General features: G+C 70.3%; 117 protein-coding genes and 1 tRNA gene (1 of these 118 cut by a window edge). 60 read left to right on the top strand and 58 right to left on the bottom strand.

The genetic code is table 11. The annotated features are described in order from the left end of the window. Positions 1-1,220: the 5' portion of a TonB-dependent receptor gene (locus ACFFJC_RS18820; RefSeq protein WP_379488932.1), read on the bottom strand. It extends 1,117 nt beyond the left edge of the window; 1,220 of the gene's 2,337 nt are visible here — the first part of the coding sequence; the start codon lies at positions 1,218-1,220; its stop codon lies beyond the left edge, outside the window. A gap of 228 nt (positions 1,221-1,448) precedes the next feature. Between ACFFJC_RS18820 and ACFFJC_RS18815 the strand changes: the two genes are divergently transcribed. The 6 genes from ACFFJC_RS18815 to ACFFJC_RS18790 are packed head-to-tail and all read left to right on the top strand — an operon-like array spanning position 1,449 to position 8,122. Beyond that, positions 1,449-3,458: an alpha-glucosidase gene (locus ACFFJC_RS18815; RefSeq protein WP_512700641.1), complete on the top strand. Its 2,010-nt coding sequence runs from the start codon at positions 1,449-1,451 to the stop codon at positions 3,456-3,458. Then, on the top strand, positions 3,455-4,471 hold the full coding sequence (locus ACFFJC_RS18810) for a LacI family DNA-binding transcriptional regulator (RefSeq protein ID WP_379488930.1): 1,017 nt from the start codon (positions 3,455-3,457) through the stop codon (positions 4,469-4,471). Before ACFFJC_RS18815 ends, ACFFJC_RS18810 begins: the two co-directional genes overlap by 4 nt. Positions 4,472-4,486: 15 nt before the next feature. Next, entirely contained in the window at positions 4,487-5,395 is a 909-nt protein-coding gene (locus ACFFJC_RS18805; RefSeq protein WP_379488929.1) for an aldo/keto reductase, read from the top strand. Next, positions 5,392-6,474 (top strand): LLM class flavin-dependent oxidoreductase, encoded by a 1,083-nt coding sequence (locus tag ACFFJC_RS18800; RefSeq protein WP_379488928.1) that lies wholly within the window; start codon positions 5,392-5,394, stop codon positions 6,472-6,474. Before ACFFJC_RS18805 ends, ACFFJC_RS18800 begins: the two co-directional genes overlap by 4 nt. Positions 6,475-6,488: 14 nt before the next feature. Next, a complete protein-coding gene (locus tag ACFFJC_RS18795) occupies positions 6,489-7,724 on the top strand; it encodes a molybdopterin-dependent oxidoreductase (protein ID WP_379488927.1) in 1,236 nt (411 codons plus the stop codon). Further along, positions 7,724-8,122, top strand: a complete 399-nt coding sequence (locus tag ACFFJC_RS18790; RefSeq protein ID WP_379488926.1) for a cytochrome C nitrite reductase — start codon at positions 7,724-7,726, stop codon at positions 8,120-8,122. Before ACFFJC_RS18795 ends, ACFFJC_RS18790 begins: the two co-directional genes overlap by 1 nt. Positions 8,123-8,537: 415 nt before the next feature. Here the strand turns inward: ACFFJC_RS18790 and ACFFJC_RS18785 are convergent, their stop codons facing one another. Genes ACFFJC_RS18785 through ACFFJC_RS18775 form a run of 3 tightly spaced genes read right to left on the bottom strand, consistent with a single transcriptional unit; the run spans position 8,538 to position 12,586 of the window. Then, positions 8,538-10,016 (bottom strand): glycerol kinase, encoded by a 1,479-nt coding sequence (locus ACFFJC_RS18785; protein ID WP_379488925.1) that lies wholly within the window; start codon positions 10,014-10,016, stop codon positions 8,538-8,540. Further along, positions 10,013-11,509 (bottom strand): glycerol-3-phosphate dehydrogenase, encoded by a 1,497-nt coding sequence (locus ACFFJC_RS18780; protein ID WP_379488924.1) that lies wholly within the window; start codon positions 11,507-11,509, stop codon positions 10,013-10,015. The genes ACFFJC_RS18785 and ACFFJC_RS18780 overlap by 4 nt, the downstream gene beginning before the upstream one ends. Positions 11,510-11,515: 6 nt before the next feature. Continuing rightward, positions 11,516-12,586 (bottom strand): YeiH family protein, encoded by a 1,071-nt coding sequence (locus ACFFJC_RS18775; RefSeq protein ID WP_379488923.1) that lies wholly within the window; start codon positions 12,584-12,586, stop codon positions 11,516-11,518. Positions 12,587-12,747: 161 nt separating this feature from the next. On the opposite strand from ACFFJC_RS18775, the gene ACFFJC_RS18770 reads away from it, so the two are divergent. Continuing rightward, positions 12,748-14,025 (top strand): MFS transporter, encoded by a 1,278-nt coding sequence (locus ACFFJC_RS18770; protein WP_379488922.1) that lies wholly within the window; start codon positions 12,748-12,750, stop codon positions 14,023-14,025. A gap of 52 nt (positions 14,026-14,077) precedes the next feature. Here ACFFJC_RS18770 and ACFFJC_RS18765 read toward each other — a convergent pair. Continuing rightward, positions 14,078-14,154, bottom strand: a tRNA-Arg gene (locus ACFFJC_RS18765). 113 nt (positions 14,155-14,267) lie between these two features. Here ACFFJC_RS18765 and ACFFJC_RS18760 point away from each other — a divergent pair. From ACFFJC_RS18760 to ACFFJC_RS18715, 10 genes are all read left to right on the top strand, one after another. After that, positions 14,268-14,750, top strand: coding sequence for an MmcB family DNA repair protein (locus ACFFJC_RS18760; protein ID WP_379488921.1), 483 nt, complete (start codon positions 14,268-14,270; stop codon positions 14,748-14,750). A gap of 278 nt (positions 14,751-15,028) precedes the next feature. Continuing rightward, positions 15,029-16,498, top strand: a complete 1,470-nt coding sequence (locus ACFFJC_RS18755) for a DEAD/DEAH box helicase (RefSeq protein ID WP_379488920.1) — start codon at positions 15,029-15,031, stop codon at positions 16,496-16,498. A gap of 448 nt (positions 16,499-16,946) precedes the next feature. Continuing rightward, a complete protein-coding gene (locus tag ACFFJC_RS18750) occupies positions 16,947-17,672 on the top strand; it encodes a sterol desaturase family protein (protein WP_379488919.1) in 726 nt (241 codons plus the stop codon). After that, on the top strand, positions 17,639-18,112 hold the full coding sequence (locus ACFFJC_RS18745; RefSeq protein WP_379488918.1) for a DUF2141 domain-containing protein: 474 nt from the start codon (positions 17,639-17,641) through the stop codon (positions 18,110-18,112). The genes ACFFJC_RS18750 and ACFFJC_RS18745 overlap by 34 nt, the downstream gene beginning before the upstream one ends. 41 nt (positions 18,113-18,153) lie before the next feature. After that, positions 18,154-19,482, top strand: coding sequence for an MFS transporter (locus ACFFJC_RS18740; RefSeq protein ID WP_379488917.1), 1,329 nt, complete (start codon positions 18,154-18,156; stop codon positions 19,480-19,482). A 59-nt stretch (positions 19,483-19,541) separates the two neighbouring features. After that, positions 19,542-20,600 carry a PAS domain-containing protein gene (locus ACFFJC_RS18735; RefSeq protein ID WP_379488916.1) on the top strand — a complete coding sequence of 353 codons (1,059 nt, stop codon included), beginning with the start codon at positions 19,542-19,544 and terminating at the stop codon, positions 20,598-20,600. Positions 20,601-20,710: 110 nt separating this feature from the next. After that, a complete protein-coding gene (locus ACFFJC_RS18730; protein WP_379488915.1) occupies positions 20,711-22,072 on the top strand; it encodes a M48 family metalloprotease in 1,362 nt (453 codons plus the stop codon). Positions 22,073-22,112: 40 nt separating this feature from the next. Further along, on the top strand, positions 22,113-22,811 hold the full coding sequence (locus ACFFJC_RS18725) for a DsbA family protein (protein ID WP_379488914.1): 699 nt from the start codon (positions 22,113-22,115) through the stop codon (positions 22,809-22,811). A 174-nt stretch (positions 22,812-22,985) separates the two neighbouring features. After that, positions 22,986-24,149, top strand: coding sequence for a sensor histidine kinase (locus ACFFJC_RS18720; RefSeq protein ID WP_379488913.1), 1,164 nt, complete (start codon positions 22,986-22,988; stop codon positions 24,147-24,149). Positions 24,150-24,195: 46 nt separating this feature from the next. After that, positions 24,196-24,993, top strand: a complete 798-nt coding sequence (locus ACFFJC_RS18715) for a LytR/AlgR family response regulator transcription factor (RefSeq protein ID WP_379488912.1) — start codon at positions 24,196-24,198, stop codon at positions 24,991-24,993. Between the two features lie 298 nt (positions 24,994-25,291). On the opposite strand, the gene dctA is transcribed toward ACFFJC_RS18715, so the two are convergent. Further along, on the bottom strand, positions 25,292-26,611 hold the full coding sequence (gene dctA / locus ACFFJC_RS18710) for a C4-dicarboxylate transporter DctA (RefSeq protein WP_379488911.1): 1,320 nt from the start codon (positions 26,609-26,611) through the stop codon (positions 25,292-25,294). 86 nt (positions 26,612-26,697) lie between these two features. Between dctA and nadC the strand changes: the two genes are divergently transcribed. Both nadC and ACFFJC_RS18700 read left to right on the top strand, forming a co-directional pair. Then, positions 26,698-27,558 carry a carboxylating nicotinate-nucleotide diphosphorylase gene (gene nadC, locus ACFFJC_RS18705; protein ID WP_379488910.1) on the top strand — a complete coding sequence of 287 codons (861 nt, stop codon included), beginning with the start codon at positions 26,698-26,700 and terminating at the stop codon, positions 27,556-27,558. Further along, on the top strand, positions 27,555-28,256 hold the full coding sequence (locus ACFFJC_RS18700) for a ribonuclease T2 family protein (RefSeq protein WP_379488909.1): 702 nt from the start codon (positions 27,555-27,557) through the stop codon (positions 28,254-28,256). The genes nadC and ACFFJC_RS18700 overlap by 4 nt, the downstream gene beginning before the upstream one ends. A 3-nt stretch (positions 28,257-28,259) precedes the next feature. Here ACFFJC_RS18700 and ACFFJC_RS18695 read toward each other — a convergent pair whose 3' ends face one another. Then, positions 28,260-28,715, bottom strand: coding sequence for a nucleoside deaminase (locus ACFFJC_RS18695; protein ID WP_379488908.1), 456 nt, complete (start codon positions 28,713-28,715; stop codon positions 28,260-28,262). Between the two features lie 113 nt (positions 28,716-28,828). Between ACFFJC_RS18695 and rpmB the strand changes: the two genes are divergently transcribed. Beyond that, positions 28,829-29,113, top strand: a complete 285-nt coding sequence (gene rpmB / locus ACFFJC_RS18690; RefSeq protein WP_379488907.1) for a 50S ribosomal protein L28 — start codon at positions 28,829-28,831, stop codon at positions 29,111-29,113. A gap of 88 nt (positions 29,114-29,201) precedes the next feature. Here rpmB and ACFFJC_RS18685 read toward each other — a convergent pair whose 3' ends face one another. From ACFFJC_RS18685 to xseA, 4 genes are read right to left on the bottom strand one after another with little or no spacing between them, the layout of a single operon-like run. Further along, complete coding sequence (locus ACFFJC_RS18685) at positions 29,202-30,209, bottom strand: esterase-like activity of phytase family protein (protein ID WP_379488906.1); 1,008 nt, start codon at positions 30,207-30,209, stop codon at positions 29,202-29,204. A 59-nt stretch (positions 30,210-30,268) separates the two neighbouring features. Beyond that, on the bottom strand, positions 30,269-31,159 hold the full coding sequence (locus ACFFJC_RS18680; protein ID WP_379488905.1) for a M23 family metallopeptidase: 891 nt from the start codon (positions 31,157-31,159) through the stop codon (positions 30,269-30,271). Beyond that, a complete protein-coding gene (locus ACFFJC_RS18675; protein WP_379488904.1) occupies positions 31,156-31,359 on the bottom strand; it encodes a DUF2093 domain-containing protein in 204 nt (67 codons plus the stop codon). The genes ACFFJC_RS18680 and ACFFJC_RS18675 overlap by 4 nt, the downstream gene beginning before the upstream one ends. Positions 31,360-31,386: 27 nt before the next feature. Further along, entirely contained in the window at positions 31,387-32,877 is a 1,491-nt protein-coding gene (gene xseA / locus ACFFJC_RS18670; RefSeq protein ID WP_379488903.1) for an exodeoxyribonuclease VII large subunit, read from the bottom strand. A gap of 5 nt (positions 32,878-32,882) precedes the next feature. On the opposite strand from xseA, the gene purD reads away from it, so the two are divergent. Together purD and ACFFJC_RS18660 are read left to right on the top strand one after the other, a co-directional pair. Continuing rightward, complete coding sequence (gene purD / locus ACFFJC_RS18665; protein ID WP_379488902.1) at positions 32,883-34,178, top strand: phosphoribosylamine--glycine ligase; 1,296 nt, start codon at positions 32,883-32,885, stop codon at positions 34,176-34,178. A 1-nt stretch (position 34,179) separates the two neighbouring features. Next, on the top strand, positions 34,180-34,698 hold the full coding sequence (locus ACFFJC_RS18660; RefSeq protein ID WP_379488901.1) for a hypothetical protein: 519 nt from the start codon (positions 34,180-34,182) through the stop codon (positions 34,696-34,698). A gap of 6 nt (positions 34,699-34,704) precedes the next feature. Here the strand turns inward: ACFFJC_RS18660 and ACFFJC_RS18655 are convergent, their stop codons facing one another. Further along, complete coding sequence (locus ACFFJC_RS18655) at positions 34,705-35,211, bottom strand: 3'-5' exonuclease (RefSeq protein ID WP_379488900.1); 507 nt, start codon at positions 35,209-35,211, stop codon at positions 34,705-34,707. A gap of 13 nt (positions 35,212-35,224) precedes the next feature. Then, positions 35,225-36,220 carry an adenosine kinase gene (locus tag ACFFJC_RS18650; protein ID WP_379488899.1) on the bottom strand — a complete coding sequence of 332 codons (996 nt, stop codon included), beginning with the start codon at positions 36,218-36,220 and terminating at the stop codon, positions 35,225-35,227. 139 nt (positions 36,221-36,359) lie between these two features. On the opposite strand from ACFFJC_RS18650, the gene ACFFJC_RS18645 reads away from it, so the two are divergent. After that, the gene (locus ACFFJC_RS18645; RefSeq protein ID WP_379488898.1) at positions 36,360-36,824 is read left to right on the top strand and encodes a hypothetical protein; all 465 of its coding nucleotides are present in this window, start codon (positions 36,360-36,362) and stop codon (positions 36,822-36,824) included. A gap of 47 nt (positions 36,825-36,871) precedes the next feature. Here ACFFJC_RS18645 and ACFFJC_RS18640 read toward each other — a convergent pair whose 3' ends face one another. Both ACFFJC_RS18640 and pdxH read right to left on the bottom strand, forming a co-directional pair. Further along, positions 36,872-37,798, bottom strand: coding sequence for a cation diffusion facilitator family transporter (locus tag ACFFJC_RS18640; RefSeq protein ID WP_379488897.1), 927 nt, complete (start codon positions 37,796-37,798; stop codon positions 36,872-36,874). Further along, positions 37,795-38,436: a pyridoxamine 5'-phosphate oxidase gene (gene pdxH, locus ACFFJC_RS18635; protein WP_379488896.1), complete on the bottom strand. Its 642-nt coding sequence runs from the start codon at positions 38,434-38,436 to the stop codon at positions 37,795-37,797. The genes ACFFJC_RS18640 and pdxH overlap by 4 nt, the downstream gene beginning before the upstream one ends. A gap of 190 nt (positions 38,437-38,626) precedes the next feature. On the opposite strand from pdxH, the gene ACFFJC_RS18630 reads away from it, so the two are divergent. The 3 genes from ACFFJC_RS18630 to fabI are packed head-to-tail and all read left to right on the top strand — an operon-like array spanning position 38,627 to position 41,389. Beyond that, complete coding sequence (locus ACFFJC_RS18630) at positions 38,627-39,583, top strand: DnaJ C-terminal domain-containing protein (protein ID WP_379488895.1); 957 nt, start codon at positions 38,627-38,629, stop codon at positions 39,581-39,583. Then, on the top strand, positions 39,573-40,589 hold the full coding sequence (locus ACFFJC_RS18625; protein ID WP_379488894.1) for a YihY/virulence factor BrkB family protein: 1,017 nt from the start codon (positions 39,573-39,575) through the stop codon (positions 40,587-40,589). The genes ACFFJC_RS18630 and ACFFJC_RS18625 overlap by 11 nt, the downstream gene beginning before the upstream one ends. Continuing rightward, positions 40,586-41,389 (top strand): enoyl-ACP reductase FabI, encoded by an 804-nt coding sequence (fabI, locus tag ACFFJC_RS18620; protein WP_379488893.1) that lies wholly within the window; start codon positions 40,586-40,588, stop codon positions 41,387-41,389. Before ACFFJC_RS18625 ends, fabI begins: the two co-directional genes overlap by 4 nt. Before the next feature lie 42 nt (positions 41,390-41,431). Here fabI and ACFFJC_RS18615 read toward each other — a convergent pair whose 3' ends face one another. From ACFFJC_RS18615 to ACFFJC_RS18565, 11 genes are all read right to left on the bottom strand, one after another. After that, positions 41,432-42,310 (bottom strand): sulfite exporter TauE/SafE family protein, encoded by an 879-nt coding sequence (locus tag ACFFJC_RS18615; RefSeq protein WP_379488892.1) that lies wholly within the window; start codon positions 42,308-42,310, stop codon positions 41,432-41,434. A gap of 156 nt (positions 42,311-42,466) precedes the next feature. Then, positions 42,467-43,045, bottom strand: coding sequence for a hypothetical protein (locus ACFFJC_RS18610; protein WP_379488891.1), 579 nt, complete (start codon positions 43,043-43,045; stop codon positions 42,467-42,469). A 110-nt stretch (positions 43,046-43,155) separates the two neighbouring features. Continuing rightward, positions 43,156-43,677, bottom strand: a complete 522-nt coding sequence (locus ACFFJC_RS18605; RefSeq protein ID WP_379488890.1) for a demethoxyubiquinone hydroxylase family protein — start codon at positions 43,675-43,677, stop codon at positions 43,156-43,158. A 2-nt stretch (positions 43,678-43,679) separates the two neighbouring features. Beyond that, positions 43,680-44,162: a disulfide bond formation protein B gene (locus tag ACFFJC_RS18600; protein WP_379488889.1), complete on the bottom strand. Its 483-nt coding sequence runs from the start codon at positions 44,160-44,162 to the stop codon at positions 43,680-43,682. Between the two features lie 23 nt (positions 44,163-44,185). Continuing rightward, entirely contained in the window at positions 44,186-45,541 is a 1,356-nt protein-coding gene (locus ACFFJC_RS18595; protein ID WP_379488888.1) for a S41 family peptidase, read from the bottom strand. Positions 45,542-45,703: 162 nt separating this feature from the next. Further along, the gene (locus ACFFJC_RS18590; RefSeq protein WP_379488887.1) at positions 45,704-46,939 is read right to left on the bottom strand and encodes a murein hydrolase activator EnvC family protein; all 1,236 of its coding nucleotides are present in this window, start codon (positions 46,937-46,939) and stop codon (positions 45,704-45,706) included. A gap of 160 nt (positions 46,940-47,099) precedes the next feature. Further along, positions 47,100-47,489, bottom strand: coding sequence for a ribonuclease HI (locus tag ACFFJC_RS18585; RefSeq protein WP_379488886.1), 390 nt, complete (start codon positions 47,487-47,489; stop codon positions 47,100-47,102). Beyond that, complete coding sequence (locus ACFFJC_RS18580; protein WP_379488885.1) at positions 47,489-47,914, bottom strand: 23S rRNA (pseudouridine(1915)-N(3))-methyltransferase RlmH; 426 nt, start codon at positions 47,912-47,914, stop codon at positions 47,489-47,491. Before ACFFJC_RS18580 ends, ACFFJC_RS18585 begins: the two co-directional genes overlap by 1 nt. 117 nt (positions 47,915-48,031) lie before the next feature. Continuing rightward, a complete protein-coding gene (rsfS, locus tag ACFFJC_RS18575) occupies positions 48,032-48,430 on the bottom strand; it encodes a ribosome silencing factor (RefSeq protein ID WP_379488884.1) in 399 nt (132 codons plus the stop codon). A gap of 114 nt (positions 48,431-48,544) precedes the next feature. Next, entirely contained in the window at positions 48,545-49,249 is a 705-nt protein-coding gene (locus ACFFJC_RS18570) for a nicotinate-nucleotide adenylyltransferase (RefSeq protein WP_379488883.1), read from the bottom strand. Then, positions 49,213-50,502, bottom strand: a complete 1,290-nt coding sequence (locus ACFFJC_RS18565) for a glutamate-5-semialdehyde dehydrogenase (RefSeq protein WP_379488882.1) — start codon at positions 50,500-50,502, stop codon at positions 49,213-49,215. The genes ACFFJC_RS18570 and ACFFJC_RS18565 overlap by 37 nt, the downstream gene beginning before the upstream one ends. 339 nt (positions 50,503-50,841) lie before the next feature. On the opposite strand from ACFFJC_RS18565, the gene ACFFJC_RS18560 reads away from it, so the two are divergent. Continuing rightward, positions 50,842-51,861, top strand: coding sequence for a M23 family metallopeptidase (locus ACFFJC_RS18560; RefSeq protein ID WP_379488881.1), 1,020 nt, complete (start codon positions 50,842-50,844; stop codon positions 51,859-51,861). A 1-nt stretch (position 51,862) separates the two neighbouring features. After that, entirely contained in the window at positions 51,863-52,285 is a 423-nt protein-coding gene (locus ACFFJC_RS18555; RefSeq protein WP_379488880.1) for a bactofilin family protein, read from the top strand. A gap of 83 nt (positions 52,286-52,368) precedes the next feature. Here ACFFJC_RS18555 and ACFFJC_RS18550 read toward each other — a convergent pair whose 3' ends face one another. Together ACFFJC_RS18550 and ACFFJC_RS18545 are read right to left on the bottom strand one after the other, a co-directional pair. Further along, positions 52,369-53,073, bottom strand: a complete 705-nt coding sequence (locus ACFFJC_RS18550; RefSeq protein WP_379488879.1) for a DUF1013 domain-containing protein — start codon at positions 53,071-53,073, stop codon at positions 52,369-52,371. 151 nt (positions 53,074-53,224) lie between these two features. Then, on the bottom strand, positions 53,225-54,226 hold the full coding sequence (locus ACFFJC_RS18545) for an NAD(P)H-quinone oxidoreductase (protein ID WP_379488878.1): 1,002 nt from the start codon (positions 54,224-54,226) through the stop codon (positions 53,225-53,227). Between the two features lie 89 nt (positions 54,227-54,315). Between ACFFJC_RS18545 and ACFFJC_RS18540 the strand changes: the two genes are divergently transcribed. The 5 genes from ACFFJC_RS18540 (at position 54,316) to ACFFJC_RS18520 (ending at position 60,386) form a co-directional block, all read left to right on the top strand. Further along, complete coding sequence (locus ACFFJC_RS18540) at positions 54,316-54,534, top strand: DUF1192 domain-containing protein (RefSeq protein ID WP_379488877.1); 219 nt, start codon at positions 54,316-54,318, stop codon at positions 54,532-54,534. 146 nt (positions 54,535-54,680) lie between these two features. After that, entirely contained in the window at positions 54,681-57,047 is a 2,367-nt protein-coding gene (gene clpA, locus ACFFJC_RS18535) for an ATP-dependent Clp protease ATP-binding subunit ClpA (protein ID WP_379488876.1), read from the top strand. 221 nt (positions 57,048-57,268) lie between these two features. Beyond that, positions 57,269-58,273 carry a ligase-associated DNA damage response exonuclease gene (locus tag ACFFJC_RS18530; protein ID WP_379488875.1) on the top strand — a complete coding sequence of 335 codons (1,005 nt, stop codon included), beginning with the start codon at positions 57,269-57,271 and terminating at the stop codon, positions 58,271-58,273. Between the two features lie 19 nt (positions 58,274-58,292). Further along, a complete protein-coding gene (locus tag ACFFJC_RS18525; protein WP_379488874.1) occupies positions 58,293-59,900 on the top strand; it encodes a cisplatin damage response ATP-dependent DNA ligase in 1,608 nt (535 codons plus the stop codon). Between the two features lie 84 nt (positions 59,901-59,984). Further along, positions 59,985-60,386 carry a group II truncated hemoglobin gene (locus ACFFJC_RS18520; protein WP_379488949.1) on the top strand — a complete coding sequence of 134 codons (402 nt, stop codon included), beginning with the start codon at positions 59,985-59,987 and terminating at the stop codon, positions 60,384-60,386. 12 nt (positions 60,387-60,398) lie between these two features. Here the strand turns inward: ACFFJC_RS18520 and ACFFJC_RS18515 are convergent, their stop codons facing one another. The 6 genes from ACFFJC_RS18515 to ACFFJC_RS18490 all read right to left on the bottom strand — a co-directional run bounded on the left by ACFFJC_RS18515 (position 60,399) and on the right by ACFFJC_RS18490 (position 66,798). Then, a complete protein-coding gene (locus ACFFJC_RS18515; RefSeq protein WP_379488873.1) occupies positions 60,399-60,680 on the bottom strand; it encodes a DUF167 domain-containing protein in 282 nt (93 codons plus the stop codon). Then, positions 60,680-61,240 (bottom strand): gamma carbonic anhydrase family protein, encoded by a 561-nt coding sequence (locus ACFFJC_RS18510; RefSeq protein ID WP_379488872.1) that lies wholly within the window; start codon positions 61,238-61,240, stop codon positions 60,680-60,682. The genes ACFFJC_RS18515 and ACFFJC_RS18510 overlap by 1 nt, the downstream gene beginning before the upstream one ends. A 2-nt stretch (positions 61,241-61,242) precedes the next feature. Beyond that, positions 61,243-63,459, bottom strand: coding sequence for a fused MFS/spermidine synthase (locus ACFFJC_RS18505; protein ID WP_379488871.1), 2,217 nt, complete (start codon positions 63,457-63,459; stop codon positions 61,243-61,245). A gap of 2 nt (positions 63,460-63,461) precedes the next feature. After that, a complete protein-coding gene (locus tag ACFFJC_RS18500) occupies positions 63,462-64,043 on the bottom strand; it encodes a GNAT family N-acetyltransferase (RefSeq protein WP_379488870.1) in 582 nt (193 codons plus the stop codon). Further along, on the bottom strand, positions 64,036-65,031 hold the full coding sequence (gene hemB / locus ACFFJC_RS18495; RefSeq protein ID WP_379488869.1) for a porphobilinogen synthase: 996 nt from the start codon (positions 65,029-65,031) through the stop codon (positions 64,036-64,038). The genes ACFFJC_RS18500 and hemB overlap by 8 nt, the downstream gene beginning before the upstream one ends. An 87-nt stretch (positions 65,032-65,118) precedes the next feature. Then, on the bottom strand, positions 65,119-66,798 hold the full coding sequence (locus ACFFJC_RS18490) for a M23 family metallopeptidase (protein WP_379488868.1): 1,680 nt from the start codon (positions 66,796-66,798) through the stop codon (positions 65,119-65,121). Between the two features lie 199 nt (positions 66,799-66,997). On the opposite strand from ACFFJC_RS18490, the gene ACFFJC_RS18485 reads away from it, so the two are divergent. The 5 genes from ACFFJC_RS18485 to ACFFJC_RS18465 all read left to right on the top strand — a co-directional run bounded on the left by ACFFJC_RS18485 (position 66,998) and on the right by ACFFJC_RS18465 (position 71,619). Further along, complete coding sequence (locus ACFFJC_RS18485; RefSeq protein WP_379488867.1) at positions 66,998-69,586, top strand: helicase-related protein; 2,589 nt, start codon at positions 66,998-67,000, stop codon at positions 69,584-69,586. A 25-nt stretch (positions 69,587-69,611) separates the two neighbouring features. Then, a complete protein-coding gene (locus ACFFJC_RS18480; RefSeq protein WP_379488866.1) occupies positions 69,612-69,926 on the top strand; it encodes an RNA-binding S4 domain-containing protein in 315 nt (104 codons plus the stop codon). Continuing rightward, a complete protein-coding gene (gene fdxA, locus ACFFJC_RS18475) occupies positions 69,923-70,261 on the top strand; it encodes a ferredoxin FdxA (RefSeq protein WP_379488865.1) in 339 nt (112 codons plus the stop codon). The genes ACFFJC_RS18480 and fdxA overlap by 4 nt, the downstream gene beginning before the upstream one ends. Before the next feature lie 320 nt (positions 70,262-70,581). Then, complete coding sequence (locus tag ACFFJC_RS18470) at positions 70,582-71,115, top strand: CarD family transcriptional regulator (RefSeq protein WP_379488864.1); 534 nt, start codon at positions 70,582-70,584, stop codon at positions 71,113-71,115. Between the two features lie 165 nt (positions 71,116-71,280). Beyond that, positions 71,281-71,619 carry a hypothetical protein gene (locus ACFFJC_RS18465; protein ID WP_379488863.1) on the top strand — a complete coding sequence of 113 codons (339 nt, stop codon included), beginning with the start codon at positions 71,281-71,283 and terminating at the stop codon, positions 71,617-71,619. 30 nt (positions 71,620-71,649) lie between these two features. Here ACFFJC_RS18465 and ACFFJC_RS18460 read toward each other — a convergent pair whose 3' ends face one another. Beyond that, on the bottom strand, positions 71,650-72,597 hold the full coding sequence (locus ACFFJC_RS18460) for an L-threonylcarbamoyladenylate synthase (RefSeq protein ID WP_379488862.1): 948 nt from the start codon (positions 72,595-72,597) through the stop codon (positions 71,650-71,652). 47 nt (positions 72,598-72,644) lie between these two features. Here ACFFJC_RS18460 and ACFFJC_RS18455 point away from each other — a divergent pair, with 47 nt between their 5' ends. Next, the gene (locus ACFFJC_RS18455) at positions 72,645-73,496 is read left to right on the top strand and encodes a DUF815 domain-containing protein (protein WP_379488861.1); all 852 of its coding nucleotides are present in this window, start codon (positions 72,645-72,647) and stop codon (positions 73,494-73,496) included. Positions 73,497-73,503: 7 nt separating this feature from the next. Here ACFFJC_RS18455 and ACFFJC_RS18450 read toward each other — a convergent pair whose 3' ends face one another. Continuing rightward, positions 73,504-74,979, bottom strand: coding sequence for a PQQ-dependent sugar dehydrogenase (locus ACFFJC_RS18450; protein ID WP_379488948.1), 1,476 nt, complete (start codon positions 74,977-74,979; stop codon positions 73,504-73,506). A 61-nt stretch (positions 74,980-75,040) separates the two neighbouring features. Here ACFFJC_RS18450 and msrC point away from each other — a divergent pair, with 61 nt between their 5' ends. Continuing rightward, positions 75,041-75,523, top strand: a complete 483-nt coding sequence (gene msrC, locus ACFFJC_RS18445; protein WP_379488860.1) for a free L-methionine (R)-S-oxide reductase MsrC — start codon at positions 75,041-75,043, stop codon at positions 75,521-75,523. 135 nt (positions 75,524-75,658) lie between these two features. Next, positions 75,659-76,333, top strand: coding sequence for a glycine zipper 2TM domain-containing protein (locus tag ACFFJC_RS18440; RefSeq protein WP_379488859.1), 675 nt, complete (start codon positions 75,659-75,661; stop codon positions 76,331-76,333). Between the two features lie 6 nt (positions 76,334-76,339). Here the strand turns inward: ACFFJC_RS18440 and ACFFJC_RS18435 are convergent, their stop codons facing one another. The 6 genes from ACFFJC_RS18435 to ACFFJC_RS18410 form a co-directional block, all read right to left on the bottom strand. Further along, positions 76,340-77,290, bottom strand: coding sequence for a ParB/RepB/Spo0J family partition protein (locus tag ACFFJC_RS18435; RefSeq protein ID WP_379488858.1), 951 nt, complete (start codon positions 77,288-77,290; stop codon positions 76,340-76,342). Continuing rightward, positions 77,287-78,063: a ParA family protein gene (locus ACFFJC_RS18430; protein ID WP_379488857.1), complete on the bottom strand. Its 777-nt coding sequence runs from the start codon at positions 78,061-78,063 to the stop codon at positions 77,287-77,289. Before ACFFJC_RS18430 ends, ACFFJC_RS18435 begins: the two co-directional genes overlap by 4 nt. Beyond that, positions 78,060-78,701 carry a 16S rRNA (guanine(527)-N(7))-methyltransferase RsmG gene (rsmG, locus tag ACFFJC_RS18425; protein ID WP_379488856.1) on the bottom strand — a complete coding sequence of 214 codons (642 nt, stop codon included), beginning with the start codon at positions 78,699-78,701 and terminating at the stop codon, positions 78,060-78,062. Before rsmG ends, ACFFJC_RS18430 begins: the two co-directional genes overlap by 4 nt. After that, positions 78,698-80,542, bottom strand: a complete 1,845-nt coding sequence (gene mnmG, locus ACFFJC_RS18420) for a tRNA uridine-5-carboxymethylaminomethyl(34) synthesis enzyme MnmG (RefSeq protein WP_379488855.1) — start codon at positions 80,540-80,542, stop codon at positions 78,698-78,700. The genes rsmG and mnmG overlap by 4 nt, the downstream gene beginning before the upstream one ends. A 78-nt stretch (positions 80,543-80,620) precedes the next feature. Further along, positions 80,621-81,895: a tRNA uridine-5-carboxymethylaminomethyl(34) synthesis GTPase MnmE gene (mnmE, locus tag ACFFJC_RS18415; protein ID WP_379488854.1), complete on the bottom strand. Its 1,275-nt coding sequence runs from the start codon at positions 81,893-81,895 to the stop codon at positions 80,621-80,623. A 32-nt stretch (positions 81,896-81,927) separates the two neighbouring features. Further along, positions 81,928-82,197: a DUF6489 family protein gene (locus ACFFJC_RS18410; protein ID WP_379488853.1), complete on the bottom strand. Its 270-nt coding sequence runs from the start codon at positions 82,195-82,197 to the stop codon at positions 81,928-81,930. A gap of 111 nt (positions 82,198-82,308) precedes the next feature. Here ACFFJC_RS18410 and ACFFJC_RS18405 point away from each other — a divergent pair, with 111 nt between their 5' ends. Both ACFFJC_RS18405 and ACFFJC_RS18400 read left to right on the top strand, forming a co-directional pair. Next, positions 82,309-83,007 carry a dienelactone hydrolase family protein gene (locus ACFFJC_RS18405; RefSeq protein ID WP_379488852.1) on the top strand — a complete coding sequence of 233 codons (699 nt, stop codon included), beginning with the start codon at positions 82,309-82,311 and terminating at the stop codon, positions 83,005-83,007. Positions 83,008-83,017: 10 nt separating this feature from the next. Next, positions 83,018-83,986, top strand: a complete 969-nt coding sequence (locus tag ACFFJC_RS18400) for a quinone oxidoreductase family protein (RefSeq protein ID WP_379488851.1) — start codon at positions 83,018-83,020, stop codon at positions 83,984-83,986. A gap of 69 nt (positions 83,987-84,055) precedes the next feature. Here the strand turns inward: ACFFJC_RS18400 and ACFFJC_RS18395 are convergent, their stop codons facing one another. From ACFFJC_RS18395 to hemE, 4 genes are all read right to left on the bottom strand, one after another. Next, complete coding sequence (locus tag ACFFJC_RS18395) at positions 84,056-84,781, bottom strand: TerC family protein (protein WP_379488850.1); 726 nt, start codon at positions 84,779-84,781, stop codon at positions 84,056-84,058. Between the two features lie 19 nt (positions 84,782-84,800). After that, positions 84,801-86,057 (bottom strand): transcription termination factor Rho, encoded by a 1,257-nt coding sequence (gene rho, locus ACFFJC_RS18390; RefSeq protein WP_379488849.1) that lies wholly within the window; start codon positions 86,055-86,057, stop codon positions 84,801-84,803. 248 nt (positions 86,058-86,305) lie between these two features. Beyond that, positions 86,306-86,746 (bottom strand): CopD family protein, encoded by a 441-nt coding sequence (locus tag ACFFJC_RS18385; protein WP_379488848.1) that lies wholly within the window; start codon positions 86,744-86,746, stop codon positions 86,306-86,308. A gap of 31 nt (positions 86,747-86,777) precedes the next feature. Then, on the bottom strand, positions 86,778-87,803 hold the full coding sequence (gene hemE, locus ACFFJC_RS18380; protein ID WP_379488847.1) for a uroporphyrinogen decarboxylase: 1,026 nt from the start codon (positions 87,801-87,803) through the stop codon (positions 86,778-86,780). A gap of 323 nt (positions 87,804-88,126) precedes the next feature. Between hemE and ACFFJC_RS18375 the strand changes: the two genes are divergently transcribed. The 10 genes from ACFFJC_RS18375 to ACFFJC_RS18330 all read left to right on the top strand — a co-directional run bounded on the left by ACFFJC_RS18375 (position 88,127) and on the right by ACFFJC_RS18330 (position 94,542). Continuing rightward, a complete protein-coding gene (locus ACFFJC_RS18375) occupies positions 88,127-88,972 on the top strand; it encodes a pyruvate, water dikinase regulatory protein (protein WP_379488846.1) in 846 nt (281 codons plus the stop codon). 11 nt (positions 88,973-88,983) lie between these two features. Next, positions 88,984-89,568 (top strand): Maf family protein, encoded by a 585-nt coding sequence (locus ACFFJC_RS18370; protein ID WP_379488845.1) that lies wholly within the window; start codon positions 88,984-88,986, stop codon positions 89,566-89,568. Next, the gene (locus tag ACFFJC_RS18365; protein ID WP_379488844.1) at positions 89,565-90,422 is read left to right on the top strand and encodes a shikimate dehydrogenase family protein; all 858 of its coding nucleotides are present in this window, start codon (positions 89,565-89,567) and stop codon (positions 90,420-90,422) included. The genes ACFFJC_RS18370 and ACFFJC_RS18365 overlap by 4 nt, the downstream gene beginning before the upstream one ends. Continuing rightward, positions 90,419-91,018, top strand: coding sequence for a dephospho-CoA kinase (gene coaE / locus ACFFJC_RS18360; protein ID WP_379488843.1), 600 nt, complete (start codon positions 90,419-90,421; stop codon positions 91,016-91,018). Before ACFFJC_RS18365 ends, coaE begins: the two co-directional genes overlap by 4 nt. Before the next feature lie 50 nt (positions 91,019-91,068). After that, positions 91,069-91,752 (top strand): DNA polymerase III subunit epsilon, encoded by a 684-nt coding sequence (dnaQ, locus tag ACFFJC_RS18355; RefSeq protein ID WP_379488842.1) that lies wholly within the window; start codon positions 91,069-91,071, stop codon positions 91,750-91,752. 25 nt (positions 91,753-91,777) lie between these two features. Then, positions 91,778-92,347 (top strand): ribosome hibernation-promoting factor, HPF/YfiA family, encoded by a 570-nt coding sequence (gene hpf, locus ACFFJC_RS18350; protein ID WP_379488841.1) that lies wholly within the window; start codon positions 91,778-91,780, stop codon positions 92,345-92,347. A 114-nt stretch (positions 92,348-92,461) separates the two neighbouring features. Next, a complete protein-coding gene (locus ACFFJC_RS18345; RefSeq protein WP_379488840.1) occupies positions 92,462-92,923 on the top strand; it encodes a PTS sugar transporter subunit IIA in 462 nt (153 codons plus the stop codon). Further along, on the top strand, positions 92,913-93,398 hold the full coding sequence (locus ACFFJC_RS18340; protein WP_379488839.1) for a PaaI family thioesterase: 486 nt from the start codon (positions 92,913-92,915) through the stop codon (positions 93,396-93,398). Before ACFFJC_RS18345 ends, ACFFJC_RS18340 begins: the two co-directional genes overlap by 11 nt. A gap of 4 nt (positions 93,399-93,402) precedes the next feature. Beyond that, on the top strand, positions 93,403-93,744 hold the full coding sequence (locus ACFFJC_RS18335) for a DUF1491 family protein (RefSeq protein ID WP_379488838.1): 342 nt from the start codon (positions 93,403-93,405) through the stop codon (positions 93,742-93,744). A 183-nt stretch (positions 93,745-93,927) separates the two neighbouring features. Then, positions 93,928-94,542, top strand: a complete 615-nt coding sequence (locus ACFFJC_RS18330) for a cell wall hydrolase (RefSeq protein WP_379488837.1) — start codon at positions 93,928-93,930, stop codon at positions 94,540-94,542. A 43-nt stretch (positions 94,543-94,585) separates the two neighbouring features. Here ACFFJC_RS18330 and xth read toward each other — a convergent pair whose 3' ends face one another. From xth to ACFFJC_RS18315, 3 genes are read right to left on the bottom strand one after another with little or no spacing between them, the layout of a single operon-like run. Continuing rightward, a complete protein-coding gene (gene xth / locus ACFFJC_RS18325) occupies positions 94,586-95,362 on the bottom strand; it encodes an exodeoxyribonuclease III (RefSeq protein WP_379488836.1) in 777 nt (258 codons plus the stop codon). Next, positions 95,359-95,691, bottom strand: coding sequence for a HesB/IscA family protein (locus ACFFJC_RS18320; RefSeq protein ID WP_379488835.1), 333 nt, complete (start codon positions 95,689-95,691; stop codon positions 95,359-95,361). Before ACFFJC_RS18320 ends, xth begins: the two co-directional genes overlap by 4 nt. Before the next feature lie 45 nt (positions 95,692-95,736). Next, on the bottom strand, positions 95,737-96,162 hold the full coding sequence (locus ACFFJC_RS18315; protein WP_379488947.1) for a CBS domain-containing protein: 426 nt from the start codon (positions 96,160-96,162) through the stop codon (positions 95,737-95,739). Positions 96,163-96,324: 162 nt separating this feature from the next. Between ACFFJC_RS18315 and ACFFJC_RS18310 the strand changes: the two genes are divergently transcribed. After that, positions 96,325-96,621 carry a hypothetical protein gene (locus ACFFJC_RS18310; RefSeq protein ID WP_379488834.1) on the top strand — a complete coding sequence of 99 codons (297 nt, stop codon included), beginning with the start codon at positions 96,325-96,327 and terminating at the stop codon, positions 96,619-96,621. Positions 96,622-96,665: 44 nt separating this feature from the next. Here the strand turns inward: ACFFJC_RS18310 and ACFFJC_RS18305 are convergent, their stop codons facing one another. From ACFFJC_RS18305 to ACFFJC_RS18285, 5 genes are all read right to left on the bottom strand, one after another. Beyond that, positions 96,666-97,037, bottom strand: coding sequence for a (2Fe-2S) ferredoxin domain-containing protein (locus ACFFJC_RS18305; RefSeq protein WP_379488833.1), 372 nt, complete (start codon positions 97,035-97,037; stop codon positions 96,666-96,668). Then, the gene (locus ACFFJC_RS18300) at positions 97,034-97,465 is read right to left on the bottom strand and encodes an acyl-CoA thioesterase (RefSeq protein WP_379488832.1); all 432 of its coding nucleotides are present in this window, start codon (positions 97,463-97,465) and stop codon (positions 97,034-97,036) included. The genes ACFFJC_RS18305 and ACFFJC_RS18300 overlap by 4 nt, the downstream gene beginning before the upstream one ends. Positions 97,466-97,527: 62 nt before the next feature. Further along, the gene (locus tag ACFFJC_RS18295) at positions 97,528-97,950 is read right to left on the bottom strand and encodes a DUF2497 domain-containing protein (RefSeq protein WP_379488831.1); all 423 of its coding nucleotides are present in this window, start codon (positions 97,948-97,950) and stop codon (positions 97,528-97,530) included. Positions 97,951-98,000: 50 nt separating this feature from the next. Further along, on the bottom strand, positions 98,001-99,467 hold the full coding sequence (locus ACFFJC_RS18290) for a TolC family outer membrane protein (RefSeq protein ID WP_379488830.1): 1,467 nt from the start codon (positions 99,465-99,467) through the stop codon (positions 98,001-98,003). A 2-nt stretch (positions 99,468-99,469) separates the two neighbouring features. Beyond that, entirely contained in the window at positions 99,470-100,078 is a 609-nt protein-coding gene (locus tag ACFFJC_RS18285) for a protein-L-isoaspartate O-methyltransferase family protein (RefSeq protein ID WP_379488829.1), read from the bottom strand. Positions 100,079-100,296: 218 nt separating this feature from the next. On the opposite strand from ACFFJC_RS18285, the gene ACFFJC_RS18280 reads away from it, so the two are divergent. From ACFFJC_RS18280 to ACFFJC_RS18270, 3 genes are all read left to right on the top strand, one after another. Next, positions 100,297-101,817, top strand: coding sequence for a fumarate hydratase (locus ACFFJC_RS18280; protein WP_379488828.1), 1,521 nt, complete (start codon positions 100,297-100,299; stop codon positions 101,815-101,817). A gap of 129 nt (positions 101,818-101,946) precedes the next feature. Next, the gene (locus ACFFJC_RS18275) at positions 101,947-103,248 is read left to right on the top strand and encodes a sensor histidine kinase (protein ID WP_379488827.1); all 1,302 of its coding nucleotides are present in this window, start codon (positions 101,947-101,949) and stop codon (positions 103,246-103,248) included. Further along, the gene (locus ACFFJC_RS18270) at positions 103,241-103,999 is read left to right on the top strand and encodes a LytR/AlgR family response regulator transcription factor (protein ID WP_379488826.1); all 759 of its coding nucleotides are present in this window, start codon (positions 103,241-103,243) and stop codon (positions 103,997-103,999) included. The genes ACFFJC_RS18275 and ACFFJC_RS18270 overlap by 8 nt, the downstream gene beginning before the upstream one ends. Before the next feature lie 68 nt (positions 104,000-104,067). On the opposite strand, the gene ACFFJC_RS18265 is transcribed toward ACFFJC_RS18270, so the two are convergent. Beyond that, positions 104,068-104,379 (bottom strand): UrcA family protein, encoded by a 312-nt coding sequence (locus tag ACFFJC_RS18265; RefSeq protein ID WP_379488825.1) that lies wholly within the window; start codon positions 104,377-104,379, stop codon positions 104,068-104,070. Between the two features lie 340 nt (positions 104,380-104,719). Here ACFFJC_RS18265 and ACFFJC_RS18260 point away from each other — a divergent pair, with 340 nt between their 5' ends. Together ACFFJC_RS18260 and ACFFJC_RS18255 are read left to right on the top strand one after the other, a co-directional pair. Beyond that, complete coding sequence (locus tag ACFFJC_RS18260) at positions 104,720-105,592, top strand: diacylglycerol kinase family protein (protein WP_379488824.1); 873 nt, start codon at positions 104,720-104,722, stop codon at positions 105,590-105,592. Further along, the gene (locus ACFFJC_RS18255) at positions 105,592-106,476 is read left to right on the top strand and encodes a metallophosphoesterase family protein (RefSeq protein ID WP_379488823.1); all 885 of its coding nucleotides are present in this window, start codon (positions 105,592-105,594) and stop codon (positions 106,474-106,476) included. Before ACFFJC_RS18260 ends, ACFFJC_RS18255 begins: the two co-directional genes overlap by 1 nt. Positions 106,477-106,577: 101 nt before the next feature. Here ACFFJC_RS18255 and ACFFJC_RS18250 read toward each other — a convergent pair whose 3' ends face one another. From ACFFJC_RS18250 to ACFFJC_RS18240, 3 genes are read right to left on the bottom strand one after another with little or no spacing between them, the layout of a single operon-like run. Beyond that, on the bottom strand, positions 106,578-107,294 hold the full coding sequence (locus tag ACFFJC_RS18250; RefSeq protein ID WP_379488822.1) for a GIN domain-containing protein: 717 nt from the start codon (positions 107,292-107,294) through the stop codon (positions 106,578-106,580). Between the two features lie 23 nt (positions 107,295-107,317). Continuing rightward, positions 107,318-107,884: a DUF1700 domain-containing protein gene (locus ACFFJC_RS18245; protein ID WP_379488821.1), complete on the bottom strand. Its 567-nt coding sequence runs from the start codon at positions 107,882-107,884 to the stop codon at positions 107,318-107,320. Then, positions 107,874-108,245: a PadR family transcriptional regulator gene (locus tag ACFFJC_RS18240; protein WP_379488820.1), complete on the bottom strand. Its 372-nt coding sequence runs from the start codon at positions 108,243-108,245 to the stop codon at positions 107,874-107,876. The genes ACFFJC_RS18245 and ACFFJC_RS18240 overlap by 11 nt, the downstream gene beginning before the upstream one ends. A gap of 154 nt (positions 108,246-108,399) precedes the next feature. Here ACFFJC_RS18240 and ACFFJC_RS18235 point away from each other — a divergent pair, with 154 nt between their 5' ends. Continuing rightward, on the top strand, positions 108,400-108,633 hold the full coding sequence (locus tag ACFFJC_RS18235; protein WP_379488946.1) for a ribbon-helix-helix domain-containing protein: 234 nt from the start codon (positions 108,400-108,402) through the stop codon (positions 108,631-108,633). Positions 108,634-108,667 lie beyond the last annotated feature (34 nt).

Raw genomic sequence — 108,667 nt, 5'->3', positions numbered from 1 at the left:
CACTGCGACACGGTGCGCGAGAAGGTGTCGTATTCCTTGGTGTGCCACAGGAAGCCGCCGATCACGAACGACAGGAAGCGGTCGGTGGGCGAGGCCAGCCGCACTTCCTGGCTGTACTGCTGGAACTTCAGGTAGCCGACGTCGTGCTGCAGGATGTCGAGCGGCGCCACGTGGGTGGCGTAGACCGAGTGGAAGTCGCCGTCGCGGTACTGGGTGTTGGTCCAGCGGCGGTAGGCGCTGATCGAGGTCAGCGTGTAGTCGCCCAGCGAGAGGTCGACCTGCGCCGAGACGCCGGCGTTGGTGTCGCGCGTGCCGGGGGTGAAATCGTTGTTGATCGTGCGGTTCTTCGAGCCGGGCTGGAAGCCGAGCTGCGGAATGAACAGGTTGGTGAGCTGGGCGCTGGGAACGTAGGTGCCCAGCACGTCGCCGCAGCAGTTGTCCTTGGCGTGGACATAGTCGCCGATCAGGGTGATCTCGACGGTGTCGGTGGGCTCGACCACCAGCTTGCCGCGAACGCCGTAGCGCTTGAAGCCGTTGACCTTCTCGCCGTCGTAGAGATTGCGGATGTTGCCGTCGTACTGCGCGTAGACGCCCGAGAGGGTGAAGCCGACGCCGGTGCCGAGCGGGCCCGAGATGTCGACGTTCGCGCGGTTCTCGCCGCCTTCGAACAGACCGGCCGAGACCGAGCCCTCGATCGTGTCGGTGGGCGACTTGGTGACGATGCTGATCGCGCCGGCCGAGGCGTTCTTGCCGAACAGCGTGCCCTGCGGCCCGCGCAGCACCTCGATCCGCTCGATGTTGGTGAACTCGCTGAAGGCCATGCCCGAGCGGCCCATGACCACGCCGTCGACCACGGCCGAGACGCTCGGCTCGGCGCCGGAGGAGAAGGACTGGGTGCCGACGCCGCGGATGCTCAGCGTCGAGTTGGTGTTGGTGGTGCCGCGCTTGAAGGTGAGCGAGGGAACCACCTGCCCGAGGCTCTCGGTGTTGGTGATGTTGTTGGCCTTCAGCGTCGCTTCGCCCACGACGCTGATCGCGAGCGGCACGGCCTGGAGGTTCTCGGAGCGCTTCTGCGCGGTGACGACGATCTCGTTGGGAGCGCTGTCCGCGGGAGCGGCGCCCTCCTGGGCCAGGACGGGGACCGCGGAGGCGGCGCAGGCGATCGCGATCGCCGCCAGCGAAACACGCGTAGACGCCCGCAGGGCAGCCGAATTTCTCATGAATTTCCTCCCCAGGAGCCATTGCTCCGCAATCTCTATCGCGCAGGTGGATATTCCGCCTGCTCGTTTATGTCAACGATGGACATCAGGCGCCGCCGGAACGGCTGCGACACGGCTTTCCGCCATCGCCCGATGCCGCAGCCGGCTTGTGCTGGGCGGGAGTTTATGTCAAGCGGTGTCACAAGCCAGGAAGAGCCGCCGGTCACCGGCGTGAGTGGGAGCATGGATGTGGCGCTGACGCTGAAGCTGGAAGACGGGATCCTCACCGGCGTGCTCGAGGATCGCGTCCTGCTCCGCCACAGCCCCGATTCGCCCGCCTTCACGCTCGCGCGTGGGCATCCCGACATCGCGATGGTGCGCGGCAACTTCCGTATCGACGACGCGCCCGAAGGCCACCTCGCCCCCGCCTTCGTGCGCCGCGAGGGCGAGGCCTTCGTCCTTTCCGCCGCGCCGCAGGGCCCGGCGCTGCTGCGGGTGGCGGCGGAAGCCGGCGACGCCCTGCGGATCGAGGCGCTGGAGCCCGGCTACGACCGCCTCTGGGTCGATCTCGTGGCGCAGGCGGACGAGCACGTCTGGGGCGGCGGGGAGCAGATGAGCTACCTCGACCTGTCGGGCCGGCGCTTCCCGATCTGGACCAGCGAGCCCGGCGTCGGGCGCGACAAGACCACCGAGCTGACCCGGCTCATGGACGCGCAGGGCATGGCCGGCGGCGACTACTGGTGGACCAACTACCCGCAGCCGACCTTCCTCTCCTCGCGCCGCTACGCCTGCCACCTCGACAGCAGCGCCTACGCGGTGCTGGACTTCACCGACCCCGCCCGCCACCGGCTGGAAGTGTGGGAAGGCACGGCGCGGCTGGAGTTCTTCGCGGCCGGGGACTTCGTGGGCCTCGTCGGCGCGCTGAGCCACCGCTTCGGCCGCCAGCCGCCGCTGCCCGACTGGGCGATCGGCGGCGCCATCGTCGGTCTCAAGGACGGCGCGCGCAGCTTCGCGCGGCTGGAGGCGATCGTGGCGGCGGGCGCGGCCGTGTCCGGGCTGTGGTGCGAGGACTGGATCGGCATCCGCCAGACCAGCTTCGGGCGGCGCCTGTTCTGGGACTGGTCGTGGAACGCGGCGCGCTACCCCGCGCTTCCCGAGCGCATCGCCGAGCTGGCGCGTTCGGGCATCCGCTTCCTCGGCTACGTGAACCCCTATCTCGCCAACGACGGCGTGCAGTACCAGGAGGCGCTGGAGCACGGCTTCCTGGCGCTGCGGCAGGACGAGGACGCGCCCTACCTGGTCGACTTCGGCGAGTTCGACTGCGGCGTGGTGGACTTCACCAACCCGGCCGCGCTGGACTGGTTCGCCGAGCGGGTGATCGGGCGCGAGATGCTCGACTTCGGCCTCTCGGGGTGGATGGCGGACTTCGGCGAGTACCTGCCGGTGGACCTGCGCCTCCACGACGGCAGCGACCCGATGCTGATGCACAACCGCTGGCCGGTGCTGTGGGCCGAGGCCAACGCGCGCGCCATCGCCTCGCGCGGGCGCACCGGAGAGGCGCTGTTCTTCATGCGCGCGGGCTTCTCGGGCGTGCAGGCCCACTGCCCGCTGCTGTGGGCCGGCGACCAGTCGGTCGACTTCACCCGGCACGACGGGATCAACACCGTCGTCACCGCGGCGCTCTCCGCCGGCCTGGTCGGCAACGCCTACTCCCACAGCGACGTCGGCGGCTACACCAGCCTCCACGGCAACGTGCGCAGCGCCGAGCTGATGATGCGCTGGTGCGAGCTGGGCGCGTTCAGCCCGGTGATGCGCAGCCACGAGGGCAATCGCCCGGACGACAACCTCCAGGTCGATTCCACCCCCGAACTGCTGGCGCATTTCGCCCGGATGACCCGCATCCATGCCGCGCTCGCCCCTTACGTGCGGCACCTGAGCGACGAGGCGGTGCGCACCGGGCTGCCCGTTCAGCGGCCGCTGTTCCTGCACTATCCCGACGCTAACGACCTCTACGCGGTGCAGGACCAGTACCTCTACGGCGCCGACCTGGTGGTCGCCCCGGTGGTCGAGGAAGGCGCCCCCCGCCGCAGCGTCGTGCTCCCCGGCACCGCCCCCTGGCGCCACCTGTGGTCGGGCGAGGACTTCGCCCCCGGCCGCCACGAGATCGACGCCCCGATCGGATCGCCGCCGGTCTTCTATCGCCCCGACAGCGCGTTTGCGCCATTGTTCGCCCAGATCGGCAAGGAACGGGGCGGATGAGCGAGAGGGCGAACATCAAGGACGTATCGGCACGGGCCAACGTCTCGGTGAAGACCGTCAGCCGCGTGCTGAACAACCATCCCTACGTGAAGTCCGAAACCCGCGAGCGGGTCGAGCAGGCCATGCGCGAGCTCGGCTTCCGCCCCAGCGTGGCGGCGCGGATCCTGGCCGGCAACAAGTCGGGCCAGGTCGCGCTGATCTACGACAACCACAGCCCCTACTACATGAACCAGGTGCAGATGGGCTGCTGGGAGGCGTGCCACGCCGCACGCATCCGCCTGCTCGCGCAGCCCGTCGACGTCGCCGACCCGCTGGTGGGCGACCAGGTCCGCGGCCTCGTCACCGAGACCCACGTCGACGGCGTGATCCTCTCCTCGCCGGTGACCGACTGCGTGCCGGTGCTGACGATGCTCGAGGCCATGGACGTGCCCTTCGTGCGGATCTCGCCCGGCACCAACCATGCGCTGACCTCCTCGGTGTTCATGGACGACACGCAGGCGGCCGACGACATGACGACCTACCTCGTCAACCGCGGCCACCGCGTGATCGGGTTCATCAAGGGCCACCCCAACCACATGGCCTCCGAGGAGCGCCTGTTCGGCTACCGCCGCGCGCTCGACCGGGCCGGCATCGCCTACGAGCCGGCCCTCGTCGCCCCCGGCGAGTTCGACTTCGACAGCGGCGTCGCCGCGGCGCGCCGTTTCCTCGGCCAGCCGCGCCGGCCGACCGCGATCTTCGCCAGCAACGACGACATGGCCGCGGGCGTCCTCTCCGTCGCCCACGACATGGGCATCGCGGTGCCCGCCGCGCTCTCCGTCGCGGGGTTCGACGACACCACCCTCGCCCGCATGGTCTGGCCGCAGCTCACCACCGTCCACCAGCCCACCCGGGAACTGGCACGCGCGGCCGCCGAACTGCTCATCGGCGGCGACACCCTCATCCACCGCCGCCTCGACCACCGGCTGGTCGAGCGCGCCTCGGTCGCTGCGATCAATGCCGACTTCCTCTCCTGACAGGACCTGCAACGCATGAATTTCCTTCCGGCACCTTCCGCCCGTCGCCCGCTGGGCCGCAGCGGCATCGAGGTCTCCGCCCTCGCCTGGGGCAACTGGCGCCTGTGCGGCACCGACGTCGGCGCCGCCGCCCGGCTGCTCCATGCCGCGCTGGACGCGGGCATCGACTTGGTCGACACCGCGGACATCTACGGACCCGATAACCAGGAGCCCTTCGGCGCCTCCGAAGCGCTGCTCGGGCGAGTGCTGGCCGCCGAGCCCGGCCTGCGCGAGCGCATCGTGCTCGCCACCAAGGGCGGCATCGCCATGGGCGTGCCCTATGACAGCAGCGCGGCCTACCTCGCGTCGGCCATCGACGCCTCGCTGGCGCGGCTCGGCACCGACCGGGTCGAGCTGTGGCAGATCCACCGCCCCGACATCCTGACCCACCCGCAGGAGATCGCCCGCGCCATCGAGGACGCGCACCAGGCCGGCAAGATCCGCAGCTTCGGCGTCTCCAACTTCACCCAGGGCCAGATCGCCACGCTGCAGCAGTTCCTGCCCGTGCCGATCGTCTCGACCCAGCCCGAGCTCTCGGCACTGAAGCTCGCGCCCATCGAGAACGGCGAGCTCGACCAGGCGATCGCGATGGACCTGGCGGTGATGGCCTGGTCGCCGCTCGGCGGCGGGCGCATCGCCGCGCCGGGGACCGAGCGCGAGCACGCGGTCGCCGCGCTGCTGGACGCGGTCGCCGATGCCCACGGCGTGTCGCGCACCGCCGCCGCCTATAGCTGGATCATGGCGCATCCCGCGCGCCCGATCCCGATCGTCGGATCACAACAAGCCGCCCGCATCGCCGAAGCCGCCGACGCGCTCAAGGTCCGCTGGACCCGCGCCCAGTGGTACGCGGTGCTGGTGGCATCGAAAGGAGAGCCCCTGCCATGACCCCCGAAGGCACCGCGCAGCAGCAATGCGAGATCAGCTGGTTCTCGGCGCTTTGCGACGACGACTACGAGTTCCTCGGCCAGCCCGACCCGATGCTGGCGTCCAGCTGGGAGCACTGCCGCAACATCGTGCTGCAGGCGGAGAAGGGCGGCTTCGACAACATCCTGCTGCCCTCCGGCTACAGCCTGGGGATCGACACCACCATGTTCGCCGGCGCCATCGCGCCGCTGGTGGAGCGGATCAAGCTGCTCTGGGCGGTCCGCTGCGGCGAGGACTGGCCGCCGCAGCTCGCGCGCCGCATCGCGACGCTCGACCGCATCCTCGGCGGGCGGCTGACGGTCAACATCATCTCCTCCGACCTCCCGGGCGAGAAGCTGGAGAGCAAGCCGCGCTACCAGCGCACGCTGGAGGTGATGCAGATCCTCAAGACCATGCTCTCGGGCGAGCATCTCCGGTTCAAGGGCGAGTTTTATGACCTCGACCTCGCCCCGGCGCGCATCACCACCACCTCGGGCAAGTGCCCGCCGCTCTACTTCGGCGGCCTGTCCGAGGATGCGCGCGAGGCCGCGGCGCAGGGCTGCGACGTCTACCTGATGTGGCCCGACACGATGGACAAGGTGCGCGAGACCATCGCCGACATGACCGCCCGCGCCGCGCGCCACGGCCGCACGCTCAAGTTCGGCTACCGCGCCCACGTCATCGTGCGCGAGACCGAGGACGAGGCGCGCGCCTATGCCGACCGCCTGCTGTCCAAGCTCGACGCGGAGACCGGCGAGGCGATCCGCCAGAAGTCGCTCGACACCGCCAGCGTCGGCGTCACCCGCCAGGCGGAGCTGCGCTCGGCCGCGGGCGGCGACGGCTTCGTCGAGGACAACCTGTGGACCGGCATCGGGCGCGCCCGCTCGGGCTGCGGGGCGGCCATCGTCGGCGATCCCGACCAGGTGCTGGCCAAGCTGCGCGCCTACCAGGCGGAAGGGATCGAGGCCTTCATCCTGTCGGGCTATCCGCATGCCGCCGAGGCCGACCTGTTCGCCCGCCACGTGCTGCCGAACATCGCGCACGGCCCGCTGGCGCTCTGACGAGGACCGAGGACATGGACGGGTTCGATTCGCTTCTGGCCGGCCGCCTCGCCCGCCGGCGCCTGCTGGGGGCCGGGGCGGTTGCCGGCCTCGGCGCCACAAGCGCGCTGGCCCAGGCGGGCGGGCTCGTCCGGCTCGGCATGACGGGAGGACCGGACGAGCGGCCGCTCGCCAGCGACTTTCCCGGCAAAGGGCCGATGATCGTCCAGCGCAACCGGCCGGTCCTGCTGGAAAGCCCGATGTCCGTGTTCGACGAGCACGTCTTCACGCCCAACGACCGCTTCTACGTGCGCTGGCACTGGGCCGACATCCCGCTGGAGGTGGACGTCGACGCTTTCCGCCTGACGGTGGGCGGGCAGGTCGGCAAGCCGCTGTCGATCAGCCTGCCCGAGCTGCTGCGCCTGCCGCGCATCGCCTATGCCGCGGTCAACCAGTGCTCGGGCAACAGCCGCGGCTTCTTCTCGCCGCGCGTGCCCGGTGCGCAGTGGGCGCATGGCGCCATGGGCAATGCGGTGTGGAAAGGCGTGGCGCTGCGCACCGTGCTGGAGATGGCCGGCGTCAAGCCCGGCGCCGCCGCGGTGCGCTTCGGCGGCCTCGACCGGCCGCTCACCGCCGTGGACGACTTCGACAAGTCCCTCGAGCTCGACCATGCGAACGACGGCGAGGTGATGATCGCCTTCGCCATGAACGGCGAGCAGCTGCCGATGCTCAACGGCTTCCCGCTGCGGCTGGTGGTGCCCGGCTGGTATTCGACTTACTGGATCAAGGCGCTGAGCGAGATCGAGGTCCTGGCCGCTCCGGACGACAACTACTGGATGACCAAGGCCTACAAGATCCCCACCGCACCGCAGGCGGACGTGCCGCCTGGCGCCAAGGACTTCCCCACCGAGCCGATCAGCCGGATGATTCCACGCAGCTGGATCACCAACGTGGTCGAGGGCACCGCGCTTCCCCACCGCGACACCCTGCCGGTGCGGGGGATCGCCATGGGCGGCGACCAGGGAGTGGCCAAGGTGGAGGTCTCGGCCGACGGGGGGCACACGTGGTCGCCCGCGCAGCTCGGCACGGACGAGGGCCGTTACAGCTTCCGCCGCTTCTCGATCGACCTGCCGACCCCCGCCAAGGGCGAGCTCGCGCTGATGGCGCGCTGCACCAACACCAAAGGCGAAGGCCAGCCGATGGAGCCGAACTGGAACCCCGGCGGCTACATGCGCGGCTGCGTCGAGACCGTGCGGGCGAGGATCGTGTGATGACGCTACGCGCCCTTTCCCGGCCCGGCTTCTTGGCCTTTCCCGCCTCCGTGGCCCTTCCCGCCTGCCTCGTGCTGGCCGCCTGCGGAGGGCCAGCGCCCACGCCGCAGGAGACCGCCGAAGCCCGCCCTTCGGCGATGAGCGGGGCCTTGCGCTCGCAGACCATCACCCTGCCGGACGACACGCTGACCTTCGCCGCAGCCGGCGGCGACGCCGTGCTGGACCAGCACTGCATCGCCTGCCACTCGACGACGATGGTGCTATACCAGCCCCCGCTGAAGCGCGAGCAGTGGGCCGCCACGGTCAAGAAGATGCGCGAGGCCTACGGCGCGCCGATCACGCCCGACCAGGACGCCGCTGTGGTGGATGCCCTGCTGAAGCTGCGCCCGGCCGCATAGGGTCGCGGCCGCTCATCCTGAGCGTGCCGGAAGAGGGTTCGTGTGCGGCGGGGCTTTCGACAAGCTCAGGCTGAGCGGGTCCGGGGGAGTGGCGCGTTCGAAACGGCGAGCCGCCTGGCCCATCGCGAGCAAGGCCCGCTCCCCCTCGCAACACCAACCCCGCTCATCCTGAGCTTGTCGAAGGATGGCTCGCGCACGGTCGGGCCTTCGACAGGCTCAGGCCGAGCGGGTCTGGAGGATGGGGCACGTTCGGAGAGGACCGGTGCAATCCCGGCATCGCCCAGGCCCAGCGGCACTCATTCGGGAGCCGGCCAGCCCGTCGCGAGCAAGGGGCCGCTCCCCCTCGCAACACCAACCCCGCTCATCCTGAGCTTGTCGAAGGATGGCTCGCGCAAGGTCGGCCCGTCACCCCTGCTCAGCAGCCCAGGGCCAGGTGCTTCTCCAGCCCCGCGCGCCAGTGCGACAGGCGGCTTGCGCGCGCTGGCGCGTCCATGTGCGGCGTGAAGCTGGCGATGTGGCCGCGCATCGCGACAGCCTCTTCGAGCGAGGCGTAGAGGCCCGCCCCGACGCCGGCGAGCATCGCCGCGCCCAGCGCGGTGGTCTCGATGTCGGCCGGCCGCTCGACCGGCAGGTCCAGCACGTCGGCGAGGTCCTGCGCGATCCAGTCGTTCGCGCTCATGCCGCCGTCGATGCGCAGCTTGGCCCAGGGCGCGCCGTCGGCGGCGAAGGCCTCCTGCAGGTCGTGGCACTGGTGGGCCAGCGATTCCATCGCCGCGCGCACGAGGTGCGCCCGGCTGGTCCCCAGCGTCAGCCCGGCCGCGACGCCCTGCACGTCCGGTCGCCAGTGCGGCGCCCCCAGACCGGCGAGCGCCGGCAGGAACAGCACGCCGCCGCTGTCGGAAACCGACCGCGCCAGCGCCTCCGTCTCCCCGGCCGAGCGGATGATGCCCAGCGTGTCGCGCAGCCACTTGATGAGGCTGCCGGCGACGAAGATCGAGCCTTCCAGCGCATAGGTCCGCTCCCCGCCGACCTGGTACAGCACCGTGCCGAGCAGCCGGTGGCCGGAACGGGGGAGCGCCTTGCCACGGTTGGTCAGGACGAAGGCCCCGGTGCCGAAGGTGGCCTTGGTGTCGCCATGCTCCAGGCAGTGCTGGCCGATGCAGGCGGACTGCTGATCGCCCGCGAGGCCGCAGATCGGGATGGCGCGCCCGAGCAGGTCGGCGCGCGTCTCGCCCAGCCGGCCCAGGCTGTCGACCACCTCGGGCAGCATCGCGCGGGCGACGCCGAAGATCGCCATCAGCTCATCGTCCCAGTCGGCCCCGTCGAGCGCGAGGAGCTGCGTGCGGCTGGCATTGCTGGCATCGCTGACATGCAGGCCGCCGGTCAGCTTCCACACCAGCCAGCTCTCGACCGTGCCGAAGGCCAGCCTGTCCCCCAGCGCCCCCGCCTCGGGCACGTTGTCGAGGATCCAGCGCATCTTGGTGCCGGAGAAATAAGGGTCGATCACCAGGCCGGTCCGCGCCTGGAGGTGTGCCTCCAGCCCCTGCTCGCGCAAGCTGGCGCACAGCGGCGCAGTGCGCCGGTCTTGCCAGACGATGGCGCGGGTCACCGGCTCGCCGGTCTGGCGGTCCCAGGCCACCACGGTCTCGCGCTGGTTAGTGATGCCTATGGCGGCGATCCGCTCCGCTCCCCCGGCCTTGGCGATCGCGTCGCGCGCACAGGCCAGCGTGCGGTCCCAGATCTCGGTCGCGTCGTGCTCGACCCGGCCGGGCTCGGGATAGTGCTGCGTCAGCTCGCGCTGGGCGGTCGCCAGGACCGCGCCGTCGGGCGCGTAGACGATCGCGCGGGTGGACGTGGTGCCCTCGTCCAGCACCAAGATCAGGTCGCCGCTCACGGCCGTTCCCCCCTGTGATCCTGCATGTAGCCCTCCAGGACCGCCGTCTGCGCCGCGTCGAACCGCAGCCCCAGCTTGGTGCGCCGCCAGAGCACGTCCTGCGCCGTGACGGCCCATTCGCGCGCCATCAGGTAGTCGACCTCGGCACCGGTCAGCCCATGGCCGAAGGCGGTGCCCAGCGCGGCCGGATCGGCGGCGGAGCCCAGCCATTCGCGCGCAAGCAGGCCGTAGGCCCGCCCGATCCGCTCGCAGGTGCGCGCGTCCAGGAAGGGGTAGTCACGCTGCAGCCCGGCGATCACGTCCGCCACCCCGTCCTTGGGGAAGGCTCCGCCCGGAAGCGGCGCTGTTGCGGTCCAATCGCCACCTTGCAGCGCCGCTATGTAGGGCGCCAGGCGCTCCACGGCGTCCTTGGCCAGGTGGCGGTAGGTGGTGATCTTGCCGCCGAACACCGACAGCAGCGGCAGTTTCCCGTCGGCATCGGCATCGAGGTCGAAGCTGTAGCCCCGCGTCGCCGCCTCCGGCTTGCCGGACCCGTCGTCCACCAGCGGCCGCACCCCCGAATAGCTCCAGACCACGTCCGCCGGCGCGATCTGCCGCTCGAAGTAGACGTTCGCCGCCTCGCACAAGTAGGCGATCTCCTCCTCGCTCGCGCGCACTTCGGACAACGGGCCGTGGTGGTCCCGGTCGGTGGTGCCGATCAGCGTGAAGTCGTGCTCGTAGGGAATGGCGAAGAAGATGCGCCCGTCGGCGATCTGGAAGAAGTAGGCGTAGGGATGGTCGAACATCCGCGGCACGACGATGTGCGAGCCGCGCACCAGCCGCATCTTGCGCCGGCTCGTCTCGTGCGCCCGTTCTAGGAGGTCGAGCACGGCAGGACCCGCCGCATTGACGACCGCGCGGGCGCGAAAGCTCTCGTCGCCGCAGGTGATGAGCCAGTGATCGCCCTGCCGCTCCAGCCGCGAGACGCCGGTGCGGGTCCGCACCGTCGCGCCCCGGTCGGCCGCGTCACGGGCGTTCAGCACGACCAGCCGCGCGTCGTCGACCCAGCCGTCCGAATAGACGAAAGCCGGCGCGAACCCGGGCTTGAGCGGCTTCCCGGCCGGATGCCGCCTGAGGTCGATCGACTCGGTGGCGGGCAGATCGCGGCGGCCGCCGATGTGGTCGTAGAGGAACAGGCCCAGGCGCAGCAGCCAGCGGGGCCGCAGCCCCTTCACGTGCGGCAGGACGAAGCGCATCGGCCGGATGATGTGCGGCGCGATCGACCACAGCCGCTCACGCTCGCCCAGCGCCTCGCGCACCAGGGCGAACTCGTAGTGCTCGAGGTAGCGCAGCCCGCCATGGATGAGCTTGGTCGAAGCCGAGGAGGTCCCGCCGGCCAGGTCGCCCTGCTCGATCAGGAGGACGCTGGCCCCGCGCCCGGCCGCATCGCGCGCGATGCCGCTGCCGTTGATGCCGCCGCCGATGACGGCGATGTCATGGATGTGCTGGTTCATGAGTCCTCATAGCAGGGCGATGCTGAACGCCATCGCCGTCGCCAGCGAGGCGAGAGTGGCGGCGACCACGGGCAGTGTCGCCGGCCATCCCATCTCCAGGATCAGGTCGAGGCGCGAGCGCATGGCGGTCGCCGTGACCGCCAGCAAGAGCAGCGCCTTCGACAGCGTCAGGCTGACCTGCGCGACGATGGGGGGGAACTGCGCGAGCGAGTTCACCACGACCACGGCGAGGAACAGCGTGATGAACCAGGGCAGCGCCAGCTTGCCGATCCATCCGCGGCGCGATCCGCCCGCCTCGTCGGCGAAGAAGAACGACACTATCGCGACGATCGGGGCAAGCAGCGCCACGCGCGACAGCTTGACAATCGTGGCGTAGCTGCCCGCGACGTCGGAATAGGCGTACCCGCCGCCGATCGCCTGGGCCACGTCGTGGATCGAGGCGCCGATCAGGAAGCCGGCCTGCCGGTCGTCGAAGTGCAGCACGCCCGCCAGCGGCGGGTAGAACGACATGGCCAGCGCGCTCGCCACGGATATCACCACCAGCGTCAGGGCGAACTGGCCCTGGCTGACGCGCCGCGCGCCGAGCACGCCGAACAGCGCGAGCGCGGCCGACGCGCCGCAGATCGCGGTGGCGCCCCCGGCGAGCACGCCGATCGCCGCCGACTGTCCGCACAGCCGCGCCGCGATCATCGCCGCCGCCATCGCCGCCGCCATCACCACCAGCAGCGAGACGAAGGGCACCGGGCCGAGCTCGCCGATCTGGGCCAGGGTGACCTGGGTGCCGAGCACGACGATGCCCCAGCGCAGGCAGGTCTTGGACGCGAAGTCGAGGCCCGCATGGGTTCGCGGCACGCTCGTCACGAAGTTGAGCGCCAGGCCGATCAGCAGGCCCATGAGGATGATGGGGACGCCGTGATGCTCCGAGAGCCAGGCCGCCGCGATGCTGGCGATGCAGCAGACCGCGATCCCGGGCCAGAGCCCCTTCCAGCGCTCCACCAGGCCCCCCGGCGCTGCGCTGCGCGCGGTTTCGGCAAGGAAGATCTCGCCGTACAGATCTCCGGCATGGTTGTTGATCACGTACCCTCGCCCTGAAGAACCGCCCTTTGTCGGCGACAAGAGGCTTGCTGTATGTCCTGCGTTGTCATATCAGCGTGTATGGCGATGTCGGGGCCGGGGCAAGAGCCTTTCTCGTTCGATCGCCCGACAAGCGCTGTCGCCGGACAGGATGGAGAGGACGCATGAACGACACGCCCGATGCCGCGCCGGCGGATGCACCGGCCGGTCCCGAAGCCGCGCAGGCCGCGGCCGGAGGTGCAAGGGCGCAGAACGTCCTCATCGCGCTGATCTTCCTCGCCACCGCGCTGAACTACGTGGATCGGCAGGTGCTGGCGCTGCTCAAGCCGATGCTCGAGGCCGAGTTCGCGTGGAGCGACCAGCAGTTCGCCCACCTCGGCTCGGTGTTCCAGCTGGCCGCCGCCGCCGCCCTGCTCGGCGTGGGCTGGTTCGTCGATCGCTTCGGCGTGCGCTTCGCCTATGGCTTCGCGGTGACCGTCTGGAGCCTTGCGGGGATGGCCCATGCGCTCGCCTCCACGGTGCAGCAGTTCGTCGTCGCGCGCGCCGTGCTGGCGACCGCCGAATCGGTCAACACGCCCGCAGCGATGAAGGCGACGGCGGTGTACCTGCCGATCCGCCGGCGTTCCGTGGGCATCGGCATCATCAACACCGCGCCGAACATCGGCGCCATCCTGACACCGCTGCTGATCCCGCCCTTCGCGCTCGCCTTCGGCTGGCGCGCCGCCTTCGCCGTCACCGGCGCGCTGGGACTGGTGTGGCTGCTCGCGTGGCACCTCAACACCCGTCACCTCGCGCCCGCCGGGTCGGTCCCGGCCGCCACCCGCGCGCCGCTGGCCTGGCGCGCGGCGCTGAGCGACCGGCGCAGCTGGACGGTGATCGGCGCCAAGGCCTGCACCGACCTGGTCTGGTGGTTCGTGCTGTTCTGGGCCCCCGACTTCTTCGCGCGCCACTTCGCGCTCGGCCAGGGCGAGATCGGGCTGCCGATCGCCATCGTCTTCGTGCTCGCCGCCCTCGGTGCGGTCTCCAGCGGCGTGCTCTACCCGCTGCTGCTGCAGCGCGGCCTTTCGCTGAACGCCGCGCGCAAGTCGGCGATGCTGGCCTTCGCGCTTGTCATCCTGGTGATGCCTCTGGCGCTGGTCGCGCCCAACCCGTGGCTCGCCGCCCTCTGCATCGGCCTAGGCCTGTTCGCGCACCAGGGCTTCTCGACCAACATCTTCGGCATGGCGACCGAGATCATCCCCGCCTCGCGCATCGCCACCGTGATCGCGCTGGGCGCCATCGCCGGCAATCTCACCGGCACGGGCATCATCGAAATGGCCGGCTGGTCGCTCGACCGGGGCCTCGGCTACACCCCGCTCTTCGTCGTCTGCAGCTTGGCCTACCTGGTGGCGCTGCTGTTCATCCACCTGATGCAGCCGCGGATCGTCCCCGCGGAAGACTGACCCGCTCCCGCGCAAGAGCGGGGCAGGCGTGCCTGACGATATCGAGGAGAGGTGGCGCACCCGACAGGATTCGAACCTGTGGCCTCTGCCTTCGGAGGGCAGCGCTCTATCCAGCTGAGCTACGGGTGCAGTGGACGGCCGGTTAGCAGAGGCAGGCGGGGGTTACCAGCGGCAAATTGCGCATGCGGGAGGCGCGGACGCGAGGGGCTTGCCAGTTCATGGTATGTTCTTATTATCGCGCCATGACCGCGATCGATTCCCTGTCCCCGCCGCACACCGCCCTCGACGTCGCGCGGGGGATCGCGCGGCTGTTCGCGCGCAACGGGATCTGGTGCATGCCCGAGATGCCGCTGCGCTGCGGGCGGCGGGCCGACCTGATGGGCATCGATGCCAAGGGGCATGTCTTGATCGTCGAGATCAAGGTGGCGCGCGCGGACCTGCTGGGCGACGGCAAGTGGACCGACTATCTCGACTATTGCGACCGCTTCTACTGGGGCCTGTCGCCCGCGCTCGACCGCACGCCGCTGGAAACCGACGCCTTCCTGCCCGACTGCTGCGGCGTGATCGTGGCGGACGGGTACGACGCCGAGATCCTGCGCCCGGCCCCGCTGCGCCAGATGGCCGCCGCCCGCCGCAAGGTGGAGAACGAGCGGCTGGCGCGCGCCGCGCTGCGCCGGCTGGTGACTCTGGGCGATCCGCATACCGCGCAGTGGGGCGATGACTGAGCCCCGGCACGCACGGCCGCGCGGCTCATCCGCAATTTTCTTGCGCTTCGCCGCAACGCGTACTATGTAGCGGCTCGACAACCGGCGCGCGGGTCCTCCCGCCGCAGTCCGAGAGCAGCGTGAGGCCAAGGTGCAAAGGGCGCCAAGGCCGGCCCGGACGAGCGGTTGCCGCAATGCAAGCTTCCTTCCTCACGCAGGGTCGCCCGTAACGACACCTTGCCGTGTGCGCGCGCCCTTTTTCGACCGTGCGCGCCCCCGCGCACTTTCGAAAGTGACGTATGTCCTATTTCTCCGAACTTGGCCTTGCCGAGCCCATTCTCCGCGCGCTCCAGGCCAAGGGCTACACCGATCCCTCGCCGATCCAGCGCAAGTCCATCCCGTCGCTGCTCGAAGGCCGCGACCTCCTCGGCATCGCGCAGACCGGCACGGGCAAGACTGCCGCGTTCTCGCTGCCCTCGCTCCACCGCCTGGCGCAGGACCCCAAGCCGCGCCAGAACGCCGGCTGCCGCATGCTGGTGCTCTCGCCCACGCGTGAGCTCGCCGCGCAGATCGCCGAGAACATGCGCGGCTACGCCAAGTTCCTGAACCTGACGATCCAGTGCATCTTCGGCGGCGTGCCGGTGGGCAAGCAGGCCCGCGCGCTCGAGCGCGGCTGCGACATCCTCGTCGCCACGCCCGGCCGCCTGCTCGACCTCATCGACCAGCGCGCGCTGACGCTCAAGCACGTGGAGATCTTCGTGCTTGACGAGGCCGACCAGATGATGGACCTCGGCTTCATCGTGCCGCTCAAGCGCGTCGCTGCGCTGCTGCCCAAGGCGCGCCAGAGCCTGTTCTTCTCGGCCACCATGCCGCAGGCGATCGCCGAGCTGGGCAAGCAGTTCATCAACAACCCGGTGAAGGTGGAAGTGGCCCCGCAGTCCACCACCGCCGAGCGCGTCGAGCAGTACGCGACCTTCGTCAACCAGGCGGAGAAGCAGTCCCTGCTGACGCTCAGCCTGCGCGCCGGCCTTGCGCCCGACGCCGCCGAGGAGGCCGAGCACGGCGCCATCGACCGTGCGCTCGTCTTCACCCGCACCAAGCATGGCGCCGACCGCGTCGTGCGCCACCTCGTCGCCGCCGGCATCCCGGCTGCCGCGATCCACGGCAACAAGAGCCAGGCGCAGCGAACCGCGGCGCTCGGCGGCTTCCGCCAGGGCACCGTGCGCATCCTGGTCGCCACCGACATCGCCGCCCGCGGCATCGACGTGACCGGCGTGAGCCACGTCTACAACTTCGAAATCCCGAACGTGCCCGAGCAGTACGTCCACCGCATCGGCCGCACCGCGCGCGCCGGGGCGGACGGCGTTGCCATCAGCTACGTGGCACCCGACGAGAAGCCCTATGTCCGCGACATCGAGCGCCTGACCCGCATCAAGCTGGAAGCCGTCCCGCTGCCCGAGGACTTCATGAAGCTGGCCGCGCGTCTGCCCGCACCGGCCCGCAGCGCCCCGGCCCAGCCGCAGGGCGAGCGTCGCCAGGGCGGCGGTCGCGGCAACGGTGGCAGCGCCGGTCGCAACGGCCAGCAGCCGCGCCGCGAAGGCCAGCGCAGCGACCGGCCGCAGGGCGAGCGCAACCGCTCCGAAGCGCCGCGCGGCGAGCGCCGCGAAGGCGCGGCCGGCGAGGAGCAGGGCGAGCGCAAGCGCCGCTTCCGCCCGCGCGGGCCCAAGGGGATGGGCGCCCACAAGGGTGCGGTGCGACGCGCCGGCTGACGCTTCGACCCTCCCGCGGTCAACGCGGCGGGTTGCGCGGGGGCTTCGACAAGCTCAGCCTGAGCGGGGTGGGGTGGATCCGTTCTTCCCACCCCCGTTCGGCCGGAGGCATGGAGCGCGCGGTGTGCTGGCGGGCGGCTGGCGTGCCTGGCTGGTTGGCTTGGCTGGCTTCGACCGGCTCAGCCTGAGCGGGTAAGCGGGAGCCAGCCTTCCGCGCGCTTACCCTCCTGACCTGTGCACCGTCTCACCACCCGGAACCCCGCTCATCCCGAGCGTGTCGAAGGATGGGCGCGCAGAGCGGAAGCGGTCTTCCCCGCGCTCCCCTCCGGGCCGCTCCACCGTCTCACCCCGAATCCCGCTCATCCTGAGCGTGTCGAATGATGGGAAAGCCCCACCCCGCCACCCTTTTCCCCTTCCCCTCGCCGGCCTGAGGGCATAATCCCGCGCCATGGCCGCCGCCTCCCTCTTCGCGATCTGCGCGTCCGCGCTGGCCATGACGGCGATTGTCGGGCTGCGCTACCTGGCGGCCTCGGGGCTGTTCGCCTGGATCACCGCGCGCGTGCGCCCCGGCCACTACGCCGGGCTCGACCGGCAGATCCGGCAAGAGATCGGCTGGTCGCTGCTCTCCGCCGGGATCTACGGCCTGCCCGCGGGCGTGGTCGCATGGGGCTGGCGCGAGCGCGGCTGGACGCGGATCTACGCCGATGTCCATGCGTACCCGCTATGGTGGCTGCCCGCCTCGGTGCTCGCCTACCTGCTGCTCCACGACACCTGGTTCTACTGGACCCACCGCTGGATGCATGCACCGCGCGTGTTCCGCATCGCCCACGCGGTCCACCACGCCAGCCGCCCGCCCACCGCCTGGGCGGCGATGAGCTTCCATCCGATCGAGGCGCTGACCGGCGCCGTCGTCATTCCCGCGCTGGTGTTCCTGGTGCCGATCCACGTCGCGGCACTCGGCGTGGTGCTGACGATCATGACCGTGATGGGGATCACCAACCACATGGGCTGGGAGCTGTTCCCGCGCGCCCTCGTCCACTCGCGCCTGGGGAACTGGCTGATTACGGCCAGCCACCACCAGCGGCACCACGAAAGCTACCGATGCAACTACGGGCTCTACTTCCGGCACTGGGACCATCTGTGCGGCACGGACAGAGGGCTCTCCTCGCCCTGAGCGCGGCTGCCGGCCTGGGCGCCGCCCCGCTTCTCGGCGCCGTCCCCCCGGGCGGCGGCGCGCCGTCCAACCCGGTGGTCACCGCCGACGTCACGCAGCTGCGCTCGGCCAAGGGCCAGGTCCTGGCCTGTCTCACCGCGCGCGCGGACAGCTTCCCCGACTGCGCCAGCGACCCGCTCGCCCGCAAGCTGACGGTGCCCGCAAGCGCGCCGCTGGTGCTGGATTTCGGCCGCGTTCCCGCCGGCCGCTACGCGATCTCGCTGATCCACGACGAGAACGGCAACGGCAAGCTCGACACCAGCGTGATGATCCCGCGCGAGGGCTACGGCTTCTCGAACGACGCACCGGCGCGGATGGGACCGCCTCGTTTCGCGCATGCCGCCTTCGACGTCGGCGCCGCGGATGTTCGCCTGGCGATCCGCATGCGATATCTTCTCTAGCCGCACTTGCCCGGCGGCCGCCGGCCGCCTACGCCCGTGGCGTGGCACGGGACGAGGACAACGGGCAGATCGCCGAGAAGGCGGTCGAGGCGACGACGGCAGGGCTGGTCCCGCCACCTCCGGCCGGGACCTTCTCGCCCTTTCGCTATCCCGTGTTCCGCGCGATCTGGATCGCCAACCTGTTCTCCAACCTCGGCGCGACGCTGCAGGGCGTGGGCGCGGCATGGCTGATGACCGAGCTGACGCCGTCGCACCAGCTCGTCGCGCTGGTCCAGGCCTCGGCCACCGTGCCGATCCTGCTGTTCGGGGTCTTCGCGGGTGCCATCGCCGACAACTACGACCGGCGCCAGGTCATGCTCGTGGCGCAAGTCGGCATGCTGGTCGTCTCGGCGATGCTGGCGGCGCTCGCCTACGCCCACTGGCTGACCCCGACGCTGCTGCTCGCCTTCACGCTCAGCGTCGGCATCGGCACCGCACTCAACTCGCCGGCGTGGCAGGCCTCTGTGCGCCAACAGGTCGCCCCGCGCGAGATCCCGCAGGCCATCGCGCTCAACTCGATCTCGTTCAACATCGCGCGCTCGATCGGCCCCGCGGTCGGCGGCGTGCTCATCTCGATCTGGGACTCCTCGTTCGCCTTTGCCATCAACGCGGTGAGCTACGTCGGCCTGATCGGCGTGCTGCTCTGGTGGAAGCCCGAGGCGCGGCCGGTGGAACGCCGGCCGATCCTGCCGGCGGTGGCGGTGGGCATCCGCTACTGCGCCACCACCCGGCCGCTGCGCCGCATCCTGCTGCGCGGCTTCTTCCTGGGCTTCAGCCTTTCCGCCTACCAGTCGCTGCTGCCCGCCGTGGTGAGCGGGCAGGGGCACGGCAACGAGCTCGACTTCGGGCTGATGCTCGGCCTGTTCGGGATCGGCTCGATCATCGCCGCGCCGTTCACCGGCCCGATCCGCCGGCGCTTCGGGCTGGAGGGGATCCTGACGATGGGCGCGGCGATGTTCGTCTTCTCGATGTCGCTGGTCGCCGAGGTGGACCGCATCCTCTACGCCCTGCCCGCGGCGTTCGTGGCGGGGATGGCCTGGGTCATGATCCTGACCACGCTCAACACCGCGGTGCAGCTGCGCTCGCCCGATGCGATCCTGGGCCGCTGCCTGTCGATCTACCAGGCGGTCACCTTCGGCGGCATGGCGGTGGGTTCGTGGGTCTGGGGCGCGGTGGCGGACTGGCGGAGCCTGCCGCTGGCGCTCCATGCCGGATCGGTGGTGCTGGTGGTCTCGTTCGCGGTGCTGCGCCTGGTCGCGCCGCTCCCCCGCCCGGGCGAAGGCATCCTGCGCGAGCCGGAGCCTGCGGACGCGCCGCGACCCCGCACTTAAGCCTTATTTCACCGCCGCGCTCCAGAACCGGCGCACCAGGGGCGAGTCGGGACACGGGCATGGACACAGGGCGCAGCGAACGGGCGGGCCGGGACGAGGACCCCGCCTGCGCGCCGGAAGCGGAGATCGCGCCCGGCATCGTGCCAGAGGGTGACGAGCGGCGCATGCAGGTGCGCACCTACAACTTCTGGGCCGGCCTGCTGGACGAGCGCTCCTTGCCCGACATCGCCGACCTCCACCCCGAACAGCTACCCGACTTCGGCCCGTGCAGCGTCCTGCTCGACTTCGGCGGGGGGATCGAGGACCCGCAGATCGCCTGGCTCGGCGCAAATCTGGCGCGCGAGTGCGGGGCCGAAGGGCCGATCCGCCGGCTGGCCGAGGTCCCCGCGGGCTCGCTGCTCTCGCGCATCGCCGACCACTACATGCAGATCCTCGCCAGCGAGGCGCCGATCGGCTTCGAGGCCGACTTCGTCGACCGCCGGGGGGCGCCGATCCTCTACCGCGGCATCCTCCTGCCCTTCTCGCGTGCGGGCACGCGGATCGACTTCGTCTACGGCGTGATCAGCTGGAAGGAGGGACTGCCCCCGCCTTTCGACGCCGGGGACGCCGCGCACGCGCTCGATCCGGTGCCCGCCTGGACCGACGGGCCGCTCGCGGCCTGGGCGGACGGACCTGCCGGTCCCGGGCCGTCCCCCGCAGCGGCGGGCCTGGCCGAGCGGCTCGCCTCCGCCCGCGACAGCGCCGCCGCCGCACGCGGCCATCAGCATCGCATGGAGCAGGCTTTACGCGAGGCCATCGGCCGGGCCTACGACCTTTCCCTTGCCGCGGAGGCGGCGCCGGGCGACTTCGCGCGCCTGCTCAGGATCGCGGGCATCCGGCCACGGCCGGGCCCGGGGCCGCTGGTCAAGCTGGTCTTCGGCGACGGGACCGGCCGGGCGCGATCGGCGGAGGCCTGCGCCGCGATCGCCCACGCCCGGCGGCTGGGACTGGCTGCGGGCGAACTGCCCCGCCATCTCGCCGCGACGCCGGGCGGCCTGGCCGCGGTGGTGCGGGAGGAGCGGCGCCTGCAGCGGGCGGAGCGGCGTGCGCAACAGGCGGGCGGTGCCGCCCGGGCCTGACCGCCGACGCGCTTCCCCTCGCTTGCAAATGCCCGTAGACGAAGCCTGGAGGCGGCATCGGGTCCGGCTCTTCATCGCCGGTTAAGCCCCTCCCGTCCCCAAGAGGATCGATGCCGAAGCTGCGAATTCCCGCCCTGCTCCTCTCGCTGCTGGCGCTGCTGGCGGCCGCGGCGAGCCCGGCGGCGGCGCAGTCGATCCTGCGCGACGCGGAGACCGAGGCGCTGCTGCGCGACATGTCGGCCCCGCTGGTCAAGGCTTCGGGGCTGGGCGCGGGCAACGTCGACATCGTGCTCGTCAACGACGCTTCGGTGAACGCCTTCGTCGCCGGCGGCCAGGCGGTCTACATCAACTCCGGCCTCATCGGCGAGGCCGACACCGCCGCCGAAGTGCAGGGCGTGATCGCGCACGAGCTCGGCCACGTTACCGGCGGCCATGCCGTGCTCAACCTCGGCAGCCGGGGAGCCACCAACATCTCGCTGCTCTCGCTCCTGCTCGGCGCCGCGGCCGCCGCGGCGGGCGGGGGCGAGGCGGCGATGGGCGTCATCATGGCCGGGCAGCAGGCCGCGATGGGCAAGTTCCTCGCCTACAACCGCTCGCAGGAGGCCTCCGCCGATGCCGCGGGCGCGCAGTACCTCTCGACCGCGGGGATCAGCGGGCGCGGCTCGATCGAATTCTTCAAGAAGCTGCAGAACATGGAGTTCCGCTACGGCTACCGCCCGCAGGACGGGGACGAGTTCTACTCCAGCCACCCGCTGACGGCCGACCGCATCGCCACGCTCCAGGACACCTACGAGGCCGACCCGGCCTGGACCAAGCCCGACGACGCCGCGCTGCAGCAGCGCTTCGTCCGCGCCAAGGCCAAGCTCTACGGCTTCCTGGCCGAGCCGCGCCTGGTCATGCGGCGCTATCCCAAGACCGACAACTCGGTGGCCGCGCGCTACGCCCGCGCCTATGCCTACCACCGCGAATCGCAGTTCGACCTCGCCCGCGCCGAGACCGAGGCGCTCATCGCCAGCGATCCCGACGACCCCTACTTCCTCGAGCTCGACGGCCAGATCCTGCTCGAGGCAGGCAAGGCCGCCGAGGCGCTGGCGCCGCTGCGCAAGGCGACCGAGCTGTCGGGCAACCAGCCGCTCATCGCCACGCTCTTCGGCCATGCGCTGATCGCGACCGAGGACCCGGCCAACTTCCGCGAGGCGCAGGGCGTGCTGAAGACCGCGGTGGCGCGCGACCGCGACAACCCGTTCGCCTGGTACCAGCTCGGCGTGATCTACGCCGCCAACGGCGACATGCCGCGCGCGTACCTCGCCAGCGCCGAGCAGCAGGTCCTCTCGGGCCGCATGGAAGAAGCGCTGCGCAGCGCCCAGGCCGCGGCGGCGGGGCTCCCCTCCGGCACGCCCGACTGGCTGCGCGCGCAGGACATCGAGATGCAGGCGCGGGCCGAACTGGAACGCGACAAGAAGCGGCGCTAGGGCCGCATCACCGCAAGCGAACGGACGACAAGACAGCACGATGGGCAATGCCTCCAAGTTCGCAATGATCGCCGCCGGGCTCGTGGTCCTGGGCGCGGGCACCTGGTTCGGCGGCCGCCTCGCGGTCGAGCGGGTGGTCCACGATTACATCCTCGACCACCCCGAGATCCTGCCACAGGCGATGGAGAACCTGCAGCACCGCCAGGCGTCCGAGGCGCTGGCCGCCGTGCGCGGCAGCGTCGAGACCCCCTTCCCCGGCGCCGTGCTCGGCAACCCGGCGGGCAAGGTCACGCTGGTGGAGTTCACCGACTTCGCCTGCGGCTACTGCCGCCAGAGCCTGCCCGACGTGGCCCAGCTCATCGCCAGGAACCCGGACCTGCGGATCGTGGTGCGCGAACTGCCGATCATCAGCCCGCACAGCCCCGACGCCGCCCGCATGGCGCTCGCCGCGGCCGAGCAGGGCAAGTACGCCCAGTTCCACGACGCCATGTTCGCCGCCGGGCAGGTCGACGCCGCAACGATCGAGGCGGTGGCCCGCCGCGTCGGCCTCGATCTCGACCGCGCCCGCCGCGTGGCCGCAAGCCAGACGGTGCAGGCGGAGATCACCCGCAACATGGAGCTGGCACAGCGTCTCGGCTTTTCGGGCACCCCGAGCTGGATCGCGGGCGACCGCCTGGTCCCCGGCGCCGTCGGCTTCGACCAGCTCTCCGAAGCGGTGGCCCAGGCACGCGGCGGCTGAGCGGCGGGGGCTTTGGGCTTCGACAAGCTCAGCCCGAGCGGGTTTCGCACGGCCGGGGGAGCAGGTCCAAACGTTACTCCTCCTCTCCTCCCTCCTTCAACCCAACCCCGCTCATCCTAGGCCTGCCGCCGAACCGGATTTTGCAACCTCTTCAACATCGGCTAGGCTGAAGGCATGAGCGTCCTGCCGATCCAGCCGATCCCCTTCTTCGCCAACAAGGACCGGGCCTTCTGGCGCCTGCAGGCCGTGGGCTGGGGCGGGGCGATGGTGCTGCGCACGATGTCGGCGCTGGCCAACGACCTGCCGCTGGCCTCGCTGGTGCTGGTGCTGATCGCCACCATCACCGGGTTCTCGATCTCGCTGGTGCTCTCGGTCGTCTACCGCACGCTCATCAAGCGGCGGGCGCTTGTGACCTGGGGGCTGACGCTGCTGATCCTGCCCTTCGCGGTGGGCCTGCACGCCTTCATCGACGCCTGGGTGATCTCGCTGTGGCGGACCGAAGGGGACGCCAGCTTCACCCAGCTGTTCCTCGGCGTGTTCTACCTCGACGCCACGCTGCTGGGCGCCTGGACCGCGCTCTACTACATGGTCAACTTCTACCTCCAGGTGGAGGAGCAGAACGACCAGCTGATCCGGCTGGAGAACCAGGCGACCAGCGCCCAGCTGGCCATGCTGCGCTACCAGCTCAACCCGCACTTCCTGTTCAACACGCTGAACTCGATCTCGACGCTGGTGCTGCTCAAGCAGACCGAGCCGGCCAACGCCATGCTCAGCCGGCTGTCCTCGTTCCTGCGCTACACGCTGGTGAACAAGCCCTCGGCGCGGGTCACCGTGGCGCAGGAAGTGGAGACGCTGCAGCTCTACCTCGACATCGAGCGGATGCGCTTCGAGGAGCGGCTGCGCACCACCTTCGACATCGATCCGGCCACCGAGACGGCGCTGCTGCCCTCGCTGCTGCTCCAGCCGCTGGTGGAGAACGCGATCAAGTACGCGGTCAGCCAGCAGGAGAGCGGGGCGGAGATCACCATCGCCTCGCAACTCGTCGGGCCGATGCTTCGCATCACCGTCTCGGACACCGGGCCGGGCTTGCAAAGTCCCACGACGGACAACAGGCTGTCGGGCATGACCTACGATGGAGGGGAGCCGGTCTCGACCGGCGTCGGCTTGTCCAACATTCGCGACCGCCTTTCGCAGGCCTACGGCGAGAACCACCGTTTCGAGACGGTGGAACCGCTGGAAGGCGGCTTCGCCGTGGTCATCGAGATCCCGGTGGACCGCCGGGTTCCTGCCGAGGAGGCGCCGGAAACCGCGCGCCAGCCCGTTCCGGTCGCGCGCTGAAACAATGTTGGACCGTGCGCGTTTGCCGGTCCGGAGACACTAACATATGACAATCCGCACGATCCTCGTCGACGACGAGAAGCTCGCTATCCAGGGGCTGCAACTGCGGCTCGAAAAATACCCGGACGTCGAGATCATCGACACGTGCGCGAACGGGCGCGAGGCCATCCGCAAGATCAAGACCGAAAAGCCCGACCTCGTCTTCCTCGACATCCAGATGCCCGGGTTCGATGGCTTCTCGGTGGTCAAGGGCGTCATGGAGATCGAGCCGCCGCTGTTCGTCTTCGTCACCGCCTACCAGGAGCACGCCGTGCGCGCCTTCGAGGCCAACGCGGTGAACTACCTGATGAAGCCGGTGGACGAGAGCAAGCTCGACGACACCCTCGCCCGCGTCCGCCAGCGCCTCGCCGAGAAGCGCTCGGCCGAGGAGGCGGAGAAGCTCAAGACGGTGCTGGCCGAAGTCGCTCCCGACGCGGTGGACCAGATCCCCGAGGAGACCGACCCCAACTCCGACCGCTACGAGAAGCTCATCAACATCAAGGACCGCGGCCAGATCTTCCGGATCGACGTCGATTCGATCGAGCACATCGAGGCCGCCGGCGACTACATGTGCATCCGCACCGCCGACAACTCGCTGATCCTGCGCGAGACGATGAAGGACCTGGAGCGCCGCCTCGACCCGCGCGTGTTCCAGCGCGTCCACCGCTCCACCATCGTCAACCTCAACCAGGTCCGCCAGGTGAAGCCGCATACCAACGGCGAATGCTTCCTGGTCCTCGATTCGGGCGCGCAGGTGAAGGTCAGCCGCTCCTACCGCGACGTGATCGCCCGCTTCGTGCATTGAGACGCGGTCCGAATTGACGACAGTTCGACCCTCGACCCGCTCGGCCTGGGCCTGTCGAACGCCGGGGCCGGGCGCGGATCCATCCTTCGACCGGCTCAGGATGATCGGGGTTGGGGGGCCACACGAGCGGGGTTGATGGGTCAGGGCTGGCGCGTTGCCTGCTTGGGTCAGCGCCTCGCCCGCCCGTGCTGCGATGAGCGCCGCCCCATGGCTACCCCGCCCCCAAACCCCGCTCAGCCTGAGCCTGTCGAAGGCCCCCCACGCGACCGCGCGCAGAACGCCGCAAACCGCCGTCCGCTCAGGCGGCCACCGCCTTCCCCTTGAGCGCCGCGTCGAGCCGCGCCTGGTCGAGCCCGCCTTCCCACTTCGACACCACCACGGCGGCCACGGCGTTGCCGATGAAGTTGGTCAGGCTGCGGCACTCGCTCATGAAGCGGTCGACGCCCAGGATCAGCGTCATGCCCGCCACCGGCACCGAGGGCACGATCGAGAGCGTCGCCGCCAGGGTGATGAACCCGGCCCCGGTCACGCCCGCCGCGCCCTTGGAGGAGATCATCGCCACCCCCAGCAGCAGGAGCTGTTCGCCCAGCGAAAGGTGGACGTTGCAGGCCTGCGCGATGAACAGCGCGGCGAGGGTCATGTAGATGTTGGTGCCGTCGAGGTTGAACGAGTAGCCGGTGGGCACCACCAGGCCGACCACCGGGCGCGGGCAGCCGGCGGCCTCCATCTTCTCGATCAGCAGCGGCAGCGCGCTTTCGGAGGACGAGGTGCCCAGCACCAGCAGCAGCTCGCCCTTGAGGTAGCCGACCAGGCGGAAGATCGAGAAGCCGGCCCACAGCCCGACCGCGCCCAGCACCACGACCACGAACAGGATCGAGGTAAGGTAGAACGTGCCCACCAGCACCGCCAGTTGCGCCAGCGCGCCGATGCCGTACTTGCCGATGGTGAAGGCCATCGCCCCGAAGGCGCCGATCGGGGCGGCCTTCATCAGGATGGCGACGATCTTGAACACCACCAGCGAGATGTCCTCCAGCGCCGTGAGCAACCGCTCCCCGCGCGGGCCGACCAACGGCAGGGCGACGCCGAAGAGGATCGCCACCAGCAGCGTCTGCAGGATGTTGTCGCCGGTCAGCGGCGCGAGCACGCTATGCGGGATCATGCCGAGCAGGAACGGCACCAGCCCGGCCTCGTGCGCCTTCTCGGCATACTGCGCCACGCGCGAGGCGTCGAGGCTGGCCGGGTCGATGTTCAGCCCTGCCCCGGGCCGCACCACGTTCGCGACCAGCAGCCCGACGAACAGCGCCAGCGTGGAGAAGAACAGGAAGTAGGCGAAGGCCTTGGCCGCGACGCGGCCCACCGCGGCCAGGTCGCGCATGCCGGCGATGCCGGTGACGATGGTGAGGAAGATCACCGGCGAGATGATCATCTTGACCAGGCTGACGAAGGCGTCGCCCAGCGGCTTGAGCGCCTCGCCGGTCTCCGGCCGGACATGGCCGAGGACCGCCCCGGCGACGATCGCGGCGAGCACCTGGACATAGGTGTGCGCGTACCAGGGGCGCGGCGTGGCGGGGCCGCGGGCGGCGAGCGGTGCGGGTGCGGCGCTGGCGTCGAGTTTCATCCCGGGGGGCTAGCGCGGCGGCGTCATCGTCGCAATCGCTTTGGCCCCCTCGACTTTGCCGCGCGATCGCGCGAAAGACCCGGGGCATGAGCGCCTTCTCGATCCCGGGTTTCGACCTCGCCGCCTTCGTCGACGCCACGCTTGCCGAGGACCTCGGCAGCGGCCTTCCCGGCGGCGGCCGGGACGTCACCTCCGAAAGCGTGATCGCAGCGGACGCGCGCTTTGCCGGGGTGATGGACTCGCGCGATGCCATTACCGTCGCCGGTCTCCCCCTTGCAGCGGCGTTCTTCCACGCGCTTGACCCCCAGATGACGGTCGAGATCCTCGTCGCGGAAGGCGCCCGGGTGGAGCCTGGAACCGCGCTGATGCGGCTCTCCGGCAACGCCCGGGCCATGCTCACGGCGGAACGCAGCGCGCTCAACACGGTGCAGCACCTCAGCGGTATCGCCACGCTAACCCGCTCCTATGTCGACGCTATGGGCGGCCACGCGACCCTGCTCGACACCCGCAAGACGATCCCCGGCCTGCGCCACCTGGAAAAGTACGCCACCCGCATGGGCGGCGCCCAGAACCACCGCCTGGGGCTGTGGGACGCCGCGATGATTAAGGACAACCACGTCCTCGTCGCCGGCGGCGTCGGTCCCGCCGTCGCCCGGGCCCGCGATGCCGGCGTGGCCCGGATCATCTGCGAGGTCGACCGCCTCGACCAGATCGAACCCGCGATTTCCGCGGGCGCCCACCACCTGCTGCTGGACAACATGGGGCCTGACACGCTCCGCGAAGCCGTCGCGATCGTCGCCGGGCGAGTCCCCACGGAGGCCTCAGGCGGCGTCAACCTGGCCACCATCGGCGCCATCGCCGCCAGCGGGGTCACCTACGTCTCGGTCGGCCGCCTGACCCAGAGCGCGCCCGCCGCCGATATCGGGCTGGACTTCACGCCGCTTTGAGGAGCCGCTGGCTCCTGGCCGCGACGCTGCTGGCGCTGCCCTCGCCAGCGTGGGCGCAGGCCTACCAGTGCAGGCTGCCCGCCAAGATCGCGCCGGTGCCGCCCGTCACCCCCGACGGCCCGCCGCGCCGCGCGCCGGTCTCGGGCTATACCCTGGCCGCAAGCTGGTCGCCGGACCACTGCAAGACGAGCGGCGACACCAGCTCGATGCAATGCTCGCGCCGCCACGGTCGCTTCGGCTTCGTGCTCCACGGCCTCTGGCCCGAATCGGCGCGCGGCCTCTCCCCGCAGTGGTGCGGCAGCAAGGCGAGTCCCTCGCCGCAGCTCCTTCGCCAGCACCTGTGCATGACGCCGGCGCCCCGGCTGCTCGCCCGCGAATGGGCCAAGCACGGCAGCTGCATGGCGCCGTCCCCGGCCAAGTACCTGCGCGTGAGCGCGATTCTCTGGCGCTCGATCCACTGGCCCGACGCCGACCGCCTCTCGCGCCGGCCCGAGCTCACCGCAGGGATGCTGCGCGACGAGTTCCTCGCCGCCAACCGCGGCTGGCCCCGCGAGGCCATCGGCCTGGAGGTGAGCCGCGGCGGTTGGCTGCGCGAACTGCGGCTCTGCTATCGCGCGGACTTCCGCCCCGGTCGCTGCGACGCGCGCCGGCGCGGCCCGGCCGACGCCACGCCCCTGCGGATCTGGCGCGGGCTGTAGCGCCTACCGCCGCTGGCGAAAGAAGCCGCGCAGCAGGTCCGCCGCCTCGGCCTCGCCGATTCCGGCGTAGACCTCGGGCCGATGCAGGCATTGCGGATGGTCGAAGACCCGCGCGCCGTGCTCCACCGCCCCGCCTTTGGGATCGGAAGCCGCGTAGTAGAGCCTCGCGATGCGCGCATGCGCAATGGCACCGGCGCACATTGCGCAAGGCTCGAGCGTGACCCATAGCTCGCAGCCTTCGAGCCGCTCGTTGCCCAGGAACCGTGCGGCGGCGCGAATCGCCTCGATCTCAGCATGGCTGGTGGGATCGTGACGCTCGCGCGGGCCGTTGCGCCCACGGCCGACCACCCGGCCGTCCTTCACGACGACAGCGCCGATCGGCACTTCGCCCGATTCCGCCGCTTCGCGTGCTTGCTCGAGTGCGAGCGTCATGGTTGCGGGAAGGGGCCAGCGGGTCATCGTCCTGCGCTAGCCCGCCAAAAACCTGTGTGCAACTTGACCTTCACCCGGTGAATCGGTAAGGGCGCGCCTTCCCGTGAAAACGGCACAGCAATTTTCGAGCGAGAAAGACCATGTCCCGCATCTGCGAACTGACCGGCAAGGGCCGCCAGGTCGGCTGCAACGTCAGCCACGCCAACAACAAGACCAAGCGCGTCTTCCTGCCCAACCTCCAGAACGTCACGCTGCTGTCGGACGGTCTGGAGCGCAGCTTCAAGTTCCGCGTCTCGACGCATGGCCTGCGCTCGGTCGAGCACAACGGCGGCCTCGACAACTGGCTGCTCAAGGCTGCGGACGACAAGCTGTCGCCCCGCGCGCTCAAGGTGAAGCGCGAGCTCAAGAAGAAGCAGGCCGCCTGATCGGCGCGCTCCCGTCCGGGAGCGCCCAGGGCTGCTGCTGAAGACGGCGTGCGAGGCTTCCTGCTTCGCGCGCCTTTTTCGCGTCCGCTCACTTCGGCCAGGGAAGCTGCGCGGGATCGACCGAGAGCTTCCACAACAGCGTGCGCTGGAGCACGCGCCAGTTGTTGTCGTCCGACATCAGCCAGACGACGATGCGGCCATCGGCCCGCGGCTGGACGGCGATCGCCTCGAAGTTGTCCACCGGGAGCGGCGATTCGAGCGATGCCAGGGGCACCGAGTGCCACACCGCGCCGGGACGGATGCGGGCCGTGTCCGCTATGACGATCCGGCCGGCGAAGCGCATCGGCATCGGCCAGACCAGCCGGCGCATCAGGATCAGCGCACGGCCATCCGGCAGCTCCGCCATATCCACCACCGAGAACGCATCGGGGCCGTCGAGCCGGAAGTGCGCCGGCTCGGGGTTCTCGATGGGGTCTCCCGCGAAGAGCAGCGCTTCGTGGGAGCGGCCCTCGATCCAGGACGATGTCACCTCCCGAATCGCCACGAAGCGCCCGTCGTGGAGTCGCGCCATGGCCTCGGCACCGCTGTTGGGACCCCAGCGCCGCATCGCCGGCGGGGCGATGCGCCCGGTCTCCCGCATCTCGGGTGAAAGCCGGACGATGCGATTGGTGCCCTCCAGCCCCAGCCAGAAGCGCCCGCTCACGGGGTCCCACGTCGCCGACTCGACATCGCGACTGGACTTCTCGCGACCGGAGTCCGCCAGTTTGACACTGCTGGTGCGGGGCGGCTGCGGCCGTGCGCCGGGCGGGGAAAAAGCCAGCACCTTGCCCCCATCGCTGAAGGCGAGCAGGACTCCGTCGGGGCGGACGGTCAGCGCCGAATAGCCGTAGACCTCCTCATGGGAAGAGACGATCTGCCACGCTCCCTCCAGCGCGAATGGCCCCAGTTGCCGCGCCAGGACCTCGGCCGAGGGGAGCGCCATCGGCTTCACGCCGAGCTCCGGCCGCGGTCCCATCGGCGCAGGGGGCAAGTCGGAGCGGGCCCAGGTCAGGCCAAGCACGCTCGCAGCGAGGAAGAGAGCGATGGTGCGCCGCACAAAAGCCTGAATAAGGCGTTCCCGGCCGCAGGCAAGCGCGGCCGCAGGGCCTGTGGGAATCAGCGCATCGGGCCAGTGAACAGCAGCGGGTCGAGGCGCGCCTCGTTCCATTTCAGCGACCAGTGCAGATGCGGCCCGGTGGCACGCCCGCTCATGCCGATACGGCCGATCACCTGGCCTTGGCGGACATGCTCACCTTCCTTCACGAGGATCTGCGAGCAGTGCAGGAATGCGCTGTTGAGGCCCATGCCGTGATCCAGCATCAGCAGGTTGCCCTCCAGCGTGAAGGGCCGGGCCGCGGCGAGCGTCACCACGCCATCGGCCGGGGCCACGAAGGGCGTCCCGCTGCTGCCGGTGCTGATGTCTATGCCCGAATGATACGCGCCCGGCTCCCCGCGATAGATGCGCTGCGCCCCGAACTGGCCGGAGATGCGACCCGTGACCGGCCAGACGAAGCGCTGCCGCCAGCCTTGCACATCGCTCGTCGTGGAGCGTGCGTCTTCGATCCGCGCGAGTTCCGGGGCACGAAGCGCGAGGAACGCCGCACTGGGGCCGCCGGGCTTGCGCGCGACGTTGACGTTTTCGATCCGCCAGGCCCGCGGCATGACGACGAGGCGCTGTTCGCCGGTGGTCCCGTTGGCGAACGCGATGCGCAGGAGCCCCTGCGGCCCGGCATCACGATCGAAGGCGGCAAACCAGCTGCCGTCCGGCGCGGTTCGCACCGGACGACCGTCCAGCGAAAGCGAGCGCACCCCGGCGGGCAGCGTTCCGCGGATCCAGCCGCCCTGCGTCAGCTCGCCGGTGAAGGGGATCGCCACCGGGCGGGGGCGCGCAGCGGGCGCGGTGGGCGCCACGGGCGGCGCCGCCTGCAGATCCGGCGCCGGGACGAAGACCGCGCTCGCCAGCGCGGCCGCGACCAGCGGCAGGGCCCTCCTGCGCCCTCCCGTCATGCCTCGCCGAGCAGGCGCCGGGTGGCGATCTCCGCCGTGGCGTAAGGTTCCTGGCGCTCCACGCTCCAGTAGCGCAGGGTCTCGAGCGGGATCTTCTCGCCGGTGACGGCGCAAGGGACGTAGTGGCCGGGGCTGAGCACGCGGAAGCCGTTCGGCCCGTAGGCGAGCTTCGCGGCACGGTCTGCGGAGGACATGAGCATGGCCACGATCCTAGCAGAGCCGGACGATCAGAACAAATCGCCCTGTCGCTGTGCTGCGGTCTCCGGCCGCGCCGGCTTGCGCGGCGGAGCCGCGGCGGCGCGCCCAGGTCCGCTTCCCACGACCACCGAGAGCTCGCCGTCGTGGAACTCCACCCGCAGATCGGTCTCGCGCGCCGCCGCCTCGCGGGTGGTGACGGCCCCGCCCCCTGCCGTCTTCACGAGCGCATAGCCGCGCTGGAGCGGGAGGCGCGGATCGAGCTGCGGCAGCACCCGTGCCCAGGGCGCGAGCTGCTGTTGCGCCCGCTCCAGCCGCTGCGTCAGCAGCCGCCCGGTCAGGCCGGTGCGTTCCAGATCCCTGGCTCCCGCCTGGACCCGGTGCCGCAGGAGCGGCAGCGACAGACGCCCCGCTACGTGCTGGAGCTGCCGCCCCTTGGAGCCCGCCTCGTCCAGCAAGCCGCGCCGCAGGCGTTCCGCAAGCTCGTCCAGCTTCTGTGCCTTGGCGGCCAGGATCGCCTCGGGACGGGGCAGGCGCTGCACCCGCGCGTCGAGCCGCTCGCGCCCCAGCACGACCGGGCGCAGGGCGCAGCGGCGCTTGCGCAGGGCGAGGTCCTCCAACTGCGCCAGCAGCTCGCCGCGGACCGGCACCGCCATTTCGGCCGCGGCCGTCGGCGTGGGTGCCCGGCGGTCGGCGGCATGGTCGCACAAGGTCGTGTCGGTTTCGTGCCCCACGGCCGAGATGACCGGTATGGTCGATTCGGCGACCGCCCGGACGACGATCTCCTCGTTGAAGCTCCAGAGATCCTCGATCGAGCCGCCGCCGCGCGCGACGATCACCAGGTCCGGACGCGGCACCGGCCCACCGGGCTGCAGCGCGGAGAAGCCGCGCACGGCGTTCGCGACCTGCTGGGCCGCGCCCTCTCCCTGGACCAGCACCGGCCAGACCAGCACGCGGCTGGGGAAGCGGTCGGCGAGCCGGTGGAGGATGTCGCGGATCACCGCGCCGGTGGGCGACGTGACGACGCCGATCACCTGTGGCAGGAACGGCAGCGGCCGCTTGCGTTCGGGCGCGAACAGGCCCTCCGCCGCCAGCCGCGCGCGCAGCTTCTCCAGCAGCGCGAGCAGCGCACCCTCGCCCGCGATCTCCATGCTCTCGATCACGACCTGGTACTTGGAGCGGCCCGGATAGGTGGTCAGCTTACCGGTGGCGACCACTTCCACCCCGTCCTCGGGCCGGAAGGCGAGCCGCTGGGCGCCGCCACGCCACATGACGCCGTCGATCACCGCCTTGTCGTCCTTGAGGCAGCAGTAGAGGTGCCCCGAGGCGGCGCGCTTCACGCCGGACAGTTCGCCGCGCAGTCGCACGAAGCCGAAGCGGTCTTCCACCGTGCGCTTGAGCAGGTTTGAAATCTCGCTGATCGAGAGCGGCGCGGCGTTGTCCCCGGCGACGCCCTTCGCTACCAGCCCCCCGGAACGACCATCGGCGAACTCGTCGGCATCGTAAGACTGATCGAAAGGCACGGGGAATGAACATCCTTCTTCTGGGTTCCGGCGGCCGCGAACATGCGCTCGCCTGGAAGCTGGCGCAATCCCCGCGCTGCGACACGCTGTGGGCGGCGCCGGGGAACCCGGGTATCGCGCAGCACGCGGCCTGCGTCGCGCTCGACGCGGCCGACCATGCCGCCGTGCTCGCCTTCTGCGAGGAGAAGGTGATCGGGCTGGTCGTCATCGGCCCCGAGGCGCCGCTGGTCGACGGGCTTGCCGATTCCCTGCGGGCCGAGGGCTTCGCCGTGTTCGGGCCGAGCAGGGCCGCGGCGCAGCTGGAAGGGTCCAAGGGCTTCACCAAGGATCTCTGTGCCCGCGCCGGCATCCCCACCGGCGGCTACGAGCGCGTCGCCAGCGAGGTGGACGCGCTCGCGGCGCTGGAGCGCTTCGGCGCGCCGGTCGTCATCAAGGCGGACGGCCTGGCCGCCGGCAAGGGCGTGACGGTTGCCTTGACCTTGGAGGAGGCCCGCGCCGCGGTGCGCGAGATCTTCGGCGGGCGCTTCGGCGAGGCAGGCGCGGAAGCGGTCATCGAGGAGTTCCTCGAGGGCGAGGAAGCGAGCTTCTTCGCGCTGACGGACGGGTCCACCATCCTGCCCTTTGCCTCGGCCCAGGACCACAAGCGCGTCGGCGACGGCGATACCGGCCCGAATACCGGCGGCATGGGCGCCTACAGCCCGGCGCGTGTGCTGACCCCTGAGCTGGAAGGCGAGGCGATGACGCGGATCATCGCGCCCACGGTCCGCACCCTCGCCAACGAGGGCTCGCCCTACTCGGGCGTCCTGTTCCTGGGCCTGATGCTCACCGCCAAGGGGCCGCAGCTGATCGAATACAACTGCCGCTTCGGCGACCCCGAATGCCAGGCCATGCTGATGCGCCTCGAGTCCGACCTGGTGGAACTGCTCCACGCCTGCGCCGAAAATCGGCTGGCCGCCATCGAGCCGCCGCGCTTCTCGGACGACTTCGCGCTGACCGTCGTGATGGCGGCGAAGGGCTACCCCGACACGCCCGAGAAGGGGGGCGCGATCGGCGGCGTGGCCGAAGCTGAAGCCGGGTCCGAGGCCGAGGCCGTCAAGGTCTTTCACGCCGGGACTGCGCAGAAGGACGGTGCGCTGGTCGCCAACGGGGGACGCGTGCTCGCCGTCACCGCGCGGGGACCCAGCGCGAGCGCGGCACAGGCGCGGGCCTATGCCGCGGTCGATGCGATCGCGTTCCCGTCCGGCTTCTGCCGCAGGGACATCGGCTGGCGCGAAGTCGCGCGCGAGAAGGCCGGCGCCTGACATGCTGGCGCGCGTCGACCCGATCCTGAAGCTCTGCCTCGCGGTCGGAGCGCTGCTCGCCGGCGCTGGAGTGGGCTATTACTACGGGATCTTTCTGCCTGCACAGGACGTGCGCCGCCAGACCCTCGCCATGGCGGAGAAGCAGGCCAAGGCGGCGGAACAATCCCGCGCGCTTGCCGAGCGAGCCCGGCGCGAGCAGGCCGCGCAGAGCGAGTACGAGGGCTGCGTGGCTTTCGCGGAGACGTCCTACCGCCAGCGCTGGACCCAGGCATGCACCGCCATGCACGACGCCGACCAGGCCGCGTTCGAGGACTGCGCAGACGACCTGTTCAGCAGCGAGCGCGGTTGCCTGGCGCGGCGGCCGATCCGCCCGGCCCAGGACTGCGCCCTGCCCAGCGAGACGGCGCAGGCGCTGGCCGCCGCCCGCGACGAGCGCAAGGGACAATGCCTGGGCCAGTTGCAGGCCGCGCAGCAGGGCCGTAGCCTGCCGCAGGCGGACGAGTCCGGCTCCTTGCGCTGAACGGCGTCAGGACGCCTGGCTCTCCACCAGCAGCCGCACCACCAGCGCCAGTCGCCGCGCATCCTCGCGCGCGAGGTGCTCCTGGGGCAAGCGCCGCTTGGCCTCCTCAAGGGCGGCAACGACCTGCGGACGGGTGAAGCCACGGTCCTTCAGGAACTCACCCAGGTAGCGCACCGAGAACGGCAGGGCCGCGCCGGCTCCTTGGCACAGCACTTCCAGCCAGTACTGGTCAAGGTCGGCATCGGCATAGACGTCGCAGCCCCGCACGAACTCCGCCATCTCGGCCAGCACCTGCGGCGGCGGCACCCCTTCGGTTTCGAGCATGTCCCGGCTGATACGGTGGAGTTGCTCCGCCTCCTCCGACCAGTCCCAGTAGCGCCAGGCTTCGGCCGGCCGGATCAGCCACACGCGGCTTGAGCCGTCGGTTCGCGCTACGGCGACCTCGATCGGAAAGGACTGGCCATACTCGGGCAGGCAGCTCGCTTCGAAGTCGATCAGCGTGGGACAGCTCAAGCCGGGTCCTTTCTCAGTTCATGCGCTCCGCCACGAAGGCCGCCAGGTCGCAGTCCGGCCGTGCGCCGTAGTGCGAGATGATCTCGCTTGCACAGATCGCGCCCATGCGCAGGCAGTCCTGCAGGCTGCGGCCGCGGACATGGCCGTAGAGGAAGCCGGCCGCGAAGAGGTCGCCTGCGCCGGTCGTGTCGACAACCCGCTCGATCGGCTCGGCGGCCACTTCGGCGCGCTCGCCACCAGCCAGCGCCACGGCCCCCTCGGCGCCACGGGTGACGACCAGGACGGGGATGCTGGGCGCCAGCATGGTCAGGCCATCCTCGAAACCGGACTTGCCGGTGAGCGCCGCCATCTCGTGCTCATTGCAGAACAGCACGTCGATGGCGCCGTCCGCGATCAGCGAGAGGAAGTCCGCGCGGTGGCGGTCGATGACGAAGGTCTCGGACGGAGTGAAGGCGATCTTGCGACCGGCAGCGCGGGCGGCGACGATGGCCTTGCGCATGGCCGCGCGCGGTTCCTCCGGATCCCAGAGGTATCCTTCGAGATAGAGCACCGCCGCGCCGGCCACGGCTGCGTCGTCGAGCGCCTCGGCCGGAAGGTAGTGCGAGGCACCCAGGAAGGTGTTCATCGTGCGCTGCCCATCGGGAGTCACGAAGATCAGGCAACGCGCCGTCGGCGGATCGCCGGCGCGCGCGGGCACCGCGAAGTCGATGCCGGCGGCGCGGATGTCGTGCGTGAAGACCTCGCCGAGCTGGTCCTGCGCGACCTGGCCGATGAAGCCGCACTGGGCGCCCAGCGCCGCCAGCCCGGCCAGCGTGTTCGCGGCCGAGCCGCCCGAGATCTCGCGCGCCGGGCCCATTGCGGCATAGAGCGCGCGCGCCTGGTCCGCGTCGATCAGCATCATGCCGCCGCGGGCCAGGCCGAGCTCGTCGATGCGCTCGTCCGAGCAGTTGGCGATGACGTCGATGATGGCGTTGCCGATGGCGATGACGTCCAGCCGGGGTTGCGTCATGTGGAGGAGAAGTCCTTCAGTCGTGTCGGGAAATAGCGGTTGATCCCCGCGAGTAGCGCGCGGCCTGCCGCTCGGCAAGCGTCGCCGGGGCGCAGCGGCGTTGACTTGGCGGCGGCGGCGGGCAATTCCCACGGCGACCATGAGCATCACGACCTTTGCCCCCGCCCGCCCAGCCCGCCCGCACCTGCGTGCCCCGTTTGCCGCGGCGCTGCTGGCCATGGCGCTGGCGGCCTGCACGGGCGGCGGGGGCAGCGTGGCAAGCGCACCGTCCCCGGGCAAGCGCATCAAGGGCGTGCCGACCGTCCGTCAGCCCGCCCGCACCGCTCCACGCGAGGCGCAAGTGCAGATGGCGCCCGGGCTGGAGGGTGTCGTCGGCGCCAGTCAGGGCCAGCTGGTGCAGCAGTTCGGCGCGCCCCGGCTCGACGTCTGGGAGGGCGATGCGCGCAAGCTGCAGTTCACCGGCAGCGCCTGCGTGCTGGATATCTTCCTCTATCCCAGCGCCTCCGCGCGCGAACCCCACGCCACCTACGTCGAGGCTCGCAGGGCATCCGACGGGCAGGACGTCGATCGCGCGGCCTGCGTCGCGGCGCTGCGGCGCAGGTAGAGGTCCTTTCCGAGGTCCTTCCCGGGCGCCGTTCCCGAGGGGCCGCTTCAGGTGGGCCGCACCGGCAGCAGCACGTCTTCCGGCATCGTGCCCGCGGCATCGACGTGCCCTTCAGGGTCGGTGTGGATGAGTATCTCGGTCTCGGGGAAATCCCGCGCCAGCCGCGCCTCGAGATCATCCATCACGCGATGCGCCTCGCGGATGGTCATATCTCCGTCCACCCAGATGTGGAACTGAACGAAGTCCTTGTCGCCCGAGGTGCGGGTGCGCAAGTCGTGGACGCCGGTGATGTCGGGATGGCGAGCGAGGACCTCCAGGAAGCGCCGCTTCTTCGCCTCCGGCCATTCGTGGTCCATCAGCTGGTCGAGCACCTGCTCGGACGCGGTCCAGGCACCCCACCCGAGCCAGGCCGCGATGCCGAGGCCGAACAGCGGATCCGCCCCGGAAAGGCCGGCGAAGCGGTCGAGCGCGAGCGCTGCGATCACGGCCAGGTTGAGCAGCAGGTCCGACTGGTAGTGGACGTTGTCGGTCGAGACCGCGAGGCTGCCGGTGCGGGCGATGACGTGGCGCTGCCACATCAGCAGCGCCAGCGTGACCAGGATCGCGGCGAGCGAAGCGCCGATCCCCGCACCCGCCGCCTGCACCCGCGCGCCGGCCAGGAACTGCTCCAGCGCGCGGCTGGCGATCCCCAGCGCCGAGATGGAGATCAGGACGATCTGGAACAGCGCGGCGATCGCCTCCGCCTTGCCGTGGCCGAACCGGTGCTTGTCGTCCGCCGGCTTGGCCGCCACCCAGACGCCGATGAGCGTCGCCACGCTGGCAATCAGGTCCAGCGTGGTGTCGGCCAGGCTCCCCAGCATCGCGGTCGAGCCGGTCGACCACGCCGCCCAGCCCTTGATCGCGAGCAGCAGCGTCGCTGCGGCGATGCTCGCGAGCGCGGCGCTGCGGTTGAGGCGGCCGTGGGCGGTGGTCATGGGTAGAGCAGCGTGCTCGCCCAGCCCTCGGCGCTGTGCTCGAAGCGGCGGCGCTCGTGGAGGCGGTGGGGCCGGTCGTGCCAGAACTCCATCGCGAGCGGGCGCACCCGCCAGCCGCTCCAATGGCGCGGACGCTCGACCTCGCCGCCCTCGAAACGCGTGCGCGCCTCTTCGTAGCGCGCCAGGAAGGTGGCGCGGGAATCGAGCGGCGCCGACTGGTCCGACGCCACCGCGCCGAGCTGCGAGTCGCGGGCACGCGAATGGAAGTACGCGTCGGCCTCCGCCTCGCTGACGGGGGATAGGACGCCCTCGATGCGGATCTGCCGGCGCAGGCTCTTCCAGTGGAACAGCAGCGCCACCTGGGGATTGGCGGCGATCTCGCGCCCCTTGCGGCTGTGGCCATTGGTGTAGAAGACGAAGCCGTCGGCCCCGTAGCCCTTCAGCAGCACCATCCGCACCGAGGGGAAGCCGTCCGGCGTCGCAGTCGCCAGCGCCATCGCGTTGGAATCGTTGGGTTCGGTTTCGCGCGCTTCGTCGTACCACTGCCCGAACAGGGCAATGGGATCGCCGTGCGGGATGACTTCGCGAACCTGTTCGGCGTCTGCTGCGCCATCGGTGGGGGAATGCGGGGTGGTCACGTCTGCATCTGTCCTGGACTGGAGTTCAACGCCTGCCGGGCGGGGCGGTTGCGCCGGGTCTGGCTCGAGCCGGGCCGGGCGGGGCCGGACCCAGCGGGAGCCGGCCCTGGGGTAGGCTCGGTCGCGGGGCCGCGCAAGCGATGGGGGTCCCTTGTCCAAACCGGTGTCGCAGCCTAGCTAGGCAATCGTTATGGCAGCAGATCCTTATACCACCCTGGGCGTGCCGCGCGGCGCAAGCGAAAAGGACATCAAGTCCGCCTACCGCAAGCTCGCCAAGGAACTCCACCCCGACACCAACAAGGACAATCCCAAGGCCGCGGAGCGCTTCAGCGAGGTGACGCGCGCCTACGACCTGTTGTCGGACAAGGCCAAGCGCGCCCAGTTCGACCGGGGAGAGATCGACGCGGAGGGCAATCCGACGATGCCGTTCGGCGGCGGCGGCTTCGGTGGGGGCTTCGGCGGCGGGCCTGCGGGTCAGCGCGGCTTCTCGGGCGGCTTCGGCACCGAGGAAGGGATCGACCTGGAAGACCTGTTCGGCGGCATCTTCGGCGGCGGTTCGCGCGGCGGGATGGGCGGAATGGGGGGCATGGGCGGGGGCCGCGCGCGAGGCGCACCGCGCGGGGCCAACGTCAACTACCGGCTCGCCGTCCCGCTGACCGACGCGGCCGAGCTCAATCCGCAGCGCATCACGCTCTCCGACGGCAAGACCATCGACCTCAAGCTTCCCCCCGGGCTGGAGGACGGCACCCAGATGCGACTGTCGGGGAAGGGCGAGCCCGGTCCCGGAGGCGCCGGCGATGCCATCGTCACCATCCAGATCCAGCCGCACGCGTTCTTCCGGCGCGAGGGCGACGACCTCAGGCTCGACCTGCCGATCACGCTCGACGAGGCGCTCGCGGGCGGGAAGGTCAAGGCGCCCACCCCGTCCGGCGCGGTGATGCTTTCGGTTCCGGCCGGCGCCAGCTCGGGCAAGGTGCTGCGGCTCAAGGGCCGGGGCATGACGCGCAAGGACGGCAGGCGCGGCGACCAGCTCATCACCCTGCAGATCGCCCTTCCGGAGCCCGGCACGGAAGCCGGCGCCGAGCTCGCCCGCCGCCTCGAGGGCTGGAGCGACGGGCGCGACGTGCGCGGCAAGCTTGGGGTCTGACGGCCCGCCCGCCTCCGCGGTCCCCCCGGCTGCGGCAGAGCCGGGCGGCGCCCCGCGCCACGAGCTGCTGCGGAGCAAGATCACGCGCGACATCCGCGAGAGGGCCGGCCCCGGCACGCGCGTCTTTCGCGTGGTGATGCGCGTGCTGGCGGGGACCTGGGACGACGGCTTCATTCACGCCGGAAACCTGGCCTACATGACGCTGCTGGCCCTGTTCCCCTTCTTCATCGCCCTGTCCGCCATCTTCGCGGCACTGGGCGAACAGGACCAGATGGGCGCCTCCATCGATGCGGTGCTGCGCGCCCTGCCCCCGCGCGTCGCCGAGGTGCTCAGCCCGGTCGCGCATGACGTCGCCGCGGCGCGGCATGGCTGGCTGCTGTGGGTGGGCGGCCTGTTCGGCCTGTGGACCGCAGGCAGCCTGGTCGAGACGATCCGGGATATCCTCCACCGAGCCTATGGCGTCACGAAGCGCTCCCGCTTCTGGCGCTCGCGCCTCCTGTCGAGCGCGCTGATCTTCGGCTCGGTGCTGCTGCTGCTGATCTCGCTGTCCTCGCAGGTCCTGATCTCGGCGATGGAGTCGATCGTCGCGGTGCTGTTTCCCGGGCTCGACGCGCTTTCGGAGCAGATCACGATCTCCGGCGCGGTGAGCGCAGGCGCCCTGTTCGGCTCGATGTACGCGCTGTTCTACCTGCTCACCCCCTCCGCATACCAGAAGCGCGGCTTCCCCAAGTGGCCCGGCGCGGCGCTGGTCACCGGGTGGTGGCTGGTCGTCGCCTACGGCCTGCCCAAGGTGCTGCAGACCTTTTTCATGTACGATCTGACCTACGGAAGCCTCGCCGGAGTGATGATCGCGCTTTTCTTTTTCTGGCTTGTCGGACTAGGGATGGTGGTAGGCGCCGAGCTTAACGCGGCGCTCGCGCAGGCGCCGGAGGGGCAGGACCCGTCCGGGAGCCCCGCCACGGTCCCAGGGCCGAACGACAAGGACGTTACAGGAAGAAACGAATGACCGGTCTGATGCACGGTAAACGCGGCCTGATCATGGGCCTCGCCAATGACAAGTCGCTGGCCTGGGGGATCGCCAAGAAGCTGCACGAACAGGGGGCCGAGCTGGCCTTCTCCTACCAGGGCGACGCTCTCGCCAAGCGGGTGAGGCCGCTGGCGGAGAGCCTCGGCTCGGATCTGCTGATCGATTGCGACGTGTCGGACATGGCGGCGCTGGACGCCGCCTTCGCAACGCTGGCAGAGCGCTGGGAGACGATCGACTTCGTCGTCCATGCCATCGGCTTCTCGGACAAGAACGAGCTGCGCGGGAAGTACGTCGACACCAGCCTCGACAACTTCCTCATGACGATGAACATCTCCGCCTACTCGCTGGTGGCGGTGACCAAGCGGGCCGTGGCGGTGATGCCGCAGGGCGGCTCGATCCTGACGCTGACGTACTACGGCGCCGAGAAGGTCGTGCCGCACTACAATGTCATGGGCGTCGCCAAGGCAGCTCTGGAAGCCTCGGTGAAGTATCTGGCCAACGACCTGGGGCCGCAGAACATCCGCGTCAACGCGGTCTCGGCGGGACCGATCAAGACGCTGGCTGCCAGCGGCATCGGCGATTTCCGGTATATCCTGCGCTGGAACGAGCTCAATTCGCCGCTTCGCCGTAACGTCACCATCGAAGACGTGGGCGGCGCTGGGCTCTACCTGCTGTCGGATCTCGCCTCGGGCGTGACCGGGGAAACGCATCACGTCGACTGCGGCTATCACTTGGTTGGCATGAAGCAGGAAGACGCGCCGGACATCGCGCTGGCGTGAGCGGAACGGGCAAGGGCGCGGGGAGAACCCCCGCCCTCCCCGTCAGCCGCCCGCCCCGTCAGCCGCCCTTCGGCCTTCGCTGGCCTTGGCGGGTGCGATCGCCTCGATCCTGACCTTCTCGGGCGCGGTGGCCTTGAGGAACAGCTGCCAGGACGAGATCGCCAGGACCGCCGCCAGGAGCGGCTGCAGCACCCGCTCCGGCGCGTGGGAGGACAGGTAGCTGCCCAGAACCACCCCCGGTATCGAGCCGATCAGCAGGTTGGTCAGCAGCACCCCATCGACGTCGCCCATGACCCAGTGCCCCATACCCGCGATCAGCGCGAGCGGCACGGCATGGGCGATGTCCGAACCGACGATGCGCACCACCGGGCGACCGGGATAAAGCACCAGCAGCACCGTCACGCCGATCGCCCCGGCACCCACCGAGGAGATCGAGACCGCCACGCCGATGAATGCGCCCAGCCCCGCCGTGCTCCACAGCACGGCCCGGGGCGAGCGCACCGCGTCGAAGTCGTGCGCGTGCCGGAACAGCCACTTGCGGCCGATCACCGCCAGCGAGGTCAGGGCCAGCAGCACCGCCAGCGAGAGCAGCACCAGGTGCTCGGTCTGCGGGCCCGGCGTGCCGAAGCTCGCGAGCGCCAGCAGCGTCAGCAGGGCCGCGGGGACGCTGCCGATCGCCATGCGCTTGACGATCCCCCACTCCACCGTCTCGCGCGAGCCATGCATCGCGGAGCCGGCGATCTTGGTGATCGCGGCGAACAGCAGGTCGGTCCCCACCGCGGTCTTGGCGCTGACGCCGAACAGCAGGACCAGCAGCGGCGTCATCAGCGATCCGCCGCCGACGCCCGTCAGCCCGACCAGCGCGCCGACGAGCAGGCCGGCCACGGCGTGGAAGACGTCAATCGTATGCAACATGCCCATCGCGCCTGTGATCCTCCTGGGCGCGGTGGCTGCAAACGACCCCTGCCTTTCTGACGAGGCGCGTTTTCAAGCGGGTTTGCCCGAGGGAGGCAAGCGCTTTCGGCGGGCACAGATGTCTGTCAGCCGTGCGGGCAGGAGCCCGCAGCGCCGCCAGGTTTACCGGGGCGCGGGCGCCGGAGGGGCCGTGCCTTCGGCGGCGTCGCGTTCGGCCTGCTGGCGCTTCTGCTGCTCAAAGTAGGCGCGCTCGGCCTCTTCGACCCGGGCCTGGTCCTCGGCCGCCTGCGCGTCGATGGTGGAGAGGCGCTTCTCGCGCTCGGCGGCGATCAGTTCGCTGAAGCGGACTTCCGAGCCGTTCTCGCGCTCCGCATACGCGCGGTCGATGAGCTGCTGGGTGCAGCCGAGCGAGCCGCCCGCACCAACGGGCGAACAGCTCATCGTCCCGAAGGCGCCCACGGTCTCATAGGCCTGGACCTTGTTGCTCCAGGCTTCCGCCTGCGGCTGGTCGATGCCGCGCAGCGGCTCGGGGATGCGGTACCGCTCCTCCTCCGGCTTGCGTGCGCAGACGGTGATCTCGCCCCCGCTGGAAGCCGGACAGACGTCCTCACCATAGACGATGAGCTGGTTGACCCGCTCATCCCCTCCGCCGTTGGGCCTCGCGTCGGAGGCGTCCTGCGCATGGGCCGGGGCGGCCGCCAGCGTCAGGGCGAGAGCGGCGGCGAGGGAGAGGCGGATCATTGCGGAAGGCTCCACGGTGGACTTGGCGGCACACCCCTATAGGTGCCCTGCGGCTTGAACGATAGCTTAAGCGGCAACGCTCGCCTTGCAATGGGACAACCCGCGGACGCCTAGATCCGTTCCGACAGCTTGATGGCGACCCGGCATCCCATGCGGATGGCGTGGAACAGCAGCGGATAGGCGGGCGCTTTCTCCGCACCCGCGGCGAGCGCGGCGTCGCGGTGCTCGCGCTCGTCGTCGCGGAACTCGCGGATCACCGCCCCGAGTTCGGGATCATCGGTGCCGAGCGCGTCGAGCTGTTCAGTGTAGTGGCGATCGATCTCGGTCTCGACGGCGGCGGTGCAGGCCATCGCCGCCTCCGGGCCGATCAGCGCCGTCGCTGCGCCCAGGGCATAGCCGGCGGCAGACCACACCGGCTGCAGCAGCGTCGGCCGGACGCCCCGTTGCGCGAGCAAAACATCGAAGCGCGCCTTGTGGTCCGCCTCCTGCTGCGCCATGCCTGCGATCTCGGTCGAATGCGGCGCCCTGGCCCCCATGACGGCGAGCTGCCCCGCATAGATCCGCGTGGCCCCGTACTCGCCGGCCTGGTCGACGCGCAGCATTCGCGCGCTGCGCTTGGTGAGGGGATCCATGGTCAGGCCTTTCCGCTGCGGGCAATGAGGCCGAAGACGGCAAGCGCCCCGGCCGTCGAGAACAGGAAATTCCACCCCGCCAGCGAAACCCCGAACAGGCTCCAGGGCGCCACGTCGCAGCGGATCAGCGGTGCGTTCATGATCGCGGCCAGCGGATCGCCGCCGGTGGCCAGCGGGCTTGCGGTGCAGGCCGTCACCCCTTCCCACCAGCCATACTCGACGCCGGCGTGGAAGCCTCCGATCAGCCCCGAGACGAGCACGGCCAGCGCCGCCACCGCCACCAGCGGGCGGACCGGGCGCCAGAAGAACGCGAGAGCCGCCAGCGCGATCGCGAGCATGTGCGGGTAGCGCTGCCACCAGCACATCTCGCAGGGATGCAGACCGAAGACGTACTCGCTGACGAGCGCGCCTCCGAGCAGCGCAACGGGGACGGCCAGCGCCAGCCAGCGGGCGGCGCGCACGGGAGCGGCGACGGGGACGGCCATCCGATCTTGCCCGGTACCGCGGGTCAGTTCTTGGCCGCCGCGGCGAGCGCCGGCCGGCCGGCCGTGCGCTGCAGCGTGCTGATCGCGTAGTGGAGCTGGAAGTCCTTGATCCCCTGCTTCTCGAGCTCGGCCGCCGTCATCTTGAAGCGAGGATCGTCGCGCTTGTCGGTCTCCAGGTCCTTGTCCTTGAGCGACGCCTCGTTGATCAGGTGGCCGCGCAGGTCGGATTCGCGCACCGCGCGCTCGGCCCGGGCCCGGGCGTCCGGGTCGGAAAGCTGCGGCACCTTGATGTCGGGCACGATGCCGCCCTCCTGCACCGAGTGGCCCGAGGGCGTGAAGTAGCGCGCGGTGGTCAGCTTGACCGCGCTCTTGGCGTCGAGCGGCAGGAACGACTGCACCGAGCCCTTGCCGAAGGTGCGCTCGCCCATCACCACGGCGCGGTGCTGGTCCTGCAGCGCCCCCGCCACGATCTCGGAGGCGGAGGCCGACCCGGCGTCGACCAGCACGACCACCGGCAGCCCCTTAGCGACATCGCCGCGGAACATCGTCTCGGCCCGATAGAACTGGTTCTCGCTGGGATTGCGCCCGCGCTGCGAGACGATGTCGCCGTGGTCGAGGAACAGGTCGGACAACGCCACCGCCTCGTCCAGCGAACCGCCCGGGTTCGAGCGCAGGTCGAGCACCAGCCCGGCCAGCTTGCCGCCGCCCTTGAGCGCCGCCTGCTTCTTGAGGTCGGCGATGGCGCTGTTCACGTCGTTGCCGACGTCGCGCGAGAACTCGTTGACCGAGATCACGCCCACGTTGTCCTTGTACTCCCAGGTCACCGGTTCGAGTTCGATCACGCCGCGCGTGACCGTCACGTCGAACGGCTCGTCGCGGCCGGGACGGAACACGGTGAGCCGCAGCGAGGTCCCCGCCGGGCCGCGCATCCTCGACACGGCCTCGTCCAGGTCGCGCTCGTAGTAGAGCACGCCGTCAATGTGGGTGATGTAGTCGCCCGCCTTCAGCCCCGCCTTCTCCGCCGGGCTGCCCTTGAACGGCGAGATGATCTTCACCGCCCCGTCGTCCTCGATCACCGAGAGGCCGAGACCGGTGTACTTGCCGTCGATCATCGTCTCCAGCCGCTGCAGCGAGGGGCCGTCGAGATAGTTGGAATGCGGGTCCAGGCTGGCGAGCATGCCGTCAATGGCGCCCTTGAGCAGCTTGTCGTCGTCCACCTGGTCGACGTAGTTGTCCTTCACCAGCTCATAGATGGTGAAGAGCTTGTCGAACTCGTGGCTGGTGCGCGTGTCGACTGCGGCCAGGCCGGAAGTTGCGGCGGGCAGCACCGCCACGGCGGATACCAGCAGCGCGGCGCGCAGGAACGGAGCGATCTTCATCGGGCGCATGCCTCTTCATCGTCGATCCGGCGGCGGGGCCGGACGGGGTTCTTGACCGTCATCCTATCGTCCGATGACGGTGAATGCCAGCGGAACGGCGGGTTACGGCGATATGGGGACGCTTTGGCGGGCGGCTAGGCCGTCTGTGCCGGAACGCCCTTGCTAGAGCGATCGGACATACTGCAGGGGATTGACCGGCTCGCCCTGGCGCCGCAGCTCGACCAGGACGCGCGGGGCGCCGGGGCCGGTCGCACCCAGCGGCGCGCCGGCGATGACCGCCTCGCCCACGCTGACGTCCAGCCGGGCGAGGCCGGTGACGAGCGACGTCCAGCCCCCGTCGTGCTCGACGATGACGATGCTCCCGAACCCGCGGTAAGGACCGGCGAAGGCCACGCGACCCGCGGCCGGCGACACCGCCTGCGCCAGCGCGCGCGGCGCCAGCACGAGGCCGTTCGAGCGCGCCTGTCCCGGGGCATCCTCCCCGAAGCCGGTGACGAGCCGGCCGGTGACCGGAAGCACGTAGCTCGACAGTCCCTGCGGCAACGGCGTGAACGGCCCGGCGCCGATCACCCGGGCGTCTTGCGGTTGCGGCGGCCGCATGACTGGACCTGGCAGCGCCGCCAGCTCGGCCCGCAGCGCCGCGAGACGGCCCATCTCCTTCACGAGGTCACCGAGGTCGCGGGCGCGCTCGGCCAGCGCCAGCGCTCGCTCGCTCTCGCGCGCGGCGATGCCGCTGGCGGCGCGGCCCTCCAGCCGCTGGCGCGATTCGATGATGGCGAGCTGCTGCCGGCGCTGGCGCATCTGCACCTGCGCGGCGCTGAGGCCGGCGGCCGCGGCACCCGCCTGCTGCTCCAGCGTGCGGCCGCGCGCGATCGCGGCGCGCAGGTCGGCCGTGCGGCGCTCGACCTGCGGCAACATCGTGTCGAGCACCGCGCGCAGATAGACGGCATCGCGTACCGAACCCGGCCGCAGCAAGGCCAGCAGCGGCGGTCGGCGGGAGAGGCGCTGGAGCGAGCCGGTGAGGCGGGCCAGCGGCTGCTGCTTCTCGGCCAGCGCGGCGCGCAGCGTGGCCCGCTGGGCCGCGATCAGCTGCATCTGCGCGCGTTGGGCGGCGATCTGCGCGTCGGTCTCCTGGATGCGTGCCGCGACCGCGGCAGCCTCGCGCGCGGTGACCTCGGCGGCTCCGGAGACTTCGCGCGCGCGCGCCTCCAGCATCTCGGCACGCTGGCGGGCTGCGGCCCCCTCGCGCCGGGCGGCCAGCAGGTCCCGGCGCGCCCGGGCGGCATCGACGTTCACCTGTGGGCCGGGCAGCGGGGCCGGCTGGGTCAGCGCCTGCGCGGCGAGCGCGCCCGATCCGAGCGCGGCAAGAGTCAGGACGATGCGCGTGGCGGGCTTCACACCGCCGGATTAGGGCAGGCCCGGTTGCGCGCAAAGAGGAGAAATGCCCGGTCGGAACGGGGGCGGGCGTGGGGCCGGGATGCGGATAGCCGCCGCCATCATCGCAGCCTGCATGGACCGGGTCCGTTCGATTCCTGCGGGCGTTCATCCCTGCGGGCGTTCATCCCCGCGGATGCCGGGCGGCCAGGGCGATGCCGGCGAGGTTCTGCTCACGCCGGAGCCAGCGGACCCGGAGCGGCGGCGTAACAGTGGCGAGCGCGACGAACCTGGCGGCGTGGCCGGACGTGTGCGCGCCGTCCTGCAGCGCCCTGTTCGCCCGCCGGATGACGTCCAGGGCATCGCCGATGAGCTCGAAGGAAGGCAGCGCCTGTGCCTGCGCCAGCTCGAGGGCGCGGATCAGGGCCAGCCATTCGGCATCGGCGTTGTCGCCATGCCCGAGATCGTCGAAGAGGTGAATGGTGCCGCGGATCACCACCGCCGCCTCGATCGGGCCGGGATTGGGCCGGCAGCCGCCATCGAAGAACACCTTGACCCGACGCCGCCCTGCCATCAGCCGGACCGGTGGTAGGGGTGGCCCGCGAGGATCGCCGTCGCGCGCCAGAGCTGCTCGGCCAGCATGGCGCGGGCCATCAGGTGCGGCCAGGTCATGCGCCCGAAGCAGAGGAGATGGTCGGCCCCCACCCGCGCTGCGTCGCCGTGGCCGTCGGCCGCGCCAATGAGGAACCGGCATTCGCGCACGCCTTCGTCGCGCCAGCGGCCGAGCAGCGCGGCGAACTCCTCCGAGCTCATCGCCTTGCCGCGCTCGTCGAGCAGGACGTCGCGGCTGGGGGTCTGGATCGGGGGCGGCACCTTGCCGCCGGTATCGGGCAGTTCGCTGTGGCGGAAGGGCCAGCTCAGGCGCTTGGCATAGCGGTCCAGCAGCTCGCCCTCGGGCGAGCGGGCGATCTTCCCGCGAGCGATGATATGCAGCAGCATGGTGCGTCGAGACAGTAGCGCCCGAGGCGCGGGGACGGAGCAGTGTCGCCCGCGCGGATGGCTCGTGCAGGAAACCCGGTCAGCGCTGTGGCCGGGCGTTCACCCTCTCCGCCGCAGTCAAGCGGCGCCGGACGGTCCGTCGAAGCCCCACATCCTTTCCAGGTTGTAGAAGCTGCGCACTTCGGGGCGGAACAGGTGGACCACCACGCTGCCGGCGTCCACCAGCACCCAGTCGGCCGCGGGCAGCCCCTCGATGCGGGGATGGCCGAAACCGCCGTCTTTCATGCGTTCGCCGAGTTTCTGCGCCATGGCGGCGACCTGGCGGGTCGAGCGGCCCGATGCGATCACCATGAAGTCGGCGATGCTCGATTTGCCTTCGAGGTCGATCGTCACGAGGTCCTGTCCCTGGTCGTCGTCCAGGGACTTGAGGACGAGGGCGAGCAACGGATCGTCGCTCTGGACCATCGCCGGGGGCGTGGCGCCGGTCGAGGCCGGCTGTATCTGTGCCTGTGGCATCTTAGTGTAGGTCTGCTCCTTTCAGGGACCGGCCGGGCGCGGTGGCAACCACCGCGCCGTGATCGATCGAATGCTTGGTAAGCCGGGTGCGCAGGAGAAGGGCCAGGCGGCCTCTCACGCTGCGGTTCCGGGGATCGGGTGGTGCGTGACGGCGTCCCGCGAAAGTCCGTTCCGGAACCTTCGTGCCCAGTCCGGATCGGCCTGGCGTATCGCCGTCGCCGACCGCGTATCGGGGTCGAACCGCAATGTCACAAGCGCAGGTGCGCTCCACCTTTCCGGACCGCGAAGACTGGTCAGGGGTCTCCGGAACCTCCCCAGCCAGGCCATCGCGGGGCTCGCGAGGGCGGCGCCATCATACCCCGGACGGGCGATCACCGCAATCGGCATGAGACGAGCCAGACTCCGCCAGTCTTTCCAGCGGTGCAACTGGGCCAGATTGTCCGCCCCCATGAGCCAGATGAAGCGGCGGCGCGGATAGCGCCGCAACAGCGCCCGAAGCGTGTCCACGGTGTAGCGGGTGCCCAGTTCGCGCTCGATCGCGGTGACCCGGATGGGCGCGCGGCGCCCGTGCCTGCGCGCCGAAGCGACCCGCGCCGACAGCGGCGCCATGCCGGCGGCCGGCTTGAGCGGATTGCCCGGGGAGACGAGCCACCAGACCTCGTCGAGTGCCAGCGCGCGAATCGCGAAGAGGGTGATTCGCCGATGGCCGCCATGCGCCGGGTTGAAGCTGCCGCCCAGCAGGCCCGTGACCGGACCGCCGCGCCTTGTGCGTCCGGTCTGCCTCAGGGGCGCGCCTGCCCGCTGCCGCGCACCAGCCACTTGTAGGTGGTCAGGCCTTCCAGCGCGACGGGACCGCGCGCGTGGAGCCGGCCGGTGGCGATGCCGATCTCGGCGCCCAGCCCGAACTCGCCGCCGTCGGCGAACTGGCTGGAGGCATTGACCATCACGATGGCGCTGTCGACTTCCGCCAGGAAACGCTCGGCCGCTGCCGCATCTTCGGTGACGATGGCGTCGGTATGGTGGGAGGAGTGCGCGGCGATATGCTCCAGCGCCGCGTCCAGCCCGTCCACCACCGCGACCGACAGGACCGAATCGAGGTACTCGGTGTCCCAGTCCTCGGCCGATGCGGCGAGGATCCTCGGATCCAGCGCGCGCGCCCTGGCATCGCCCCGCAGCTCGCATCCGGCGTCGAGCAGGCCGGCGACGACGGAGGCGCTCTCCGGGAATTGGGTGTCGAGCAGCAGCGTCTCCATCGCCCCGCAGATCCCGGTGCGGCGCATCTTGGCATTGAGCGTGAGCCGACGCGCCATGTCCCCGTCGGCGGCGGCATGGACGTAGGTGTGGCAGATGCCGTCCAGATGGGCGAGCACCGGCACCCGGGCGTCGGCCTGGACGCGCGCGACGAGGCTCTTGCCGCCGCGCGGCACGATCATGTCGATCAGGCCCGCAGCCGAAAGCATCGCGCCCACGACCGCCCGGTCCTGCGTCGGCACCAGCTGGATCGCCGCGGCCGGCACGCCCACGCTTTCGAGCCCGCGTGCGAACGCAGCGCGTATGGCCCGGTTGGAATGGAGCGCCTCGCTGCCACCGCGCAGCAGCACCGCATTGCCCGAGCGCAGGCACAGCGCGGCCGCGTCGGCGGTCACATTGGGGCGGCTCTCGTAGATGATGCCGATCAGCCCGATCGGGATGCGCACCCGCGAAAGGCGCAGGCCGTTGGGACGCTCGGCGCGCGAGATCACCTCGCCGACCGGATCGGGCAGCGTTGCCACCTGGTCCACAGCCGCGGCTATGCTGGCAAGCCGGCCCGCATCGAGCCGCAGCCGGTCGAGCAGCGCCGCCGACAGTCCCTTCTCCTCGCCCGCGGCCATGTCCTGCGCGTTGGCGGCGAGGATCTCCGCTTCCGCGGCTCGCAACGCCTCGGCCGCCGCCTTCAGGGCCGCGGCCTTTTCCTCGTCGGCCAGCCGGGCGAGCACCCGCTGCGCAGCGCGGCCGTCGCGCGCCAGGTGCTCGACCAGCGCCTCGGGCGCGAGGCTGTCGGGATCGGGGCGAACAGGGGTCTGCACGGTCATGCCGAAGGCCTAGCATCCCCGCCCCGGATTGTCACCGATCGACCCGGCATCAGCCCCGCGACCCGCGATTCGCAGGCCTGATCGCTGCGGGTTCCGGACTTTTACTCAATTCGCCGCGTGACCCGCTCCGCTGGACCCGATTCCGCAAGGCCGCGCGGCAAGCCGATTCGCCATGGCGAAGCGTGCCTGCTAGCGGCCGCTCCGGGACTGGGACAATTGATTGCAAGCGGGGTCGTTTTGCGTTTCACATCAGCCGGGGCGCTCTTGCAGCGCCTCAGGACTGCGTTTCCGGATCGCGAGTTCATCATGCGATCGCAGGGGCAGGTCCGTTTTATCCGCGTGTCTTCGCGCGTCCAGGTGATCGCCGCCGGTATCGCGGTGGCAACGCTGGGCAGCTGGTGCGCCTCCTTGGGTGCGCTGGCGTTCAACCAGGCTTCGACCGACACCGCGCGTGCCGCGCTGGTCGAGCGCGAATCCCGCGTGGCCGAGGCCGAAGGCAAGGTGGCGCGTGACCGGCACCGAATGGAGACGCTGACGGCCGACCTGGTCCGCCGGCAGCAGTTCATCCGGCAGGTCGTCGATGCGCACCTCGGTGAGCTGCCCGAAGATGCGGGTATGGCGGCCGAGCCGGCGCGTGCTCGGCCGGCCGACAGGATCTCGATGGGCGCGCCCTCTCCCGACCTCCTGGCCCAGGTCGAGGCCGACCAGCTCGCGCTGGTGGCGCGGCTGACGCGCTACGCCGATGCGCGCTCGGAGGCCGCGATCGCGTCGATTCGCCGCCTGGGGCTCAACCCGGCCGCGATGGTCCGCTCGGCCCGCACGGCCGAGGGTGGTCCGCTGCTCAAGCTCGCGACATCGAGCGACGGCAGCGTCGATCCGCGCTTCGCGCAGATGGGCCGCAGCCTGGCGCGGATGGGGGCGCTGGAGAACGGCCTGGCTTCCATCCCGCAGGTCAGCCCGGCCCACGTCGCCTATGTCTCGTCGAGCTACGGCTACCGGGCCGATCCGTTCACGGGTGGTGCCGCATTCCATGCCGGGCTGGATTTCCCCGGGCCGATGGGCTCGCCGATCTATGCCGCCGCGAAGGGCCGGGTCACCTTCGTCGGCCAGAAGCAGGGTTACGGCAACTGCGTGGAAGTGACTCACGGCAACGGCCTGATGACCCGCTACGGCCACCTTTCCGGGTTCCGCGCCCGCGTCGGCCAGGAGGTCGAGGCCGGAGCGCTGATCGCCGCGATGGGCAGCACCGGTCGCTCGACCGGCCCCCATCTCCATTTCGAAGTGCGGGTGAACGACCGCCCGGTCAATCCGCGCCCCTTCCTCGACGCAGCCCGCAACGCCCACAAGGAGAACCACTGAGATGGCAAAGGCGTTCATAAGCGCTCGTAGCGCCCCCACCGGCGCCACGAGCTTCTCGATGCTCGGTGCCGACACCACCATCACCGGTAACGTCCAGGCCAGTGCCGACCTGCACATCGACGGCAGCATCGATGGCGACATCGCCTGCAACGCCCTGGTCCAGGGCGAGGCCAGCGAGATCAGCGGCGCGGTCCGGGCCGAATCGGTGCGCATCGCCGGTCTGGTGCGCGGCTCGGTGGCGGCGCGCGAGGTGGTGATCCTCAAGACCGCCCGGATCGAGGGCGACGTCGCCTACGACGCGCTGACGATCGAGCAGGGTGCGCGGCTGGAAGGCAGGCTGACCCCCAACGGCGGGCAGATCCCGCCGGTGATCGCGCAGCTGCCGGCGAGCGCTCCGGAACTGGTGCTTCCCGCAGCCGAGTGACGCGGGGCCTCGGGGCGGCCAACGAAAAAGGGGGACACGGCGCCAGCCATGTCCCCCTTTTTCGTTGGCTTGAAGGCTTGGGCTTACTCGCCGCGTTCCTCGGCCTCGGCAGCGCGCTTGGCTTCGAGCCAGGCGGCGACTTCGGCCTCCTGCGCAGCCTCGCTGGCGGCCCGGGCGGCGGCTTCGCGCTCGGCGCGCAGTTCCTCGATGAGAGCCTCGCGGTCGTCGACCAGGCGCTCGTCGCCCTGCCCGGAGTCCTCGATCCCGGCCTTCTTCGCCGCCTTGGCGACGAGCGCGTCGAGTTCGCGCTGCGAGCACAGGCCCAGGGTCACCGGATCCTTGGGGGTGATGTTGTTGATGTTCCAGTGCGAGCGGTCGCGGATCGCGGCGATCGTGTTGCGCGTGGTGCCGATCAGCTTGCCGATCTGCGCGTCGGACACCTCGGGGTGGTTGCGCAGGATCCAGGCGATGCCGTCCGGCTTGTCCTGGCGCTTGGAGACCGGCGTATAGCGCGGCCCCTTGGTGCGGCTGGCGGTCACCGGCACCTTGTGCATCCGCAGCTTGTAGTCCGGGTTCGCCTGGCCCTTCTCGATCTCCTCCATCGTCAGCTCGCCCGAGCGCACCGGATCGCGGCCGGTGTACTTGCTGGACGCCAGGTCGTCCGCCATGGCCTGGACCTCCAGCAGGTGCAGGCCGCAGAACTCGGCGATCTGCTCGAAGGTGAGCGACGTGGTGTCGACCAGCCACGAGGCGGTCGCGTGCGGCATCAGCGGAGTGGGCTGGCTCATGTCTCTATCTCCGGCGGAAACAATAAGGGCCGCCCCTTCGCGGAGCGGCCGTACCGGGCCGATCTAGGCAATCTTTGCGGATTCGGCAAGCAAAAGGGCGCATTTTTCGCGATGGTTCCACGTGGAACCCCCGCGGCGGGGGCGGCCGTCCTCACGCCTCTAGGACGATCTTGCCGATATGGTCGCCGGCTTCCATGCGGGCGTGCGCGGCGGCCGCTTCGGCCAGCGGGAACCGCCGGTCCATGACCGGGCGCAGCTGCCCCTCGCCGACCAGCGGCCAGGCGTTGTCGCGGATCTCCTGCGCCAGGAGCGCCTTGAACACGTCGGAACGGGGCCTTAGCGTCGAGCCAGTGAGCACATAGCGCCGCGTCATCACCACCGCCATGTTGATCTCCGCCTTCGCGCCGCCCTGAATCGCGATGGTGACGTGCCGCCCGTCCGGGGCAAGGCACTTGAGGTTGCGGGGAACATAGCCCCCTGCGACCATGTCCAGCACCAGATCGACCCCCCTTCCGCCGGTCAAGCGGGCGACTTCCTCGACGAAGTCGCTGGTCCGGTAGTCGATCGCATGGTGCGCGCCGATCGCCAGCGCCGCCTCGCACTTCGCCGCGGAGCCGCAGGTGACGATCACCGTCAGCCCGAAGTGGCGGGCGAGCATGATCGCCATGGTGCCGATGCCGCTGGTCCCCCCATGGGCCAGGATCGTCTCGCCCTCGCGCGCGTGGCCGCGTTCGAAGACGTTGTGCCAGACGGTGAACAGCGTCTCGGGGAGCGCCGCCGCCTGGTCCAGCGGCAGGCCGGCCGGGACCGGCAGGCAGTGGTCGGCGCGGGCAAGGCAGTACTCGGCATAGCCCCCGCCCGACACCAGCGCGCAGACCGGCTGGCCGATCTCCGGCGCCGCCACCCCCTCGCCCCGCGCCACCACGATGCCCGCGATCTCGAGCCCGGGGATCGGCGAGGCGCCCGGCGGCGGCGGGTAGTGGCCCTGCCGCTGCACCACGTCCGGGCGGTTCACGCCGGCGAAGGCGACCTTGACCAGGACCTCGCCGGGACGGGGGCGCGGGACCGGGACGGTCTGGGTGCGAAGGACCTCGGGCCCGCCCGGAGCGTCGTATCCGATGGCGGTCATGGTATCGGGAAGTTCGGCTGACATCCTGCGCGTGTTGCCACACTGTCGCCGGCTTGGGGAACACCTTTTCGGCCCATTGACAGGTGCCGCATACAGTCCGATGCTGCAACGCAATGGACGATGACGAACGACCGCGGCGGCGGTCGTCCGAGGGTGACTTCGGCGCCGCCAGCCTCCTCGCCAGCGAAAGCCTGGAGCGCTACTCGCTGGACGAGCTCGACGCGCGAATCGCGCTCCTGAGGGCCGAGATCGACCGCGTGGCCGCCCATCGGGACCGGTCCTTCGCGCACCGTTCCGCCGCCGAAGCGCTGTTCAGGCCCCGATCATCATGACCGCAGCAGGTTCGCCTCGCCACCCGCACGGGCGGGCTCCCGGGCAACCTCGCAACGCTGCCGATCGTTACTATATCGATGCAGACACCATGACCCGCCAAACTCCCCCGCAAGGAGAGTCGTCCCTTCCAATGAAAGTCTCCTAAATGCCAAGTTTCGCGCAAAGCCTTGAAAAGACCCTGCACTCGGCTCTGTCTCACGCGTCTGAGCGGAGCCACGAGTACGCGACGCTCGAGCACCTCCTGCTCGCGCTGATCGACGACAGCGACGCAGCCCAGGTCATGCAGGCATGCGGCGTGGAGCTTGGCGACCTGGGCGATGTGGTGCGCCAGTACCTCGACCAGGAATACCAGTCGCTCAAGACCGAGGAAAAGGGCGATCCCGCTCCAACCGCCGGTTTCCAGCGCGTGATCCAGCGCGCGATCCTGCACGTCCAGTCCTCCGGCAAGGATACCGTGACCGGCGCCAACGTGCTCGTCGCCCTGTTCTCCGAGCGGGACAGCTATGCCGTCTACTTCCTGCAGCAGCAGGACATGAGCCGTCTCGACGCGGTCAGCTACATCAGCCACGGCATCGGCAAGGGTGGCAAGCGGATCGAGGATCGCAATCCCAAGGGCGCGGAGGAAAGCCCGCCCACGCCCGAGGACAAGGCCGAGGCCAAGTCCGCCGGCAACAAGAAGGATTCGGCGCTCGACCAGTTCTGCGTCAACCTCAACGAGAAGGCGCTGGGCGGCAAGGTCGATCCGCTGATCGGCCGCGGCCCCGAAGTGGACCGCACGATCCAGATCCTGTGCCGCCGTTCCAAGAACAACCCGCTCTACGTGGGCGATCCGGGCGTCGGCAAGACCGCCATCGCCGAGGGCCTGGCGCGCAAGATCGTCGAGGGCGAGGTGCCCGAGGTGCTGGCCGAGGCGGTGATCTACTCGCTCGACATGGGCTCGCTGCTGGCGGGCACGCGCTATCGCGGCGACTTCGAGGAGCGTCTCAAGCAGGTCGTCTCCGAACTGGAGAAGATGCCGCACGCGGTCCTGTTCATCGACGAGATCCACACCGTCATCGGCGCGGGCGCCACCAGCGGCGGCGCGATGGACGCGTCCAACCTGCTCAAACCGGCGCTGTCGGGCGGCACGATCCGCTGCATCGGGTCGACCACCTACAAGGAGTTCCGCAACCACTTCGAGAAGGACCGCGCACTGCTGCGCCGGTTCCAGAAGATCGACGTGAACGAGCCCTCGGTCGAGGATACGATCAAGATCCTCAAGGGCCTGCGCACCGCCTTCGAGGAGCATCACCGCGTCAAGTACACGCCCGATGCGATCAAGACCGCGGTCGAGCTTTCGGCGCGCTACATCAACGACCGCAAGCTGCCGGACAAGGCGATCGACGTGATCGACGAGGTCGGCGCGATGCAGATGCTGGTGCCCCCCAGCCGCCGCAAGAAGACGATCACCGCCAAGGAGATCGAGGCCGTGATCGCGACGATGGCGCGCATCCCGCCCAAGTCGGTCAGCTCCGACGACAAGAAGGCGCTGGAGAACCTCGAGCGTGACCTGAAGCGGGTGGTGTTCGGCCAGGACAAGGCGATCGGCGTGCTCTCCACGGCGATGAAGCTCAGCCGCGCCGGCCTGCGCGATCCGGACAAGCCGATCGGCTCGTTCCTGTTCAGCGGCCCCACCGGCGTCGGCAAGACCGAAGTCGCGCGCCAGCTCGCCAGCATCATGGGCATCGAGCTCAAGCGCTTCGACATGTCGGAATACATGGAGCGCCACTCGGTCAGCCGCCTAATCGGCGCGCCTCCGGGCTACGTCGGCTTCGACCAGGGCGGCCTGCTGACCGACGCGATCGACCAGAACCCGCACTGCGTGCTCCTGCTCGACGAGATCGAGAAGGCGCACCCGGACCTGTTCAACATCCTGCTGCAGGTGATGGACAACGGCCGGCTGACCGACCACCACGGCAAGACCGTGGACTTCCGCAACGTGGTCCTTATCATGACCACCAACGCGGGCGCATCGGACATGGCCAAGCAGGGCATCGGGTTCGGCGACACCTCGAAGGCGGACGCCGGCGACGAGGCGGTGAAGCAGATGTTCACCCCCGAATTCCGCAACCGCCTCGATGCCATCGTGCCCTTCGCCTACCTCGGCAAGGACACGATCAGCCGGGTGGTGGACAAGTTCATCCTCCAGCTCGAGCTGCAGCTGGCGGACCAGAACGTCCACATCCAGTTCGACTCGGATGCCCGCGCGTGGCTGGGCGACCGTGGCTACGACAAGCTCTATGGCGCGCGCCCGATGGGCCGCGTGATCCAGGAGAAGGTCAAGCAGCCGCTGGCCGAGGAACTGCTGTTCGGCAAGCTCGCCCACGGCGGCGAGGTGCACGTCTCGGTCAAGGACAACGCGCTGAACTTCGAGCTCACGCCCTCCGCGCCCAAGGTGTCGAAGGCGAAGAAGGCACCAGTGAAGCGGGCGAAGAAGCCCGGCACCCAGCCGGAGACGAGCTCGGACGACTGATCCGAGTTGCGCCTCGGTTGCGGGGGCTTCGACAAGCTCAGCCTGAGCGGGGTTGAGAGCTGCGCGAGCTGGAAAGCCGGGGCGTGCTCCCGGTGGAGATAGGTGGGGCGGGACTGGGAGTGTGCATCCCGTCCCGCTCACCCTGAGCCTGTCGAAGGGGCCCGCACCACGCACCCCCCGCTTGCCGGGAACCTCCCGGTTTTCCAGGTCTTTTCTCATCCATGCCCCGCGAGTTCTCCTGGATCCGGCCCGAGCCCTGGGGCATCCATGTCGTCCCGGCCGATTGCTGGATCGACCCGGCCCGCCCGGTCGATCGCGCGCTGGTGACGCATGGGCATGCCGACCACGCCCGCGGCGGGCATGGCGAGACGTTCGCCACGCCCGAGACGCTGGCGATCATGAAGCTGCGCTACGCCACCGAGGCGGGCGCCGTGGGCGTGCCTTACGGCGAGCGCATCGCCCTGCCTGGCGCGGTCCATGCCACCTGGATTCCGGCCGGCCACGTCCTCGGCTCGGCGCAGATCCTGCTGGAGCATGCCGGGGAGCGCATCGTCGTGACCGGCGACTTCAAGCGCCGGCCGGACCCCACCTGCCCGCCCTTCGAATGCACCCCCTGCGACGTGCTCGTCACCGAGGCGACGTTCGGCCTGCCCGTCTTCCGCCACCCGCCGGTGGAGCAGGAGATCGCCAAGCTGCTCGCCGCCCTCGCCGCCAATCCCGAGCGCTGCGTGCTCGTGGGTGCCTATGCGCTGGGCAAGGCGCAGCGCCTGATCGCGGAGCTGCGCCGCGCCGGGCACCGCGAGACCATCTGGCTCCACGGCGCGATGGAGCGCATGTGCCGGCTCTACGAGGACTGGGGCGTGGACCTGGGCGACCTGCGCCTGGTGTCGGATGCCCGCAAGGAAGACCTGGCAGGCCGCGTCGTGGTGGCGCCGCCCTCCGCGCTCAACGATCGCTGGAGCCGCCGCCTGCCCGATCCCATCACCGCCATGGCGTCCGGCTGGATGCGCGTGCGGCAGCGGGCCCGGCAGCGGATGGTGGAGCTGCCGCTGGTGATCTCCGACCACGCCGACTGGGACGAACTGACGCAGACCGTGGTGGACGTGAACCCCGCCGAGACGTGGATCACCCATGGGCGCGAGGAGGCGATGCTGCGCTGGTGCCAGCTCAACCAGCGCGAGGCCCGCGCGCTGGCGCTCGTCGGCTACGAGGACGAGGATGACTGACATGGCGGCCGCGACCTGAATGGAGGAGTTCGCCGCCCTGCTCGATGCGCTGGTCTATACCCGCAGCCGCAACGCCAAGCTCAAGCTCCTGGCCGACTACTTGCGCGACACGCCCGACCCGGACCGCGGCTGGGCCCTGGCCGCGCTGACCGACGGGCTCGACTTCCCGGCGGTGAAGAGCGCGACCATCCGCAACCTGCTGACCGAGCGCGTCGACCCGGTGCTGTGGACGCTCAGCCGCGACTACGTGGGCGATTCGGCCGAGACCGCGAGCCTGCTCTGGCCCGAGCCTCCGCAGCCGCCCTCGCCCCCGACAGTGGCGGAGGCGGTGGAGGCGCTCTCGCGCATGACCCGCGCGAACGTCATGGTCGAGCTGCCGCGCCTGCTCGATCGCCTCGATGCCAACGGCCGCTACGCGCTGCTCAAGATGGCGACCGGCGCGATGCGCATCGGCATCTCCGCCCGGCTCGCCAAGACCGCCTTCGCGCAGGCCTTCGACGTCGCCGTGGAGGACGTGGAGGAGCACTGGCACGGGCAGGCCGCGCCCTACGCCCCGCTGTTCAACTGGGCCGCCCACGGCGCGGAGCCGCCGCATGCCGAGGACCTGCCGCTGTTCCGCCCCTTCATGCTCGCGCACGGACTGGACGACGCGCAGGTCGACCTGGCCGACTACGCCGCCGAGTGGAAGTGGGACGGCATCCGCGTCCAGGTGGTCCACGCCCGCGGAGAGCACGGCCACGGCGACACCCGGGTCTACTCGCGCTCGGGCGACGACATCTCCGGCACATTCCCCGAGATCGCCGAGGCGCTGCCCATCGAGGCCGTGCTCGACGGCGAGCTGCTCGTGCGCGGGGCGCACCAGGGCGGCGAGGAAGGCGGCGCCGCGAGCTTCAACGCGCTGCAGCAGCGGCTCGGCCGCAAGGCCGTCAGCCGCAAGATGCGCGAGGACTATCCCGCCTTCGTGCGCCTCTACGACGTGCTGGTGCTCGAGGGCCGCGACCTGCGCCCGCTGCCCTGGGCCGAGCGGCGCGCGGCGCTGGAAGCGCTGCTGCCGCGGCTCGATCCCCAGCGCTTCGACATCTCCGCCGTGATCGAGGCGGCCGACTTCGCCGAGCTCGCGGCGATCCGCGAGCGGGCGCGCGACGATGCGATCGAAGGCGTGATGCTCAAGCGGCGCGACAGCCCCTACGTCGCCGGGCGCAGGACCGGGCTGTGGTACAAGTGGAAGCGCGATCCGCTGCTGGTCGACTGCGTGCTGATGTACGCCCAGCGCGGCTCGGGCAAGCGCAGCTCGTTCTATTCAGACTACACCTTCGGCTGCTGGGACGGCGATCCCGACGCGGGCGCCGAGCTCCTCCCCGTCGGCAAGGCCTACTTCGGCTTCACCGACGAGGAGCTGAAGTGGCTCGACCGGTACGTCCGCAACCATACGGTGAACCGCTTCGGGCCGGTCCGCGAGACCGACAAGTCGCTGGTCTTCGAAGTGGCATTCGATTCGGTGCATGCCAGCAAGCGGCACAAGTCCGGCGTCGCGATGCGCTTCCCCCGCATCAGCCGCATCCGCACCGACAAGCCGGCGCACGAGGCGGACACGCTGGAGACCCTGCGCGGCCTCATCCGCGATTGACGCCGATCAAGTTCCACGTGGAACCTGTGTGCCAAGGACCGTGGCTCCACCCTCCTGCACCGGAGACCTGCCCTGTCCGCCCCCCTGTCCGCCGCCCAGTCCGCGCCCCTGTCCAGCACGCCCTACGAACGCCTCGGTGGCGCGCCGGTGTTCGCGGCGATCGCCGAGCGCTTCTACGACCTCATGGAGACCGACCCGGCCTATGCGCGCCTGCGGGCCATGCACGCCCCTGATCTGGCGCCGATGCGGGCGTCGCTGCCGCGCTTCCTCGCCGGGTGGGCGGGCGGGCCGCGCGACTGGTTCGAGGCGAACCCTGGCCGCTGCATGATGAGCCTGCACAAGCCGATGACGATCGATGCCGATGTCGCCGGGCAATGGGCCGAGGCGATGGAGCGCGCCATCGCCGAGGTCGCGCCCGAGCCGGCCGACATGGCCGCGGCGATGAGCGAGGTGCTGGGCCGGCTCGCACGCGGCATGGCGCGCTGAGGCGCGGGCGCGTCAGCCGGAGACCTTGAACTGCTTCTCGCGGCTGGTGGCGCCGCGCAGCAGCGTCACCCGCGAAGGAGCCACTCCCAGCGCGCGTGCGAGCAGGTCGCGCACGGCCGCGTTCGCCTGGCCGTCCTGCGGCTTGGCGCGGACCCGGGCGAGCACGCGCCCGTCGACGATCTGCAGCGCCTCGCCGCTCGCGCCCGGAGTGACCCGCAGCACCAGCCGCCCCTCGCCGTCGAGCAAGGCGCGCAGCGCCTCCGCCGCAGCGAGGTCGGCGCCGGGCCGCGCCATCAGTGCGCCTGCCGCAGCGCCTCGGCGTGCATGCGGCCGTTGATGACGTAGCCCTTCACCCCCGCCTGGTTGGCGGCCAGCGCCGCCTCGTCGAGGTCGCGCAGGTACTTGGCCGGGCGCCCCATCCAGAGCTGGCGCGCGCCGATCCGCTTGCCGGTGAGCTGCGCGCCGGCGGCCAGCATGCCCTCGCTCTCGATATGGCTGCCGTCCATCACGATCGCGCCCAGCCCCACGAAGGCGCGGTCCTCCAGCGTGCAGCCATGGACCATCGCCAGGTGCCCGATCAGCACGTCCTCGCCGATGATCGTGGGATAGCCCTCGGGCCGCGAGGGCTTGGGGCTGTCGCAATGGACCACGCTGCCGTCCTGGATGTTGGTCCGCGCGCCGATCACGATCCGGTTCACGTCGGCGCGGATCACACAGTTGTACCAGACGCTGGCGTCCGGCCCGATCTCGACGTTGCCGATGATCCGGCAGCCCGGGGCGATGAAGGCGCTGGAATGGATCCGCGGCCCCTTGCCGTTGATCGCGATCAGCGTGATGTCGGTGCGCGTCTCCATCCTCAGTTCCCCGTCAGCCTGCTCCAGCGCACATGGGACAGGATCGAGGCGTGATCGTCGGTCCAGGGTTCCGCTGCGCGGTCTTCGAGCCTCTTCCATGGGCCATCCGGACGCGCGTGCGCAAGCCTGTCGAGCACCCCGGCATCGCGCGAGAGGGCGATCCAGCGCGAGGGCGTGTAGCGCGCGGTGTCCTCGGGGACGTCCAGCCGGGAGAGCGCGCCCCAGCCGCCGGCGCGGGCATTGGCCCCCACCACCGGCGCGAGGTCGATGTAGCGGTTGGAGATGTGCAGCAGCAGCAGGCCGCGCGGGCCCAGCGCCCGCCCGTACACCGCCATGGCCTCGCGCGTGAGCAGGTGCATGGGGATGGCGTCGGACGAGAAGGCGTCGATCACCAGCACGTCGAACCCGGCCGCCGGCTGCTTCGCCAGTTCCACCCGCGCGTCGCCGATGACGACCCGTGCTGCGGGCGTGCAGTCGCGCAGGAAGGTGAAGCGTCCCTGGGTGGAGAAGCGCAGCACCACCGGATCGATCTCGAAGAAGGTCCAGCTCTCCCCCGGCCGCGCCTGGCACGCCAGCGAGCCGGTGCCGAGCCCGACCACGCCGACGCGGGCCCGCGGCCCCTCGATCGCGGGCGTCGCCCGGAGCGCCAGCGCCACGCCCGAACCCGGCCCGTAGTAGGTGAGCGCGTCCGAGGCATGCCCGCGGTCGAGCGACTGCATGCCGTGGAGCGTCGTTCCATGCGCCAGCGTGCGCAGCTTCTCGTCGGCGTCGTCGCGCACGGTGTAGATGCCGAAGTAGCTGCGCGTGCGCAGGCCTTCCAGCGAGGTGCGGATCGTCCAGATGCCGCCCTGCCCCAGCATGGCGAAGACCAGCACCGCCAGGAACGCGCCGCGCCAGGCCATCACCAGGATGCCGATTCCCGAGAGGAACACCGTCAGCAGTACCATCGCCAGCTCGCTTCCAGGCTCGCCGTAGTCGGCGGCGAGCAGCCAGGCGAGGAACAGGGCGAAGCCCACCAGCACCAGCATCGCGATGCGCGCCATGCCGGGGTCGAGATCGCCCCGGCTGCGCCAGCGCAGCAGCGGCTCGAGCGGCATCAGCGCCGCCGCGGCCAGGACCAGCAGGGGATGCTCCCAGGTCCAGTCGAACACCAGCGGCGCCAGCAGCGCGGTGAACATGCCGCCGAGCGCGCCGCCCGCCGACATCGCGAGGTAGAAGCGCGTGAGCTGCGCCGGGCCGGGCCGCAGGTCGTAGAGGCGGCCATGGAGCGCCGTGGCGGTGGCGAACAGCAGCAGGCAGGTCCCGCCCACCTGCCACACGGTGCCCGACGCGTTGGACAGCATCGCCTGGCTGCCGGTGAACAGCACGAGGACGGGCGCCACCAGGCTCACCGCGCGCGCCGGGACGCGCCGATCGGCGAAGGCGACGACGAAGCTCAGCAGGTAGAGCCCGAGCGGGATAACCCAGAGCAGCGGCATCGCGAAGATGTCGGTGGTGAGGTGCGTCGTGGTCGACAGCATCAGGCCCGAGGGCACGGCGGAGAGCAGCAGCCAGAGTGTCACCGTTCGCCATCCCGCAGGCGCGCGCGCCGCGGCGGCCGCTTCGACGGCCGGCACGACAGGGAGCTTGCGGCGACTGGCGGCGGTGGCCGCCACGAGCACCACCAGCAGCCCATAGCCGGCGGACCAGGCGAGGCTCTGCGCGCGCAGCGTCAGCAGCGGCTCGGCCAGCAGCGGATAGGCGAGCAGGCCTGCGAAGCTGCCGAGGTTCGACGCGGCGTAGAGCGCCCAGGGCGCCCCGGCGTCCGGATCGGCGGCGAACCAGCGCTGCATCAGCGGCGCCTGTGCGGACACCACGAAGAACACCGGGCCGATGCTGAGGCCGAGCAGCAGCGGCACCCACAGTGCCTCGGCCAGGCCTGCCGCCGCCGGCAGCGCGCGCAGGCCGACCGGCAGGGTCAGCCCGGCGAGCAGCAGCAGGGCGAGATGCACCGCCGCCTGTCGGCGCAGCGGCAGCCGGCCCAGCAGGTGCGCATAGGCGTAGCCGGCCAGCAGCAGCGCCTGGTAGACCAGCATGGCGCTGTTCCAGACGTTGGGCGCGCCGCCCAGGCGCGGCAGCGCCATGCGGGCGACCATGGGCTGGACCAGGAACAGCAGGAAGCTGCCGGTCAGGACGGTCCCGACGAACAGCCCGCGCCGGGGGCCGGCACTGCGCTGCACCGTCAGTCCGCGCCGCGCCGCGCGTGCCAGGCATCCGCGGTGATGGAATGGACGATGGTGTTCCCGATCGGCGGGACGAAGCGCGGGTCGACGAAGTCGAGCGCCTCGCGCCGGGCCATGCCGAGGCGGAGCATCAGCCCCCAGCTGCCGGCGTTCTCGATGTTGGTGAGCGCGAAGATCTCCGCCGCGCCGAAGCGATCGAAGCCGGCGTCGAGCGAGGCCGAGGCGGCTTCCCGCGCATAGCCCTGGCCCCACGCCTCTTCCCGCAGGCGCCAGCCGATCTCCATCTCGCCGGGAAAGCCCGCGCCCGGCGCGTCGATCACCTTGAGCCCGCAGAAGCCGAGCATCTCGCCGGCGAGCGCGCCGCCGTCATCCCTGCGCTCGACGATCCAGAAGGTGTGGCCCAGCCGCTGCTGGAAATCGAGAACGCGCGTCTCGAAGGCTGCGACCTTCTCCGCGTCCATGACCCCGCCCAGCCAGCGCATCACCGCGGGCGTGTTGGTGACCTCGGCGAAGCGCGCGATGTCACCCTCGCGCCACTCGCGCAGGACCAGCCGCGCCGTCTCGATGCGCAGCTCAGCCACGGAGCAACCGCGCGGCGTGGGCGGCGTGGTAGGTCAGCACGCCCGAGCAGCCGGCGCGCTTGAACGCCAGCAACGTCTCCAGCACCAGCGCGTCCCGGTCGCCCGCACCCGCGGCCACGGCCGCCTCGATCATCGCGTATTCGCCGGAGACCTGGTAGGCGAAGACCGGAACCTCGAAGCGCTCCTTCACGCGGCGCACGATGTCGAGGTAGGGCAGGCCCGGCTTGACCATGACGGTGTCGGCGCCCTCGGCCAGGTCCATCGCCACCTCGCGCAGCGCCTCCTCGGTGTTGGCGGGGTCCATCTGGTAGGTCTTCTTGTCGCCCTTGAGCAGCCCGCGCGATCCCACCGCGTCGCGGAAGGGGCCGTAGAACGCCGAGGCGTACTTGGCCGCATAGCTCATGATCTGGACGTTGGCGTGGCCGGCATCCTCCAGCGCGTCGCGGATGGCGCCGATGCGCCCGTCCATCATGTCGGAAGGCGCGATGATGTCCGCTCCCGCCGCCGCCTGGTTCAGCGACTGCCCCACCAGCGCCTCCACGGTCTGGTCGTTGAGGACGTAGCCGGCCTCGTCGACGAGCCCGTCCTGGCCGTGGCTGGTGTAGGGATCGAGCGCGACATCGGTCAGCAGGCCGATCGAATCGCCGAGCGCATCGCGGATCGCGCGGATCGCGCGGCACATCAGGTTGTCGGGATTGAGCGCCTCGCGCCCGTCCTCGCTGCGCCGCTCGGGCTGGGTGTGCGGGAACAGCGCCAGGCACGGGATACCGAGCTCGACCGCCTCGCGCGCGCGCTCGACGATGCCGTCGACGGACCAGCGCGAGACGCCCGGCAAAGAGGCGATCGGCTGCTGCGCGCCCTCCCCTTCGGTGACGAACAGCGGCCAGATCAGGTCGGCGGGCGTCAGCACGGTCTCGCGGTGGAGCGCACGGCTCCAGGCGGTGGCGCGCACGCGGCGCAGGCGGGTGTGGGGATAAGTGCCGGTCATGCGCGGTTGCTTGCCGCAAAACACCTGCGCGTTCAATCGCGGCCGCTTGCGAAGTGGGCGCACCGGGTTGCGCCTAGGGACCGCCGGTCAGTCCGCCAGCTTGTCGATCTCGCGGCGGGGCTGTTCCCCGCCCCCCTGCCCTGGCCCCTGCCCCAGCCCCTGCCCTGGCCCCTGCTCGGGCGCCAGCGGGGCCAGCGCGGCACCGGGGGCGACGGCGAGCAGCGCACGCAGCCGCGCCTTGAAGGCGTCGCGCTCGCGCCCGTCGATCTGCGGACGCGCGACGATCGCGATCTTCGCCGGGTTGATCGTGCGCCCGCCGCGGTAGGCCTCGAAGTGCAGGTGCGGCCCGGTCGACAGGCCGGTCGAGCCAACGTAGCCGATCACCTGCCCGGCGCGGACGCGGGTGCCGCCGCGCACGGCGATGCGGCTCATGTGGCCGTAGCCGGTGGCCAGCCCCCCGCCGTGCTGCAGGCGAACGTAGTTGCCGTGCCCCCCGTGGCGGCCCGCGAAGGTCACCACGCCTTCGGCCACGGCATGGATCGGCGAACCGTAGGCGGCGCCGAAGTCGATCCCGGCATGCATGCGCACATAGCCGAGGATGGGGTGGCGGCGGGCGCCGTAGGGCGAGGTGATGCGCCCTGCGACCGGCTGCCCCACCGGCACGCTGCGCGCCTGCCCCACCGCGCCGGCCGGCACCATCTGGCCGTCCTTGCCCCAGCGCACCAGCTGGAGCCGGGGCTTGCCGCCTTGCTCGACGCCGGCATAGAGCAGCTCGCCCACCTGCCGCTCGCCCTTGGCCGAGCGCCGGTAGGAGACGATCATGTCGAACGCGTCGCCCGGCTTCAGGTCGCTTTCGAGGCTGAGATACTTGTCCACCGCGCGCAGGTACGACTGGATCGCCGCGACCGGCGCACCGGCGTTGCGCGCCGAGCGGTAGAGGCCGGCTCCCACGTTGCCGCGGATGCGCAGCGGCGTTGCGTCCACCGCGATCGGGCGGCGCTCCAGCACCAGGGCGCCGGCTTGCCTTCGGATCGCGAGGTCGAGGTCGAAGCGGGCGCGAAAGTCCAGCGACTCCAGCGCGCGGGGCGCGCCAGCCTGCGGGCGCCTGCCGAGTGTGATGTCGAAGGGCGTGCCCGGCGCCAGCTCGCCGGCCGGCACCGCCTGCGCCACCAGCTGCGCAACGCGCGCCGCGTCGCCCGCCCCCAGGCCGGACCGCTCCAGCATCTGCGCCAGACTGTCGCCCTGCGCGAGCGTGGAGACGAGCTGGATCGCCGGCCGCTCGGGAACGCCGGCCAGGGGATGCACGCGGGGCGTCGCGCCCATGCGCCGGCCGCTGCCGGCGCCGTAGGCCAGCGGGGCGATCGACTGGCTGCGGAATTCCTCGCGTTCACGCGGGCCGAGCGGCATGGCCGCGGCCGCCTCCACGCGCGTGAAGTCCGGGCAGAACGCGAGCGCGGTCGCGCCCAGCCCCAGCATCGTGGCAAGGCCGCGCCACCAGGTCCGGCTGCCGATGTCGCTGGCGAGGTCGGGCGCCAGCTCGACGCGCCGGCACAGCGCCTCCACCGCCGCGCGCCCTTGCACGAGGCGCGCGCGCAGACCCGGGGCTGGCGGGGGCAGGTCGCCGGCGCCCGACGCGGCGCGCTGCGGGAAGGCGAGCACGACGGAGGCGCCGGTCGGCGCCGGAGTGGGCGGGGGCGCCGCCCGCAGCAGCGCCGCAAGCGCTGCGCCTTCATGATCGTTGCGGTCGTGCTTCAGCGCCTTGGACAAAACGCGCGGTCCCTCATCGCAAGTCTGGGTCGAAACTGGGGTCGCGATCCGTGTCGCACCCCTCCACCGGCCCGCCGGGCCTCGCGCATGTGCCCTGCCGGAGCAAGGTTAAGACCCACCTAAGATTGTGGGTTCGCAGGCTCTTTTCGCCGAGCCGAGTCTTGCGGGCGGCGAGTCGCGGTGCCACATTCCGGGGGTAATGGCACAGGACCGGCACGCCTCGGCAGGAAGGGACGCCCCCGGCGCGGTGAAGGCGGTGCTCGGCCCCACCAACACCGGCAAGACCCACCTCGCGATCGAGCGGCTCTGCGCCCATTCCAGCGGCATGATCGGCTTTCCCCTGCGCCTGCTGGCGCGCGAGGTCTACGACCGGGTGGTGGCGATCAAGGGCGAGAAGAACGTCGCCCTCATCACCGGCGAGGAGCGGATCGAGCCGAAGGACGCGCGGTACCTGCTCTGCACCGCCGAGGCCATGCCCGTCACCGAGAAGAGCATGGCCTTCGTCGCCGTGGACGAGGCGCAGCTCGGCGCCGACCGCGAGCGCGGCCACGTCTTCACCGACCGCCTCCTCCACGCCCGCGGGCGCGAGGAGACGATGATCCTGGGCTCCTCCACGGTCGAGCCGCTGGTCCGCGCGCTGGTGCCCGAGGCCGAGATCGTCACCCGCCCCCGCTTCTCGACGCTGACCCATGCCGGGGCCCGGAAGCTCAGCCGGGTGCCGCCGCGCAGCGCCATCGTCGCCTTCTCGGCCGAGCAGGTCTACGCCATCGCCGAGATGCTGCGGCGCTTCCGCGGCGGCGCGGCGGTGGTGATGGGCGCGCTCAGCCCGCAGACCCGCAACGCCCAGGTCGCGCTCTACCAGTCGGGCGAGGTCGACTACCTCGTCGCCACCGACGCCATCGGCATGGGCCTCAACCTCGATGTGGAGCACGTCGCCTTCGCCGGCCTCTCCAAGTACGACGGCCGCCGCCATCGCCGCCTGACCCCGTCCGAGATGGCGCAGATCGCCGGACGCGCGGGGCGCCACCAGAAGGACGGCACCTTCGGCACGCTCACCGGGTCCGGCGGGCACGATTCCGAGTTCGAGCCGGAAGAGGTCTACGCGATCGAGGAGCACCGCTTCGCGCCCTTGACAAAGCTGTTCTGGCGCGAGCCCGAGCCGCGCTTCGACAGCCTGGCGACGCTGATCGCCGACCTGGAGATGCCCCCGTACCGCTCCGAGCTGGCGCCCGCGCCCGAGGCGATCGACCTTGCCGTGCTCAAGCGGCTGGCCGACGAGGCCGGCGTGGCCGACAGCGTGCGCGGAGCGGGCCAGGTGCGCCGCTTCTGGGAAGCCTGCCGCCTGCCCGACTTTCGTCAGCAGGGCGTGGAGACGCACGCCCGCTTCGTCGCCCGGCTGTGGCAGGACTTGCGCGAGGGCGAGCTGGGCGCGGACTTCGTGGCCGCGCAGATCGCGCAGCTCGACCGCACCGGCGGCGACATCGACACGCTGCAGGGACGCATCGCCGCGATCCGCTCCTGGGCCTACATCGCCCAGCGCCCCGACTGGGTGCTGGCGCGCGACGAGATGGCCGCCCGCGCCCGCGCCGTCGAGGCCCGGCTCTCGGACGCGCTCCACGGCAAGCTCACCGAACGCTTCATCAACCGGCGGACCGCCGTGCTGATGAAGAAGCTCGGCCCCGACGCCGGGCTGCTCTCGGTCCGGCTGGAGGACGAGGAAGTGCTGGTCGAGGGCGAGCACATCGGCTCGCTGCGCGGCTTCTCGTTCCAGGTCGATCCCGGCGCGCGCCTGAGCGACCGCAAGCTGCTGCTGGCGGCGGCCGAGAGGCACCTGCCCGGCTTGTTGCACAAGCGCGCCGAGATGCTCGTCGCGGCCGTCCACGCCGGCGAGGCGCAGATCGCGCTGGAGGATGGCGCGCTGGTCTGGGATGGACAGAAGCTGGCGACGCTGGGCCCGGGCCGCGCGCTCGTCACCCCGGTCCTCGTGCCCGACCGCAGCCTCGACGCGGTGCCCGCGCCGGCGCGCAAGGCGCTGGTCGCGGCCCTCGAAGCCTGGCTGGAGGGCGCGCTGGCGCCGCTGGCCCCGCTCGCCCGCCTGGAGGAGGCGAGCCGCACCGCCGAGGCGGGGCCGGACTTGCGCGCGCTGCTGATTGCGCTGGTGGAGCGCGGCGGCATGGCCTCGCGCCCCGAGTCCGGGGTGGACCGCCTCGACAAGGACCGGCGCGCGATGCTGACGCGCCTGGGCGTGCGGGTGGGGACGCTGGACCTGTTCGTGCCGGCCATGCTGCGCCCCGCGCCGATGGCGCTGTGGCGACAGCTCGCGCGCGTCACCGGCCAGCGCGACGGCGCCGCGCCCCAGGCCGAGATTCCGCTAACCGAGATGCCGCCCGCGATGCCCGCCGGCCGCCACCGCCCGCCGCCCGGCTACCGCAGCCTCGGCAAGCAGGTCCTGCGGCTCGACATGGCGGAAAAGCTGCTGCGCGAGGCGCATGAGGTGCGCGGGCGGGACAAGGCGCCCAACCGGGACAAGGCGCCCAGCCGCTCGGGCTTCGCGCTCGATCCCTCGCGCGCGGTGTCGATGGGCCTGACGACCGCGAGCTACGCGCGGCTCCTGCGGCTCGGCGGGTTCCAGCCGGTGATGCCGCGCCCGTTGGCTGCGGATGCGCACGGGCCGCCGGCGCCGGTGCGCTGGCGCTGGCGCCCTCCCCACCGCGAGGCCGGGCCGGAGCAGCCCGCCACGGTCCACCGCGAGGGCGCCTTCGCGGTCCTCGCGGACATGATGCGCTGATGCAGGCGGCACGGGGAGGCGACGGGTGAGGATAGACAAGCTGCTGTGGTACTTGCGCCTCGCCCGAACGCGCCCGGTGGCGCAGGCGATGGCCGAAGAGGGACACATGCGCCTCAACGGCCGCCGCATCGACCGCGCCCACCAGAAGATCGCGCTGGGCGACGTGCTCACCGTGCCCGTCGCCGGCGGCGTGCGCGTGATCGAGGTGCTGTCGCTCCCCGTCCGCCGCGGACCGGCGAGCGAGGCGCAGGAGTGCTACAGAGTGCTTGACGGCAGGCCCGCTGATCCCATAGCAGCGGCCCACTCGCTCGATGCCCAAGGAAGGAACACGCACCCATGACGTATGTCGTCACTGACGCTTGCATTCGCTGCAAGTACATGGACTGCGTGGAAGTGTGTCCGGTCGACTGCTTCTACGAGGGCGAGAACATGCTCGTCATCAACCCCAGCGAGTGCATCGACTGCGGCGTGTGCGAGCCCGAGTGCCCGGCCGAGGCGATCCTGCCCGACACCGAGAGCGGGCTCGAGCAGTGGATGGAGCTCAACGCCAAGTACTCGGCGGAATGGCCGAACCTCACCTCCAAGCGCGACGCGCCCGAGGACGCGGACGAGCACAAGGGCGAGGACGGCAAGTTCGAGAAGTACTTCTCGCCGGAACCCGGCGAGGGCGACTGAGTTTTTCCCTGCGGCCGGGCGACCGTTCAGGCTCGCTCCGGCGCCCGCCCGAAACCCCCGGGCGGCCCCGCCGAGGGCGGAAACCGAAACGTTTCCGCGCCTCTGGCATTTTTGACATATCGGTGCTATATAATCGTTCAACTGCCCGGGTCTTCGCCCGTTCGGCAGGCATTTTCATTTGCGAGGCAGGGTTCGAAAAGCAGACGACTGGGAGAGAGATCTGACCGGGCGGCGAAGGCGTTGGCGCGTCTTCCATGTCGCACCCCCGGTTCTCTTCCATGTCCGAAACGATGGGAACCCTGCAGGTGAAAGGATTATACATGGCAACCAGGGCCGATGCCTTCGATGTTGGTGACTACGTCGTTTATCCCAAGCACGGCGTAGGTCGTGTCATCGAGCTGCAGAAGCAGGAAATTGCCGGGATGCAGCTCGAGCTCTACGTGCTGCGCTTCGAGAAGGAGCGCATGACCCTGCGCGTTCCCGTCAACAAGGTCGAAGCCATCGGCATGCGCAAGCTGTCCTCGGACAAGACGCTGCGCGAGGCGCTCGACACGCTCAAGGGCAAGCCCAAGGTGAAGCGCACCATGTGGTCGCGCCGCGCCCAGGAATACGAGGCCAAGATCAACTCGGGCGACCTGGTCTCCATCGCCGAGGTTACCCGCGACCTGTTCCGCGCGGACGACCAGCCGGAGCAGAGCTACTCCGAGCGCCAGATCTTCGAGGCCGCGTCCTCGCGTCTCGCGCGCGAGCTGGCCGCCATGGAAAAGACCGACGAGCCGGCCGCGCTCAAGAAGATCCTCGTGATCCTCAACGAGCATGCGCCCAAGTACTACGAGAGCGCCGAGACCGCCTGAGCGGCCCGCGCCTGCGCGAATCCGAAAAGGGGCCGCTTCCGCAAGGAGGCGGCCCTTTCGTTTGCAGGCGCTTCTCCTGCAGGCGCTTCTCCTGCAGGCCAGGACGCCATGCCGATGCGGCGCCTGTTCATGGCACCGTCACCTCCCCCGTGGAATCGTGCGGCGATGACCTTTCCCCGTCCTGCCCTCGCCCTGGCCCTCGCGCCCGCCGCCGCCCTTCTCCTGAGCGGATGCATTGCGCGCACCGCGGTCGGCGTGGTCACCGCGCCCGTGCGTGTCGCCGGCAAGGCGGTGGACTGGACCACCACCAGCCAGTCGGAAGCCGACGAGAAGCGCGGGCGCCAGATGCGCGAGCGCGAGGAACGGCTGGGCAAGCTCGATCGCGCGTACCAGAAGCACTTGCGCCAGTGCCGCGAAGGCTCGGACAAGGCCTGCGACCAGGCACGCGACGACTATGCCGATATCCAGTCGCTCTCCCCCGGCGGCGCATACCGCGACCGCTGAGCGCGGCCGGGCGGGTCAGGCGGGCGGGGGTCAGGCGGCCGCGCGCCTCAGGCGGTCGTTGATGGCGATGCCGATGCCGCTCTCCGGGACCGGTGCCACCGCGATGCGCGGCTGGGGTGCCCGCGCCGCCTGGTGCAGCAGCGCGTAGAGCCGGGCCGCCGCCTCCACGAGATCGCCGCCCGCCGAAAGCGTGGCCTCCCCCGCCACGGCGCCGAAGCCGATGTGGAACTCGTCCGGCGCGGCGCTATCGGCCCCGAGCCGGACCGGCTTGCCGGGTGCGTAGTGGCTGGCGAGTTGCCCGGGCGCCTCGATCGCCCCTTCGGTCACCGGCACGCTGGAGGTGCCGAGCACCGCCGCGATCCGCGCCTCGGGAATGGGGCCCGGGCGCAGGATCTGCCAGCGGCCGTCCTCGCGCAGCGCCACGATGGTCGATTCCAGGCCGGCCTCGCAGTCTCCCCCGTCGACCACGGCATCCGCGCGGCTTCCCAGCGATTCCACCACGTGGGCCGCCCGCGTGGGGCTGACCGCGCCGCTGCGGTTGGCAGACGGGGCGGCGAGCGGCAGCCCCGCCGCCGCGATCACCGCGCGCATCACCGGATGGGCGGGGCACCGCAGCGCCACCGTGGGGAGCCCCGCGGTGACGGCGGGCGCGACCGGCGCTCCGTCCTGCAGCGGCAGCACCAGGGTCAGCGCGCCGGGCCAGAACGCGGCCGCGAGCGCCCGGGCGCGATCGTCGAAGGCGGCGATTTCCTGCGCCTGCGTCAGGTCGGCGACGTGGACGATCAGCGGGTTGAAGCTGGGCCTTCCCTTGGCCCTGTAGATGGCGGCCACGGACTCGTCGCGATCGGCGCGGGCGGCGAGACCGTAGACCGTCTCGGTCGGCACCGCGACCAGCCGGCCGGCCTGCAGCAGGCGTGCCGCGGCGGCGATCCCTGCGGGCGTCGCCTCCAGCATCTCGGGTCGACTGGCGTGGTCCATGGCCCGCCGCTATAGCCGCCCGCGAAGAAAGCCAAGGAAAAGCGCGCATGACCTCCCCCGATCACCTCGCCACCACCGCAGCGCTGCCGGTGCTGACCCGGATCGCGGCGGCACTCGAGCGGCTCGCGCCGCCGCCTGTCGCCCCCGTCGACTGGCGGGGAGCGCCTGCCTACGTGTGGAGCGGCAGCGGCGCCCGCGCCGTCCCGCGCCTCGATGCGCCGGCGCTCGACCTGCTGCGCGGGATCGACAGCCAGAAGGCGCGCGTGGTCGCCAACGTCGAGCGACTGGCAGCGGGCCATGCGGCGCACGACATGCTGCTATGGGGATCGCGCGGCATGGGCAAGTCGGCGCTCCTGCGCGCTGCCGTCCGGGCCGCCGATGCCACGCATCCGGGCCGCATCGCGCTGGTCCAGGTGGCGCAGGAGGCGCTTTCCGGCATGGCCGGGCTGTTCGCCACGCTTGGCGGGGTGGACCGCAACTTCCTCGTCTTCATCGACGATCTCGGCTTCGAGGAGGGCGACGGCAGCGGGCCGCGCGTGCTCCGCTCGTGGCTGGAAGGCGGGGTGGAGGCCCGGCCGGCCAACGTGCGGCTGGCCGTGACATCCAACCGCCGGGCCATCGTCGGGCGGACGATGGCCGAGCAGGACGATCCCATCAACCCGCGCGACGTCGTCGACGAGCGGCTGGCGCTGGCCGACCGCTTCGGGCTCTCGGTGGGCTTCCACAACTGCGACCAGGACGCCTATCTCGCCATCATCGCCGGCTATGCCGAGAGCTTCGGGCTGGACTGGGAGGGCGGCGACGCGCTGGAATGGTCGCGCCGCCGCGGTGCCCGCTCCGGCCGCGTCGCCTGGCAATACGTCAACGAACTGGCCGGACGCGCCGGCAAGGCGATCTGAGCGCCCGTCAGGGCAGCAGCTTGTCCTCTTCCTTGCGGAAGCCGCCGCTCAGCGCGCCGGGCGCGGTCGGGTCCTTGATCTCCTGCAGCGGCTTCATGGCTTCGACGACGACCGGCTCGATCGCGGCGGAGGGCTGCGCGCCGGGCGCGATGACGCGCCAGATGATGCCGGCGGTGTCGTCGCTGACCAGCAGCGCGCCGGCCTTGTCCCAGGCCACCCAGGTGGGACGGCCGCGGGTGTCCCCGTTGTCCTTGAGGAAGCCGCTCAGCACCGGCCGCGGCTTGACGTCGCGCGGGTTGCCGCGCGCGTCGAAGGGCACGAAGACGACGTCGTAGCCCGCCGCGGGCCGGCGGTTCCAGGACCCGTGCCGCGCGATGAAGGCGCCGTTCTCGAAGCCCTTGCCCATGCGGTTGCCGCCCTGCGCGAAGGTCAGCCCCAGCACCGAGACGTGCGCGCCCATGGCGTACTCGGGCTTGCGGGTATACTCGAGCATGTAGGTCTGCATCGGCCACTCGACGCGCTCGTCGAAGGTGTTCTTCCAGTAGACCCAGGGCCATCCGTACTGCGCGCCTACGGGCACGTTCGTCAGGTAGTCGGGCACGAGGTCCGGGCCGAGCATGTCGCGCTCCTGCACGGTGGCCCAGAGCTCCCCGGTGGAGGGGTTCCAGGCCATGCCGTTGGGGTTGCGCATGCCGGCCGCGAACTGCCGGCGGCGGCCGGTGTCGAGGTCGATCTCCCAGATCATGGCGCGCCCGGTCTCCTCCTCCATGCCGTTGTCGGCGATGTTGGTCATCGAGCCGACCGCGACGTAGAGGTGCTTGCCGTCCCCGCTCAGCAGCAGGTTGCGCATCCAGTGCCCGCCGCCCGGCATGTCCATCAGCTTGCGCAGCGGCCTGCCGCCGAGGCTGGTGGCGCCGGGCTTGTAGGCGAACTCCAGCACCGCGTCATGGTTGGCGATGTAGAGCTTGCCGTCGCGGTAGGCCATGCCGGAGGGCGATTGCAGGTCGGCGCTGCGCAGCACGAAGCGGCCTTCCGCCTTGCCGTCGCCATCGGCGTCGCGCAGCAGCACCACCCGGTTGGGCGAGGGATCGCCGGCACCGACGCGGCCCATCACCAGGCCCTTGATCGTGGCGGTGAACCCGCGCGGTCCTTTCGCGGGCGGCGCGTTGGTCTCCGCCACCAGCACGTCGCCGTTGGGCAGGGTCAGCATCGTGCGCGGGTGATCGAGCCCCTCGGCGAAGCGGGTGACGGCGAGGCTGGGGGCGGCCTTCGGTGCTTCTCCCGCCGCCCAGCCCACCGGCTTGGCCAGCTTGATGCTGGGGATCCACTGCGCGTCGGGCTCGACCAGCTGCGGGTTGCGGCCCGCGGCGGCGTCGCTCGGCAGGTCCGAGGTGTTGCTGTGGAGGCCCCAGAAGATCACTCCCGCGACGGCGAGGAGGATGACGACCAGGGCGATGGCGGCTTTCGTGAGGATCGAGCGCATGGCCATCGAGATAGGCCGCTGCCGCCTAGGCGACAACCACGAGTTGCGCTAACGCGCATCCATGTACGATTTCGCCCCCGCTTCCGACCTCGCCAAGCCCGAACTCTACAGCGCGCTCGCCCGCGCGGCCGACGCCCTCGTCCAGGGCGAGCCCGATCCGGTCGCCAACATGGCCAACATGGCCGCCGCGATCTGGCAGTTCGTGCCGGACCTGAACTGGGCCGGCTTCTATCGCGTCCTCGGCGACGAGCTGGTGCTCGGTCCGTTCATCGGCAAGCCGGCCTGCATCCGCATCCCCCTGGGCACCGGCGTATGCGGCACCGCCGCCGCCCTGGGCGCTACGCAAGTGGTGCCCGACGTCCACGCCTTTCCCGGCCATATCGCCTGCGACGCGGCCAGCCGTTCCGAACTCGTGGTGCCGATCCTGCGCGACGGCCGCGTCGTCGCGGTGATCGACCTCGACAGCCCCACGCCCGGCCGTTTCGACGTGGAGGACGCCAGCGGATTGCAGCTGCTCGCGCAAGTGGCCGCGCTGGCGATCTGACCCGGCCAGCCGCTCCCAATTTGGCACGATGCTCCGGAAAGCGCGCAAGACCCGTCGAATTGTGCCCCTGACAATGCTAAATTTCGCGTTAACACAAGGGTCTGACAGTACCCCGGTTCACGTGAAAGGCTGCCGATGCGACATCTCCTGCCCCTGGGCGGCCTCGCCGCGCTGATGCTTTCCGCCATTCCCGCGCGGGCCCAGGACTATCCCGGCGGCCCGGTCGCCGGCGACGGTTACCGCAGCGAGGCGCAGGAGGCCTGGCTCGCCGATTGCCGCCAGCGGCTCTCGGCCCGGGACTCGGGCGTCGGCGGGGCGATCATCGGCGGCGCCGTGGGGGGCTTGGCGGGCAACCGCCTGGCCGGGCGCGGCAACCGCACCGCCGGCACTGTGACAGGGGTCGCGGTGGGGGCCGCAGCCGGCGCCCTGATCGACAAGGCCGAGGACTCCGGCCGGGACCGGGACGCCTGCGCGGCCTATCTCGACGACGACTATGCCCGCATGGTTCCGCCTCCGGGCTATCCGGCGCCGGCCTACCCCGGGGCCTACGCGTCAGCCGCCTACCCGCCGAACGGATATGGGCCCGGCTACGGCTACGGCTACGGCTATGGCTATCCGGCGGCGGGCTGCTGCGCGGCGCCCGCGATGATGATGGTGCCCGTCGTCCAGGCCGCGCCGCACTGCACCGAGACCGTCGAATACGTCTACGAGGACGTTCCGGCTCCGGCCCGCCGCGTCGCACCGCGCCGGAGCCGGGTTCCCGACAAGCGCGTCAAGCTGGCCCCCAACAAGCGGGTGCCGACACGCTGATCGGCCTCAGATCGCGCCGCCGGTGAGCCGCTGGCAGATCAGGTCGAGCTGGTCGAGCGTGGCATAGCGCACGGTGACCGAGCCGGAGGACGGATCGACATCGGCGTTGATCCGAACGGGAAGCCCGAGCACTTCCTCGAGCTGCGCCTGCACTGCGGCGATGTCGGCATCGTCGGCGGTCTCGCGCGCCGAGCGGGCCCGGCGCGGCGCCGTCTCGCCGCGCTGCTTCTTGCGCACCAGCCGTTCCACGTCGCGCACTGACATCTGCTTGCCGACGGCGGCCTCGGCGATGTCCTCGGCATTGTCGCAGCCGATCAGCGCACGGGCATGGCCCATCGACAGTTCACCACGCTCGACGCGCTGGATCACGCCCTCGGGCAGTGCCAGCAGGCGCTGGAAGTTCGCGACGTGGCTGCGGCTCTTGTCGACCATGCGGGCGATCTCGGCCTGGGTCATGCCCTCCAGCTCCGCCAGCCGGTTGTAGGCACGCGCCTCCTCGATCGGATTGAGATCCTCGCGCTGAAGGTTCTCGATCAGCGCCAGGGCCATCACCTCGCGGTCGCTGAGATCGCGGACGAGCGCCGGGATCTCGTGCAGCTGCGCCTTCTGCGCCGCGCGCCAGCGGCGTTCGCCGGCGACGAGCTGGTAGCGCCCATGATCGAGCGGGCGCACGATGATCGGCTGGATCACGCCGCGCTGCGCGATCGACGCCGCCAGCTCTTCCAGCGCCGCCTCCTCGAAGTGGCGACGGGGCTGGTGCGGATCGGGCTGGATGTCGGAGATCGCAAGAAGCGCCAGCCCCCCTGCCCTGAGGCGCGCGGCCGCGCTGTCGCCTTCGCCGGCAGGCAGGGGCTCTTCCCGCCGCGTCTCGCCCAGCAGGGCGCCAAGGCCGCGGCCCAGCCCCTTGGGCTTCTGCTTGGCGGGTACGCTGAAGCGCACGATGGAATCGTCGTTCATGCCGCTTTCCTCTTTTCGGGCAGGCGTGTGATCAGCTCGCGCGCGAGCGCCATGTAGGCGCGACTGCCGGCGCAGGCGTGATCGTAGATGAGCGCGGGGACGCCGTGGCTCGGCGCTTCCGACAGGCGGACGTTGCGCGGGATGGTGGTCTCGAAGACCAGCTTCCCGAGCACGGAGCGCACGTCCTCGGACACCTGCTCGGTCAGCCGGTTGCGCCGGTCGAACATGGTCAGTGCGATGCCGATGATCCCGAGGTCCGGGTTGAACCGCTGCTGCACGCGCTCGACCGTCTGGAGGAGCTGGCTGAGACCTTCGAGCGCGAAGAACTCGCACTGCAGCGGCACCAGCAGCGTGTCGGCCGCGGTCAGCGCGTTGAGCGTCAGCAGGCCAAGCGAGGGCGGGCAGTCGATCAGGCACACGTCGTAGCCGAGTTCCGGTGTCAGCGTACGGCGCAGGCGATGCGCGCGGTCCTCGGCGTTGACCAGCTCCACTTCGGCGCCCGAGAGGTCGACCGTCGCGGGAAGCAGGTCGAGCCCCGGAATGCGCGTCCCCATCACGCATTGCGACACCGGAACCCGATCGACCAGCACGTCGTAGGAGGACGCTCCCCGCTCCGAAGCCGAGACGCCGATGCCGGTCGAGGCATTGCCCTGGGGGTCGATGTCGATCAGCAGCGTCCGCCACCCGGTGGCGGCGAGCGCAGTCGCGACGTTGATCGCGGTCGTGGTCTTGCCGACCCCGCCCTTCTGGTTGGCGATGGCGATGCGGATCACGTGGGCCTACCCTTTCCGCCAGCCAAAGTGCCGACGATGATGCCTGCTTGCGGGTCCGTGATGGACTGTTCCACGTGGAACGCGTGCCGCCAGGTGCGAAGATCTTCCAGTTCTTGCTTCGCAGAGCGCCCCTTGGGCAACAACCACAAGGTGTCCCTTGTGGAAAATCGGGCGGATAACTCCAGAAGGCGGTCGAGCGGCGCGAAGGCGCGGGCTGAAATCACCGACACCGGGCGAGTCTCCACCGCTTCGAGGCGCTGGCCGCACACGCGCACATTCGTCAGCCCGATCTCCGCGGCGGCGCGCGACAGCCATTCGATTCGCCGCGTGCGCGATTCGACGAGCAGGACCGCCGTTTCGGGTCTCAGCGCGGCGATCACCAGTCCCGGGAAGCCGGCACCCGTCCCGAGATCCATCCACGCTCCTGATGTTCCACGTGGAACATGCGCGAGAAGTTGTGCGCTGTCGACGATGTGGCGCAGCCACACCTGTTCAAGGCTGGCTGCCGAGACGAGGTTCTGCCGCTGGTTCTCCGCGCTTAGGAGCGCGACCAGGTTCTCCAGGCGCACCGTCGCCGCTTTGTCGACCTCCGGCCGCGACCGCAGCCAGGACCGGGCCGCCTCCTCGTTGGCGATCATGCCGCCTCCCGGCGCGCATGCACCAGCAGCGCGGCCAGGGCCGCGGGGGTGATGCCGGGCACGCGGCCGGCCGCGGCGAGCGTCGCCGGCATGGCGCGGCTCAGCCGCTCCACCATCTCGCGCGAAAGCCCGGGGATCTCGGCATAAGGGAAGTCGTCCCCGAGCGGCAGGGCTTCGCTGGCGCGCAAGTCGCGCAGTTCCCGTTCTTGCCGCTCCAGATAGGGCGCATAGGCCGCGTCCTCCGCCACTTCCTCGACGAGGGCCGCGTCCGCGGTGAGCGCTGTGTCGATCCACGGCGTCAGCCCGCCGATCTCGACACCGCCGAACCGCAGCCACTCGCGCAGCGGCAGGCGACCCGCATCGGGGCGGACGGGGAGCCCGGACCCGGCAAGCTCGGCCGCCGGAACGCTGCGGTCCAGCGCAGCCGACAAGCGCGCCCTCGCCTCCTCCCGGCCTGCAAACCAGGCGCGGCGCTCAGGCCACACTGCGCCCGCGTCCAGCGCCAGGGGGGTCAACCGGGTCGTCGCGTTGTTCGCGCGCAGTCGCAGCCGGTACTCCGCCCGCGCCGTGAGCATGCGATAGGGTTCGCTGACGCCGTGAAGCGTCAAGTCGTCGATCATCACGGCCATGTAGCTGTTGGCGCGGTCAAGCGGGGGCGCCGGCCGTCCCAGCACGGCGGCTGCCGCGTGAAGACCGGCGACCAGCCCCTGCGCCGCGGCCTCCTCGTAGCCGGTGGTGCCGTTTATCTGCCCTGCGCAATAGAGGCCCGGGATGGCGCGCAGCTCCAGGCTGGTGCGCAGCGCCCGCGGATCGATGTGGTCGTATTCGACCGCGTAGCCAGGCACCGCCATGTCCACGCGTTCCAGGCCTTCCATCGTCCGCAGCATGTCGAGCTGGACGTCGGCCGGCAGGGAGGTGCTGATCCCGTTGGGGTAGACCAGGTGCGTCGTCAGCCCCTCGGGCTCGAGGAAGACCTGATGCCCGTCACGGTCCGCGAAGCGGTGGATCTTGTCCTCGATCGACGGGCAATAGCGCGGGCCGAGCGCACCGATGGCGCCGGAGAACAGCGGCGAGCGATGGAGGTTGCGCCGGATCACGTCATGGCTGCGCGCATTGGTGCGGGTGATCGCGCAGAACACCTGGGGCACGCTGCGCCGGCCCATCGCCGACATCGTCCACTGCTCCCCGTCGGAAGGCTGTTCTCCCAGCCGCGCCCAGTCGATGGTGCGGCCATCGAGGCGCGGGGGCGTCCCGGTCTTGAGGCGCGCCATCGGCAGATCCGCCGCGCGGAGCTGTTCCGCCAGCCGCTGGGCCGCGCGCTCGCCGATGCGGCCGCCGACCTCGCGCTCCTCGCCGCGGAACAGGGTGCCGCCCAGGAACGTGCCGGTGCACAGCACAACGCTCCGACCCTCCAGGCGGGTGCCGTCCGTCAGGTCCACGCCCGTGACCGCCCCGCCCTCTAACCGCAGCGCGGCCGCTTCGCCGGCGACGAGCGTGAGGTCCCCCTGTCGGGCGAGCAGGTGATGGATCGCAGCCTTGAACAGCCGGCGATCCGCCTGCACCCGCGGGCCCTGCACGGCGCTCCCCTTGGAGCGGTTGAGCATGCGGTAGTGGATCGCCGCAGCGTCGGCGGCCCGGCCGATCAGGCCGTCGAAGGCATCGACCTCGCGGACGAGATGCCCCTTCCCCAACCCGCCGATGGCCGGGTTGCAGCTCATGGCGCCGACCGCCTCGAGATCGAAGCTGACGAGCGCCACGCGCGCGCCCATGCGGGCCGCGACGGCAGCGGCCTCGCAGCCGGCGTGGCCGCCGCCGATCACGATGACATCGAAGGAGTGCATCGCTCGCCCTTATCGCACAGCGCCTTTCCGGTCAAAGCGCAGACTGCGGAATGTTCCACGTGGAACTTTCCGCCCGCCTCACTTGCCGATGCAGAACCTTCCGAACAGCGTGTCGAGCATGTCTTCGGTCGTCGATCGCCCCACCAGCCGGTCGAGCGCCGCGCGGGCCTGGCGCAAACCCTCCGCCACCAGCAGGGGATCGTTTTCCCGCACAGCCGCGCGGAGGCCGCTGCCCGCCTCGCGCAGCAGGTCGTGCTGGCGAGCGCTGAGTGCCGCCTCACCGGGGACCGGCAAGGCCGAGCGCGCGGTAGCGATCAGGTCTCGCCGCAAGGCATCCATCCCTTCCCCCGTCCGCGCCGAGAGACGATGCCGGGCAGCGGGCTTCGCCGTGACGTCGGGCAGGTCGGCACGGGCCGCGATCTCCCACGCTCCGATCGGACCTTCGCCGGAGGGTCCGAGCCATAGGACCACGTCGGCCTTGTCGAGCGCCGCCCGGGCGCGGGCGATGCCGATCGCCTCGATGGCATCGTCGGATCCTTCGTGGAGCCCTGCCGTGTCGAGGAAGGCGAAGGGCACCCCGTCGATCGCCACCGCCCGCACCAGGACGTCTCGGGTGGTCCCGGCGATGGGGGAGGTGATCGCCGCCTCGTCCTCCACCAGCGCATTGAACAGCGTGCTCTTGCCGGCATTGGGGGGCCCGGCCAGCACCACGCGAAAACCTTCCCGCAGCGTCTCCGCTCGCGGACGCTCCAGCCATGTGGCGAGCTCATCCGCCAGTGCGGCCAGGTCCTGGCGGAACGCGGCAGGCAGCTCGGCGACGTCGTCCTCGTCGCTGAAGTCGAGCGCGCTCTCGACCAGCGCCGCGGCTTGCAGCACCCGCACGCGCCAGTCCTCCACCTGTCGGGAAAAGGCGCCCTCCGCCATGGCGATGGCGCTACGGCGCTGCAGCTCGGTCTCCGCCGCGAGCAGGTCCGCGAGGCCTTCGGCTTCGGCAAGGTCGATGCGGCCGTTGGCGAAGGCGCGCCGGGTGAACTCGCCCCGCAGCGCCTTGCGCAGTCCGGGCATGCCCGCCAGCGCCGCCTCGACCGCAGCGACGACGGCGCGCCCGCCATGGAGATGCAGCTCGGCCAGGTCCTCGCCGGTGGCGGTGGAGGGGCCGGGAAACCACAGCACCAGGGCGCGGTCCAGCAGAGTTCCACGTGGAACATGCAGGCTGCGATAGCTTGCCTTGCGCGCTTCAGGACGACCCCCGGCCAGTGTCGCAAGCACCTCTCCGGCCCGCGGTCCGCTGATCCGCATCACGGCGATCGCGGCGGGCGGAGACCCGCTCGACAGGGCAAAGATGGTGTCCATGACGGCGCCCTAGCAGGGCGCTGCGGGGTGCGCTACTCGCCGTCCTTGCGCGGCTTGGTGCCCGAGCCGCTCATCGCCATGGCCACGCCGCCTTCCATGAACTGCTGGAACAGCTTGAGGCCGAACTGGCCCATCGGCGCGATCTGCCGGGTCAATTCGTTGAGCTGGTCGAAGTTGCCGGCGCCTTGCATGGCGTTGGTCAGCGCCTCGACATAGACCTCGTTGGCACGGGTGACGTCGGGCAGGCCGAGGAAGCGGCGTGCCTCCTCCGGGGAGCACTCGATCTCGACATTGACGTTCATGCGACCCTCCGGCGTATTTTCGTATCCTGACTGACACATGCGCTTGGCAAAGTCCATTGCAAGTGCCTAACTCCGCGCACCCGGAAAACGGCCTGAAGAGGAGAGCCCAAGATGTCCACCAACACCGAAATCCCGACGCTCGACGGTGACGGCACGATCCCCGCCTACGTGGCCCGTCCGCAGGGCACCCCCCGCGGCGCGATCATCGTGCAGCAGGAGATCTTCGGCGTGGACGCCGGCATCCGCAAGAAGGCCGATGACTGGGCGGCGAAGGGATACCTCGCCGTCGCGCCCGACACGTTCTGGCGCCAGCAGCCGGGCATCGAGCTCAGCCCCTACGACGAAGCCGAGTTCCAGCAGGCCATCGGCCACATGATGAGCCACGACTTCGACCTCGGCATGCGCGACATCGAAGCGGTGATCCACTGGATCCGCCGCGAGCAGGGCGTCGAGAAGGTCGGCTTCGTCGGCTTCTGCATGGGCGGGCGCATCGCCTACATGGTCGCGGCGCGCACCGATATCGACGCCTCGGTGGGCTACTACGGCGTCATGATCGACCAGATGCTGGGCGAGAAGCACGCCATCTCGCGGCCGCTCATGCTGCACATCCCCACGGCCGACCACTTCGTCGACGCCGCGGCGCAGAAGGCGATTCACGAAGGTCTGGACGACCATCCCCGCGTCACCCTGTACGACTACGAGGGCCTCGACCACGGCTTCGCCGCCGAGATCGGGGAGCGGCGCGACGAGGCCGGGGCACAGCTGGCCGACGGCCGGACCGAAGCCTTCTTCGCCGAGCACGTCGGCTGAGGCACCCGCGGTGACGAGCGCATACCGGATGGTCGTCCGGGCCCATGGCGGGCCCGAGGCGATCGCGCGCGAGGACTTCGCCGTGCCCTCCCCCGGCGACGGCGAGCTGTTGATCGAGACCGAGGCCATCGGCCTGAACTTCATCGACACCTACTACCGCAGGGGCCTCTATCCCGACGCGCTGCCGATCACGCTGGGCTCCGAGAGCGTCGGGCGCATCGTGGCGCTGGGCGAAGGCGTGGCGGGGTTCGCGCTGGGCGAGCGGGTCGGCACCACGCAGAACGGCGGCGCCTATGCCACCCACCGGGTGATCCCCGCGACCAAGGCCATGCGCATACCGGAGGGCATCGCGCCCGAGGTGGCGGCCGCGGTGATGCTCAAGGGTCTCACCGCATGCTACCTGGCCGAGGAGACCTTCCCGGCCAAGGCCGGCGACATCGCGCTCGTCCATTCGGCAGCGGGCGGGGTCGGCTCGCTGCTGGTGCCCTGGCTGCAGGACAAGGGCGTCACCGTGATCGCCCATGTCGGCTCCCCGGACAAGGCAGCGCAAGTGCCGGTGCAGCACGTGCTCTCCTGCGCCTTCGACGACCTGCCCCAGGCCGTGCGCGCGATCACCGGCGGCGCCTTGTGCCATGTGGTCTACGACGGCGTGGGTGCGGCGAGCTGGCCGGCCTCGCTCGCCTGCCTCGCGCGGCGCGGGCTGATGGTGAGCTACGGCAATGCCTCGGGCGCCGTGCCGCCGATCGCCGTGCTGGACCTGATGCGCGCCGGCTCGATCTATCTCACGCGGCCGACGCTGGCCGACTATATCGCCACGCCCGAGGCGCTGGCGCAGAGCGCCTCCAAGCTGTTCGAGCGGATCGCGTCGGGCGTGCTCCAGCCGCGCATCGGGCAGACCTTCGCGCTCACCGATGCCGCAGCCGCGCACCGGGCGCTGGAAGCGCGGGAGACCACCGGCTCCACCGTACTGCTGCCCTGACGCTCCGGTCGCCGGGTCGAATGCCACCAACGAGAAAAGGCCCGGATCGCTCCGGGCCTTTTTGCTATGTCAGAACAGCGAGACGATGCCGAGCTGCGGGTCTACCCACCCCTCGTAGATCATCTTGCCGGCCACGTAGAGGATGACCGCGAGGCCGACCCAGCCGATCCACCGGTAGCGTTCGATATAGCGTGCGATGAAATTGGCGGCGAGGCCCATCATCGCCACCGCCACGACCAGGCCGACGATGAGGATCCCGGGATGATCGCGCGCCGCGCCGGCGACGCCGAGCACGTTGTCGATCGACATCGAGACGTCCGCCACCGCCACCGAGATCGCGGCCGAACCGAAGCTCTTCGCCGGAGCGAGGCCGGAGTGCTCGTCGCCCTCGATCTCCGGCGAACCGGCCGAGTGCACGTCGGCGGGGCTATGATGCAGTTCGCGGTACATCTTCCACGCCACCCACAGCAGCAGCAGGCCGCCTGCGAAGATCAGGCCGACGATCCCGAGCAGCCAGGTCACGATCAGCGCGAAGCCGATGCGCAGCACCAGCGCGGCGATCACGCCGATGGCGATGACCTTCTTGCGCTGCTCGGCCGGCAGCCCCGCCGCCAGCGCGCCCACCACGATGGCGTTGTCGCCCGCCAGGACGACGTCGATCATCAGCACCTGCAGGAACGCGGAGAGCGCTGCCGGAGAGCCGATGTTGGAGAAATCGTTGACGATGTGCTGCCAGATCTCGCCAGGGCCCTGCAGGGCCGGCGCGGCGGCGGCGAGGATCGAAAGAGTATCCAAGGTCTGCCCCCTGCCCGCCTTACTGGTTCATCGTCGCGAAGAAGTCCTCGTTGGTCTTCGAGTCCTTCATCTTGTCGAGCAGGAACTCCATCGCATCGACGGTGCCCATCTGCATGAGGATGCGCCGCAGGACCCACATCTTGGAGAGCTGGTCCTTGGGGACCAGCAGCTCTTCCTTGCGGGTGCCGGACTTGCCGACGTCGAGCGCCGGGAAGATGCGCTTGTCGGCCACCTTGCGGTCGAGGACGATTTCCGAGTTGCCGGTGCCCTTGAACTCTTCGAAGATGACTTCGTCCATGCGGCTGCCGGTGTCGATCAGGGCCGTGGCGATGATGGAGAGCGAGCCGCCCTCCTCGATATTGCGCGCGGCACCGAAGAAGCGCTTGGGACGCTGCAGGGCGTTGGCGTCGACACCGCCGGTCAACACCTTGCCCGAGCTGGGCACCACGGTGTTGTAGGCGCGGCCGAGGCGGGTGATCGAGTCCAGCAGGATGACGACGTCGCGCTTGTGCTCGACCAGGCGCTTGGCCTTCTCGATCACCATTTCGGCGACCTGGACGTGGCGCTGCGCGGGCTCGTCGAAGGTCGAGGAGATGACCTCGCCCTTCACGCTGCGCTGCATGTCGGTGACTTCCTCGGGGCGCTCGTCGACGAGCAGCACCAGCAGGAACACTTCGGGATGGTTGTCGGTGATGGCCTTGGCCATGTTCTGCAGCAGCACGGTCTTGCCGGTGCGCGGCGGCGCCACGATCAGCGCGCGCTGGCCCTTGCCCTGCGGGCTGATGAGGTCGATCACGCGGGCCGACTTGTCCTTGACCGTCGGGTCGAGGCTATCGAGCTTGAGGCGCTGGTCCGGGTAGAGCGGCGTCAGGTTGTCGAAGTTGACGCGGTGGCGCACCACGTCGGGATCGTCGAAGTTGACGCTGATGAGCTTGGTGATCGCGAAGTAGCGCTCGCCGTCGCGGGGGGCGCGGATCTCGCCCTCGACGGTATCGCCGGTGCGCAGGCCCCATTTGCGGACCTGGTTGGGCGAGACGTAGATGTCGTCGGGCCCGGCCAGGTAGTTCGCCTCGGGGCTGCGCAGGAAGCCGAAGCCGTCGGTCAGCACCTCGATGGTGCCCTGCCCGATGATCTCCTCGCCGTCCTCGGCCACTTCCTTGAGGATGGCGAACATGAGGTCCTGCCGGCGCAGCGTGGAGGCGCCTTCGACGCCCAGTTCCTCTGCCATTTCGACCAGCTCGGCCGATGATTTCTTCTTGAGTTCTTTCAGGTGCATTCTGGGTTTTCCGGATGGAATTGGAGTGTCGGCCGGCGGGATCTCAGGGCTTGGGGAAAGCGGATCCGGGCAGGAGAATGGGCTCGTGCCCCGTGCCGGAACACCGTGCAGATAAGCGCTGGGCGGCCTGCGGTCAACGAGTCAATGGATCGCTCGCCGCAGGCCGGCAGGCGTGCGGGGTGAACGGTGGGCGGTGGCGCTGCAGGCCTGGCCCACGCCCGACGGGACGCGGTCGCCAGGACTTTGCCTTAGAAGGGCTTCACCACGACGAGGATCACGATCACCACCGCGGCGAGGCCCGGGATCTCGTTGAGCAGGCGCAGCTTCCCCCCGGTGAGCGGGCGCTCGCCCCGCGCCAGCTTCTTGCCGTAGCCGACCAGCCAGCCGTGGTAGCCCGAGAGCAGGATCACGAAGAGCAGCTTGGCGTGCAGCCAGCCTTCGCTGAAGGCGCCGATCGCAAGCGCCGTCAGCACGCCGAAGACCCACACCAGGATCATCGAGGGGGTCAGGATGATCTTGCGCAGCTTCGCTTCGCGATCGATCCATCGCGCCGCCTCGGCCGAGCCCGGCTCCGCCTCCTGGTGGTAGACGAAGTAGCGCGGCAGCATGAACAGCCCCGCCATCCAGAAGATCACGAAGATGACGTGCCCGGCCTTGAGCCAGGGATAGATGCTCTGCAGGACTTCCATGATTCCCCTCTAGCGCGTCCGCTTGCCGTGCTCAACGCTCCCAGCCGCGAACGGTGGCCAGCAGGCGCTCCACGTTCGCGATGGGCGTGTGCTGGCCGATGCCGTGACCGAGGTTGAAGACATGCGGACGATCCGCAAAGGCGTCGAGCACGAGGCGCGCGTCGCGGTCGAGATCGTCCCCGCCTGCCAGCAGCAGCAGCGGATCGAGGTTGCCCTGCACCGGCATCCCCGCCGGCAGCGTGCGCGCCGCCCAGAGGGGGTCGATGGTCTCGTCGATGCCCACCGCGTCCACCCCGGTCTCCCGTGCATAGGCGGCCAGCTTCTCGCCCGCGCCCTTGGGAAAGCCAATGATCGGGGTCTGGGGATGGCGTGCCTTGACCGCCGCGACGATCGCCGCGTTGGGCGCGACGACCCAGCGCGCGAACTGCGCGGGGCTGAGGCTGCCCGCCCAGGAATCGAAGAGCTGCACGGCCTCGGCACCGGCCTCGATCTGGCCGCACAGGTACTCCACGGTCACCGCGGTCACCGCATCGATGATCGCCTGGAAGCCCTGCGGATCGCGATAGGCCATGGCGCGGGTCTCGTGCTGGTCGCGGCTGCCCTCGCCCGCCACCATGTAGGTTGCGACCGTCCACGGCGAGCCCGCAAAGCCGAGCATCGTCGTGTCCGCACCAAGGCTGGCGCGAACCTGGCGCACCGTCTCGTAGATCGGCGACAACCGCTCGGGCACCGCCACCAGGCTCTCGACCGCATGGTCGACGAGCCGTGGCGAGAGGCGGGGTCCCTCACCTGCCAGGAACGCAAGGTCCTGCCCCATCGCGTAGGGCACGATGAGGATGTCCGAGAACAGGATCGCACCATCGAATCCGAAGCGCCGGATCGGCTGCAACGTAATCTCGGCCGCGGCGTTGGTATCGTAGACGAGCGCGAGAAATCCGCCCTTCTCGGCGCGCAGTTCGCGGTACTCGGGCAGGTAGCGCCCGGCTTGCCGCATGAGCCAGACCGGGCGGCGCGGCGTATTCGTTCCGCGCAGTGTGTCGAGGAGGATTCCAGGCATCGCGTCGTCGTCCCAGCAAAAAAATAGATTCTTTTTAGAAGGATGATGGAGTCTGTTGGCCCTGTGGATTGTGGGGACGCGCGGGCCTTGCCCGATTTGTGCCGGGTTGAACAGGGTCTAGCGCCAGAGCGACTCTCCGGCACCGGGGAGTCAACGAAAGCTTGTTCGCCTTGTCCACAGGGTGTGGATCGCCGCCTCGCCCTGTCCAGAACTGCGGCGGGGAATCTGGGGCAGCGGGCAGGAAACGTCGACGGCGAGTTGTCAGCGCATTCCTCCCGTGGTTTATGCCGCAACATATCCACAAGGGGTCCCGGCAGCCGACCATGGCGCGATTTCACCTCCACCTGTTGTCCGATTCCACCGGCGAGACGCTGGAAATGATCGCCAAGGCCGCTCTCGCGCAGTTCGACGATTCCGACGTGCTGCGGCATTTCTGGCCGATGGTGCGCTCGCAGCAGCATCTCGACCGCATCATGGCGGAGATCGCGGCCAACCCCGGCCTGGTCTTCTTCACGCTGGTCAACGAGGAGACGCGCGGCCGCCTCGAGGAGCGCTGCCAGTCGCTCGGCCTGCCGGCCATCGCCGTGCTCGACGGAGTAACCGATGCCCTCGAAGCCCTGCTCGGCCAGGAGGCGAAGGGGCGGCCCGGCCGCCAGCACCGGCTCGACGAAGCCTACTTCGCCCGCGTCGATGCCATCCAGTTCACCATCGCTCACGACGACGGGATCGCCTGGGAGGATTGGGAGGAAGCGGACATCGTCCTCGCCGGGGTGTCGCGCACCAGCAAGACGCCGACCTCGATCTATCTCGCCAACCGCGGCTACAAGGTCGCCAACATTCCCATTGTCGTCGAGAGCCCGCCGCCCCCTTCGCTGTTCGGCCTCAAGCGGCCGCTGGTCGTGGGGCTTACCACCGCGCCCGAGCGCCTGATCCAGGTGCGGCGCAATCGCCTGCTCTCGCTCAGCCAGTCCCCCGACACCGACTACGTCGCCAGCGACAAGGTGGAGGACGAGCTCAAGTACGCCCGGCGCATGTTCGCCGACAACTCCTGGCCGGTGATCGACGTCACCCGCCGCTCGATCGAGGAGACGGCGGCCGCGGTCATCAACCTGTTCAACGAACGCAAGGCTGCCGGCGAGACCGACCCGGTCGGCCCGAAGCCGATCTGAGCGCCGGACCCATGATCGTCCTTGCTTCCAAGAGTGCCTCGCGCCGCGCCATGCTCGAAGCGGCCGCCATTCCGTTCCGCTGCCAGCCGGCCGATGTCGACGAGCGGGCGATCGAGGCGGGGCTCGGCGCGGTTGAGCCGGGGCAGGTTGCCCTCGCCCTTGCAGAGGCGAAGGCGCTTGCTGTTTCACGTGGAACACCGCAGGAGCTGGTGCTGGGCAGCGACTCTCTGGTGTCGTGCGGCGGGCGCCGCTTCGACAAGCCGGCATCGCGCAAGGACGCCGCCGAACATCTGAGGTTCTTCTCAGGCCGGGTGATGGAGCTGCACAGCGCCGCCACGCTCGCGCGCGATGGGGTGGCGCTGTGGTCCGAGGGCGCCGTGGCGCGGCTGCGGGTTGCGACGCTGTCCGAGGCTTTCATTGCGCGCTACCTCGATGCTGAGTGGCCCGAGGTCTCCGCCTGCGTGGGGGTGTTCCGGATCGAGGGACGCGGCGTGCAACTGTTCGAGGCGATCGAAGGCGACCACTTCACCATCCTGGGCATGCCGCTGCTGCGGGTCCAGTCCGCGCTGCGCCGAATGGGAGTGCTGCCCCAATGACCCAGCCTTATGCCGAGGTGATCGGCGATCCGATCGCACAGTCCAAGTCTCCGGCGATCCACGGCTTCTGGCTTGCCGAGCTGGGCCTGCCCGGGCGCTACGAACATTGCCGCGTGCGCCAGGACGAGCTCGCGAAGTACCTTGCCCGTCGCCGGACAGATCCGGACTGGCGGGGTTGCAACGTGACGATGCCGCACAAGCTGGCGATCCTGCCGCTGCTCGACCGGCTCGATCCCCTCGCCGCGCGGATCGGCGCGGTGAACACGGTGGTGCGCGAGCGCGACGGGACGCTGACCGGCATCAACACCGATGCTCCGGGCTTCCTCGAGCCGCTGCGCGCGGAACTGGAGCGCGTGCATCTCTTCCGCATGGCGCGCGTGCTCGGGACCGGCGGCGCAGCGCGGGCGATCGTCGCGGCGCTGGCCTCGAAGAGCTTCGTGGTGGTGCTGGCGGGCCGCGACCCGGCCAAGGCCCGGGCCATGCTGGACGAGCTGGCGCCCGGCGCCGACCATCACGCGATCGGGCTCGACCACTTCGCGGATGCCACCGACTTCGCCTTCGACGACCGCGCGGGGTGTCTCGACCTGGTCGTCAACGCCAGCCCGCTGGGGATGACCGGGCAGCCGCCGCTCGCGTTCGATTTCAGCCATGCCCCGCCTGGTGCCATCGCCTACGACATCGTCACCAGCCCGCTGAACACCCGCTTCCTCCAGAACGCCGCCGAATCCGGCCTGCGCACGGTGGATGGCCTCTCGATGCTGATCGGCCAGGCGGCGATCGCCTTCGGACACTTCTTCGGGGCCCAGGCTCCGCGTGATCGCGATGCGGCCCTGCGTGCGCTGATCCTCGCATGAAGGCCGGCCCGCGCATCCTCGGGCTCACCGGCTCGATCGGCATGGGCAAGTCGACGGTGGCGGGCATGTTGCGCACGCTCGACGTGCCGGTGTTCGACGCCGATGCCGCGGTGCACGCGCTGCAGGGACCGCGCGGCGCCCTGCTCCCGCAGATCGAGGCGGCGTTCCCGGGCAGCACCGGACCGGATGGCGTCGACCGCCAGGCGCTGGGGGCGGCCGTCTTCGGCAATCCCGACAAGCTGGCGCGACTGGAGGCCATCGTCCACCCGGCCGTGGCTGCGCTTCGTGGGGATTTCCTCCGGGACAATGGGGATGCGCCGCTGGTCGTCTTCGACATCCCCCTGTTGTATGAAAAAGGCGGTGCGCAAGGGCTCGATGCGGTGGCGGTCGTCTCTGCCCCGGCCGAGGTGCAGCGCGCCCGGGTCCTGGCCAGGCCGGGGATGACCACCGAGAAATTCGAGCAGATCCTCGCGCTCCAGGTGCCCGATGCGGAGAAGCGCGCGCGGGCCGATTACGTGATCGACACCGGGCTCCCGCTGGACGGCACGCGCGAACAGGTCGTCGGTATCGTACGGGCGCTGACCCGAGGGGATTAATCCGCTTCGGGGCCTTGCGCCCCGGCGCGCGCAGGCAGATATGGAGTGGGATGAGAGAGATCATCTTCGACACCGAGACCACCGGTTTTGATCCCAGGAACGGGGACCGGCTGGTCGAGATCGGCTGCATAGAGATGGTCAACAGGGTGACGACGGGGCGCACCTACCACGCCTATTTCAACCCCCAGCGCAGCATGCCGGCCGAGGCCGAGGCGGTGCACGGCCTCTCCGACGCGTTCCTGGCCGACAAGCCGCTGTTCGCCAGTGCCGCGCTCGAATTCCTGGAGTTCATCGGCGACAGCCCGCTGGTGGCGCACAACGCCGGCTTCGACTTCAACTTCATCAATGCCGAGCTGGCGCTCTGCGGGCACCCGCCCGTGGGTCTGCACCGCATGGTGGACACCGTCGCGCTGGCGAAAGTGCGCCATCCCGGCGCCAAGCTCTCGCTCGACGCGCTCTGCACGCGCTACGGGATCGACCGAAGCCACCGCACCCTGCACGGCGCCCTGCTCGACGCCGAGTTGCTCGCGCAAGTCTATGTGGAACTGCGCGGCGGCCGCCAGATCGGCCTCGAGCTCATTGCAGAAACCACTGAGATCGTGACGGAAATCAAGGTTCTCGCCAAGAAGGACCGTATTTTTCGTCAGCCGCGCCCCCACGCGGCATCCGTCGAGGAACTTGCGGCCCACGCAGCGTTTCTCAAGGCGGTCGATAGCCCCCTTTGGGGTGCCTGAACTCTAGCACAAGGAGAATTCGCCCATGGACATCCGCGTCTCCGGACACCAGGTCGAAACCGGCGAGGCCCTGCAGGCCCACGCCAGCGAGCGGCTGACGGTGATCATCGAGAAGTACTTCAACCGGGCGTTGTCTTCGCACGTGACGTTCGGCCGGGCGCCGGCCGGTGCGTTCCGCTGCGACATCATCATGCATGTCATGCAGAACCTCGTGCTCAAGGGGACGGGCGCGGCGCAGGATGCGCACGTGGCGCTGGACCAGGCGGCCGAGAAGATCGACAAGCAGCTGCGTCGCTACAAGCGCCGCCTCAAGGACCGCTCAGAGCAGTCGGCGCACGCCACCGCCGTCGAGGAAGCCGCCTATACCATCTTCGAGGAAGCGGCCGCCGAGGAAGAGCGCGAGGTGGAGGTCGATGCCCCGGTGGTGATCGCCGAGACGCGCGTCGATGTTCCGGAAGCGACCGTTTCGGACGCGGTGATGATGCTCGACTTACGCAATACTACGGCGCTGCTCTTCAAAAATGCTGGTACTGGCCGCCATAATATGGTTTACCGCCGCGGCGACGGTTCGATCGGCTGGGTCGAGCCGCACTGATACGTCCCCGCGCAATCGCTTCTTACCGCAAGGACCAAGGAGAGCTCCGGTTGGCGCCGGGGCTCCAGGGGCATGCAGCTTGAACACCGGTCGAACTCTAGCATCAGAAACGAAATGAGTGCGCTATTCGTATTGCTGCCCGATGCCGTGACAACGGCCGATGCGGACAGCAAGGACATCATCCTGGAACGGCTCGCGGCCCAGTTCGCGCACGTCTACGGCCTCGACGCCGGGGCCGTGCTGGCGCGCATCCGGCAGCGGGAGGAACTGGGCAGCACCGGCTTCGGCCGACGCATCGCCATTCCGCATGCCCGCATGCCGGGGCTCAGCCGGCCGGTGGCGGCGTTCCTGCGCCTCGCCTCGCCGGTCGAGTTCGAGGCTGCGGACGGCATGCCGGTCGACCTGGTGTTCGGCCTGCTTTCTCCCGAAGGCGCCGGTGCCACCCATCTTCACGCGCTGGCGGCGATCTCGCGCATGATGCGCAACGAGCGGATGCACGAGGCGCTGCTGGCGGCGCCCGGCCCCGAGGCGCTCTACAGCCTGCTGAGCAACGTCATCGATCGCGATGCCGCATGACCTGACGGGAGCGGGCGCTTCCGAAGGCGCCGCGCTGCACTGGCGCGCTCTCGAGGGGCTCTACGCCTCGGCGCCGATCAACCACATGTTCCGCTCGCAGCTGGAGATCACCGGCCCCGGCCTCGCGCGGATCACCTTCCTGGTGGAGCCGGACTGCTTCCATGCGGCCGGCGCGGCCCACGGCACGATCTACTTCAAGATGCTGGACGATGCCGCCTTCTACGCGGCCAACACGCATGTGACCGACCGCTTCCTGCTCACCACCTCGTTCAACATGCACCTCAGCAAGCCGATCAAGGGCGGCCGCATCGTCGCCGAGGGGCGCTGGGTGAGCGGGCGCCGCCGCGTGCTGGTGGCCGAATCGCGCCTGCTGGACGAGGAGGGCGAGGAAGTCTCGCGCGGGACCGGGACCTTCATGCGTTCGCGCATCGCGCTCTCGAGCCTGCCGGGTTACTCCCTGCCGGCGGGCGGCTGAGACCATGGACGACAGGCTTCCCGCGCATCTCGAGGTGGCGGGGCTGATTCGCCGAATCGGCGCCGAGGGTGGCTTCGGCACGGTCCTGGCCAAGGGTGAGCGCGACGCCGGGACGATCCTTGCCGTGCTCGTTCACAACGGCCGCGACGTCCGCCTCTACGAGCGGATGCCTGCCGCCGACGGCAGCCGCCAATGGCAGTGCAGCAGGCGACAGGATGCGGAAAACCCTGGCGAATTCCAGGAGTACCTGGAGCGCCGCAAGCGTCAGGACAGCGACCTCTGGATCATTGAACTTGATGCCGCGAACGCCGAACGCTTCATCGGCGCAACGCCAGACGCCGGTTGACTTGCTTGCGGCAGGGGCTAATGGCCGCCTTCGCAAGCGCGAAAGCGGCATGGGCAGCACTTCGGTTGCCCGGCTAGCACGCAGACGGGGGATCGTCGGCAGGCTCGACGGATACTGAACGCCCTTACCGGGCTTTCCGTTCCAGCCTGTGTCGGATCGGTTCACCGCCCTTGATACGATTACATGCGAAGCAAAGTTGAGTGGGCGAGCGCCTTCGCGCTGGCCGCAACGGTTCTGACCGTTCTTCTTGGCGCCCAGGGCTCGGGCGCGGCGGCATCGGACTTCGTTCCGGTCCTCACCGAACAGCAGCCCGCGACGCGCTTCGTGTCGCAGCCCGTGGTCCAGGCGCTTCCCGCCGAGGCGACCGAGGGCGAAACCCCGGACGCAGACACGCTCCAGGAACTGGTCTCGCAGCAGGATGCGGGCGACCAGCTGTCGAGCGAGATGCGCTGCCTGGCGGGGGCCATCTACTTCGAGGCGCGGGGCGAGACGCTGGAAGGCCAGCTGGCGGTGGGCCGCGTGATCGTCAACCGCGCGCGCTCGGGCCGCTTCCCCAGCAGCTACTGCGGCGTAGTGTACCAGCCCTCGCAATTCTCGTTCGTGCGCGGTCGCTCCATGCCGCGGGTGCCGGAAGCCTCGCGCGACTGGCAGGAGGCGGTCGCCATCGCCCAGATCGCCGACGACGGTGCCTGGAAGAGCGAGGCCAAGGGCGCGCTCTACTTCCACGCGGCGCGGGTCTCGCCCAAGTGGCGCCTGACGCGCCTGGCGCGCGTCGACAACCACGTCTTCTATCGCTGAGGCTCGGTCGTCCCGGGTGGCTGCCGGGACGCGGCAGGCGCGCTCAGGCGGCGCGTAGCTCCACCCACACCGGGGCATGGTCGCTGGCCTTCTCGCGCCCGCGGTGCGCCTTGTCGACGCCGCAGGCCACCAGCCGGTCGGCCAGCTCGGGCGAGAGCAGCGCATGGTCGATGCGGAAGCCGTGGTCGCGCTGCCACGCGCCGGCCTGGTAGTCCCAGTAGGTCCACACCCCGCCGCGCGGATTGTGCGTGGCGAGCGCATCGGTCCAGCCGTCGCCGAGAAGGCGGAACCAGGCATCGCGGGATTCGGGCTGCATCAGCGCATCCGCCGCCAGCGCCGGCGGTGACCAGATGTCCCGGTCGGTCGGCACCACGTTGTAGTCCCCGGTGACGATCGCCGGCACTTCCTCGGCCTTGATCGCGGCCATGCGGCGGCGCAGGCGCTCCATCCAGCGCAGCTTGTAGTCGAACTTGGGACCGGGCACGGGGTTGCCGTTGGGCAGGTAGATGCACACGACGCGCATGCCGAAGACGTCGGCTTCCAGATAGCGCGAATGTTCGTCCTCGGGTTCGCCCGCGAGGCCGCGCTGGACTTCGACCGGCGCTTCGCCGTCCGCCAGGATGGCGACGCCGTTGAACCCCTTCTGGCCGTGCCAGATGCCCTGGTAGCCGAGCTTCTCGAACTCGGCGATCGGGAAGCCCTCGTCCTGGCTCTTGATCTCCTGCAGGCAGGCGACGGCCGGGCGAGTCTCCTCCAGCCATTCCAGCAGGCGGGGCAGGCGCGCCTTGACCCCGTTGATGTTGAACGTGGCGATTCTCATACCGCGAAGCTGGACCCGCAGCCGCAGCCGGCGGCCGCATTGGGGTTTTCCACGCGGAACGCCGCGCCGCCCAGCGACTCGACGAAATCGACCACGCAGCCCTGGACGAGGTCGAGGCTGACGGGATCGACCACGAGCCGCACGCCATCGGTCTCCGCGACGCTGTCGTCGGGCTCGGGCGCGTCGGCCAGGCCGAACTTGTACTGGAAGCCGGAACAGCCCCCGCCTTCCACGGCAAGCCGCAGGATGGCAGGCTTGCCCTGCTTGCTGGCGATCGCCGCGACGCGCGCCGCGGCCGAGGGGCTGAGTTGCAGGCTGTGCTGGTCCATGCGCCCGATGTAGGCGCGCCGGACGCGGGCGGCAAGCCGCGGGGGTCAGGCGGTCTGGATGTAGTCGCGCATCGACGCGGCTTCCTGCTCGATCTTGTCGATCCGGAACTTCACCAGGTCTCCGATCGAGACGAAGCCGACCATGCGGCCGCCCTGCACCACCGGCAGGTGGCGGATGCGCCGGCGGGTCATCAGCGACAGCGCCGCGATCACCGAGGTGTCGGGCTCCACGCTCACCGCGGGCGCGGTCATGATGTGGCCCAGCGGCATGTCGAGCACCTGCGCGCCCATCTCGCGCAGCCGGTAGATGACGTCGCGTTCGGAGAAGATGCCGGCCACCTCGCCGTTCTCCAGCACCGGGACGGCGCCGATGCGACGGTCCGCCAGAATGGCGACCGCCTCGCGCACGGGGGTCGAGACGTCGCAGGTGACGACGTCGTCGCGGCCTTCGATAATGCGACCTATGGTCATGGTCATGCTCTCCCAGTTCTTCGGTGGAGCTGCTGTTCCCGCAGTCTGTCTCCCAGCGACGAGAATACCATGCGTGGGCGCGGGGCGCCACTTCGACCGAGGGCGCGCTCGACCGGGCACGAGATGCTTGCGGCAGGGCGGTGGAGCGCCCAGATTGGCGCGATGATACCGCCCTCTCCTCTCGAAGATCCGGCCAAGGCTGCCCACGCCTGGGCCCGCTACCGGCGCATCATGCGGTGGATGATGACGATCACCGTCGGCCTGGTCGTCGGATCGGTGATCCTGCTCTACCGCTCGAACGGGATGGTTTCGATCCACTTCTACATCGCGACCGCGCTGGGCGTCGGCTTCACGATGCTGCTGGCCTCTGCCTTGATGGGGCTGGTGTTCCTGTCGAGCGGGACCGGCCACGACGACGCCGTCGTCGATCCGCTCGAGGAGGACAATCCCTACAAGTGACCGCCGCCTCGCCGTCACCACGCATGCCGGGGTGGCGGCGCAGCTCAGCCGGTTCGCGGACGCAGGCGGTATTCTTCCACCGGCTCGCCGCCGATCAGGTGCCGCTGGATGATCTGCTCCAGCACGTCCTCGTTGCAGGAGTGATACCAGACCCCGTCCGGCCAGACCACCGCGACCGGGCCGGCATAGCAGATGCGCAGGCAGTCCGCCTTGGTCCGTGCCACCCCGCCGCGCCCGTCGAGGCCGAGCTGCTTGAGCCGCTTCTTGAGGTACTTCCAGGCCGCCTGGCCCTTCTCGGGCGAGCAGCACTCCCCCTTCTGCGGCTCCGCGCAGATGAAGATGTGGCGCTGGATGGCGTCTCCGCCGGCCTTGGCCAGAGCCACTTCGGCCTTCTCGATCTCGCGCGCGTCGCTCATGGCCGCAGCCTCCATTGCGCGACCCGCTCCAGGAAGGTGGCCGGCAGCGGCGCCGGGCCCTGCGTGTCGACGGTGACCATGGTGCTGCGCGCAAAGGCGACGATGCGCTCCTGCTGGGTGACCAGCTGGACCAGCCGATGGCTGGTGCGACCGGCATCCTCGACCGCGCAGTGCAGGGTCAACGGATCGGGATAGTGGCCTTCGCCGAGATACTCGATGGCGACGCTGACGATCATCGAGGAGAGGCCGACGAGCCCCTCGCGATAGCCGCTGGCGCGGTGGAAGCGGACGCGTCCGTCCTCCAGCAGGCCGGCCAACGCGACGTTGTTGATGTGCAGGTTGACGTCGAGGTCGCCGAAGCGCGGCTCGATGCTGCAGGAAAACGGATAGCGCTGGGGGTCGAGCAGCGCGGGTTCGGGCTTGGGCATAGGTGGCGAAGGTAGGAAGCCGCGGCCCCGCGGTCCAGTGCGCTGTGCCTGGGAGTAGGCGATCAGCCCTTCTTGCCGACGATCCGGGCGATCTCGGCGGCGACCAGCCGCTCGACCATGGGGGGCAGGTTGCGGTCCAGCCACTCGGCCAGGGCGGGCCGCAGCAGCTCGCGCGTCAGCCCTTCCAGCGAGGTCTCGCCGGACCGGACGATCTGCGGCGGGGCACCGGGCTCCGACAGCATCGCCAGCGCCGCCAGCGATTCGCGCATCGATTCGCGCGCCTGCGGCTGCACCAGCGGCGCATCGTCCTCGCCGGGGGCGGAGATCTGCGCCCCTTCCTGAAGTTCCAGCACATCGTCCTCCTCGGCCCGCGCAACGCTGCCGGAGCGGGCGGTAGGGCGCGCTTCGAGGCCGCTGTCGCGGGCGATGACCTGCTTGATCGACTGGAGGATCTCCTCGACCGAAGGCTCACCGTTCTGCCGCATTCCACCAAGTCCCCGTTTGCGCCGGCGCGGAGCCCTGCCCCGATTCGGGATCAAGGCTCCTGCGGCGCAGGAATCTCGCCGTCCTGCACCGGTGTGTCAACGGTGCGCGTGGAACGTGCCACCGGCGCAGGATCGTCGTCCCAGTCGAACACCTTGCCGCGCACGCGCTCGTAGTTGAGCTCCGGGTCGTAGAGCATGCCCCCGTCAAGGTTCAGGTCGCGCGCCTCGGCCCGGCCCATCGCCGCCAGCAGGGTGAAGCCGGCGACGTAGGCGTTGCGCCGCGCGGTCACCAGCGTGACCTGCGCGTTCAGCAGCTCCTGCTCGGCGTTGAGGATGTCGAGGATGGTGCGGTTGCCCACCGAGTTCTCCGCGCGCACGCCCTCCAGGCTCAGCGTGGCCGCGTCCACCGCCACCTGCGAGGAGCGGATCAGGTCGTTGGATGCGACGTAGGAGGTGTAGGCGGAGCGGACCTGCGCGATGACGTCGCGCTCGGCGGCGATCTCCTGCTCCAGCGCGGCGGAGGCGTTGGCCTGGGCCTGCCGGCGCTGCGCGGCGGGGAGGCCGCCCTGGAAGATCGGGATCGAGATCTGCGCGCCGGCCTGCGCGGCGGTGTCGGTCTGCGACACGCCGGAGCTGGGCACGCCGCGCGCCAGCGTGTTCAGGTAGTTGTTGTAGCTGCCCTGCCCGAACAGGCGCACCGTGGGCAGGCGCCCTGCCCCGGCGACGTCGATGTCCTTGTCCGCCGCCCGGCTGCGTTCGCGCGCGGCGATCAGGTCCGGGTTCGCGTCGAGCGCGATGGCCGCCGCATCGTCCGGCGTGCCCGGCAGGTTGGGCAGCGGCGGCGGCGCGTCGAGCGTGCCCGGCGCCCGGCCGACGAGGCGGATGTAGGTTTCCCGCGCCGAGGCCAGGTTGGCTTCGGCGGTGCGCAGGTCGCTCTGCGCCACGGCGAGGCGCGACTGCGACTGCGCCACGTCGGTGCGGGTGAGGTCGCCGATCTCGAAGCGGTCGCTCGTCGCCTGCAGGTTGGTCTGCAGCACGCTGACGTTCTTGCGGTTGAGCCCGACGAGCGCCTCGGTGCGGATCACGTCCATGTAGGCGGCGACGACTTGCGAGAAGACGGAGGCCTCCGTCGCGCGCAGGTCTGCCTGGCCCGCCTCCACGCGGATCTTCGCGGCCTTGATGCGGTTCTTCACCGCCCCGCCCGAATAGATAGGCACGCCAAGGTCAGCGCCGGCGCTGAGGACGCGAAGCGGTGCGTTGAACGAGTTCTCGCTCTGCTTGAGATACTCGGTGTAGGTGCCGTTGGCGCTCGCCGAGGGCAGACCTGCGGACCGCGCGATCGGCACGTTCTCGTCGTTGGCGCGCTGCTGTGCGCGCGCCGCTTCCAACGTGGGGTTGGTCTGGTAGGCGGAAACCAGCGCGTCACGCAGGGTGTCGGCCTGCGCCGGAGCGCCCGCCGTCATGGCTATCAGACATCCCCCCGCGAGCAGCCCGGCGCGCTTTGCGAACCGGGCCATGCTCAGAAGCTCCAGCGTTTGGGGGGAGCGAATTCGGGCAGGATCGGGATGCCGATCTCGGCGAGCGGCAGCAGCGAGACCGTGCCGGCCGCCTTGGTCCCGGCGGCAAGGCGGGTGACGCCGCGCACCACGAGCCCGGTGACCAGGCGCCCGCCTTCGACCAGGCGCTCGGCCAGCTGGCCGGGAAGCGCCTCGATCGCCCCATCGACGACGATGAGCGTATAGCCGCCCTCACCCTCCTGGACACCCTCGGCGGGCGCGACCGCGTCGAGCGATGCGACCAGCGGGCGCAGCAGCGCCGCCAGGTAGCCCGCGCCATCGCCGACGAGCAGCGCCTTGTCCTGCTGCGTGGGTGCCGCTTCCGACAGCATCTTGCCCTGGACCAGCGGCGCGGCCAGGAACCGGCCGTCGCCGAGCGGGATCGCACGGTCGATATAAGCGGCATCGCGCAGCGCTGCGGGCACGTAGTCCTCCCGAGCGACGCTCGCCATGGCTTCAAGCACCCACGGCTCGTTCACGCCGCTGGTGCGCAGCTGGCTGGAGATCATGGCGTGGCGGGCATCGGCGAGACCGGCGCTTCCGGGCGCCGAGCGATCCTCGGTCAAGGTCATCAGGTGCAGTTCCCTCACTCGCTCGCGGCGATGCGGAGGACAAGCCAACCGGACCGCGAATACGGCAGTTATGGGGCGCTTCTATGCGAACCCGCCGGGCAGGCCAAGCCATTTGCATCGACGCCTGTCGATCCGCGCAAGTGCTTTGACGATCACGCCCCTGCACCCTATGGGGGCCGCAGTTTGACGTTATCCGCCAGAACGGGAGCGCATTTTCCATGACCGAAATGGTGACCATTCGCGAAGAGGACCTGATCGAGTCCGTCGCCGACGCCCTCCAGTACATCAGCTACTATCACCCGATGGACTACATCCGCGCGCTCGGCGAGGCCTACGAGGCCGAGCAGGGGCCGGCGGCGCGCGACGCCATCGCGCAGATCCTGACGAACAGCCGCATGTGCGCCGAGGGTCACCGCCCGATCTGCCAGGACACCGGCATCGTCAACGTGTTCATCGAGTGGGGGCAGAACTGCCGCCTCGAATCCGATCGCTCGCTCCAGGACGTGGTCGACGACGGCGTGCGCCGCGCCTACAACCACCCCGAGAACAAGCTGCGCGCCTCGGTGCTCGCCGATCCCGCCTTCACCCGCCGCAACACCAAGGACAACACTCCTTGCGTGCTGTCGGTGACCATGGTGCCGGGCTCGAAGATCTCGGTCGACGTCGCGGCCAAGGGCGGCGGCTCGGAGAACAAGTCCAAGTTCAAGATGATGAACCCGAGCGACTCCATCGTCGACTGGGTGGTCGAGATGCTGCCGCAGATGGGCGCCGGCTGGTGTCCGCCCGGCATGCTGGGCATCGGCATCGGCGGCACCGCCGAGCACTGCGTCAAGCTCGCCAAGCAGAGCCTGATGGAGCCGATCGACATGGCGCAGCTCAAGGCGCGCGGCCCGCAGAACGACATCGAGGCGCTGCGCATCGAGATCTTCGACAAGGTCAATGCGCTGGGTATCGGCGCGCAGGGCCTCGGCGGCCTCGCCACCATCCTCGACGTCAAGATCCTCGACTGGCCGTGCCATGCCGCCGGCAAGCCCGTCGCCATGATCCCGAACTGCGCCGCCACGCGCCACGCGCACTTCACGCTCGACGGCTCGGGCCCGAGCTTCCTCGAGACGCCCAAGCTGGACGAATGGCCGCAGGTCCACTGGACCCCCAGCGCCGAGGCGAAGAAGGTCGATCTCGACACGCTCACTGCCGAGGAGGTCCAGAGCTGGAAGCAGGGCGACCGCCTGCTGCTCAACGGCAAGATGCTCACCGGCCGCGACGCGGCGCACAAGCGCATCTCCGACATGCTGGCCCGCGGCGAGGCGCTGCCGGTCGATTTCAAGGGCCGCGTGATCTACTACGTGGGACCCGTCGATCCGGTGCGCGACGAGGTCGTCGGCCCGGCTGGCCCGACTACCGCCACCCGCATGGACAAGTTCTCCGACACGATGCTCGACCTCGGGCTTCTCGCCAGCGTGGGCAAGTCGGAGCGCGGCCCGGCGGCGACGCAGTCGATCGCCCAGCACAAGTCTGCCTATCTCATGGCGGTGGGCGGCGCCGCCTACCTCGTCGCGCGCGCGATCAAGGAGGCCCGGGTCGTCGGGTTCGAGGACCTGGGCATGGAGGCGATCTACGAGTTCACCGTCCAGGACATGCCGGTGACCGTGGCGGTCGATTCCGAAGGCAACAACGTCCACACGCTGGCGCCGCAGCACTGGAAGGACAAGATCGCCCGCGAAGCGCTGCTGGCCTGACCCGCCAGCCCTCGCCGCCCGCCGTCCCGGACTGGCCACCGGGACGGCGCCGGCGCTCGACGAACGATCGACCGCGCCCGACAGGCGGCGCTGGCGTGGCCGCCCCGATCCGGGCTATGCCGGTCTGTCATGACGGATGTCGCTCCTCAACCGCGCGTACCGGCGCGGATCGTCCTGCTTTCGCTCGCCGCGCTCTGGGCCTGCTACTTCATCGTGGCGTCGCTGCGCGGCGCCTTCCTGGGGTTCGACCCCGGTTGGGCGATGATCTCGAGGCGGCTGACCAGCTGCATCCTCTCGATGCTCATCATGGTCGCCGTCTGGCCGCTCCTGCAACTGCTCGACCGCAAGTCGGGCGGGACGCGGCTGGCCATCGTGCTGATCGGAGCGCTCCCGCTTTCGCTGCTGCTCAGCCTCATCAACGACGTCATCTTCGCCGACATCCAGACCACCGCCATCTATGGCGACGAGGAGGATGCCGCCGCGATCGCGGCAGGCAACGTGCGGATCTCGCGCGACGAGGCGGGCAATATCCTGGTGGACCTGCCCCAGCCCCCCGCCCCGCCGGCACCGCCGCCGCCCGGTGCGACGGCCAGCGAAAGCCCGCCGCCGCCGCCTTCGCCTCCCTCCGATGCGGACGAGGATGACGGCTCCGCCATCACCATCCACACCGGCCAGGCGCTCGGGCAGGACCTCGGCCGCTGGGCCGCCATCGCCGACACCGCCTCGGGCCGCTACTTCCTGGTCCTCGCCTGGGTCGCGCTCTATTTCGCGCTGGTCAAGGTGGAGGAGGCCCGTGCCGCCGAGCGGCGCGAGGGCGAGTACCGCCGTGCGGCCGAAGCGGCGGAATTGCGTTCGCTGCGCTACCAGGTCAATCCGCATTTCCTCTTCAACACGCTGAACTCCTTATCGGCGCTGGTGATGACGGGGCGGCAGGACGATGCCGAAGAAATGATCCAGACGCTGTCGACCTTCTATCGCCGCACCCTCTCGGGAGATCCCACCAATGACTTGCGGCTGGTGGACGAGATCGAGCTACAGCGGCTCTACTTCGCGATCGAGGCGGTGCGCTTTCCCAATCGACTGCTGACGAACATTGATGTTGACGACGCCGTTCTGGGTGCGAAGGTTCCCGGGATGATCCTGCAGCCGCTCGTGGAGAACTCCGTGAAGTATGCCGTGGCCGCCACCCAGCGTCCGGTGACGATCTCCATCGACGCCCACCGCGAGGGCGACCAGCTTGTCGTCGTGGTGCGCGACGATGGGCCCGGCACCCAGTCCAGCAAGGCCGAAGGCTGCGGCATCGGCCTGGCCAACGTGCGCGACCGGTTGCGCGCCCGCTACGGAACGGCGGCCTCGATCCGGTTCGGGCGGCAGGCCGACGGCGGTTTCGCCACGACCCTGCGCATGCCACTGCAGGTCGACAATGGCTGAGGACGGCGGCGCTGTGCCGCCCGCGCTGCGGACCCTCATCGTCGACGACGAGCCGCTCGCGGTCGAGCGCCTGCAGGTCATCTGCGCGCGCATCGACGGGGTCTCGGTGATCGGGACCGCCAGCGATGGACAGGCGGCGCTGCGCCTGATCGACGCGCTCGGCCCCGATCTGGTGCTGCTCGACCTGACAATGCCCGAGACCGACGGCCTGACCGTGGCCCGGCGGCTGGGCGAGCGGGACGATGCCCCCGCGGTCATCTTCGTCACCGCCCACGACGAGTTTGCGGTCGAGGCCTTCGACCTGGAGGCGGTGGACTATGTGCTCAAGCCCGTGGCGCCCGATCGCCTGCAAAGGGCGGTGGCGCGCGTGATCTCGCGCCGGGGCGAGCGGGCGCCGGCGCCGGCGGCCCCGGCCAGCCGCTGGCTCGACGAATTCTGGGTCCCGCACCGCTCCGAACTCGTGCGCATCGCCGCGGCGGAAGTGCAGCGGATCGACGCCGAGCGCGACTACGTGCGGCTTCATGTGGCGGGGCAGAGCTACCTGCTCCTGCAGACGATCACCGGTCTCGAGGAGCGGCTGGACCCCGAGCGCTTCATCCGCATCCACCGCAGCTGCATCCTGCAGCGCAGCCATGTCTCGGGACTGCGGCACGAGGGGCTGGGCGTCTGGTCGGCCGAGACGACGGACGGGCAGGTGCTGCGGATTGGCCGTACTTACCTTCCGGCCGTAAAGAAAATGGCGGGCCGCTAGGGCCCGCCAGTCTGTTTTCCGGGTTTCTTCTTTTGGGACCTGGTTGAGGCGGATTTCGCGGCGCGGGCTCAGCCGCCGAGGCGGGTGTCGCCGGCGCCGTCGATGGCGGTGGCGACCTGCGCACGAACCTGGGCGAGCGCCTGCTTGTAGCAACCGGCGTCGACGCTGGCGCTGAGGTGGGTGCCGGTGGTGGGGCGCTGCGCGCGGCAGACGCTGCGGGCAGCGGCCTGGAGGCGGTTTTCCAGCGTCTTCTGGCCGGCGTCGGTGGTGAGATCGAGATCGCTGTAGCGCACCTGCGCGGTCGCGGCGAAAGCGGTCGGAGCGGAGAACAGGCCGACGGTGCAGAGAGCGGCGGCGACGATGGCGTTGGTCTTGAACATGGTACTTTCCTCCTCACGTGAGCCGCGGGGAAGCATGTTTCCGTCCGGCTCGATGAGTGTGATGTGCCCCGTCCCGCGCCGCGATTCACGCTGAGGTCGACTGCCCGTCATGCCGCTTCGACGAAGGCATCAGGCGCCGGACGAACGACGTTTGCGGCCGACGAACGACGTTCCGGGCGCCGGTTCGGGGGGCGAATGGGTGCGGCACGCGAGTCGGCCCGGGGCGAGACTTCGCCACGTCGCTCGGCCCGGCTCTGTCGAAAGGCCCCTTCCCCTTCCGCGCCACGCGAGCGGCCGCGCACGACGGGAACCGGGGGCCGGTTCGGGGGCTTTTGGGCGCATGGCACATGCTCCGATCGATCACCGCGGAAAGGTCTGGCTGGTCTGCAACCGGGCCAGCGGCAGCAATGACGATGCAGCCCTGGAGGAACTCCTCGCCGCCTTTGCGCAGGCGGGTTTCGCGGTCGACCGGGTGATCCGCTTCCCGGACGAACCCGCCCCCCGGCGGGACGACATGGATGCCGCGGGCGTCGGCCTCCTGTCGGTGTTCGGGGGCGACGGCACCACCCATTCCGTGGTGACCTCCGCCTGCGGCTGGGAGGGGCCGATCCTGGTGCTGCCGGGCGGGACCATGAACCTCCTGGCCAAGCGCATGCACGGTGACGTGCCCGCGCCCGAGATCGTCGCCCGGCTCCCCCGCGCGCCGCTGCGCACCGAGCGCCCGACGGTGATCCGCTCCCGCCACGGCGTCGGCCTGACGGGCGCGCTCGCCGGCCCCGGCACGATCTGGAACGAAGTGCGCGAAGCGATGCGGGCTTCGAAAATCCTAGAGTTCGTCGCCACCGCCGGGCAGGCGATCACCCATTCCGCCACCGCTCCCAAGGTGACCTGCGCGGAGGTCGACTGCGGGCGGGAGGACGGCTATGCCGCGATCACGATCACGCCGGAAGAAGATGGGCTCTATGCGAACGGCTACTATGCCGAATCGCTGGCGGACTACGCCGGGCAGGGCATCGCCTTGCTCAACCGGGACTTTCGTAAGGGCCCGCACGATGAACTCGGGCATCATCGGCGCCTGCGCCTGGTCTGCCCGGCCGGCGAGCCGATGGGCCTGCTCATCGACGGTGAGCCGTTCGACGGCGCGGCGGAAGAAGAGTTCGAGATCGGCACTTGTGACGTGGATCTGGTGACGACGAAGGAGTTCGACGGATAATGCACGGTAAGGCCGCCTCCCTGCACGACGGTCCGCTGCGGCTGTTCCACCTCAGCGACATCCACTTCGGGCTGGAGGATCGCCGCGCGCTCGATTGGGCGAAAGCCTGCATCGAGCGGGAAAAGCCCCACGCCGTCGCCATCACCGGCGACCTGACGATGCGCGCGCGCCATCCGGAATTCCGCGCCGCCTGCGCGTGGATCACCGCGCTCGACGTCCCGGTCACGGTGGAGGTGGGGAACCACGACATCCCCTACTTCAACCTCTACGAGCGGTTCTTCGCACCCTACAAGCGGTTCAAGGCGATCGAGCGTCTGGTCGAATCGCAGCTGGACCTGCCGAACCTCGCGATCGTGCCGCTGCGCACCACCACGCGCGCGCAGTACCAGCGCTTCCCTTGGTCCAACGGCTGGGTGACCGACCATGCCCTGGACCAGACGCTGGCCGCGATCGACGCGCTTCCGGCCGGCACCCGGGTGCTGGTGGCCGCGCACCATCCGCTCACCGAGCGCAGGGCGGATGGCAAGCTGCTGACCATCAATGGCACGCGAACGATGGAAGTCCTGGCCGGGCGCAAGGTCCTCGGCATTCTCAGCGGGCACGTGCACGATCCGTTCGACCTCACCGAGCAGACCCCCGCGGGACCGCTGCGGATGATCGGGGCGGGCACCCTCTCGCTGCGGATCCGCTCGACCCCGCCGAGCTTCAACGAAATCATCATCGCCGGGGATTCGGTGCAGGTGAAGGCGCGCAACCTGGAAAAGGTGCCGACGCCCGCGATGCAGATCGATGCGGTGCCGGAGAACGCCCTACCCCCGCGCCAGCCGCAGGAGCCGGTCGCGCCGGTCGCCACGGTGCCCCCGGTCGATCCGCCGGTGCATTGAGTCCGCGACCGTTCCGCGTGGTCGGGGCGTGAGCCGTCCCGGCAGCAAAGAGGCCGCGCCGTCTGAGGACGACGCGGCCTCTTTGCTGTTTCACGTGGAACTCAGTAGTCGTGGTCGATGTCGCCGATGCCGTTCATCTGGCTGCGCAGCACCGCAGGCTTGCGAACGAGCGTCACGTTGCCGGCGCCGTTGATCTCCACGTCGACGACGCCGGTGGCGCCCAGGGTGACGCTGCCCACGCCGTCGATCCGGATCGTCGCGTCGCGCGCCGCAACCTTCCCGAGGTCGAGGTTGCCGGCGCCGTCGGACGACACCGACATCCGGTTGACGCGACCGTCGGCGTCCAGGTCGATCGCCCCTTGCGCCGCGATGCGCAGGGCCTCCTGGTCGAGGCCGTGGAGCTTCACCGCGCCGGGTGCGTCGAGGTCGAGCCCGGCGATCTCGGGCGCGGTGATGCGGACCTTGAGACCGTGGCGGATGCGGGCGCTGCCATTGAGCGAGAGGCGTCCGCCTTCCCAGACCAGGCGGTCGACCACGTCGGCCGGACCTTCGACGGTCATCTCGGCCTTGTCGCCTCGGGTGAACACCAGGTCCACCGGCACTTCCATGGCGAGCTGGCTGCCGGACTGGACGGCGAAGACACGGGTCTTGCGCGGGCCGTGATGGTCATCGTCGTCATCGGGACCGATGTGCCAGTCCCATCCCTTGCGGTTCACGTCGTCGCGCAGCTTGTCGCCGCCGGCCAGCCAGGCCGCGCTGAAGGCGATGATCGAGAGGATCACGCCGCTGGCGAATACGATGAGCAGTTTCCTGAGCATCTCTTGGTTCCTCCTTCTTCGCTTCAGTCTTCGGAATGGATGGCGGGCTCGAGCACGCGGTAGTGCAGGCGGCCGAACCACATGAGGGCATTGACGATCCAGATGCCGACCAGGGTCAGCAGCGCGCCGGCGGCGACGGCCGCGCTCATCAGGCCGAGGCCGCCCAGGATCGCCACCAGCGGGCCGCCCGGAAAGCCGCTGAACGGCCCCGCGATCAGCACGAAGCCGCCGCCGATGAAGGTTGCCACCACCGCCACGAACAGCCCGAACATCACGCCCAGCACCGGCAGCACGATCGGCAGCAGGATCAGGATGTCGATGGTCGCCAGCCCCATGAAGGCCAGGATCGCCGACCACGCCGAGGACGGCGTCCGCTCGGTCTTCCAGTTGCGCATGCCCGTCTCGAACCGCAGTTCGCGCGCCAGGCGGCCGGGGTTACCCAGCGCCGCGGCGACCTCCTCCTCGCTGCGCCCTTCCCTCAGGCCGGCGTCGAAGTGCTCCTCGTAGTCGGCGACGATCTCGTCGACGATGTCCTGCGGCATGCCCTTCAGGCCGGCCTTCAGGCGCTTGATGAACTCGTTACGCTTCATGGCTGGATTCCCCTTCCTGCACGGGCGCGCTGGGCTCGATGGTGGCGGCTGCGATCAGCGTGTCGACGGCGGCGGTGAAGCCGCGCCACTCCCCCACCTGCTCCGACAGCCGAGAGCGGCCGGTTTCGGTGATGCGGTAATACTTGCGCGAGGGACCGGAGGGCGATTCCTCCAGGTACGTCGCGACGAGGCCTTCGGACTGCATGCGGCGCATCAGCGGGTAGATCGTGCCCTCGCCCATATCGACCGCGTCCGCCATGCGGCTCGCGATCTCGTAGGCATAGCTGTCGCCGCGCGACAGCAGGGCAAGAACGCACAGGCCGAGCACCCCCTTCTTCAACTGGATTTCGATTTCGGACATCGAATCATCTCCTGCGGATGACGACGATGTATAGACAGCTACCATGTGATGCAAGATACCATGTGAAGAAATGTACATGGTGACGCAAGATACCTTGCCATGACCCAGTCCGGTGCCGCTTTCCACCCGCCCTTCGCCCCGCTATCCCGGCGGCATGGAGACGCCGTTCCATCCTCCGGTGAAGCGTTCGGTGGAGATCGCCGGGCACAAGACCTCGATCAGCCTCGAGCCGGTGTTCTGGGACCTGCTCCGGCAAGCGGCTGCGCGTGAGGGAATTCCGATCAACGCGCTGGTGGCGCGGATCGACGCGGAGCGGCTCGAAGCGCCCGTGCCGCCTGGGCTGGCGGGCGCGCTGCGGGTATGGCTGGCAACCCGCGCCTGTCGCTAGAGCGTGATCTTGTTTGAGTGAATCGTAAGGGGGA

Source organism: Novosphingobium soli, assembly GCF_042432915.1.
Lineage (GTDB): Bacteria > Pseudomonadota > Alphaproteobacteria > Sphingomonadales > Sphingomonadaceae > Novosphingobium > Novosphingobium soli.
The sequence above is the reverse complement of the archived record's forward strand: the minus strand, read 5'-3'. Positions and strand labels throughout refer to the sequence as shown.

Bases quoted from the DNA above. Each gene is read 5' to 3' on its own strand.
- ACFFJC_RS18810 (WP_379488930.1), top strand. From the start codon at position 3,455: ATGAGCGAGAGGGCGAACATCAAGGACGTATCGGCACGGGCCAACGTC.
- ACFFJC_RS18805 (WP_379488929.1), top strand. From the start codon at position 4,487: ATGAATTTCCTTCCGGCACCTTCCGCCCGTCGCCCGCTGGGCCGCAGC.
- ACFFJC_RS18800 (WP_379488928.1), top strand. From the start codon at position 5,392: ATGACCCCCGAAGGCACCGCGCAGCAGCAATGCGAGATCAGCTGGTTC.
- ACFFJC_RS18795 (WP_379488927.1), top strand. From the start codon at position 6,489: ATGGACGGGTTCGATTCGCTTCTGGCCGGCCGCCTCGCCCGCCGGCGC.
- ACFFJC_RS18790 (WP_379488926.1), top strand. From the start codon at position 7,724: ATGACGCTACGCGCCCTTTCCCGGCCCGGCTTCTTGGCCTTTCCCGCC.
- ACFFJC_RS18780 (WP_379488924.1), bottom strand. From the start codon at position 11,509: ATGAACCAGCACATCCATGACATCGCCGTCATCGGCGGCGGCATCAAC.
- ACFFJC_RS18770 (WP_379488922.1), top strand. From the start codon at position 12,748: ATGAACGACACGCCCGATGCCGCGCCGGCGGATGCACCGGCCGGTCCC.
- ACFFJC_RS18760 (WP_379488921.1), top strand. From the start codon at position 14,268: ATGACCGCGATCGATTCCCTGTCCCCGCCGCACACCGCCCTCGACGTC.
- ACFFJC_RS18755 (WP_379488920.1), top strand. From the start codon at position 15,029: ATGTCCTATTTCTCCGAACTTGGCCTTGCCGAGCCCATTCTCCGCGCG.
- ACFFJC_RS18750 (WP_379488919.1), top strand. From the start codon at position 16,947: ATGGCCGCCGCCTCCCTCTTCGCGATCTGCGCGTCCGCGCTGGCCATG.
- ACFFJC_RS18735 (WP_379488916.1), top strand. From the start codon at position 19,542: ATGGACACAGGGCGCAGCGAACGGGCGGGCCGGGACGAGGACCCCGCC.
- ACFFJC_RS18730 (WP_379488915.1), top strand. From the start codon at position 20,711: ATGCCGAAGCTGCGAATTCCCGCCCTGCTCCTCTCGCTGCTGGCGCTG.
- ACFFJC_RS18725 (WP_379488914.1), top strand. From the start codon at position 22,113: ATGGGCAATGCCTCCAAGTTCGCAATGATCGCCGCCGGGCTCGTGGTC.
- ACFFJC_RS18720 (WP_379488913.1), top strand. From the start codon at position 22,986: ATGAGCGTCCTGCCGATCCAGCCGATCCCCTTCTTCGCCAACAAGGAC.
- ACFFJC_RS18715 (WP_379488912.1), top strand. From the start codon at position 24,196: ATGACAATCCGCACGATCCTCGTCGACGACGAGAAGCTCGCTATCCAG.
- dctA (WP_379488911.1), bottom strand. From the start codon at position 26,611: ATGAAACTCGACGCCAGCGCCGCACCCGCACCGCTCGCCGCCCGCGGC.
- nadC (WP_379488910.1), top strand. From the start codon at position 26,698: ATGAGCGCCTTCTCGATCCCGGGTTTCGACCTCGCCGCCTTCGTCGAC.
- ACFFJC_RS18695 (WP_379488908.1), bottom strand. From the start codon at position 28,715: ATGACCCGCTGGCCCCTTCCCGCAACCATGACGCTCGCACTCGAGCAA.
- rpmB (WP_379488907.1), top strand. From the start codon at position 28,829: ATGTCCCGCATCTGCGAACTGACCGGCAAGGGCCGCCAGGTCGGCTGC.
- ACFFJC_RS18680 (WP_379488905.1), bottom strand. From the start codon at position 31,159: ATGACGGGAGGGCGCAGGAGGGCCCTGCCGCTGGTCGCGGCCGCGCTG.
- ACFFJC_RS18675 (WP_379488904.1), bottom strand. From the start codon at position 31,359: ATGCTCATGTCCTCCGCAGACCGTGCCGCGAAGCTCGCCTACGGGCCG.
- purD (WP_379488902.1), top strand. From the start codon at position 32,883: ATGAACATCCTTCTTCTGGGTTCCGGCGGCCGCGAACATGCGCTCGCC.
- ACFFJC_RS18660 (WP_379488901.1), top strand. From the start codon at position 34,180: ATGCTGGCGCGCGTCGACCCGATCCTGAAGCTCTGCCTCGCGGTCGGA.
- ACFFJC_RS18650 (WP_379488899.1), bottom strand. From the start codon at position 36,220: ATGACGCAACCCCGGCTGGACGTCATCGCCATCGGCAACGCCATCATC.
- ACFFJC_RS18645 (WP_379488898.1), top strand. From the start codon at position 36,360: ATGAGCATCACGACCTTTGCCCCCGCCCGCCCAGCCCGCCCGCACCTG.
- ACFFJC_RS18640 (WP_379488897.1), bottom strand. From the start codon at position 37,798: ATGACCACCGCCCACGGCCGCCTCAACCGCAGCGCCGCGCTCGCGAGC.
- ACFFJC_RS18630 (WP_379488895.1), top strand. From the start codon at position 38,627: ATGGCAGCAGATCCTTATACCACCCTGGGCGTGCCGCGCGGCGCAAGC.
- fabI (WP_379488893.1), top strand. From the start codon at position 40,586: ATGACCGGTCTGATGCACGGTAAACGCGGCCTGATCATGGGCCTCGCC.
- ACFFJC_RS18615 (WP_379488892.1), bottom strand. From the start codon at position 42,310: ATGGGCATGTTGCATACGATTGACGTCTTCCACGCCGTGGCCGGCCTG.
- ACFFJC_RS18610 (WP_379488891.1), bottom strand. From the start codon at position 43,045: ATGATCCGCCTCTCCCTCGCCGCCGCTCTCGCCCTGACGCTGGCGGCC.
- ACFFJC_RS18605 (WP_379488890.1), bottom strand. From the start codon at position 43,677: ATGGATCCCCTCACCAAGCGCAGCGCGCGAATGCTGCGCGTCGACCAG.
- ACFFJC_RS18600 (WP_379488889.1), bottom strand. From the start codon at position 44,162: ATGGCCGTCCCCGTCGCCGCTCCCGTGCGCGCCGCCCGCTGGCTGGCG.
- ACFFJC_RS18595 (WP_379488888.1), bottom strand. From the start codon at position 45,541: ATGAAGATCGCTCCGTTCCTGCGCGCCGCGCTGCTGGTATCCGCCGTG.
- ACFFJC_RS18585 (WP_379488886.1), bottom strand. From the start codon at position 47,489: ATGGCAGGGCGGCGTCGGGTCAAGGTGTTCTTCGATGGCGGCTGCCGG.
- ACFFJC_RS18580 (WP_379488885.1), bottom strand. From the start codon at position 47,914: ATGCTGCTGCATATCATCGCTCGCGGGAAGATCGCCCGCTCGCCCGAG.
- rsfS (WP_379488884.1), bottom strand. From the start codon at position 48,430: ATGCCACAGGCACAGATACAGCCGGCCTCGACCGGCGCCACGCCCCCG.
- ACFFJC_RS18565 (WP_379488882.1), bottom strand. From the start codon at position 50,502: ATGACCGTGCAGACCCCTGTTCGCCCCGATCCCGACAGCCTCGCGCCC.
- ACFFJC_RS18555 (WP_379488880.1), top strand. From the start codon at position 51,863: ATGGCAAAGGCGTTCATAAGCGCTCGTAGCGCCCCCACCGGCGCCACG.
- ACFFJC_RS18550 (WP_379488879.1), bottom strand. From the start codon at position 53,073: ATGAGCCAGCCCACTCCGCTGATGCCGCACGCGACCGCCTCGTGGCTG.
- ACFFJC_RS18545 (WP_379488878.1), bottom strand. From the start codon at position 54,226: ATGTCAGCCGAACTTCCCGATACCATGACCGCCATCGGATACGACGCT.
- ACFFJC_RS18540 (WP_379488877.1), top strand. From the start codon at position 54,316: ATGGACGATGACGAACGACCGCGGCGGCGGTCGTCCGAGGGTGACTTC.
- clpA (WP_379488876.1), top strand. From the start codon at position 54,681: ATGCCAAGTTTCGCGCAAAGCCTTGAAAAGACCCTGCACTCGGCTCTG.
- ACFFJC_RS18530 (WP_379488875.1), top strand. From the start codon at position 57,269: ATGCCCCGCGAGTTCTCCTGGATCCGGCCCGAGCCCTGGGGCATCCAT.
- ACFFJC_RS18525 (WP_379488874.1), top strand. From the start codon at position 58,293: ATGGAGGAGTTCGCCGCCCTGCTCGATGCGCTGGTCTATACCCGCAGC.
- ACFFJC_RS18515 (WP_379488873.1), bottom strand. From the start codon at position 60,680: ATGGCGCGGCCCGGCGCCGACCTCGCTGCGGCGGAGGCGCTGCGCGCC.
- ACFFJC_RS18510 (WP_379488872.1), bottom strand. From the start codon at position 61,240: ATGGAGACGCGCACCGACATCACGCTGATCGCGATCAACGGCAAGGGG.
- hemB (WP_379488869.1), bottom strand. From the start codon at position 65,031: ATGACCGGCACTTATCCCCACACCCGCCTGCGCCGCGTGCGCGCCACC.
- ACFFJC_RS18485 (WP_379488867.1), top strand. From the start codon at position 66,998: ATGGCACAGGACCGGCACGCCTCGGCAGGAAGGGACGCCCCCGGCGCG.
- fdxA (WP_379488865.1), top strand. From the start codon at position 69,923: ATGACGTATGTCGTCACTGACGCTTGCATTCGCTGCAAGTACATGGAC.
- ACFFJC_RS18470 (WP_379488864.1), top strand. From the start codon at position 70,582: ATGGCAACCAGGGCCGATGCCTTCGATGTTGGTGACTACGTCGTTTAT.
- ACFFJC_RS18465 (WP_379488863.1), top strand. From the start codon at position 71,281: ATGACCTTTCCCCGTCCTGCCCTCGCCCTGGCCCTCGCGCCCGCCGCC.
- ACFFJC_RS18460 (WP_379488862.1), bottom strand. From the start codon at position 72,597: ATGGACCACGCCAGTCGACCCGAGATGCTGGAGGCGACGCCCGCAGGG.
- ACFFJC_RS18455 (WP_379488861.1), top strand. From the start codon at position 72,645: ATGACCTCCCCCGATCACCTCGCCACCACCGCAGCGCTGCCGGTGCTG.
- ACFFJC_RS18450 (WP_379488948.1), bottom strand. From the start codon at position 74,979: ATGCGCTCGATCCTCACGAAAGCCGCCATCGCCCTGGTCGTCATCCTC.
- msrC (WP_379488860.1), top strand. From the start codon at position 75,041: ATGTACGATTTCGCCCCCGCTTCCGACCTCGCCAAGCCCGAACTCTAC.
- ACFFJC_RS18440 (WP_379488859.1), top strand. From the start codon at position 75,659: ATGCGACATCTCCTGCCCCTGGGCGGCCTCGCCGCGCTGATGCTTTCC.
- ACFFJC_RS18435 (WP_379488858.1), bottom strand. From the start codon at position 77,290: ATGAACGACGATTCCATCGTGCGCTTCAGCGTACCCGCCAAGCAGAAG.
- rsmG (WP_379488856.1), bottom strand. From the start codon at position 78,701: ATGATCGCCAACGAGGAGGCGGCCCGGTCCTGGCTGCGGTCGCGGCCG.
- mnmG (WP_379488855.1), bottom strand. From the start codon at position 80,542: ATGCACTCCTTCGATGTCATCGTGATCGGCGGCGGCCACGCCGGCTGC.
- mnmE (WP_379488854.1), bottom strand. From the start codon at position 81,895: ATGGACACCATCTTTGCCCTGTCGAGCGGGTCTCCGCCCGCCGCGATC.
- ACFFJC_RS18410 (WP_379488853.1), bottom strand. From the start codon at position 82,197: ATGAACGTCAATGTCGAGATCGAGTGCTCCCCGGAGGAGGCACGCCGC.
- ACFFJC_RS18405 (WP_379488852.1), top strand. From the start codon at position 82,309: ATGTCCACCAACACCGAAATCCCGACGCTCGACGGTGACGGCACGATC.
- rho (WP_379488849.1), bottom strand. From the start codon at position 86,057: ATGCACCTGAAAGAACTCAAGAAGAAATCATCGGCCGAGCTGGTCGAA.
- ACFFJC_RS18385 (WP_379488848.1), bottom strand. From the start codon at position 86,746: ATGGAAGTCCTGCAGAGCATCTATCCCTGGCTCAAGGCCGGGCACGTC.
- hemE (WP_379488847.1), bottom strand. From the start codon at position 87,803: ATGCCTGGAATCCTCCTCGACACACTGCGCGGAACGAATACGCCGCGC.
- ACFFJC_RS18375 (WP_379488846.1), top strand. From the start codon at position 88,127: ATGGCGCGATTTCACCTCCACCTGTTGTCCGATTCCACCGGCGAGACG.
- ACFFJC_RS18370 (WP_379488845.1), top strand. From the start codon at position 88,984: ATGATCGTCCTTGCTTCCAAGAGTGCCTCGCGCCGCGCCATGCTCGAA.
- ACFFJC_RS18365 (WP_379488844.1), top strand. From the start codon at position 89,565: ATGACCCAGCCTTATGCCGAGGTGATCGGCGATCCGATCGCACAGTCC.
- coaE (WP_379488843.1), top strand. From the start codon at position 90,419: ATGAAGGCCGGCCCGCGCATCCTCGGGCTCACCGGCTCGATCGGCATG.
- dnaQ (WP_379488842.1), top strand. From the start codon at position 91,069: ATGAGAGAGATCATCTTCGACACCGAGACCACCGGTTTTGATCCCAGG.
- hpf (WP_379488841.1), top strand. From the start codon at position 91,778: ATGGACATCCGCGTCTCCGGACACCAGGTCGAAACCGGCGAGGCCCTG.
- ACFFJC_RS18345 (WP_379488840.1), top strand. From the start codon at position 92,462: ATGAGTGCGCTATTCGTATTGCTGCCCGATGCCGTGACAACGGCCGAT.
- ACFFJC_RS18340 (WP_379488839.1), top strand. From the start codon at position 92,913: ATGCCGCATGACCTGACGGGAGCGGGCGCTTCCGAAGGCGCCGCGCTG.
- ACFFJC_RS18335 (WP_379488838.1), top strand. From the start codon at position 93,403: ATGGACGACAGGCTTCCCGCGCATCTCGAGGTGGCGGGGCTGATTCGC.
- ACFFJC_RS18330 (WP_379488837.1), top strand. From the start codon at position 93,928: ATGCGAAGCAAAGTTGAGTGGGCGAGCGCCTTCGCGCTGGCCGCAACG.
- xth (WP_379488836.1), bottom strand. From the start codon at position 95,362: ATGAGAATCGCCACGTTCAACATCAACGGGGTCAAGGCGCGCCTGCCC.
- ACFFJC_RS18320 (WP_379488835.1), bottom strand. From the start codon at position 95,691: ATGGACCAGCACAGCCTGCAACTCAGCCCCTCGGCCGCGGCGCGCGTC.
- ACFFJC_RS18315 (WP_379488947.1), bottom strand. From the start codon at position 96,162: ATGACCATAGGTCGCATTATCGAAGGCCGCGACGACGTCGTCACCTGC.
- ACFFJC_RS18310 (WP_379488834.1), top strand. From the start codon at position 96,325: ATGATACCGCCCTCTCCTCTCGAAGATCCGGCCAAGGCTGCCCACGCC.
- ACFFJC_RS18305 (WP_379488833.1), bottom strand. From the start codon at position 97,037: ATGAGCGACGCGCGCGAGATCGAGAAGGCCGAAGTGGCTCTGGCCAAG.
- ACFFJC_RS18300 (WP_379488832.1), bottom strand. From the start codon at position 97,465: ATGCCCAAGCCCGAACCCGCGCTGCTCGACCCCCAGCGCTATCCGTTT.
- ACFFJC_RS18295 (WP_379488831.1), bottom strand. From the start codon at position 97,950: ATGCGGCAGAACGGTGAGCCTTCGGTCGAGGAGATCCTCCAGTCGATC.
- ACFFJC_RS18290 (WP_379488830.1), bottom strand. From the start codon at position 99,467: ATGGCCCGGTTCGCAAAGCGCGCCGGGCTGCTCGCGGGGGGATGTCTG.
- ACFFJC_RS18285 (WP_379488829.1), bottom strand. From the start codon at position 100,078: ATGACCTTGACCGAGGATCGCTCGGCGCCCGGAAGCGCCGGTCTCGCC.
- ACFFJC_RS18280 (WP_379488828.1), top strand. From the start codon at position 100,297: ATGACCGAAATGGTGACCATTCGCGAAGAGGACCTGATCGAGTCCGTC.
- ACFFJC_RS18275 (WP_379488827.1), top strand. From the start codon at position 101,947: ATGACGGATGTCGCTCCTCAACCGCGCGTACCGGCGCGGATCGTCCTG.
- ACFFJC_RS18270 (WP_379488826.1), top strand. From the start codon at position 103,241: ATGGCTGAGGACGGCGGCGCTGTGCCGCCCGCGCTGCGGACCCTCATC.
- ACFFJC_RS18265 (WP_379488825.1), bottom strand. From the start codon at position 104,379: ATGTTCAAGACCAACGCCATCGTCGCCGCCGCTCTCTGCACCGTCGGC.
- ACFFJC_RS18260 (WP_379488824.1), top strand. From the start codon at position 104,720: ATGGCACATGCTCCGATCGATCACCGCGGAAAGGTCTGGCTGGTCTGC.
- ACFFJC_RS18255 (WP_379488823.1), top strand. From the start codon at position 105,592: ATGCACGGTAAGGCCGCCTCCCTGCACGACGGTCCGCTGCGGCTGTTC.
- ACFFJC_RS18250 (WP_379488822.1), bottom strand. From the start codon at position 107,294: ATGCTCAGGAAACTGCTCATCGTATTCGCCAGCGGCGTGATCCTCTCG.
- ACFFJC_RS18245 (WP_379488821.1), bottom strand. From the start codon at position 107,884: ATGAAGCGTAACGAGTTCATCAAGCGCCTGAAGGCCGGCCTGAAGGGC.
- ACFFJC_RS18240 (WP_379488820.1), bottom strand. From the start codon at position 108,245: ATGTCCGAAATCGAAATCCAGTTGAAGAAGGGGGTGCTCGGCCTGTGC.
- ACFFJC_RS18235 (WP_379488946.1), top strand. From the start codon at position 108,400: ATGGAGACGCCGTTCCATCCTCCGGTGAAGCGTTCGGTGGAGATCGCC.